Here is a 115,343-nt window from a genome sequence, read left to right on the forward strand (position 1 = left end):
CCTGCACGCCCTGCTGCCCGACTACATGGTGCCCCGCCGCTGGCTGCCGCTCGATGCCCTCCCGCTCAGTGCCAACGGCAAGATCGACCGGCGGGCGCTCACCGAGCAACTAACCGAACAAACCTCGACCACCGCGCGCCATGAACCCCCGCGCGATGCGCTCGAACAGGAACTCGCCGATCTGTGGTCGCAGGTGCTGGCCTGCGAGCGCGTCGCGCGCGACGACGATTTCTTCCAGCTAGGCGGCGACAGCCTGCGCGCGACGCGGCTGGTCGAGCTGCTGCGCCAGCGCCGGCTCGGCACCGGCACGCTTTCGCTGCGCAGCATGTTCGCCGCGCCCACGGTGGCCGCGCAGGCGGCGCTGCTGCGCCAGCCGCCGGTCCCGTCCGCGCCTCTACCTACCGACAACGCTTTCGAAGAAGGTGCCCTATGAATCCCGCAACCCTCGTCGCCGAGTTCGACGCGCTCGGCATCCGCCTGTGGAGCGAAGACGGCCAGCTGCGCTTCCGCGCGCCCGCCGGAGCGCTGACCGATGACCACAAGACGATCCTGCGCGCGCACAGGCAGGCGCTGATCGATCACCTCGGCGACGCCGATGCCGTCGCGGTGGCAGCCGACCCGTCGCACCGCCATGCGCCCTTTCCGCTCACCGACGTGCAGGCGGCCTACCTGGTCGGCCGCGGCAACGCCTACGACTACGGCGGCATCGGTTGCCACGGCTACGTGGAACTGGAGCTGCCCGACCTCGATCCGCAACGGCTCGAACAGGCATGGCACCGCCTGATCCAGCGCCACGACATGCTGCGTGCCGTGGTGTCGCCAGAGGGGTGGCAACGCGTGCTCGAGGACGCGGTGCCGCCGCCGCTCGCCGTGCAGGACCTGCGCGGCGCGCCGGCGGAACGCGCGCAGGCGGCACTGGACTACGTGCGCGCCGAGATGTCCGCGCGCTGCTACGCGCCCGACGCGTGGCCGCTGTACGAACTGCGCCTCAGCCGCACCGACGCCGGCAGCCGCCTGCACCTTTCGCTGGACCTCCTGATCGCCGACTTCGTCAGCATCCAGGTGATGCTGGCCGAACTGGACCGGCTCTACCGGGAGCCGGACGCCATGCCACCCGCGCCCGCCGTGTCGTTCCGCGACGTCGTGCTGGCCGACCGCCGCGCCGGCGAACGGCCGGCGCAGCTCGCACGGCAGGCGCGCGACCGCGACTACTGGCTCGAACGCATCCCCGCGATGCCGGGCGCGCCCGAACTGCCCACGCTGGACGGTGCGAAGGAGGCCCGGCCGGTGCGCTTCCGGCGCCATGCGCTGACGCTGCCGGCAGCACACTGGCAGGCCTTGTGCAGGCACGCCGGCGGCCGCCGGGTGACGCCTTCGTCGGCCGTGCTGGCCGCCTTCGCCGAAACGGTCGGCCGCTGGTCGCGGCAGCCGTCGTTCTGCCTCAACGTCACCGTGTTGAACCGGCCATCCATCCATCCGGACGTCCATCGCATCGTCGGCGACTTCACGTCGGTCGACGTGCTCGAAGTCGCGCATGCGACGGCGACGGCCTTCGCCGAACGGGCGCAGCAGCTGCAGCAGCGGCTGTGGGAAGACCTGGAGCACGCCGGCTTCTCCGGCATCGACGTGTTGCGCGAGATGGCGCGCCAGCACCGGCAGCGCGGATTGATCATGCCCGTCGTGTTCACCAGCACGATCGGCGTCGGCACCAACGACGGCGATGCCATCGACGGCGAATTCATGCAGGGCGGCCGGCTCGGCTACGGCATCACCCAGACCCCGCAGGTCTGGCTGGACTGCCAGGCCGGCGAACGCGCCGGCGCGCTGCACCTGAACTGGGACGTCCGCGAGGGCGTGTTCCCGCCCGGCCTGGTCGAGCAGGCCTTCGACGCCTTCGGCAGCTTGCTCAGGGCGCTCGCCGACAACGAGGAAACCTGGCAGCAGGACGATCCGCTGCAACTGCCCGCCGCCGTCCAGGCACGCCGGGCGCAGGTCAACGCCACCGCCGCGCCGCTGCCGCAAGGCGCCCTGCACCATGGCTTCCTGCGCATGGCGCGGCAGCAGCCGCTGCAGCCGGCGGTGATCGACGCGCAGGGCGCCACCAGCTATCGCGAACTGGCCGGACGCGCCGCCGCCGTGGCGCTGGCGTTGCGCCAGGCCGGCTGCCGGGACGGCGAACGGGTGGCCGTGGCGATGGACAAGGGCGCGGCGCAGATCGCCGCCGTGCTGGGCGTGCTGTGGGTGGCCGGCAGCTACCTGCCACTCGATACGCAGCAGCCGGCGGCGCGGCGCGACGCGATCCTCGCCGACGCCGGCGTGCGCTACGTGCTGGCCGATGCGGCGCGGCGCGACGACACCTGGCCGGTGGATGCGCGGGTGATCGCCGCCGACCGGCTCGAACCGCCGGCGCACGATGCCGATGCCGTGCCGCCGGCGCCGGTCGATCCCTACCAGCTCGCCTACGTGATCTACACCTCCGGCACCACCGGCGCGCCCAAGGGGGTGATGATGAGCCACAAGGCGGCGCTCAACACCATCGCCGACATCAACGCGCGCTTCGGCATCGATGCGCATGACCGCGTGCTGGGGCTCGCCAGCCTCGCCTTCGACCTGTCCGTCTACGACATCTTCGGCACCCTCGCCGCCGGCGGCGCCCTGGTGCTGCCCGCGCCGGAACGCCGCGGCGATCCCGCGCACTGGGCCGAGCTGATCGCACGGCACGGCGTGACCGTGTGGAACTCGGTGCCCGCGCAACTGCAGATGCTGCAGAGCTATCTCGACACCGAGCCGGGCGCCGCGCCGGACACGTTGCGACTGGCCCTGCTGTCCGGCGACTGGATCCCGGTCGGCCTGCCGGCGGCGATCCGCCGGCACTGCCCGCCGCTGCGGATCGTCAGCCTGGGCGGCGCCACCGAGGCGGCGATCTGGTCGATATGGCACGACATCGGCGAGGTGCCGGCCGGCGCGCGCAGCATTCCCTACGGCACGCCGCTGGCCAACCAGAGCTTCCACGTGCTCGACGGGCAGATGCGTCCCTGCCCCGACTGGACCGCCGGCGAGCTGTACATCGGCGGCGCCGGCCTGGCGCTGGGCTACCTGCACGACCGCGCGCGCACCGAAGCGCGCTTCGTGCGCCATCCGCGCAGCGGCGAACGGCTGTACCGCACCGGCGACCTGGGCCGCTACCGGCCGGACGGCGTGATCGAGTTCCTCGGCCGCGACGACGGCCAGGTGAAGATCCGCGGCCACCGCATCGAACTGGGCGAGATCGAAAGCGCCCTGCAGGCGCATCCGCAGGTGGCGATGGCCGCCGTGGTGGTCTGCGGCGACTCGCCGATGGAGCGCCGCCTGGCCGCCTTCGTGGAACCGGTCGCGCAGGCCGCATCGGACGAATCCGCCGCGCGCGCCCGGCTCGCCGCCGCGGCACATGCCGCGGGGGATGCCAGCGTCGCCTCGCTCGACCGCGATGCGTTCCAGTGCTGGGTGACCACCGCCGACGACATCGCGCGACTGGACATGCTCGACGCCCTGCGCGGCTGCGGCCTGTTCGCCGACACCCGCGCCAGCCACGACCTGGCCGAGATCGTCGAACGCAGCGGTACCGCCGCCGCCAACCAGCGGCTGCTGCGGCGCTGGCTGCACACCTTGTGCGAGGCGCAGTGGCTGGCGCACGATCCGCAGGACCGGCGCTACCGCCTGCTGCGCGAACCGGCCGCCGGCGAAACCGCGCGCCGCTGGAACGACTTGCAGCAACTCGAACAGACCGTGCGCTACAGCAGCGAACTGCTGCGCTACCTGCGCGAATCGAGCGCTCACCTGCCCGGCCTGCTGCGCGGCGAGGTCGACCCGCTGGACCTGTTGTTCCCGCAGGGCAGGCTCGATACGGCGGTGGCCGCCTACAACGACAACCTGGTCAACCGCTGCATGAACGCGGTGGTGTGCGCGGCCGCACGCGACGTGGCCGCCACGCGCACCCGCACCGACGACCCGGCGCGCCCGCTGCGCGTACTGGAGATCGGCGCCGGCGTCGGCGGCACCAGCCGCGCGCTGATCCCGGCGCTGGAGGGTTTCCCGGTCGACTACCTGTACAGCGACGTCTCGCCGTTCTTCCTCAACGAGGCGCGCGAGCGCCACGCTGCCCAGCCGTGGGTGCGCTACGGCCTGTTCGACCTCAACCAGGACTACGCCGCGCAGGGGCTGACCGCCGGCAGCTGGGACGTGATCGTCTGTTCCAACGTGCTGCACAACGCGCGCCATGCGCCGACCGTGCTCGAGCGCCTGCGCGAACTCGGCGCACCGGGCTGCACGCTGATCGTGATCGAGGCGACCCGCGAGATCGCCGCGCTGATGACCTCGATGGAATTCCAGGTCGGCCTGTCCGGCTTCGTCGACGAGCGCGAGGCGCTGGACCAGACCTTCTTCACCCGCGAGCAATGGCAGCGCCTGTTCGCCGGGGCGCATGGCGAACTGCTATGCAGCTATCCGCCGCCGGAGGACGCGCTGGCCAGCGTGGGCCAGGCCGCGTTCGTGGTGCGCTTCCCGCAGGAACGCGCGGTATTGCACGAACAGGTGCTGCGCGACCACCTGCAGGCGCGGCTGCCGGAATACATGCTGCCGGCGCGGCTGGAATGGCTGCATGCGCTGCCGCTGTCGCGTAACGGCAAGCTGGACCGCGCCGCGCTGCTGCAACGCGCGCAGGCGGCCGCGCGTCCCGCGGCCGCCGCCATCGAGCAACCGCTGGACGCGCTGGAAGGCCGCATCGCCGCGGTGTGGGCGGCGGCGCTGGGACGCGACGGGCTCGGCCGCGAGGAAGACTTCTTCCAGGCCGGCGGCGACTCGCTGCTGATCGCCCAGGTGGTCGCGCGGATGCGCGAGCAACTGCCCGAGGCACATGGCTGGGAGTGGGACCGGCTGATGCGGGAAGTGCTGCGCGCGCCCACCGTGGCGGCCATCGCCGCGCACCTGCGCGCGCGTCCCGGCGATGCCGCCGACGGCGCGCCGCGCGTTGCGCCGTCGCCGCTGCTGCCGCTGGCGCCGGCGCGCGGCGACAGCGACCTCGTGCACGTCGTGCTGCACGACGGCAGCGGCACGCTCGCCCCGTACCGCGCGCTGCTGCCGCTGCTGGCGGATGCGCCCGGCCGGCGCGGCGAGATCGTCGGCATCACCGTGCCCGACGCCAGCGACTACCTCGCGCGCGAGCCGGAGCGGCTGATCGCCGAACTCGCCAGCGAGTACGCCGCGCTGCTGCTCGCCCGCGGCGGCCGGCGCTTCCACCTGATCGGCTACTGCATGGGCGGCCTGCTCGCCACCGAGGTCGCCCGCGCCCTGCTCGAAGCGGGCAAGGACATCGAGCCGGTCACGGTCATCAGCAGCGACCGCTTCCGCTACCGCATCGACGACGACCTACTGCTCGAACGCGCCTTCGGCGGCCTGCTCGGCGCCGACATCGGCGCGGCGGGGCATACCGTGGACAACGTGCAGATGGCGCACGCGCTGGCGACCCTGCGTGCGCGCCACGGCGACCGGCTGCCGGCGGGCTGCCTGCAGGAGCTGGACGGCGAACTGGCCGCCGTGTCCGCCTGCTATGCGCAACTGGCGCGGCGGCCGGCGGCCGAACGGCTGTCCGCGCTCGCCGCGACGGTGGAAAGCAAGGCCGAGGCGATCGTCGGCGACCAGATCGACATCCTGTTCCGGATCTTCCGCCACAGCCTGCGCGCGGTGGCCGCCTACGCGCCCGAGCCGTTCGCGGGCGACCTGCGCCTGCTGCGTGACGACGAGGCGCTGCACTTCCTGCCCGGGCTGGCCTCCGACATGCAGCGCTTCTGGACGGAACTCGCGCTCGGCGACATCCGCGTGGAACGGATCGACGGCAACCACCTGTCCTGCCTGCAACCGCCGCACGTGCAGGCAGTGGCCTCGCGCATCCTGCAGGCGCGGGCGGCATGAGCGTCCCGCGCGTCGGCATCGTCGGCGCCAGCGGCGCCGTGGGCGCCGCCGCCCTGGCCTGCCTGCAGGCGGAGGGCCGCTTCGCGCTGCGCGGCGGCTACCGCCATGCGCCGCCGGCCGCCTCCTCGCACGTGGAATGGCTGACGGTGGACGTGGACGATTCCTCGTCGCTGGCGCGTTTCTGCGAGGGCTGCGCGATCGTGCTCAACGCCGCCGGGCCGTCGTGCCGCATCGGCGACCGCGTCGCCAGGGCTGCCGACGCGGCCGGCGCGGACTATGTCGACGCCTTCGGCGGCGAGGGCCTGCAACGCCAGCTCGACGCGCAGCCGCTGTCCGCCGGGCGGCGCGCGATCCATTCGGCCGGCGTGTTTCCCGGCCTGTCGGGCCTGCTGCCGCGCTGGCTGGCGGCGCAGGGCTTCGACCGCGTACACACGCTGTCGATCTGGGCCGGCGGCCGCGAGCGCTGCACGCCGGCGGCGGGCGCCGACGTGCTGCTCAGCACCGTCGCCGGCTTCGGCCAGGCCGGCGCCGCCTGGATCGACGGCCGCCGCGTGGGCGGCGCCCTGGCGCCGCAGGACGGGCTGGAACTGCCGGGCGTGCCCGGCCGCGTGCACGCGCAACCCTTCCTCACCGGCGAACTGGCGCAGCTCGCCGCCGAGCTGGGGCTGCGCCATGCGCAGTGGCATACCCTGGCGCCGAGCCCGCGCGCGGCCACGCTGATCGGCCGCTGGAGCGGGCGCCTCGCGGCCACGCCGGCGATCGATCCGGCGATGCTGGCGCAAGCCGTGGCCGACCTGGTGGAAGCGGCCACGCTCGACCTCGCCGGCCACGCGCCCTACTACCGCGCCGTGATCGAACTGGACGGCCTGCGCGGCGGCCAGCCGCGCCACCGGCGCGCCGTGCTGCGCGCCGGCGACAGCTACCGGCTCAGCGCGGCGGTGGCCGCGGCCGCCGTACTCGCACTCACCGACGGGAGCCTGCCCTGCGGTACGCACCACGCGGCCGAAACGCTCGATCCCGCCGCGACGCTCGAACGCCTGCACCGCTGGCGCGCGTACGACGGCCTCGACCTGGTCGAACTCGCGCCGCGTGACGCGGCGACCGCGGTCACCGAGGAAGGCGTGCTGTGACGGCCGTCCGCTTGCGCGTCATCGTCTGCGGCGTCACCTTCGGCCAGGTCTACCTGCGCGGCGCGGCGGGCCTGCCGGAGCACTTCGAGCTCGTCGGCATCCTCGCCCGCGGCAGCGCGCACGCGCGCGACTGCGCGGCACGCCATGGCGTGCCGCTGTATACCGGCGTGGACCAGCTGCCGCCGCGGGGCGTGGACCTGGCCTGCGTGGTGGTGCGCGCCGGCGTGGTCGGCGGCGTCGGCACCGAACTGGCGCTGGCCCTGCTCGCGCGCGGCATCCACGTGCTGCAGGAGCATCCGCTGCACCACGATGAGGTCACCGCGTGTCTGCGCGCAGCACGCGAGACGGGTTGCCGGTATCGCATCAACAGCTTCTATCCGGACGTGGCGCCGGTCGTCCGCTTCATCGACGCGGCGCGACGCGCACTGGCGCTGCGCGAGGCGGTCTACCTCGACGCGGCCTGCAGCGTGCACGTGCTGTATCCGCTGGTCGACATGCTCGGGCAGGCGCTGGGCGCGCTGCGGCCCTGGTCGTTCGCGCTGCAGCCGGCCGGCGACCATGGCGGCCCGTTCACCTGCATCGGCGGACGCATCGGCGGCGTGCCGCTGACCCTGCGCGTGCAGAACCAGCTCGACCCCGCCGACCCGGACAACCATACCCAGTTGCTGCACCGGATCGCGCTCGGCACCACCGGCGGCACGCTCACCCTCAGCGATACGCACGGCCACGTGCTGTGGCATCCGCGCATGCACCTGGAACGGCGCGATGACGGCGTGCTCGACCTGGCCGCCGAGGACGCCGCCGTCGCGCTGCCGGTCGGCTCGCTGCTGGGGCCGGCCGAGACGCCGACGTTCGGCGCGGTGTTCCGCGAACTGTGGCCGCGCGCGATCGCGCGCGCGCTGCTGCGCATGCATGCGGCGATCGGCAGCGACTCCGGCGACGCCGCGCTGAACCAGTACACGCTGGCCAGCTGCAAGGCCTGGCAGGAACTCGGCGCCCTGCTGGGTCCGACCCGGCCCCTCGCGGCCGAGGCGCCACGGCCGCTGCCCGCCGAGGCGCTGCTTGCGGATGCGGACGGCCTGCCGGCATGAACGCCGTCCACCTTCCCGCGCGCGCCGCAGACTCGCCCTGGTTCCGCCGGTACAGCCCGCGCCCGGCCGCGTCGATGCGGCTGGTCTGCCTTCCGCACGCCGGCGGCTCGGCGGGGTTCTTCCGTGCCTGGGCGGCGCTGCTGCCGGACAGCATCGAGTTGGTGGCCGTGCAGTATCCCGGCCGCGAAGACCGGCTGGACGAACGACCGATGGACGACATGCACGCGCTGGTCGACGCCATCGCGCAGGCGATGCCGGTGCTGCTCGACCGTCCCTACCTGCTGTTCGGCCACAGCATGGGCGCCGCCGTCGCGCACGAACTGTGCCTGACCCTGCACGGACGGCGGCAGCGCCTGCCGGCGCACCTGGTGGTGTCCGCCCGCGAAGCGCCAGCACGCCACCACGGCGGCACGCTGCACCGTGCGGGCGAGGATGCCCTGCGCCACGAACTGCGCCGGCTTGGCGGCACCCCGGCGGCCCTGCTGGACTGCGACGAATTCTGTGCCCTGCTGCTGCCGCGCATGCGCAGCGACTACCGCCTGATCGAAACCTATCGCCCGGCGCTTGCCACGATGCCGCCGCTGCCGCTGGCGATCAGCGCCTTCGTCGGCACGGATGACCACGAACTCGCCAGCGGCGATGCCGAGGCATGGGCACAGCAGACCTCGCAGGCCTTCCACCTGCGCCGTTTTGCCGGCGACCACTTCTACCTGGTGCCGCAGATGCGGCAGGTCGTGCATGCGGTGCTGGCATGCGCCGGCAAGGCCGCAACGCCTGCCGATGCGTGGCCTTCGACGCCTTGAACGAAACGCTGCGGCATGGATGCGCGGAACGCCCTTGCGGCGGCACCCGGCGCGGATCGACCAACCGAAACGGAGCGGTGGCAGGCGGCGTCAGTGCAGCGAAAATGCGCGTTCGTTCCGCCGGGGACCCATTCAACTCAGGAAGCGATAACCCACGCCCGGCTCGGTCTTCAGCCAGCGAGGGTTGGCCGGGTCGTCGCCCAGCTTCTGCCGCAGCTTGCCGAGCACGATGCGCAGGTAGTGCGTGTCCTGCACGTGGCTGGCGCCCCACACCTCGCGCAGCAGCTGCTGCTGGCTGACCACCCGGCCGGCGTGGCGCAGCAGCAGCGCCAGCACGGCGTACTCCTTGCGGGTGAGCGAAACCGGCGCACCGTCCAGGCTCACCTCGCGGCGCGCCAGGTCCACGCCGAGGCGGCCGTCGTCGTAGCGCGGCGGCAGCTCCGGCTCGCCGGACGGGCGGTTGCGCAGCAGCGCACGCAGCCGCGCCATCAGCTCCTGGATGCCGAACGGCTTGGTCACGTAGTCGTTGGCGCCGTGGTCCAACGCGCGCACCTTCTCGCTCTCCGCGTCGCGCACCGACAGCATCAGCACCGGCACCTGGCTCCACTGGCGCAACTCGGCCAGCACGTCGTGGCCTTCGCGGTCGGGCAGGCCGATGTCGAGGATCACCAGGTCCGGCGATTGCGTGGCCGCCTGCGCCAGGCCTTCGACCGCATTGGCGGCGAGCAGCACCTGGTAACCCTCGGCGCGCAGGCCGATGTCGAGGAAGCGGCGGATCTGCGCTTCGTCGTCGATCACCAGGATGCGCGGTGCAGCTGAGCTCATGGATTCGTATCGGGCGGCGCCGGCAACGGCAGGCTGATGCGGATGGTGGTGCCGATGCCGTCGCCGGGCAAGGCCTCCACGCTGCCGCCGTGCGCGCCGATCATGCCGCGGCAGATCGCCAGCCCCAGCCCGGTGCCCTGCGGCGCGCGGTCGCCACGCGATACCGAGTAGAACATGTCGAAGATGCGTGCGCGCTCGTCCTCCGGGATGCCCGGGCCGCGGTCGCTGACGTCGATCAGCAGGCGTTCGCCACTGCTGCGCACGGTCACGCGGACGGCCTCGCCCGGCGGCGAGAAGCGTGCGGCGTTCTCCAGGATGTTGAACAGCGCCTGTTCGATCAGGGCGGGATGGACGTAGAGCAGCACACCTTCCGGCGGCGCCGACGTCTCCACACGCAGGTCGGGAAACTGCTTGCGCAGCCGCGTCACCGCGGCGGCGGCGATCTCGGCGCTGTCGGTCCAGTCGCGGTTGAGCTTGAGCGTGCCGTGGCCGAGCCGGGTCATGTCGAGCAGGTTCTGGATGTAGCGATCCAGCCGCTGGCCTTCGCCGAGGATGGCCTGCAGCAGGTCGCGGCGCTCGTCCGCCGGCAGCCTGTCCTCGTAGCTGACCAGGGTGCCGGCCGCGCCGATCATCGAGGCCAGCGGCGAGCGCAGGTCGTGCGAGACGGACGACAGCAGCGCGCTGCGCAGGCGCTCGGTCTCGCCCTGCACGCGGGCGCCCTCCAGTTCGTCGGACAGCCGCGCGCGCTCCAGCGCCTGGCCGATGTCCTGGGTCATCGCCAGCGCCAGGCTGCGCCGGTCGGCGTCGAACTCGCCCTGCGCGGGATCGAGATGCAGCGCGACCACGCCCAGCGGACGGCCCTCGCCGCCCAGCGGCAGCATCCAGCACGGCGCGGCGTTCAGCGTGTCGGTACTGCGGCCCGCCTGCTCGCCGTGGCGTTCGCTCCAGTCGGCGGCGGCCAGGTCCTGCGCGGACAACGCGTGCTCCCGCGGCGCGCTCGCGACCACGCGCAGCACCTGCCCCGCGTCGCGGGCGAGGATCGACGCCTCGCAGCGCAGCGCCTGCGCCAGCGCCCGGGTGCCGGCCGCGCGGACGCCATCGGCGTCGGTGCTGCTGGTCAGCTGCTGGCCCAGTCCCAACAGGGCGCGCGCCTGCGCGTGTGCGGCGCGCAACGATTCCACCTGGCTGGCCAGCCGCGTCGCGAGGCGGCTGCAGACCAGGGCGGCCAGCAGGAACAGCACCACCGCCAGCACGTCGTCGAGGTTGGCGATCGCCAGCGTGTAGCGCGGCGGCGCGAAGAAGAAGTTGTATCCCACGAAGCACGAAACGGCCGTATAGACGGCCACGCTCATGCGCGTGCGCACCGCCACCACCAGCACCGCGGTGAGGAAGATCAGCGACAGGTTCGCCACCGACAGGTAGCGGTCGGCCACGAACGACAATCCGAACGCGACCAGGGTGGCGAGCGTGGCATAGGCGTATTCGCCGCGCGAACCGCGCCCGCCCGGCAGGCGCAGGCGGCGGCGCGCCTTCGCCCGCTCGCTCGGCGTGGCGATGATGGTCAGCTCCAGGTGTGCCCCGCGGCGCAGCAGCAGTTGGGTCAGCGAGCGGCCGAGCATGCGCGCCAGCGGCCGTTCGCGGGTGCGCCCGAGGATGATCTGGCCGACGCCTTCGCGGTCAGCATGCGCCAGCAGCTCGTCGGCGACGGCATGGCCGCGCAGCACGATGGGCTCGCCGCCGAGACGCCGCGCCAGGCGCATCGCCGCCTCCAGCCGCTCGCGCCGCGCCGGGTCGAGCGTCGCGCCGGTGTCCACGTAGGCGACGCTCCACGGCGCGCCGCGCCGCTCGGCGATGCGCCGCGCCACGCGCACCAGGTACTCGCTCTGGCCTTGCCCGTCGATCGCCGCCAGCACGCGGCGGCGCACCGGCATCGCGCCGCCGCGCGCCAGCATCGATTCGCGCAGGTCGCTGTCGACGTGGCCGGCGATCGTGTCCACCGCCAGCTCGCGCAGGGCGGCCAGGTTGGTCGGCGAGAAGAACGCGTCGAGCGCCGCCGCCGCGGTCTCCGGCACATAGACCTTGCCCTGCTTGAGCCGGCCGATCAGCTCGCGCGGCGGCAGGTCGACCAGCACGATATCGCGCGCGCGGTCGAGGAAGGCGTCCGGCACGGTCTCGCGCACAGCGATGCCGGTGATCCGGCGCACCTGGTCGTTGAGGCTTTCCAGGTGCTGCACGTTGAGCGCGCTGTACACCTCGATGCCGGCGTCGAGCAGCTCGGCGATGTCCTGCCAGCGCCGCTCGTGCCGCCCGCCCGGCAGGTTGCGGTGGGCCAGCTCGTCGACCAGCAGCACCGCCGGCTTGCGCGCCAGCGCGGCGTCCAGGTCGAACTCGCTGAACTCGCGCTCGCTGCCGTCGGACGCGCGGTAGCGCACCGCGCGCCGCGGCAGTACCTCCAGGCCCTCCAGCAGGGCGGCGGTCTCGGCGCGGCCGTGCGTCTCGACCAGGCCGACCACCACGTCCACGCCCTGCCGCTTCAGCTCGCGCGCGGCGGACAGCATGGCGTAGGTCTTGCCGACGCCGGGCGCGGCGCCGAGGAAGACCTTGAGCCGGCGGGTGCGCTCGTCCTGTCCCGCACTCAGCAGGGCATCGGCACGCGCTTCGCGGGAAGGTCCGGTCATGGCCTCATTCTCGCCGGTTTGCGTGCGTCAGGCTCGCCTGTACCGAAGAAGGAATGGGCCGGGCACGGGCGCGCGCCACCCTCACGCGCGGATCCGCGCGCAACCGGGCAGGCCTGCGCGCCTCACCTGGCGTCCCGCCCCGGCACGGAGCCAGCGGGCATCGCATCCAGCGCCAGGTTGAGCTGCAGCACGTTCACCCGCGGCTCGCCCAGCACGCCGAACTGGCGGCCGGAGGTGTACCGCGCCACCAGCGCCCGCACCTGCGCCATGTCCAGCCCGCGCGCCCGCGCCACCCGCGCCGCCTGGTACTGCGCCGCGGCGGGGCTGATCTGCGGATCGAGGCCGCTGCCCGAAGCGGTGACCAGATCCACCGGCACCGGCGCCTCGTTGCCCGGGTCGGCCCGGCGCAGCGCGACGATGCGCTGCCTGGCCGCCTCGGCCAGCGCCGGGTTGGTCGGCCCCAGGTTGGAACCGGACGACGCACCGGCGTTGTACGCGTTCGGCGCGGTCGCCGACGGCCGGCCCCAGAAATACTTCGGCTCGGTGAACGCCTGGCCGATCAGCGCCGAGCCGACCGGCTTGCCGTCTTTCTCGACCAGGCTGCCGTTGGCCTGGCGCGGGAAGATCAGTTGGGCCAGCCCGGTGACGGCCAGTGGGTACAGCACGCCGGTGACCGCGGTCAGCACCAGCAGCAGGACGAGGGAGGGGCGCAGCAGTTTGCTCATGGTTGTCACCGCTTTTCGGGAAAGTGGCCGGCGTGGACGGCCGGCCGTTGCCACACGGGGCAGGATCGCCCGCATCAGAAGCTGCCCTGCAGCATCACGAAAACGCGCGAACCGCCCATGTTGCGCGTGTCGCCGGCATCGAGAAAGCTGCTCGTGCGCCGGTAGAAAGCGGCGTTGGTGGCATGCGTGGCGCCCGCGCCCAGCGACCAGTGCGCGGCTAACTGGTACTTCAGCGTGGCGCCGAAGTCGCTGTAGCCGGGATCGCGCGCGCCACTCGCCAGCGGCGCGGCGAGCGTGGTGGTGTAATGCGTGTGGCCGGCGTGCAGGGCGAGGCTCCAGGCCGCGCCGAGCGGGATGAGCGCATCGAGTTGCAGGTAGCCGGTGCCCTTGGAATCGCCCCGGTAGCCCTGCTCCGTATCCACGCCGAAGTAGTCGGTGATCGCGCGGTTGTATTTCAGGGTGAGCCATTTCCAGCTCAGGGCGGCGTTGGCCTCGACCGTGTCGAACGAGCGCGACGACAGCCCGGCCCGGTCGAGGTCGGCGCCCGGGTACACGTAACCGTACACGCCGGCACGCCAGGACCAGTCGTCGTCGATCGACCGTCCGTAGCTGGCGTAGAGGTCCAGCTCCATCGCGCCGCCCGGGTAGCTGCGCTCGCTGATGCTCGATGCCCACAAGCCGGCGGCGAAACCGCCCGGGCCGGTGTAGTCGGCGCCGCCCTGGATCGCCGGCCGGCCCCAGGTCTGGGTCAGGCCGCGGAACATGTAGTCGGAGGTCACGGCGACGTTGCCGGTGACCGGGCTCGCCGGTGCGTCGCCGGCATGCACGGCGACGGCGAGGGATGCGAAGGCTGCCGCGGCAGCGAGGGAAAGCGGTTTCATGGCGGGAACCTCGGCGCCGTGCCTGTCGGGGCGGCGCCTGTCTGGGGATTGCGGGGTTGGAGCGTCGGATCAGATGCCGGCGTAACCGCCGAGCACGTAGTCGTCGTCGCGCGGCGATTCGCTGTCGCGCGGCAGCGGCACCACGTTGTCGCGTGGCAGTCGCACCGCCTGGGCGGGCTGCCCCGACTGCACCGGCAGCGCGATCACCACGTCGCAGGCGGAATCGTCGGCGGACAGCCGCAGCTCCATGTCGGGGTGGGCGGCGCCGGGAAGGGATACGGATACTTTCAATGTCTGCATGACAGCGCTCCAGGGAAGGGAGTCGTCATCCGGTCGAAGGCCGGGATCCAGGATCGTTGATGCGACGAGGCCACTGGACTCCGGCCTTCGCCGGAATGACGAGCAAAGGGAATCAGGCCAGTCCGCACAGGACCAGCAGCATGTCGATCAGCTTGATGCCGAGGAACGGCACGACCATGCCGCCCAGGCCGTAGACCAGCAGGTTGCGGCGCAGCAGCGCGCCGGCGCCGAGCGCGCGGTACTTCACGCCCTTCAGCGCCAGCGGGATCAGGCACACGATGATCAGCGCGTTGAAGATCACCGCCGACAGGATCGCGCTCTGCGGCGTCGCCAGGCGCATCACGTTGAGCGCGTTGAGCGCGGGATAAGTCGTCGCGAACGCGGCCGGGATGATCGCGAAGTACTTGGCGATGTCGTTGGCGATGGAGAAGGTGGTCAGCGCGCCACGGGTGATCAGCATCTGCTTGCCGATCGCCACCACCTCGATCAACTTGGTCGGGTTGGAATCGAGGTCGACCATGTTGCCGGCCTCTTTCGCGGCCTGGGTGCCGGTGTTCATCGCCACCGCCACGTCGGCCTGCGCCAGCGCCGGCGCGTCGTTGGTGCCGTCGCCGCACATCGCCACCAGCCGGTTCTCGGCCTGCATGTCGCGGATCAGCTTGAGCTTGGCTTCCGGCGTGGCCTCGGCGAGGAAGTCGTCCACCCCGGCCTCCGCCGCGATGGCGGCGGCGGTGAGCGGGTTGTCGCCGGTGATCATCACGGTCTTGATGCCCATCTTGCGCATCTCGGCGAAGCGCTCCTTGATGCCGCCCTTGACGATGTCCTTCAGCTCGATCACGCCCAGCGCGCTCGAACCCTCGGCGACGACCAGCGGCGTGGCGCCGCGGCGGGCGACGTCCTCGGCCAGGCGCCTGACCATCGGCGGCAGGTGGCTGCCCTGCCCGTCCAGGTATTTCTCCACCGCATCCAAGGCGCCCTTGCGGATCCGCCGCGCGTCGCTGTCCACGCCGCTCATGCGGGTCTGCGCGGTGAACGGCACGAACTGCGCGTGCAGGGCCTCGAGCGGCTGCTCGCGCAGGCCGAACTTTTCCTTCGCCAGCACCACCACGCTGCGCCCTTCGGGCGTCTCGTCGGCCAGCGAGGCGAGCTGCGCGGCCTCGGCGAGGACGCTTTCCTCCACCCCCGGCGCCGGGTGGAAGGCCACCGCCTGGCGGTTGCCCAGGGTGATCGTGCCGGTCTTGTCCAGCAGCAGCACGTCGACGTCGCCTGCCGCCTCGACCGCGCGGCCGGAGGTGGCGATCACGTTGGCGCGGATCATCCGGTCCATGCCGGCGATGCCGATCGCCGAAAGCAGCGCGCCGATGGTGGTGGGGATCAGGCAGACCAGCAGCGCGACCAGCACGGTCAGCGTGATCGGGTTGCCGCCGCCGGCCGCCTGCACGCTGTAGATCGAATACGGCAGCAGGGTGGCGCAGGCGAGCAGGAAGATCAGGGTGAACTTGGCCAGCAGGATGGTCAGCGCGATCTCGTTCGGCGTCTTGCGCCGCTTGGAGCCTTCCACCATCGCGATCATGCGGTCGAGGAAGCTCTCGCCGGGATTGCTGGTGATGCGCACCACCAGCCAGTCCGACAGCACACGGGTGCCGCCGGTGACCGCGCTGCGGTCGCCGCCGGACTCGCGGATCACCGGGGCGGACTCGCCGGTGATCGCGCTCTCGTCCACGCTGGCCGCGCCGGCCACCACCTCGCCGTCGCCCGGGATCGGCTCGCCCGCCTCGACCAGCACGTGGTGGCCGCTGCGCAACTCGCTGGATGGCGTGAAGGTGATCGCGGCGTTGCGGTCGGCTGATGCCAGCTTCTTCGCGAGCACGTCCTTGCGCGAGCTGCGCAGCGCATGGGCCTGCGCCTTGCCGCGCCCCTCCGCCAGCGCCTCGGCGAAATTGGCGAACAGCAGGGTGAACCACAGCCACAGGCTGACCCAGAAGATGAAGCCGGTCGGCGCCTCGCCGTGCCCGGCCAGCGCCTGCACCCACAGCACGGTGGTCAGCACGCTGCACACGAACACCACGAACATCACCGGGTTGCGGAACTGCAGCCGCGGCGACAGCTTGCGGAACGAATCGGCCAGCGCCGTGAGAACCAGCTCGCGGTCGAAACCGCGGGCGGCATGGGTTTGCGAAGTCATGGATCAATGCCCCGTAGCGGACAGCAGGGATTCGACGATCGGCCCGAGGGCCAATGCGGGAAGGAAAGTCAACGCGCCCACCACGATCACCACGCAGGCCAGCAGCGCGACGAACAGCGGCGTGTGCGTGGGCAGCGTGCCGGCGGACTCGGGCACGTGGCGCTTGGCGGCGAGCGAGCCGGCCATCGCCAGCATCGCGATGGCGAGCGGGAAGCGCGCGAGGAACATGCACAGCCCCAGCAGCACGTTCCAGAACGGCGTGTTCGCCGAGAGGCCGCCGAACGCGCTGCCGTTGTTGTTGGAGGCCGAGCTGACCGCGTACAGGATCTCGCTGAAGCCGTGCGCGCCGGGGTTGGCGACGCCCGCCACGCCGGCCGGCAGCAGCACGGCGACCGCGGTGCAGATCACCACCAGCGCGCACGGCAGCAGCACCGCGAGGCTGGCCATCTTCATCTCGTGGGCCTCGATCTTCTTGCCCAGGTATTCCGGCGTGCGGCCGACCATCAGCCCCGCGATGAATACGGCGACGACGGCGAAGGCGAGCATGCCGTACAGCCCCGAGCCGACGCCGCCGAAGACCACCTCGCCGAGCTGCATCAGCCACATCGGCACCAGGCCGCCCAGCGGCGTGAGCGAATCGTGCATCGCGTTCACCGCGCCGCACGAGGCGGCCGTGGTGATCGCCGCGAACAGGCCGCTGGAGGCGATGCCGAAGCGCGTCTCCTTGCCTTCCATGTTGCCGCCGGCCTGCAGCGCCGAGGCGTGCGCATCCACCGCCAGCCCGTGCAGCGCCGGGTTGCCGGCCTGCTCTGCCGCGACCAGGCCCAGCGTCAGCGGTACGAAGATCAGCAGCATCGTGGCGAGGATCGCCCAGCCCTGCCGCCGGTCGCCCACCATGCGGCCGAAGGTGTAGCAGAGCCCCGCCGGGATCAGGAAGATCGCCAGCATCTCGATGAAGTTGGAGAACGGCGTGGGATTCTCATACGGGTGCGCCGAGTTGGCGTTGAAGAAGCCGCCGCCGTTGGTGCCCAGGTGCTTGATCGCGATCTGCGAGGCGGCCGGGCCCATCGGCAGGGTCTGCGTGACGACCGGGACGTCGCGGGTCATCTCGTGGCCGGCAGCATCCTTCTGCGGATGGCCGGCGGCATCCTTGACGGTCTCCGTATAGCTGGTGGCCTGTGCCACCGGCACGTCGACGTACGGCTTGAAGTTCTGCACCACGCCCTGCGACACCAGCAGCAGGCTCATCAGCAGCGACAGCGGCACCAGCACGTACAGCGTGCTGCGCGTGAGGTCGACCCAGAAGTTGCCGATGGCCTTCGCGCCGCGCCGGGCGAAGCCGCGCACCACCGCCACCAGCACCGCGATGCCGGTGGCCGCGGAGAGGAAGTTCTGCACCGCCAGGCCGAGCATCTGGGTCAGGTAGCTCATCGTCGACTCGCCGCCGTAGCCCTGCCAGTTGGTGTTGCTGGCGAAGCTGATCGCGGTGTTCATCGCCGAGTCCGGCGACACCGCGGCGAAGTGCTGCGGGTTCAGCGGGAGCCACTGCTGCACGCGCTGCAACAGGTACACGGCCAGCAGGCCGAGCACGTTGAACAGCAGCATCGCCAGCGCATAGCGCTTCCAGCCCATGTCCTCGTCGGGCCGGATGCCGCACAGCCGGTAGATGCCGCGCTCCGCGCGGCCGCCGAAGCGGGTGACGCGGTTGGGCGCATCGGCGAACACCAGCGCCATGTAGTTGCCGACCGGCTTGACCAGCAGCAGCAACACGGCCAGGAACAGGCCGACCTGCAGGATGTCGTTGGCGGTCATTCGAACCACTCCGGCTTGAGCAGGGCCACGCACAGGTAGCCCACCAGGGCCACCGCGATCAGCGCGGCGATGAGGTAGAGAACGTTCATGGCGGGAATCTCACGCGGGGAAGGCGGGGCGGAAGGCGGGCGCGCTCACTTGCGCGGCCCGAGCCGGTCGCAGATCAGCACGAAGCCGAGCGCCGCGGCGCACAGCACGAACAGGAACAGCAGGTAGACGACATCCATCGGCGCCGGCTCATGGGGAAGACGGCGCGCACTGTAGGAAGTGCCGCATAAGAACGGGGTATCGCTTCGGCCGCTTCGCGTATAGAACGCGTAAAGTTTTCCGGCGAACCGGCGGGTCGCCGCTCAGACGGTCATGTGCAACCGGTCAGCGCCGCTTGCGGAGCGGCCGACGGCAGATGGTCGACGCCGTACCCCGCGGCGTCCCACGCATCGAGCCCGCCCAGCAGCGGGCGCACCCGGTGGTAGCCGATCGCCATCAGCAGCTTGGCCGCCCTGGCCGCGGATACTTCGTTCGGGCAGCTGCAGTAGATCACCAGCTCGCGATCCGGCGGAACGCCTTGCAGCACCTGGCCGATACCCTCCAGATCGGCCAGCACGGCGCCGGGGATGACCCGCGTGTCGAGCTGGCGCGCCGCCTGCGAACGCACGTCGACCACCACCGGGGCCCGCCCCTCCGCGATGGACTGGTTCAGTTCCTCCACGGTGATGCGGGCCATGCGCAAGGCCACCAGCAGGCGCCGGCGCTGCCACCACTTGGCGGCGATGTAGAGCGCCAGCAAGACCAGCAGCAATTCGAACGCGACCGTGCCGGCACTGGCCAGAGCGGCCAGCAGACCGTCGACCTGGGCGGTGAACGCGTAGCCAAGCCCGACCGCGACGCCCACCCACAGCAACGAGCCCAGGCCGTCCAGCAGCACGAAGGTGCCGGCGCGCAAGCCCATCGCGCCTACCAGCGGCGGGGCTACCGTAGACAGTCCCGGCACGAATTTGGCGATCAGCAACTCCCGCCCTCGCCAGCGCTGGAAGTGCAGCTCGGACTGCTTCACGCAGGAATCCAGCGACAGCGAGATGCGGCAGATCGTGCGCATCACCCTGGAACCGAAGCGGCGGCCTGCCCAATACCAGAGCAGATCGCTGAGCAGGCAGGCGAGAACCGCAGCCAGTACCACGCCGGCCAGCGGCAACCTGTCATTTGCGCCCAGTGCACCTGCCACGACCAGGGTGGGCACCGCCGGCACCGGCACGCCCGCCTGCTCCACCAGCACGTTGAAGAACACCAGCAGCAAGCCGTACTGCGCGATCAGCACGATGATTTCGTGGGCCATCGGTACGCTACCCGTGACGCGATGCGGCCATGATTGGAGCTTGCCCGGGCGATTGCAAACCTCGCGCCCAGGCGGTCGCACAGCCAGCCGCGGCACCCCGCCGCGGGCATTGCGCGCGCCTTCAGCGGCCCTGCGCGAAGGCTGCAAAGCCTGTTCACGATTTCCAGGCATCCCCCATGAAACGTCATCCCGGCGAAGGCCGGGATCCAGCGCCTTTGGCGGATCAAGCCACTGGACGACCAGCCTTCGGCCGTCGAAAGCCGCAGGCATGACGAAGAAGCGGCTGGACTGACGGATGGATCGTGAACCTGCTTTCAGGCCGGTTGCGCCTGCGCCTGCGCGGCGGCCGCGCGGTCGATCCTGCGCGCGCCGGCGATCACCAGCGGCAGCCATGCCAGGGTCAGCGCCGCGGCGCACAGGAACACCCCGCCGGTGCCCAGCCGGCCCAGCGCGAGGCCGCCGACCGCGCCGCCGACGAAGGCGCCGAGGAACTGGCTGGTGGAGTACGCGCCCATCGCCGCGCCGCGCAGGTGGCCCGGCGCCAGCCGCGAGACCAGGCTGGGCAGCGCCGCCTCCAGCAGGTTGAAGGCGGAGAAGAACGCCGTGGCCGCCACGCCGAGCCAGGCCAGGTGGGCGCCGGACACGGCGAACCCCACCAGCGAGAGCCCGATCGCCACCACGCACAGCATCACGATGCGCAGGCTCTGGCGCACTTCCTTCATCCGGTGCATGCAGGCGCCCATCACGAGGGCGGCGATCACCATCACCGGCAGGTACAGCTCCCAGTGGCGGTTCACCGGCAGGCGCAGGCGCTCGGCCAGCAGCAGCGGCAGGCCGACGAAGCTCGCGGTGAGCAGCGCATGCAGGAAGAACACCGAGCCGTTCAGCACCAGCATGCGGCCGTCGCGCAGCATCGCCAGCACGCGGCCGAAGGTGGCGGCCGCCGGCGCCTGCGCGCGTTCGGGCGTCGGCACGATCAGCCACAGCAGCACCAGCGAGGCCAGCGCCAGCGCCGAGGTGGCCGCGAACAGCCCGGACAGGCCGTCCAGCGCTTCCAGCGGCGGCCCCAGGACCAGCGCCAGCAGGAAGGCGACGCCGATCGACACGCCGATGATGCCCATCGCCTTGCCGCGCTGTTCCTCGCGGGTGAGATCGGCCATCAGTGCGGTGCCGGCGCCAGCCACCGCGCCCATGCCCTGCAGCGCGCGGCCGGCCACGATGCCGGCCAGCGTATGCGACAGCGCCGCCACCAGGCCGCCGGCCACGAACACCAGCAGCCCCAGGGTGATCGCCGGCTTGCGCCCAATGCGGTCGGACAACAGGCCCAGCGGAATCTGCAGCAGCACCTGGCCCAGCCCGTACACGCCCAGCGCCAGTCCGATCAGCAGCGGCGTCGCGTCCGGCAGCTTCTGCGCATACAGCGAGAACACCGGCATGACCAGGAACAGCCCGAACAGGCGCAGGCTGATCACGCAGGCCAGTGCCAGCGCGCTGCGGCGCTCGATGCGGTTGAGCCTGCTCAACGGGGTGATCCTGACGGGAAGGGTGTGCCGGACATCGGCCCGATTATACGGACCGGCTCCGCGCCGGGCTTGCGGCGGCGTGTCGCGGGCCGCCCATGACGTCCGGCTGCAGGTTTGCCGGCCCGGGGCCTCTATACTTGGCGCACAGAGGACCCGACCCGCAATGAACTCGATGCCTGCCGACGCCCCCCGCCCCACCGCCGATTTCGACAGCGTGCGCGCGCTCGCCGCCGCCGACATGCAGCGGGTGGACGCGCTGATCCGCCACCGGCTGTCTTCCGACGTGGTGCTGATCAACCAGATCGCCGACCACATCATCGCCGGCGGCGGCAAGCGGCTGCGCCCGATGCTGCACGTGCTGGCCGCCGGCGCGGCCGGCTACCGCGGCGAGCAGCAGGTCAAGCTGGCCGCGGTGATCGAGTTCATCCACACCTCCACCCTGCTGCACGACGACGTGGTGGACGAGTCCGACCTGCGCCGCGGCCGCAAGACCGCCAACGCGCTGTGGGGCAACGCCGCCAGCGTGCTGGTGGGCGACTTCCTCTACTCGCGCTCGTTCCAGCTGATGGTCGAGCTGGACGACATGCGGGTGATGCGCATCCTGGCCGACACCACCAACACCATCGCCGAGGGCGAGGTGCTGCAACTGCTCAACATCGGCAACGCCGACGTGGACGAGGCCGCCTACCTGGCGGTGATCGAGCGCAAGACCGCGGTGCTGTTCGCCGCCGCCACCGAACTGGGCGGCATCCTCGGCGGCCTGCCGCAGGCGCAGGTCGAGGCGCTGCGCGAGTACGGCATGCAACTGGGCTATGCTTTCCAGATCGCCGACGACCTGCTCGACTACGTCAGCGACGCCGACACCCTGGGCAAGAACATCGGCGACGACCTCGCTGAGGGCAAGCCCACCCTGCCGCTGATCTACGCGCTGGAAAAGGCCAGCGTGGAACAGGCGCAGTCGCTGCGCCACGCGATCGAGCACGGCGGGCTCGACTCGCTCGACCGCATCGTCGCCGCGATCCGCGACTCCGGCGCGCTGGAACGCACCCGCGAACGCGCGCTGCGGCACGCTGACGCCGCGTGCGAGGCGCTCGACGCCCTGCCGGCATCGCCCTACCGCGATGCCCTGCGCACCCTGGCGGACTATTCGGTGAACCGCAGCCACTGATCCGTCCGGGCCGGTTTTATCGGGCTGGTTCATCGGGCCGGTTCATCGGGCTCGCTCATCGGGCGGGTTTGTTTCATTGGACCGCTTCGTGGGCCCGCTCGAGTCCACCTGCACCGATCCTTTCGGTCCGGTCAGCCCGGCCGCCGCCGAACCGCGCCGCAGTCGGCCTGCCGCAACGGCATCGCCATGGCGGCCATGCCTGCGCGATTTTTGACCCACGCAAATACCGGGTTATGGCAGGGTGGCCCGATGGACAGCACCTGCCCGATCCCGGACGCATCCTCCGACGGCCTCGATGGCCTCCCGCCTGCCTTCATCCGCCATGCGGCGCCGCCGCGCCGGTGCCGCATGCCGGTGGCGTGGCTCCTGGCGTGCGTGGCCTGGGCGATCGGCAACGCCGCCTGCGCCGCCACGGCCACGCAGGCGCTCGATGCCGGCTGGCGCTTCCGCCTGCTGCCCGGCACCGATGCCGTCCGCGCACACCCGGAAGCCGCCGGCTGGCATGCGGCCGCCGTGCCGGGCAGCGTGCACACCGACCTGCTGGCGGCGGGCGCGATCCCCGACCCGTTCCGGCGCGACAACGAGGCCCGTCTGCAATGGATCGGCCTGGCCGACTGGCAGTACCGGCTTTCCTTCGACGTCGATGCGGCGACGCTGCGACGCGACCACGTGGAGCTGGTGTTCGACGGGCTGGATACCTTCGCCGACGTGGCCCTGAACGGCCGGTCGCTGCTGGCCGCCGACAACATGTTCCGCCGCTGGCGGGTGCCGGCGAAGGAGTACCTGCATGCCGGGCGCAACACGCTCGAGGTGACCCTGCACTCGCCCGTCGCGCGGCTGCTGCCGTGGTTGCTGAAGCAGCCCTATGCGCTGCCGGGCGAATTCGACTCCGCCTTCGGCGACGAGCCCAAGGGCAGGCAGACCGCCAACTACGTGCGCAAGGCCAACTACCAGTACGGCTGGGACTGGGGCCCGCGCTACGTCACCGCAGGCATCTGGCAGCCGGTGCGGCTGGAGAGCTGGGACGCGCTGCGTCTGGCCGATTTCCACATCGCCCAGGCACGGGTGGAGGCGCAGGCCGCCGACCTGCGCGCGCAGGTCGCAGTACGGTCCGACCGCGCCGGCAAGGCGCAATGGCAGGTGGACTGGCGCGCGCCGGACGGCCGCACCGGCCATGCCTCCCGCGAGATCGAACTGCGTGCCGGCGAAAACGCGTTCGAGCTGCCGATCCGGATCGACCGTCCGCAGCGCTGGTGGCCGACCGGCTACGGCGCGCAAAACCTGTACGACTTCCATGCAACCGTGCTCGTCGACGGCAAACCGGTCGAACAGGCCGACCGCCGCACCGGCCTGCGCAAGGTCGAGCTGCGCCGCGACAGGGACCGCTGGGGCCGCGGCTTCGCCTTCGCGGTCAACGGCGTGCCGATCTTCGCCAAGGGCGCCAACCTGATTCCCTTCGACAGCTTTCCCTCGCGCGTCGGCGAGGCGCAGATGCGGCGGGTGCTGCGATCCGCCCGCGACGCCAACATGAACATGCTGCGCGTGTGGGGCGGCGGCATCTACCCGAGCGACGCGTTCTACGCGATGGCCGACCGGCTCGGCCTGATGATCTGGCAGGACTTCATGTTCGGCGGCGCGATCCCGCCGGCGGACGCCGCCTTCCGCGACAACGTGCGGCAGGAGGCGACCGAACAGGTGATCCGCCTGCGCGACCACCCCAGCCTGGTGCTGTGGTGCGGCAACAACGAGGTGCAGACCGGCTGGGAATCGTGGCCCGACCGCAAGGCCTTCGCGCGGTCCGTCGGCCCGACGGAGCGCAGGCGCATCGAGGACGGCATGCGCGAACTGTTCGACCATACCCTGCGCGACGCGGTCAGGGAGCATTCGCCGCAGGTGCCGTACTGGGCCAGCTCGCCGAGCACCGACTACGAGGGTCCGGCCAACGTGCCGGACGACGGCGACGTGCATTTCTGGGACGTCTGGTCCGGCGCAGCCAGGCCGGTCGAGGCCTACCTCGACAGCACGCCGCGCTTCCAGTCCGAATACGGCCTGCAGTCGTTCCCGGCGATGGCGACGATCCGCCGCTTCGCCGACGCGGGCGACCTCACGATCGACTCGCCGGTGATGCGCGCCCACCAGAAATACGACGGCGGCAACGGCAACGAGCGCGTGCTGCGCTACGTGCGCCGCGGCTATGGCGAGCCGAAGGATTTCGAGTCCTTCGTCTACCTGAGCCAGGTGATGCAGGCCGAGGGCATCGAACTGGCGGTGGACCACCTTCGCAGCGCGCGGCCGCGCACCATGGGCTCGCTGTACTGGCAGCTCAACGACGTGTGGCCGGGCGCCTCGTGGTCGAGCATCGACCATGACGGGCGCTGGAAGGCGCTGCAATTCCACGCCCGGCACTTCTACGCACCGCTGCGGGTGGCGCCGATCCGGCGGGACGGGCGCACCGCGGTTTTCCTGATCTCCGACCGCACCGCGCCGCTCGACGCGCAACTGCGCATCCGCGTGCTCGACATGGACGGCCACGCGCGGATCGACCGCACCCGACCGGCCCACCTGCCCGCGCTCTCCAGCACCGAGGCGGCCGCGCTCGACGACGCGGCGCTGCTGCGGGGCGCCGATCCGCGCCGCAGCATGGCCGTGTTCGACCTGCTCGACCACGGCAAGCCCGTCGCCCGTCACCTGATCTATTTCGTCCCGTCCACCCAACTGGCGCTGGCCGACCCGGGCCTGCACGCCGAACTGGCCGCCGACGGCGGCGGCATCACGCTCACCGTGAGCGCAAGGCACCTGGCGCGCCAGGTATGGATCGACTTCGGCGAACTCGACGCCGACCTGTCCGACAACGCCTTCGACCTGCTGCCGGGCGAACCCGCCGTGCTGCGCGTCGATAGCCGCGCCGGCCTCGATGCGCTGCGGAAGGCGCTGCACGTGCGCTCGCTGTGGGGGGCGACCATCCCGGGCCGAGCCTCCGCACCGTAGCGTGGGAGCAGCCGGTGCAGAGGCCCGTGCAACGTCGTCCCGGCAAGTCATCCATGGGTGCTTCCCATGGCCCCACGCAACACCATCGCCGGCGAAACACCAAGATGCCAACACGCCGTCATCCCGGCGAAGGCCGGGATCCAGCGACTTCGGTCCGTCGAAATGCCAAGGCGCTGGATTCCAGCTTGCGCTGGAACGACGCGCGCGTGGTGGGTTGGCAGGGCGGACGTCGGGATGATCCGGCCGAAGCCGGGTTTCCGAGGCAAGGCGATGAACCGACAGGTGCCATGCCGGCGCAACACCACTCTCGAAGGCATCCACACTCTCGAAGGCATCCACGCGCCGCCAACGCACCAGAACGCCCATGCGACACCGCGTCGAGCGAAGCACCAACGCGCCGTCATCCCGGCGAAGGCCGGGATCCAGTGACTTCGGTCCGTCGAAATGCCAAGGCGCTGGATGACCAGTCCTCGGCTTTTGAAAAGCGCCTCCTGCGTGCTTGACCGGCCCTGCGGCCGTTGAAAGCCGCTGGAATGACGAGGGGATGGCGCACCGCGACCATGGGCGAACAGGTCATACCGCCCAACGTCTTTTCTACGGCGAACCCTACGGCGAACCGCGCGAACCACGCCGCCACTCACGTGGCCTCGCACCTTTGCCTCCGACAAGGCTGGCTGCGCCGCAGCAAGCACGGAAACGGCCTGAGATTTAGATCGATTGAATCTTCGCGGCGCAAATTGCTGCAACGCACAGCACGCCATGGAAAAAATCCATTGCCGTCAGTCGATTGATCGTTGGAAAAATTATTTAGATCGAGATAAAAAGCCTGCGTCGGGTGGCTTCGGCACGGGTTGGACATGACCTTCATGCCGCGCCATGAAGATCACCCAAGCCGAGCGACCGGCGACCGGCAACAAGGGCCCTGGCCGCAGAAGCAGCCCAGGTCGCGGGAGAAGGTGGAAAGTACCGGTATCCATCCGGCCGAAGGCCGGCACAGAGGGGAGACTCGATGAGGCTTCGCAAGCACGCCACGTACGCCGCCACGGCTGCCGCGCCGCCCGTCGCTCCTTCGCCGGCGCGAAACGTGCCGGGCCCGCCATGACGACCAGCCGCCGCGACCTCCTGAAGATGCTGGCCTTCGCCGGCGGCGCCGGACTGGTCGGCACGCCGCTTCCGGGATGGGCCCGCACGCCGCCGGCAGCCGGTGCGGATCGGTTCGCCAGCCGCCGCCCGCCTGTGGAAAAGCGCCGCTTCGCCAGCGCGGCGGTGGAAGCGCAGATCGCCCGTGTCAGGGCGAGGATCGCCGATCCGGAGCTGGCCTGGCTGTTCGGGAACTGCTACCCGAACACGCTCGACACCACCGTCCACCTGGGCACGCTGGACGGCAAGCCGGACACCTTCGTGGTCACCGGCGACATCGACGCGATGTGGCTGCGCGACTCGTCCGCCCAGGTCTGGCCCTACCTGCCGCTGGCCGCGAAGGATCCCGCCCTGCGCACGCTGTTCCGCGGCCTGGTCCATCGCCAGGCGCGCTGCATCGCGATCGACCCGTACGCCAATGCCTTCCTGCCCGACCCGGCTGCGCGCACGCACCTGGAGTGGGCCAGGAACGACCTCACCGAGATGCGCCCCGGGGTGGCCGAGCGCAAGTGGGAGATCGACTCGCTGTGCTACCCGATCCGCCTCGCCCACGGCTACTGGAAGGCCACCGGCGACACCGCGCCGTTCGACGACGACTGGCGCGCCGCGATGCACGCGGTGCTGCGCACCTTCCGCGAGCAGCAGCGCAAGGACGGCCCCGGCCCGTACCGCTTCCAGCGCAACTCGCCCAACGCCACCGAGAACCCGCCGCTGGGCGGCTATGGCAATCCCGGCCGGCCGGTGGGGCTGATCTTCTCGATGTTCCGGCCGTCCGACGACGCCTGCCTCTATCCGCTGTCCGTGCCGGCGAATTTCTTTGCCGTGACCTCGCTGCGCCAGCTCGCCGCGATGAGCGAGGCGATCCACCGCGACACGGCCTTTGCCGGCGACTGCCGCGCGCTGGCCGGCGAGGTGCAAGCCGCGCTGGACGAATACGCGCCCATGCGCGACGGGTGCGGCGGCGACGTGTGGGCCTACGAGGTGGACGGCTTCGGCAACCAGTTGTCCATGGACGACGCCAACGCGCCGAGCCTGTCCAGCCTGGCCTACCTCGGCGCGATGCCGCTGGACGATGCACGCTACCGGCGCACCCGCGCGCTGGCCTGGAGCCCGCGCAATCCGTACTTCTTCCGCGGCCGCGCCGCCGAAGGCATCGGCGGGCCGCACGAAGGGCTGCGGATGATCTGGCCGATGTCGATCGTCATGCGCGCGCTCACCGCCCGCGACGACGCCGAAATCCGCCAGTGCCTGCAATGGCTCAAGGCCACGCATGCCGGCACCGGCTTCATGCACGAAGCCTTCGACCAGGACGATCCGGCGCACTTCACCCGTGCCTGGTTCGCCTGGGCCAACACCTTGTTCGGCGAGCTGGTCGCCGGACTCGCCGAACGCCGACCCGACCTGCTGCGCCGCGCCTGAGCGCGGCGTCCACGCCACCGCCGAACCCGAGGAGACTCCTATGGTGACCCGCCGTCGATTCCTGCAAGGCACGGCCACGGCGCTGACCGCGCTGGGCGCCGGCCTGGTCGCCCCCGCCGCGCTCGCCGGCGGGCGCCGCGATGCGCTGGCCGCCGCCACCGGCCAGGCCCTGGGCTCCCCGGCACCGGGCGGAGCGGCGGCGGTCAACCCGGACGGGCTGGCCCGCCACGTCGACGTGTTCGTCGGCACCGGCGGCCACGGCCATACCTTCCCGGGCGCCTCGATGCCGTTCGGCATGGTGCAGCTCAGCCCCGACACCAACGACTTCGGCTGGGACGCCTGTTCCGGCTACCACCAGGGCGACGGCTCGATCATGGGCTTCTCGCATACGCACCTGTCCGGCACCGGCGCCAGCGACATGCTCGACGTACTGGTGATGCCGGCCCAGGGCGCGGTGAAGCTGCAGCCGGGCGGGCGCGGCCGGCCCGAGGTGAACTACCGCTCGCAGTTCGACGGCGCCGCGCCCGCGGGCGTGCAGCAGCCGCCGGTGGACGCCGCGATCACGCCGGGCGACGGCTACCGCTCGCGCTTCGACCCCGCCAGCGAGCAGGCGCACCCCGGCTACTACCGCGTGCGCCTGAGCGACCACGACATCCTCGCCGAGCTGACCGCCACGCCACGCACCGGCCTGCACCGCTACACCTTCGGCAAGGCCGGCAAGGGCCACCTGCTGGTGGACCTGGCGCACGGCTACCACGACGACCCGAAGGTGCCCTGCCAGGTATCCGGCGCCAGCCTGCGCGTGATCGGCGCAGACACCCTGGTCGGCAGCCGCACCGTGCACCAGTGGGCCAACGGCCGCACCCTCCATTTCGCGCTGAAGGTGTCGCGCCCGTTCGCCCGCGCCGCGCTCTACAGCGAGGACCGGCCGCTGGCCGCCGGCGCGGGCGAGGCCGCTGGCACCCACCTGAAGGCCGCGCTGCACTTCGACGAGGTCGCCGGCACGCCGCTGCTGGTGAAGGTCGGCCTGTCCGGCGTGGACGTGGACGGCGCCCTGCGCAACCTGGAGGCCGAGGCGCCCGGCTGGGACTTCGACGGCGCGTGCGCCGCGTCGCTCGCCGCCTGGGAGAAGGAGCTTGGCCGCATCCGCATCGACACCGCCTCCGACACGACCCGCCGCATCTTCTACTCCGCGCTCTACCACACCCTGCTCGCGCCCACCTTGTTCAGCGACGTGGACGGCCGCTACCGCGGCATGGACCTGCAGGTGCACCGGCTGCCCGAGGGCTCGCACAACTACAGCACCTACTCGCTGTGGGACACCTACCGCGCGTTGCACCCGCTGCTCACGCTTTACCAGGGCGAGCGCGTGCCCGACCTGGTCAACGGCCTGATCCGGATGGCCGCGGAAAGCCCGGAAGGCCCGCCGGTGTGGCCGCTGCAAGGCGTGGAGACCGGCTGCATGATCGGCTACCACTCCGCCTCGGTCGTCGCCGAGGCGCACGCCAAGGGTTTCAAGGGCATCGACATCGCCAAGGCGTGGCCGCTGTTCCGCAAGCGCGCAATGGACGACGACTACCGCGGCCTGCCGTACTACCGCAAGCTCGGCTACATCCCCAGCGACAAGGAAGGCGAGGCGGTCAGCAAGACGCTGGAATACTGCTACGACGACTGGGCGGTGGCGCACATCGCCGAGGCCGCCGGCGCGCGTGCAGACGCCAGGGCGCTGCGCGCCCGCTCGCGCAACTATGCCCACGTGTTCGACAGGAAGACCGGCTTCGTGCGCCCGCGCGGCGAGAACGGCCGGTGGCTGGAACCGTTCGACCCGCAGTCGACCGGGCATTCCGCGCGCTGGCGCGACTTCACCGAGTCCAACAGTTGGCAGGCCACCTTCCTCAACCAGCACGACCTCTACCGTTACATGACGCTGTTCGGCGGCGAGAAGGCGTTCGAGAAGAAGCTCGACGGCCTGTTCAGCGCCGACTCCGGCCAGAAGGGCGACGCGCCGCCGGACATCGCCGGCCTGGTCGGCCAGTACGCGCACGGCAACGAGCCCAGCCACCACGTGGCCTACCTGTACGCGTACACCGGCTCCCACCACAAGACCCAGGCGCGCGTGCGCATGCTGCTGGAAAAGATGTACGCGGCCGAGCCGGACGGCCTGGCCGGCAACGAGGACTGCGGGCAGATGAGCGCGTGGTACGTGATGGGCGCGCTCGGGCTCTACGCGGTCGATCCGGTCAGCGGCGACTACGTCTTCGGCAGTCCGCTGCTGGACCGCGCCGAGATGCAACTGGGCGAAGGGCGCACGCTTGTCGTCACCACCGCCGGCAACGGCCCCGGCAAGGCCTATATCCAGTCGGTGAGCTGGAACGGCAGGCCGTGGAAGAAAAGCTGGATCAGCCATGCGGAACTGGCCGGGGGCGGCACGCTGGCCTTCGTCATGGGCGACACGCCGAACAAGGCGTTCGGCAGGGCCCGCGCCGCCCGGCCGCCGTCGTTCGGCCGGGCGGCGGGCTGATCTCGGCAACGGGGCGCAGGCGCGCTCTTCCGCCCACCGCGGAACGGCCGGCTCGCGTCCGGCCTCCGCAAGGCACGCCTACCCGCCCGTTCAGTCCTTGCCGGCGAAGGCGTGCGACAGCCAGTCGCGCATCAGCCGGTAGCTGCGCGCGGCCGCGCGCGCGTCGTAGGCGCAGCCCTCGCTGTGCTGGTCGGTCTCGGTGAAGCAGTGCACCGCGTTGCCGAGCACGACGAACTCCCAGTCGGCCTTGCTGCCGCGCATCTCGTCCATGAACTTGCCCGCGTCGGGCATGGTGCCCCGGTCGTCGGCGCCGTTCATCGCCAGCACGCGCGCCTTGATGTGTTTCGCCAGCGCCGGGTCGTCGGTCTGCAACGCGCCGTGGAACGACACCACCGCGGCGACGTCGGCCCCGCTGCGCGCCAGGTCGAGCACCGCCGAACCGCCGAAGCAGAAGCCGATCGCCGCCAGCTTGGCGGCGTCGATCGGCGCCGTCTTCGCCTGCACCCGGAGCTGGTCCAGCGCCATGACGACGCGCTTGCGCATCAGGGCGCGGTCGGCGTACAGCGGCTTCACCGCGGCCTCCGCCTGGTCGTTGTCGGCCGGCCGCACCTTCTCGCCGTACATGTCGGTGAGCAGGATCACGTAGTCCTTGCCGGCGATCGTCTCGGCCTTCTTCACCGCCGTCTCGTTCACGCCGTACCAGTTCGGCACCATCACCAGGCCGGGCCGCCTGGTGTCGACGGCATCGTCGTAGACCAGCACGCTGTGGAAGCGCGTGCCGTCCTGGGTCCACTCCACCGGCGTGTGCACCATCCTGGCCTGGGCCGTCGCGGCCAGGCCGAGCCAAAGCACCGCCAACAGACTCTTCGCTGCACGCATGGGTACGTCTCCTGACACGGGGGATGGGAGGCGGCGATCGCCGATCCGGCATGCTGCGCGCGGCAGCCGCTGCGTTCAAGCGCTACGGCGCACAGGCGCAGGAGTCGCACCCGGCTCCACCGTCATATCTACATCTACGGCCCATCGCCACGCCCCCCACCGGGACGGGCCGGACGGGGTACTGCCGCACCGACGGCGCCTGCGCGGAGCGCGGACGTCGCCGCTTCGCGGCTCAGCGGCCGGCGGCGTGGCCGGCGAGCAGCCGCTTGAACGGCGGCAGGCGGTCGAGCAGGCGCACGCCCAGGCCGCGCGCCGCCACCAGCGGCGGCGCCTGCCAGGCGTAGATGCGCGCCAGCGCGTCGAAGCCGAGCGCGTCGAGCGTATCGGCGCTGCGCCGGCGCCGCGCATAGCGGCGCAGCACGTGCGCGGCGGCGATGTCGCCGCCCGCCTCGCGCGCGGCCAGCAGCACGTCGCGCAGTTCGGCCACGTCGCGCAGCCCCAGGTTCACGCCCTGCCCGGCCAGCGGATGCACCGCATGCGCCGCGTCGCCCAGCAACACCAGGCGCTCGGCCTGGTAGCGCCCGGCCAGTTGCAGCCTGAGCGGGAACGCGGCGCGCGGCGTGCTGGCGACGATCCGGCCGAGCCGGAAGTCGCTGGCCACGCCAAGCTCGTCGCGGAACGCCGCGTCGTCCAGCGCCAGCACGCGCCGCGCCTCGTCCTCGGGCAGCGACCAGACGATCGAGCTGCGGCCGTCGGCGAGCGGCAGCAGGGCCAGCGGCCCGCCCGGCAGGAACCGCTGCCATGCGGTCCGTTCGTGCGGCCGCTCGGTGGCGACGTGCGCCACCACGCCGAGCTGCGCGTAGTCGCGCCCGCGGGTGCCGATGCCGGCGAGCCGGCGCAGCGGCGAACCGGCGCCGTCCGCGGCCACCAGCAGGCGCGCGGACAGGCTCTCGCCGTCGGCCAGGTCGAGCTGCACGCGGTCCTCGCGCGCCTCGTAGGCGGCGACCTCGGCCGGGCACAGCCGGCGCACGCCGGCGGCATCCAGCGCCCGCCACAGCGTCCACTGCACCAGGCTGTTCTCGACGATGAAGCCGAGCTCGGCACGGCCCTCGCGCGCCGCGTCGAAATGGATCGCCGCGCCGGTGGCGGCGTCCCACACGTGCATCTGCGCATAGGCGCCGGCGCGCGCTTCGCGTATGGACGTCCATACGCCCAGCTCGTCGAGCAGGGCCACCGACGAGGGCGCCAGCCCGACCACGCGCAGGTCCACCTCGTCGCCGGCACGCCACGGCGCGGGCTCGCGCGCCTCCAGCAATGCGGTGGCGAAGCCGGCGCGCGCCAGCGCCAGCGCGGCGGCCGCGCCGACCATGCCGCCGCCGACCACCGCCACGTCCAGCGCCGGCCCGCGGCGGCGCGTCGATTCGCTGCGCACCGGATTCATGGCAGCCGCTCCAGCACCGCGCGCGGCGGCTCGCCGCGGAAACCCATGCCGCGCTGCGCCAGCGCCCGCTGCAACGGTGGCAGACGGTCGCACGCCAGCAGCGCCAGCGAACGCAGCGGCGCCAGCAGCGGCTGCTCCAGGCAGGCCAGCCGCACCAGGCCGTGGCTCATCGTCATGGTGCCCTCGCGGTCCTCGGTGCGGCGCGCCGCATAGCGCTCCAGCAGGGCGGCATCGCCGGGATCGGCGGCGCCGGCCACCAGCTCGGCCAGGGTCAGCGCATCGCGCAGGCCGAGGTTGAAGCCCTGCGCGCCGATCGGGTGCACCGTCTGCGCCGCGTTGCCGACCAGCACCGCGCGCGGCCCGGTCAGCCGTTGCGCGGCGACGCGCTGGATCGCGTACGGATAGCGCTTGCCTGGCCGGCCGAGGCGTCCCAGCTTCCAGCCGAAGCGCCGCTGCGCCAGGGCGACGAAACCGGCATCGTCCAGCGCCGCCACCGCGGCGGCTTCTTCCGCCGGCACGGTCAGCACCAATCCGCAGCGGCCCTCGCCCAGCGGCAGCAGGGCGACCGGGCCGTCGTCGGCGAAACGCTCGTAGGCGCGATGGGCGTGCCCGCGTTCGGGCGTCACCGTGCAGACGAACAGGGTCTGCCGGTAGTCGTGGCGCTCGGCCTCGATGCCGAGCCGGGCGCGCACGAAGGATTCGGTGCCGTCGGCGCCCACCAGCAGCGCCGTGTCCAGCGTGCGGGCACCGTCGGCGGTGCGCACCTGCACGCGCCAGCCGCCGTCATGCGGCGCCATCGACTCCAGCGTCGCCGGGGCGAAGCGGGTCAGCCGGGTGCAGTCGTCCAGCCGGCGCAGCAGCGCCGCGCCCAGCTCGCGCGCCGGCAGCGTCCAGCCAAGCGCATCGACGCCGTGCCTGGCCGCCTCCAGCCGCGCGCTGCCGAACTCGCCGGCGCGGCTGACCCGGATCTGCCGGATCGGCGTGGCCGCGGCCGCCGCATGCGGCCACACGCCGATCGCCTGCAGGCCGTTGACGCTGGCGCGGGCCAGCGCGAGGTTGCGTTCGTCGTAGCTGGGCTGCGCGTCGGCCCGCGGCGCGCTGGCCTCGACCAGGGTGGTGGCGATGCCGGCGGCGTCCAGGGCGATCGCCAGGCTGGCGCCGACCAGGCCGCCGCCGACGACCAGCACGCCGGTCCGGCCGACGGACCCGCTGCGGTCCGTGTTGTCGATGGCATTCATGCGCCGATGATACGCGCTGATCGCCCCGGATCGATGGGCCGCGCTGGCCGTGGCCGCGCCCGGTTGCGCTAAACTGGCCGCTCCGATTCCGGCTCGCCCAACCAGGAGCAGTACCCATCATGGCTAAGACGTCGACCCAGCGCCTGGGTATCTTTCTGGCACTCGCCCTGGTGATGGCGGTGACCCGCATCCACCTTTCGCTGTTCAACCACGACGTGCGCGACGCGTCCTGGGCGGTGTTCTTCCTGGCCGGCTTCTGGCTGCGCGGCCAGGCCCGCTGGGCGTTCCCGCTGCTGATGGCCGAGGCGGTGCTGATCGACTTCATCGTGATCAGCAACACGGGCCAGAGCTTCTGGAGCCACTACTGCGTCTCCGCCGCCTACTGGTTCCTGGTGCCGTCCTACGGCGCGCTGTGGCTCGGCGGCAACTGGCTGGCGCGGCACGACCTGGGCCTGCGCCTGCCCACCCTGGGCCTGGCGGCGGTGGCGCTGCTGGTCAGCGCGAGCCTGTGCTACCTGATCTCCAACGGCAGCTTCTACTGGCTCAGCGCCAGCGTGCCGGCGCCGCGCAGCTTCGCCAACTGGTTCGTGAACCTGGGCGACTGGTACGTGCCCTTCCTCGGCACCACCGCGATCTACGTGGGCGTGGGCGCCGTGCTGCACGTGCTGGCGGTCCAACTGGCGCGCGCGTCGAGGCACGCCGGCCAGACCAACCTGCCGCGCTGAGCCGCGGCCGACCGCGATGGGCAACCGGCTCTCGAAGATCTACACGCGCACCGGCGACGACGGCAGCACCGGCCTGGGCGACGGCTCGCGCGTGCCGAAGGATTCGCTGCGCGTGGCCGCCTACGGCACCGTCGACGAACTCAACAGCGCGATCGGCATGGTGCTCGCCAGCGACGGCGTAGACGACGCCGTGCGCGAGACGCTGACCCAGGTGCAGCACGAACTGTTCGACCTCGGCGGCGAGCTGTGCATCCCGGGCATGGCGATGATCGACGACGCCGACATCGACCGGCTCGAGCAGGTGCTGGACGGCTTCAACGAGCCGCTGCCGCCGCTGAAGGACTTCATCCTGCCCGGCGGCGGCATGGCCGCCTCGTGCTGCCACCTGGCGCGCACCGTGTGCCGGCGCGCCGAGCGCGAGGTGATCGCGCTGCGCCGCGAGGAGGCCGACGTGCGGCCGCAGGCGCAGCGCTACCTCAACCGGCTGTCGGACCTGCTGTTCGTGCTCTGCCGCGTGCTGGCCCGCGCCAGCGGCCACGGCGAGGTGCTGTGGCAGCACGAGCGGCGGCGCAAGCCGAAAGCCGGCTGAGCCCGCCGCATGCTGCGGCTGTATACCCATTCCGCCTGCCTGCAGCATGACCCGGGCCCCGGCCACGCCGAGTCCCCCTCGCGCCTGAGGGCGGTGCTGCAGGCGCTCGACCACGACCGCTTCGCCTCGCTCGACCGCGTCGAGGCGCCGCGCGCGACGCGCGAACAGTTGCTGCGCGTGCACACGCCGGCCCACCTCGAGCGGATCTTCGCCGGCGAACCGGCCGACGGCACCGCCGCGCTCGACGAGGACACCGCGATGTCGCCCGGCTCGCTCGAAGCCGCGCTGCGCGCCGCCGGCGCCTGCGTGGCGGCGGTGGACGCGGTGCTGCAAGGCGCGGTCGCGCGCGCGTTCTGCGCGGTGCGCCCGCCCGGCCATCACGCCACGCCGGACCGCGCGATGGGCTTCTGCCTGTTCAACAACGTCGCGGTGGCCGCGGCGCACGCGCTGGCCGCGCACGGCCTGAAGCGCGTCGCCATCGCCGACTTCGACGTGCACCACGGCAACGGCACCCAGGACGTCTTCGCGGCCGAGCCGCGGGTGCTGTTCCTGTCCAGCCACCAGTCGCCGCTGTACCCGGACAGCGGCTACGAGGACGAACACGGCGCCGGCAACATCGTCAATGGCTGCCTGTCGCCCGGCGCCGACTCGCTGGAGTTCCGCGAACTGTGGGACGGCCTGCTGCTGCCGCGCCTGCACGCCTTCCGGCCGCAACTGGTACTGGTGTCGGCCGGCTTCGACGCGCACCGCAACGACCCGCTGGCCGACCTGCGCCTGGGCGCCGAGGACTACGCCTGGATCACCGGCCGGCTGGTCGAGCTGGCCCGCCAGCATGCCGGCGGGCGGCTGGTATCGACGCTGGAAGGCGGCTACGACCTCGCCGCGCTGGCCGCCAGCGCCAGCGCGCACGTCGCCGCCCTGGCCGAATAGCCGCACAGGGCGAGGCGAGGCCCAGGTCGTTCCGCCCGATGCACGCGCCGGCGCAGGCTGAATCTCCCCCTGAACCATCCCGTCCCGCCAGGGCGCCCGCCTGCCTTAGGAGGGGGCTTTCTGCTAGCTTAACGGGCCTTCGCAGCCGACAGACACACGACGTGACGTCCAAGAGCCCCTTGCCTCCGCGCCGCCTGCTGGCGGTCGCCGCCGCCCTTGCCCTGTTCGGCGGCCCGGCCGCGGCCGGCACCGCGCCCGCACCGGCCGAGCCCGGGACGGCCGGGGCATCCAGTTGTCCGCTCGGCGCGTTCCGCTGCCCGCCGCGGCCGGCCAATTTCGCCATGTGCCGGCCGAACGCGCTGCTGGAGTTCTACGACCCGGCCCTGAGCCGCGACAGCAGCCAGCGCGACACCGCCAACACCAAGGTGGACGCGGTGCACGTGGACAGCTCCGACCAGTCCATCTACAAGCTCAACGGCAACGTGCGGATCGAGCGCGCCGACCAGCTCCTGCGCGCCGACCGCGTCGACTACAACGACCAGACCACCGACTACGACGCGCAGGGCAACGTACGCTACCAGGAGGCCGGGCAACTGCTGTCGGCCGACCGCATGCGCGGCAATACCGACGCCAGCCACGGCATCGCCGACAACGTGCGCTACCAGATGCTGGAGGCGCGCGGCAACGGCGTCGCCAGGCGCGGCGAGATGCTCGACGCGCAGCGCAGCCACTACACCCAGGTGACCTACTCCACCTGCGACGTCGGCCACCACCTGTGGGAGGTGCGCGCGAAGGACCTGAAGACCGACAAGACCACCGGCGTGGGCACCGCGCGCAGCGCCACCATGCGCTTCGCCAACGTCCCGTTCCTGTACCTGCCGTACTTCACCTTCCCGATCGACGACCGGCGCAAGAGCGGCTTCCTGTTCCCGACCATCGGCAGCTCCAACCGCTCCGGCATGATGCTGGGCGTGCCGTACTACCTGAACCTGGCGCCGAACTACGACGCCACGCTGGAGCCGCGCCTCTACACCCAGCGCGGCACCCTGCTCGCGGGCGAGTTCCGCTACCTGTTCCCGGGCACCAGGGGCCAGCTGAACCTCGAGTACCTGCCGAACGACCGCGGCAACAGCGACGACACCGTGGAATCGACCAAGGGTCGCGACCGCTGGCTGCTCAAGTACACCGACAGCACCGCGCTCGCCCCGGGCTGGTCGTTCGGCACCAACATCAACCGCACCTCCGACCGCAACTACCTGCGCGACTTCGGCAACGACCTGTACACCTCCGCGATCGGCACGCTGGCGTCGAACGCCTACGTGTACGGCAGCGGCAACTGGTGGAGCGCCTCGTTCGGCGTGGACAGCTACCAGAACGTGGACCCGTACCTGCCCGACACCGTGGTGCAGTACAAGCGCTGGCCGCGCGCCACCTTCAACATGGACGTGCCGCTGGCGCACTGGCTGGAGTTCGGCCTGGACAGCGAGGCCGTCGCCTTCCGCAAGGACGACGTGATCGAAGGCAAGCGCGCCGACCTGTCGCCCTACCTGGCCGCCGACTTCCGCGGCGCCGCCTGGTTCGTCAAGCCCAAGCTGGCCTACCGCTACACCGCCTACCAGCTCGATCCGAACTACCAGCGCTTCGATTACCGCAGCGTGCTCGCCACCGGCGCGACCAGCCCGTTCGACCGGCGCTCGCCCAGCCGCTCGCTGCCGATCGCCAGCATCGACAGCGGCCTGATCTTCGACCGCAGCACCAGCCTGTTTGGCAGCCAGTACACGCAGACGCTGGAGCCGCGGCTGTACTACCTGTACGTGCCGTACCGCAACCAGAACAACCTGCCGCTGTTCGACACCAGCCTGATGTCGTTCGACTACTGGCAGTTGTTCTCGCCCAACCAGTTCTCCGGCGCCGACCGCCAGATGAACGCGAACAACCTCACCGCGGCCCTGACCACGCGCCTGCTCGACGACAGCGGCGTGGAACGGCTGTCGGCCAGCTTCGGCCAGATCCGCTACTTCACGCCGCAGAAGGTGCAGTTGCCCAACTGCTGGAACGGCAAGCAGAGCGTCGCCTGCCCGGCCACCGACTGGTCCGGCTCCGACTACGTCGCCCAGTTGGGCGTGCAGTTGAGCGACCGCTGGCGCCTCAACAGCTCCTACCAGTGGAGCCCGAACACCCGCCAGACCGACCTGGGCGCGGTGGAACTGCAACGCCGGATCGGCGCGGACGGCATCCTCAACTTCTCCTATCGCTATCGCCGCACGCCGGGCGCGGAACTGCCGCTGCTGGAACAATACGACGCTTCCGTGGTCTATCCGGTCTCCGAGCGCTGGCGCCTGCTGGGCCGCTGGACCTACTCGGTGAAGGACAAGCGCACCGTCGAGGCGCTGGCCGGCGTCGAGTACGACAGTTGCTGCGTCGCGGTGCGGGTGGTCGGCCGCCACTACGTGCGCAGCTTCAACGGCAACACCAACCAGGTAGGCACCAACAATGCGGTGATGCTCGAACTGGAATTCAAGGGCCTGGGCTCGCTCAACGGCCAGACCGAGGACCTTTTGCGCCGTGGTATTCTTGGATATCAATGATCTTGCCGTCGCCAACTTCCCGCGTCGCCCCGCCGGCGACCGAAGGCCCCCACCGATGAAGCAACCCCTCGCCCTGTTCGTGCTCGCGTTCGCCGCGGCCACCGTCCTGCCCGCCCACGCCCAGTTGCTGCAGCAGGCCCCTTCTGCCGGCCAGGCGAACCAGCCGCTCGACCGCATCGTCGCCGTGGTGGACGAGGACGTGATCCTGCAAAGCGAGCTGAACGAGGCGGTACGCTCGGTGCAGCAGCAGTACGCCAGCAACCCCGGCCAGTTGCCGCCGATCAACGTGCTGCAGAAGCAGGTGCTGGACCGCCTGGTCCTGATGAAGCTGCAGGTGTCCAAGGCCAAGGAGCAGGGCATCCGCGTGTCCGACAGCGACATCGACCAGGCCGTGGCGGGCGTGGCGCAGCAGAACAAGATGACGCCGGAGCAACTGCGCGCGGCGGTCGAGCAGGAAGGCGGCTCGTTCGCCGCGTTCCGCGCCCAGTTGGGCGAGCAGCTCATGGTGCAGAACCTGCACCAGAGCGTGGTGCGCGACTCGGTGAACATTACCGACAGCGAGATCAACAACCTGCTCAACAGTCCCAGCTACAAGGCCGGCGAGGTGCACCTGGCGCACATCCAGGTCAGCATCCCCTCCGGCGGCAGCGCGGCCGACATCCAGGCCGCGCAGGCCAAGGCCGAGCAGGCGATCAACTCGATCAAGGGCGGCATGGACTTCAACGCCGCCGCGATCCGCTATTCCGACGCGCAGGACGCCCTCGAAGGCGGCGACCTCGGCTGGCGCCGCATGGACGAGGTGCCGCCGGCGTTCGCCGACACCGTCTCCGGCATGAAGCCGGGCGACGTCAGCCCGGCGCTGCGCGGCCCCACCGGCTTCCACATCCTCAAGCTGGTCGACCAGCGCCAGCCCAGCAAGCAGATGGTCACCGAGTTCCACGCCCGGCAGATCCTGATCAAGCCCAGCGAGCTGGTCACGCCGGCGCAGGCCGAGCAGAAGGCGCAGGACCTGTACAACCGCATCGTCAACAAGCACGAGGACTTCGCCAAGCTGGCGAAGGAAAACTCCAAGGACAACACCACCGCGAACATCGGCGGCGACATGGGCTGGTTCCCGCAGCAGGCCTGGGGCAGCACGATCGCCGAGCAGATCGGCCAGCTCAAGGACGGCGAGGTGTCGAAGCCGTTCCAGAGCGAGGCCGGGTGGCACGTGCTGCAGCTGGAAGGCCGCCGCCAGAGCGACCTCACCGACCAGATCGAGCGCGACCAGGCGCGCCAGGCCATCGGCAACCGCAAGGCGGAGCAGGCCTACGACGACTACCTGCGCCAGCTGCGCTCCGACGCCTACGTGAACATCCTGGTGCCCGAACTGCGCGACGACACCGCCGCCGGCGGCAAGTCGTAAGCGCGAGCGCGCAAGCCATGGCCTTGCCCCGGCTTGCCGTCACCGCGGGCGAGCCGGCGGGCGTCGGCCCCGATCTGCTGGTCAAGCTGGCCGCCAGTCCGCTGGCGGCCGATCTCGTCGCGATCACCGACCGCGCGCTGCTCGAGCGCGCGGCCGTGCGCTACGGCATTCCCCTCCGCCTGGCCGAGGACGATGGCGCCGCCCTGGCGGCGCGCGAGCCGGGCACGCTGCGGATACGCCACGTGCCGCTGGCCGAAGCCGAACGGCCCGGCCAGCCCGACCCGCGCAACGCCCGGCACGTCCTGGCTACGCTGGCCGAAGCCGCCGATGGCTGCATGGAAGGCCGCTACGACGCCATCGTCACCGCGCCGCTGCAGAAGGCCTCGATCAACGAGGCCGGCATCCGCTTCAGCGGCCACACCGAGTTCTTCGCCGAGCGCGCCCGCGCCGACGTGGTGATGATGCTGGCCAGCCCCGAGCTGCGCGTGGCGCTGGCGACCACCCACCTGCCGCTGCACGCCGTGCCGGCGGCGATCACCGCCGACGGCCTCGCCCGCGTCCTGCGCATCGTGCACGCCGAGCTGCGCTCCAAGTTCGGCTTCGCGCAGCCGCGCATCGCCGTGCTGGGGCTCAACCCGCATGCCGGCGAAGGCGGCCATCTCGGCCGCGAGGAGATCGACACGATCGTCCCGGCGCTCGAGCGCCTGCGCGCCGAAGGCATGCACCTGCTCGGCCCGCTGCCCGCCGACACCGCCTTCGTGCCGGCGCAGCGCCGGCACTACGATGCGGTGCTGGCGATGTACCACGACCAGGGGCTGCCGGTGCTCAAGAGCGAGGCGTTCGACCGCACCGTGAACCTCACCCTGGGCCTGCCCTACGTCCGCACCTCGGTCGACCACGGCACCGCACTGGACCTGGCCGGCACCGGCAAGGCCGACCCGGCCAGCCTGATCGCCGCGGCGAATCTCGCCCTGACGCTGGCGGCGCGACGGCGAGAAGAGAGTGGAGAGGAGTGAGAAGTGAGAGAAAAGACCGGACCGCTTTCGCTTCTACTCGCTTCTCACTCCTCCCCACTCACTCTTAGCTCATGAACTCACGCCCCAAGAAAAGCTTCGGCCAGCACTTCCTGCACGAGAAGCGCTACATCGAGCGCATCGTCGGCGCGGTGGCGCCGCGCGCCGACGACTTCGTGGTCGAGATCGGCCCGGGCGAGGGCGCGCTGACCCTGCCCCTGCTCGCCGCGGCCGGCCGGCTCACCGCGATCGAGCTGGATACCGACCTGATCCCCGGATTGCAGGCACGCGCCGCCGCCGTGGGCGAACTCTCGATCGTCCATGCCGACGTGCTGAAGGTGGACTTCACCGCGCTGGCGCACCGCCACGGCGTGGAACGGCTGCGCCTGGCCGGCAACCTGCCCTACTACATCTCCAGCCCGATCCTGTTCCACTGCGTCGAGCATGCCGCGGCGATCCGCGACATGCACTTCATGCTGCAGAAGGAAGTGGTCGACCGCATGGCGGCCGAGCCGGGCAGCAAGGTCTACGGGCGGCTGTCGGTGATGCTGCAACTGGCCTGCCGGGTGATCCCGCTGTTCACCGTGCCGCCGGGTGCGTTCCGGCCGCCGCCCAAGGTCGATTCGGCGGTGGTGCGGCTGGAGCCGCTGGCCGCGCACGAATTGCACGACGCCGACCCCGACCGGCTGCACGCGATCGTCAAGGCCGCCTTCGCCCAGCGCCGCAAGACGCTCGCCAACGGGCTCAGGCAGTTGCTTGACGCCGAGGCCATCCGAAGCGCCGGCATCGATCCGAAGGCGCGCGCCGAGACGCTGGCGCCGATGGATTTCGTGCGTCTCGCGAAGGTTCCCGCCGGCGCCTGAACGGACGCCGGCCGCGCCGGTCCGGCCGCGATCGCGCCGTTCCCGCCCCATGGAGGGCGGCAGGCCTTACAATCCGCCCATGAACCAGAAATCTTCCTACACGATCGACGTGCAGGTCGAAACGCGCTTCGTCCCCGACCAATCGAAGCCCGGCGACAACCGCTATGTTTTCGCCTATACCGTCACGCTGCGCAACGCCGGCGACATGCCCGCGCGCCTGCTCGCCCGCCACTGGGTGATTACCGACGCGAACGGCAAGGTCGAGGAAGTCCGCGGCGACGGCGTGGTCGGCGAGCAGCCGTGGATGCGCCCGGGCGACGACTACGAATACACCTCCGGCGCCGTGCTGGAGACCGCCGTGGGCACCATGAGCGGCAGCTACCGGATGCTGGCCGACGACGGCACGCAGTTCGACGCGGCGATCCCGACCTTCACCCTGTCCATTCCGCGCACGCTGCACTGATGGGCGCCGCATCGATGGGCCTGCTCTGATGGCTACGTACGCGATCGGCGACGTGCAAGGCTGCTACCCGGAACTGCAGCGCCTGCTCGACAAGCTGCGCTTCGATCCGGCCCAGGACAGATTGTGGTTCTGCGGCGACCTAGTCAACCGCGGCGGCCAGTCGCTGGAAACCCTGCGGCTGATCCACGACCTGCGCGAGCAGTCGGTCGTCACCCTGGGCAACCACGACCTGAGCCTGCTGGCGATCGCGCAGCGCAAGCCCGACGCCCAGGCCAAGGTCAATCCCGAGCTGCGCTCGGTGCTGTTCGCCGAGGACGCGCCGGTGCTGTTCGAGTGGCTGCGCTCGCAGAAGCTGCTGCACGTGGACGAATCGCTCGGCTGGGCGATGGTGCACGCCGGCCTGGCGCCGTCGTGGACGCTGCGCCAGGCCCAGCGCTCGGCGCAGGAAGTGGAGCGCGAGCTGTCCAGCCCGCGCCATCCGCGGCTGCTCAAGAACCTGTTCGGCAACCGCCCGGCCGCCTGGTCGAGCCGGCTGCAGGGCATCGAGCGCTTCCGCGCCTCGATCAACACGATGACCCGGATGCGCTACTGCGACGTCGGGGGCCGAATCGACTTCGAGGGCAAGGGCATTCCCGGCACGCAGAAGCCCGGGTTCTACCCGTGGTTCGAGGTGCCCGGCATGCGCCGGCGCGAGATCCGCATCGTCTGCGGCCACTGGTCCGCCCTCGGGCGCTTCGCCGGGCTCGGCGTCCACGCGATCGACACCGGCTGCGTATGGGGCGGCCAGCTCACCGCGCTGCGGCTGGACGTGCCCGAACCGCAGTACGTCACGGTCGATGCCGAGCCGCATCGCAAGCGCCCACCGGGCGGCGGCGACTGAGCCGCGGCGTCCGTGAAAACCATGCAGGGGCGCGGCCGGCGAAGGCACCGAAAGGGCCGGAACGCGGCACGAGCGTGACGAATCGCAACCACCGACGCGGCGTTCAGCGATGAAGATTTCCGATCTGCCCTTCTGCACGGTCGACTGGTCCGAGGTCCAAACCACGGAACATGCCGGCGAGCACGGCATGGCCTACTGGCGGACCTGCCGGTTCGGCGCGATCCGCGTCCGCATGGTCGAATACAGCCCCGGCTACCTCGCCGACCATTGGTGCACCAAGGGGCACATCCTGTTCTGCCTGAGCGGGCGGCTCGAAACCGAACTGTCCGACGGGCGGCGGTTCGTGCTGACGCCCGGCATGTCGTACCAGGTCGCCGACGACGCGGAGCCGCACCGCTCCGCGACGGCGACCGGGGCCACGCTGTTCGTCGTGGACTGATCCACCGGGCGGCGTCCCGCCGCGCAGGGCGGACTTGCGACGGCATCCGGCTTCGGCGCCGTTCCGCGGAATACCGGACCGGCATCGCCATGGCCCGAAACGAAAAACCCCGCCGAGGCGGGGTTTTTCATGCCGGTCTTCGACCGGATCAGCTCAGTTGGCCGTGGCAATGCTTGTACTTGCGGCCCGAGCCGCAGGGGCACGGGTCGTTGCGGCCGACCTTGGGGCCGTCCTCGCGCGCCGGCACCGCACCGCCGGCCGCGGCCAGTTCCTCCGGGCTCGCGCCGAGCGCGCCCGCCGGGGCGCCGCCGCCGCTGGCCAGCATCTGCTGCTGCAGGCGGGCGGCCAGGCGCTGCTGCTCGGCCTCCATCGCGGCCACTTCCTCCTCGCTGCGGATGCGGATGCGCGCCAGCATCTGCACCACCTCGGCCTTGATCCGGTCGAGCATGTCCGAGAACAACTGGAACGACTCGCGCTTGAACGCCTGCTTCGGATCCTGCTGCGCATAGCCGCGCAGGTAGATGCCCTGGCGCAGGTAGTCCATGCTCGCCAGGTGCTCCTTCCAGGCATTGTCGACCACGCTCAGCATCACGTGCTTTTCGAGCTGGCGCATCGTCTCGGCGCCGATCTGCGCCTCCTTCGCCTGGAACAGCCCGTCCACCGCCTCGCTCACGTGCCCGAGGATCGCCTCGGCGTCCAGCTCGTGCTGCTGCTCGACCCAGTGCACGAGGTCGAGCGACAGGCCCAGCTCGCTCTCCAGCTCGCGGTTCAGGCCGGCGATGTCCCACTGCTCGTCGATGCTGTCGGCCGGCACGTAGCGGCGCACCATGCTCTCGACCACGTCGGTGCGGATGTCGGCGATGGCGGCGGACACGTCCTCGCCTTCCAGCAGCTCGTTGCGCTGGTTGTAGATCACCTTGCGCTGGTCGTTGGCGACGTCGTCGAATTCGAGCAGGTGCTTGCGGATGTCGAAGTTGTGCTGCTCGACCTTGCGCTGCGCCTTCTCGATCTGCCGGCTGATCATGCGGTCTTCCAGCGCGTCGTCGTCCTTCATGCCGAAGCGCTTCATCCAGCGCACCAGGCCCTCGCCGCCGAAGATGCGCAGCAGGTTGTCCTCCAGCGACAGGTAGAAGCGCGACGAACCCGGGTCGCCCTGGCGGCCCGAGCGGCCGCGCAACTGGTTGTCGATGCGGCGCGACTCGTGCCGCTCGGTGCCCACGATGTGCAGGCCGCCGGCGGCGAGCACCTGCTCGTGCAGCTTCTTCCAGTCGGCCTTGACGCGCTGGCGCTCAAGCTCGCTGGCGTCCTCCGGCAACGCGGCGAGCGCCGCCTCCAGGCTGCCGCCGAGCACGATGTCGGTGCCGCGGCCGGCCATGTTGGTGGCGATCGTCACCTGCCCGGGCGCGCCGGCCTGGGCCACGATGTGCGCCTCGCGCTCGTGCTGCTTGGCGTTGAGCACCTCGTGCGGCACCTTCGCCTGCTTCAGCAGGTCCGACAGCAGCTCGGACACCTCGATCGAGGTGGTGCCGACCAGCACCGGCTGGCCGCGCTTGTGGCAATCCTTGATGTCCTCGACCACCGCCTTGTACTTCACCGCCTGGCTGAGGAACACCATGTCGGGGTTGTCCTTGCGGATCATCGGCTTGTGGGTGGGGATCACCACCACTTCCAGGCCGTAGATGCTCTGGAACTCGTACGCCTCGGTGTCCGCCGTGCCGGTCATGCCGGCCAGCTTCTTGTACATGCGGAACAGGTTCTGGAACGTCACCGTGGCCAGCGTCTGGTTCTCGCGCTGGATCGGCACGCCCTCCTTCGCCTCGACCGCCTGGTGCAGGCCGTCGGACCAGCGGCGCCCGGCCAGGGTGCGGCCGGTGAATTCGTCGACGATGATCACCTCGCCGTCGCGCACGATGTAGTCGACGTCGCGCTGGTAGATCGCGTTGGCGCGCAGCGCGGCGTTGAGGTGGTGCACGATCGCCAGGTTCTTGGAGTCGTACAGCCCGCTGTCCTGCTCGATCACGCCGGCCTGGCGCAGCAGCTCGTCGGCGTGCGACATGCCCTCCTCGGACATGTGCACCTGCTTCTGCTTCTCGTCGACCCAGTAGTCGCCCGGGCCGTCTTCCTTCTCCTGCCGGATCAGCTTCGGCACGATCCGGTTGACCGCCAGGTACAACTGCGGCGAATCCTCGGCCGGGCCGGAGATGATCAGCGGCGTGCGCGCCTCGTCGATCAGGATCGAGTCCACCTCGTCGACGATCGCGTAATGCAGGGCGCGCTGGTAGCGCTGCTCCTTGCTGAGCGCCATGTTGTCGCGCAGGTAATCGAAGCCGAACTCGTTGTTGGTGCCGTAGGTGATGTCGGCGTTGTAGGCGGCCTGCTTGTCGCCCGGGTCCATGCCCGGATAGACCACGCCCACCGAAAGCCCCAGGAAGTTGTACAGCTTGCCCATCTGCGCCGAGTCGCGGCGGGCCAGGTAGTCGTTCACGGTGACCACGTGTACGCCCTTGCCTTCCAGCGCGTTCAGGTACACCGGCAGGGTGCCGACCAGGGTCTTGCCCTCGCCCGTGCGCATTTCGGCGATGCGGCCCGAGTGCAGCACCATGCCGCCGATCAACTGCACGTCGTAGTGGCGCATGCCGAGCACGCGCTTGGCCGCCTCGCGCACCACCGCGAAGGCCTCCGGCAGCAACTTGTCCAGCGATTCGCCGGCGGCGATGCGCTGCTTGAATTCGTCGGTCTTGCCGCGCAGCGCCCCGTCGTCGAGCTTCTCGAACTCGGCTTCGAGCGCGTTGATGCGCGCAACGGACTTGGAAAGCTGGCGCAGCACGCGCTCGTTGCGGCTGCCAAACAGGCTCGTCAGGGCACGATTGAACATCGGTGGTCCGGTAATGAGGAACGATTGCCGCGCCACGCGCGGGCGAAACGGGCATGGTACTACACCCTGCCCGGTCAACCGGGATGGCGGCGCCGCCGGCCCGATTCAAGTGTGCTCAAGCGCGCCCGATGGCGCAGTTTCCTGCGAGGGAAAGCCGGATCGCCGGCGGGTGCCCTGCTCAGGCGCAGCCGGTCAGCGGTGGTTGCGCACGTAGGCCAGCGGGTTGACCACGCGGCCCTTGTACCAGACCTCGAAATGCACGTGCGGGCCGGTCGAACGGCCGGTGGAGCCGGCCTTGGAGATCGCGTCGCCGACGTGCACGCGCTGCCCCGGATGCACCAGCAGGGCGCTGTTGTGCGCGTAGCGGGTCATGTAGCCATTGCCGTGGTCGATCTCGACCACGTTGCCGTAGCCGCTGCGCACGCCGGCGTAGGTGACCATGCCCTCGGCCACCGCATGCACGGGCGTGCCGAGCGAGGTGGCGATGTCCAGGCCGGTATGCCGCGCGCTGTGGCCGCTGAACGGGTCGGGGCGGCCGCCGAAATAGGAGGAGATGTAGCCCTGCACCGGCATGCCGGTCGGCTTGAGGTTGGACTCGATCTTCGCGTCCAGCAGCAGGCTCTGCAGCGCGGAGAGCTGCGCCTGCTGGCTGTCGAACTGCCCGGCCAACTGGTCGATGCTGGCGGACAGCGTCTGCGGCAGGGCGTAGGCGCTGCCGCTGATGTCCTCGATGCCGCCCACCGCTGGAGGCTCGTCGAAATTGAACTCGCCGTCGTCGAGCTTGCCGATCCGGGTCAGCCGCTCGCCCAGGGCATTGAGACGGGTCGATTGCGCCTGCAACTGGCCCAGCTTGATCGCCAGCGCGTCCAGTTCGCGCTGCGAATCCTTGCGGACGTCGGCCAGTTGCGTGTCCTGCCGCCGTACCTGCTGCTGCAGGGCCTTGATCTCGCTCAGGGCCCGGTCGCGCGGGCTGGCTACCGCCAAGGCCAGGGCGGCGCCAAGGCCGCAGCATCCGAGTACGGCCGTCGCCGCTACCGCAGCAAGTCGCCAGCGCAAGCGGCGGGTGGCCAGGTCGAACGTCCTCGGCACTTTCTTGCTGCGTGATACGAGTATGATTTGCATTGCTTTTTCACGTTGAAGATATCGGCACCATGCAGCGCGCCGTTCCTCCCGCATCCCGCCGACCCGAGCGGGGACCGAAGTCCCTCGCCGAATGCGGCTCCTTCGCTTCGCTGGCAAAGAAAGCCCGCGAGCTGGATGCGCTGGACCGCGCCCTGCGCCAGACGCTGCCGTCGCCGTTGCGCGAGCAGGTGCGATTCGCCCACCTGCGCAACGACCGCCTCGTCTTCCTGGCGTCTTCACCGGCCTGGGCTTCGCGGCTGCGCCTGATGCAGACGCAGATACTCGCCACCGCCCGCGCCATCGGCACGAGCGCCAGTTCAGTCACCGTGAAAGTGGCCCCCCAACCGCCGGCCGCAACCTTGCCGGATCGGTCAAAACCTCTTTCGCCTGCCGCAGCCGTCCATCTGAAGGCTGCCGCAACGTCAATAACAGACCCCGAACTGCGGGCACTGTTCCTTGAGTTGGCGTCCATCGCCGAAACCGCTGTTTCCAGGACCGATGGAACGGACTGAACGCAAGGTCCGACTGTCCCCCCGGGCGGCGCCAGCCGGCGCCTGACCTACCCGCCGCTCCGCGGCGAAGGTGGGTTTATAGCATGGGCGGGCGGCGTGTGTAGCCGGCAATGTCGACGAGGCGTGAAGTAAAACGCGGAAGAAATGTGATGCTCATCACAAAAAAGGGCGGCTACGCGCTCGGCGCAGCCGCCCTTCCGGACTCCCCGTGGAACCTTTTAGATCGCCTGCGCGGGATGCGCGTAGGAGATCGGCGCGGTGGCCGGATCGTCCTGGTAGCTGACTTCCTCCCAGGCCGAGGCATCGGCCATCAGGGTGCGCAGCAGCTTGTTGTTCAGCTCGTGGCCCGACTTGTGCGCGTGGTACGCGCCGATAAGGCTGTGGCCGAGCAGGTAGAGGTCGCCGATCGCGTCGAGGATCTTGTGCTTGACGAACTCGTCCTCGTAGCGGAGGCCGTCCTCGTTGAGCACGCGGTAGTCGTCCAGCACCACGGCGTTGTCCATCGAGCCGCCAAGCGCCAGGTTGTGCTCGCGCAGCATCTCGATGTCGCGCATGAAGCCGAAGGTGCGCGCGCGGCTCACTTCCTTCACGAAGGAGGTGGTGGAGAAGTCGATCTCGGCGCGCGAGGTGCGCTTGCTGATGATCGGATGGTCGAAGTCGATCGAGAAGCCGACCTTGAAGCCTTCGAACGGCTCGAAGCTGGCCCACTTGTCGCCTTCCTGCACCTTCACCGGCTTCTTGATGCGGATGAAGCGCTTGGCGACCGGCTGCTCTTCGATGCCGGCGGACTGCAGCAGGAACACGAAGGGACCGGCGCTGCCGTCCATGATCGGCACTTCCGGCGCCGACAGGTCGACGTAGGCGTTGTCGATGCCCAGGCCGGCCATCGCCGAGAGCAGGTGCTCCACGGTGGAGACGCGCACGTCGCCGTTGACCAGGGTGGTGGACAGGCGGGTATCGCCCACGTTGTCCGGGCGCGCGTGGATGTCCACCGGCGGATTCAGGTCGGTGCGGCGGAACACGATGCCCGTGTTCGGCGCGGCCGGGCGCAAGGTCATGTACACCTTGTCGCCCGTGTGCAGGCCGACGCCGGTCGCACGGATGATGTTCTTGAGCGTACGCTGCTTGATCATTTTTATGGGTACTCGTGGTAGGCAGCAGCCAATCAGGGGACGGATGCTAACACAGTCTTAACCAGTGAAAAAGCAAACCGTACCGTACAGTCTGTTCACGCTTTCATCTTCTCTTCATCCCGTGAACACCGTCACAAGTCAGCGAACACTCCATAACTTTCAATAACTTAAAGACGGCACACGGCCCTGCGCCCGGACGGGATTCCGGCGCAGGGCCGCGGAGGGATCGGCAAGCTCCGGCCAATCCGTCATACGACCTCCCTGCTCGTACAGCCTGTCTCGCCTGGCTTCCGACGGTCTGCAACGCAAGCGCAACGTTCGCGCGGCGCGTTCAACCACTGACAAGCCGATCCGGCGATTTGTTCAATTATTCGTAAGACGCTCCTCGAATCGTGGTCGCCTCCCGCCTCAGTCCGCCTGGCGGCGCAGGAAGGCCGGGATGTCGAGGTAGTCGAAGCTCGGGTCGGCGCTCTTGGCCGGCGCCTCGCCGCGCGTGGCGGTGGCGGGCACCACGTCCGGCTGGGCGTAGTCGACCACTTCGTTGCCGGTGCCGGTGCGCAGCACCACCGGGCGCGGACGCTGGCGCATCTCGACCTGCTGGGTGGCGACCTGGCGGATCGGCTGGCGGGCGGCCGCGGCGCGGTTCAGGCCGGTGGCGACCACGGTGACGCGCACGTCGTCCTGCATCTCCGGGTCGAGCGAGGTGCCGATCACCACGGTGGCGTCCTCGCTGGCGAAGTCGTGGATGACGCGGCCGATCTCGTCGAACTCGCGCATGGTGAGGTTCGGGCCGGCGGTGACGTTGACCAGGATGCCGCAGGCGCCGTTGAGGTTCACGTCCTCCAGCAGCGGGTTGTTGATCGCCGCCTCGGCCGCGGCCTGGGCGCGGTCGTCGCCGCGGGCGGTGCCCGAGCCCATCATCGCCATGCCCATCTCGGACATCACGGTGCGCACGTCGGCGAAGTCGACGTTGATCAGGCCCGGCGCGGTGATCAGGTCGGCGATGCCCTGCACGGCACCCTGCAGCACGTCGTTGGCGGCCTTGAAGGCATTCAGCAGGGTGACCTCGCGGCCGAGCACCGACAGCAGCTTCTCGTTCGGCACGGTGATCAGCGAGTCGACGTGCTGGGACAGGTCCTCGATGCCCTTCAGGGCGACCTGCATGCGGCGGCGCCCCTCGAACGGGAACGGCTTGGTGACCACCGCCACCGTGAGGATGCCCTTTTCCTTGGCCAGTTGCGCCACCACCGGCGCCGCGCCGGTGCCGGTGCCGCCGCCCATGCCGGCGGTGATGAACACCATGTCGGCGCCTTCGAGCATTTCCTCGATACGCTCGCGGTCTTCCAGCGCCGCCTGGCGGCCCACTTCGGGGTTGGCGCCGGCGCCGAGGCCCTTGGTGACGTTGCCGCCGAGCTGCAGGTGCGTGCGGCTGCCGCAGGTCTTCATCGCCTGCGCGTCGGTGTTGGCGACGACGAACTCGACGCCTTCGATGTTGGCATTGAGCATGTGCGCCACGGCGTTGCCGCCGCCGCCGCCCACGCCGATGACCTTGATGACTGCATTGGGTGCGAGTTTTTCGATCAGTTCAAACATTTCCCGTCCTCCGAAGAGCTTCGTTGTCGTTGTAACCGCGGGATACGGCTCCTGCCGGCCCGGGGTGGTGGGCGAACCTCCATTCGCCCGTGGCGGCGCTTCCTGCGCCGCCGAAACGCTTCCGGCAAGGGCCGCCGCCCTCTGCCGGCTAGAAATTCTTGGTGATCCAGCCGCGCAGCCGGTCGACCAGGCCGCCGACGCTGCCGCCGACCGGGCCGCCCACGCGCATGCCGCCGGAGCGCGCGCCGTGCAGCAGCAGGCCCACGCCGGTGGAATGCAGCGGATTGGCGACGACCTCGCCCAGGCCGGTGACGTGCTGCGGCACGCCGATGCGCACCATCTTGTGGAAGATCTCCTCGGCCAGCTCCAGCGCGCCTTCCATCCGCGAGGCGCCGCCGGTGAGCACGATGCCGGCGGCGACCAGGCTGTCGTAGCCGGAGCGGCGCAGCTCGTCCTGCACCATCTCGAAGATCTCCTCGTAGCGCGCCTGCACGCTCTGCGCGAGCGACTGCCGGGCCAGCCGGCGCGGCGGCCGGTCGCCCACGCTGGGCACCTGGATGGTTTCCTCGGCATGCGCCAACTGCGCCAGCGCGCAGGCGTACTTGATCTTGATCTCCTCGGCGTGCGCGGTCGGCGTGTGCACGCCGTAGGCGATGTCGTTGGTGACCTGGTCGCCGCCCACCGGCAGCGACTTGGTGTAGCGGATCGAGCCCTGGGTATAGATGGCGATGTCGGTGGTGCCGGCGCCGATGTCGACCAGGCACACGCCCAGCTCGCGCTCGTCGTCGGTGAGCACCGACTTGGCGCTGGCCACCGACGAGGGCACCAGCTCGTCCACCGAGAGGCCGCAGCGCTGGATGCACTTGGAGATGTTCTGCACCGCCGCCGCCGCGCCGGTGACCAGGTGCACGCTGGCCTCCAGCCGCACGCCGCTCATGCCGACCGGCGAGCGGATGCCGTCCTGGCCGTCGATGCGGTATTCCTGCGATTCCTTGTAGAGCACCTTGCGGTCGGCCGGGATCGCCACCGCGCTCGCCGCTTCCAGCACCTGCTCCAGGTCGCCGGCGGTGACCTCGCGGTCGCGGATCGCGGCGGTGCCGTGCGAGTTCTTGGTCTCCAGGTGACTGCCCGAGATCGAGGCGAACACCGAGCGGATGTCGCAGCCGGCCATCAGCTCGGCCTCTTCCACCGCGCGCTGGATCGAATGCACGGTCGACTCGATGTCCACCACCGAGCCGCGCTTGAGCCCGCGCGACACGTGCGAGCCGATGCCGATCACCTCGATCGGCTCGCCCGGCTCGTATTCGCCGACGATCGCGGTCACCTTGGAGGTGCCGATGTCGAGGCCGACGACGAGTTGCTTGTCGTTCCTGGTTTTCATGTGCGGGGGGAACCTCCAGCGTTGGCGGCAGCCGGTTGCGGCCAGCGCACGGCGAATCCGTTGGTGTAGCGAAGGTCGGCGTAGGCGAAGCTCTCGGCGTGCCCGGCGACCAGTTGCGGATAGACGGCGAGGAAACGGCGCAGGCGGCGGCCCGCCTGCTCGCGGTCGCCGACCACGATCTGCGCCCCCGATGCGGTGACCAGGCTCCAACTGCCGCGCTCGGTCAGCGCCACGCCGGCGATCTTCAGGCGGGTGCCGGCGAACGCCTTCTGGGTCTCGGCGTAGAAGCTCACCACCTCGGCCAGGCGCGCGTCCGGGCCGTGCAGGTCGGGCAGCGCGGCGTTGTCGGCCGCGCCCGGCGCGTCGAACACCAGGCCCTGCCGGCTGATCAACTGCTTGCCGTTCCAGCGCGCGAACGGCTGGCGCTCGTAGATGCGCAGCAGCAGGGTGTCCGGCCAGCGCTTGCGCGCCTCCACCGACTCCACCCACGGCAAGGCGGCCACCGCCTTCTGCACGCTGTCCAGGTCGAGCGCGAAGAAGCCCTTGCCCAGGCGCGGCAGCACGGCTGCGCGGATCTCTTCCGCGCCCACGTGCTTGAACTCGGCCTGCACCGTCAACTGGGTCACCGGCCAGCGATGGGCCGCGAACCACCCGCGCAGCACGCCGACGATCGGCAGCGCCACCAGCGCGATGGCCAGGCACCAGGCGACCAGGCGGACGGCTCCTTTCACGCGGCGCCTCCCTTGGAACCGCGGGATTCGGGATTCGGGATCCGGGATTCGGCAGAGCGGTTGTCCGCACTGAGCTGATCCTCACGGAAGCTGGTTTCCAGCACGCGCCAGCACAGTTCCTGGTAGTCGATGCCGGCCTGCGCGGCCGCCTTCGGCACCAGCGAGTGCGAGGTCATGCCCGGCGCGGTGTTCACTTCCAGCAGCCAGTTGCGGCCGGCGCGGTCGCGCATCACGTCCACGCGGCCCCAGCCATGGCAGCCCAGCGCGTCGAAGGCGCGCAGCGCCAGCGCGCGCAGTTCCGCCTCGGCATCGCCTTCGAGGCCGGGGCACAGGTAGCGCGTGTCCTCGGCGACGTATTTCGCGTTGTAGTCGTAGAACGCGCCCTTCGGCACGATGTGGATGCTGGGCAGCACCTCGCGGCCGAGGATGGCGACGGTCAGCTCGTCGCCCTCGATCAGCGCCTCCATCAGCAGGTCGCCCGGGTATTTCGCGGCCAGTTCCACCGCCGCGTCCAGGTCCTTGTCCTCGAACACGCGGGTGACGCCGACGCTGGAGCCCTCGCAGGCCGGCTTCACGATCAGCGGGAAGCCGACCTCGCGCGCGGCGGCGTGCACGTCGGCGCCGCGCGGCAGCGCGACGAACTTCGGCGTCGGCAGGCCGAGCGACTGCCACACGCGCTTGGAGCGGGTCTTGTCCATCGACAGCGCCGAACCGAGCACGCCCGAGCCGGTATACGGCACGTTCAGCGATTCCAGCGCGCCCTGCAGCACGCCGTCCTCGCCGCCGCCGTGCTGGCCGTGCAGGATGTTGAACACGCGGGCGAAATGGCCGGCGCGCAGGGCATCGAGCAGGGCCGGGATGCCGTCGATCGCGTGCGCGTCGACGCCGCGCGCCCTGAGCGCCGCCAGCACGTTGCGGCCGGAATCGAGCGACACCTCGCGCTCGGCCGAGCTGCCGCCCATCGCCACGGCGACGCGGCCGAACTGGGCCGGATCGGTGATGCGCTGCGCGCCGGGCATCGGGAATCGGGCATCGGGCATCGTGTTTGCGGCCATCATTCGGCCCCTCGGGTCTTGAGTTGGCCGGCCTGGGCCAGTTCCACCGCCGCCGCGCCGATGTCGCCGGCGCCCAGCAGCAGCAGCAGGTCGCCGTCGCGCAGCAGGGCCGGCAGCGATTCCCTGAATTCGCGCGGGTGCTCGATCAGCACCGGGTCGACCTTGCCGCGCGCGCGCACCGCGCGGGCCAGCGCGCGGCCGTCCGCGCCGGCGATCGGCGCCTCGCCGGCGGGGTAGACGTCGGTGAGCACCAGCACGTCGGCCTCGGCCAGCACGTTGGCGAAGTCGTCCATCAGGTCGCGGGTGCGGCTGTAGCGGTGCGGCTGGAAGCCGACCACCAGGCGCCGCTCCGGCCAGCCGCCGCGGGCGGCGGCGAACACCGCCGCAAGCTCGCGCGGGTGGTGGCCGTAGTCGTCCACCAGCAGCACGCTGCCCTGGTCCAGCGCCAGCTCGCCGCGGCGATGGAAGCGCCGGCCCACGCCCTGGAAATTCGCCAGCGCGCGGGCGATCGCCACCGGCTCCACGCCGAGCTGCCAGCCGATGGTGGCGGCGGCCAGCGCGTTGAGCACGTTGTGCCGGCCCGGCAGGTTGAGCTGCACCGGCAGGCCGCGCTCGCGCCCGGGCAGGTGCAGCTCGAAGTGCATCTGGAAGCCGTGCTGCTCGATGTTGGCGGCGCGCACGTCGGCGTCGGCCGTGTCGATGCCGTAGGTCATCACGCGGCGCGAGGTGTCGCGGGCCAGCAGCGCCACCTCCGGATCGTCCACGCACAGCACGGCCAGCCCGTAGAAAGGCAGGCGGTGCAGGAAGTCGGCGAAGGCCTTCTTCACCTCGGCGAAGTCGCCGTGGTAGTTCTCCAGGTGGTCGGCGTCGATGTTGGTGATCGCGGCGATCACCGGCGACAGCAGCAGGAAGGAGCCGTCCGACTCGTCGGCCTCGGCCACCAGGTATTGCCCCGTGCCCAGCCGCGCGTTGGCGCCGGCCGCGTTGAGCTGGCCGCCGATCACGAAGGTGGGGTCGTAGCCGGCCTCGGCCAGCACGCTGGCGGCCAGGCTGGTGGTGGTGGTCTTGCCGTGCGTGCCGGCGATCGCGATGCCGCGGCGGAAGCGCATCAGCTCGCCGAGCATCTCAGCGCGCGGGATCACCGGAATGCGCGCGGCGCGCGCGGCGACCAGTTCCGGGTTGTCCGTCTGGATCGCGCTGGAGGTGACCACCACGTCGGCGTCGCCGATGTGCGCGGCCTCGTGGCCGATGCGCACGTCGATGCCCAGTTGCGCCAGCCGCTGCGCGGTCGGCGAGCTGGACCGGTCCGAGCCGGACACGGCATAGCCGAGATTGTGCAGCACCTCGGCGATGCCGCTCATGCCGACACCGCCGATGCCGATGAAGTGCACCCGGCGGAAGGTGGACATCAGGTCCTCGTGGGCGAGCAGGCGGCGCGGCGTCATGCGGCCACCTCCAGGCAGGCCGCGGCGATGCCCGCGGCCGCGTCCGGCTTGGCCAGCGCGCGCGCGGCCTCGGCCATCGCCAGCAGTTTCGGCCGGTCACCCAGCAGCGCCTCCAGGCGCTGCGCGAAAGCTTGTACGTCCAGATCGCGCTCCTGCATCAATTCGGCCGCGCCGGCGGCGACCAGCGCCTCGCCGTTGCGGGTCTGGTGGTCGTCCACCGCGTATGGGAAAGGCACCAGCACCGCGCCGAGGCCGGCGGCGGTGAGTTCGGCCACGGTGAGGGCGCCGGCGCGGCACACCGCCAGGTCGGCCCAGGCATAGGTGCCGGCCATGTCCCCGATGAACGGCACCACCTGCGCCTCGACGCCGGCCTTGGCATAGGCTTCGCGCGTCTCGTCCACGCCGCGGGCGCCGCACTGGTGCAATACCTCCGGGCGCTGCGCCGGCGCCAGTTGCGACAGCGCGCGCGGCAGGGTCAGGTTCAGCGCGCGCGCGCCGAGGCTGCCGCCGAGCACGAGCAGCCGCGGACGGCCGTCGCGCGCGCCGATGCGCTGCGCGGGATCGGGCAAGGCGGCGATCGTCGCGCGCACCGGGTTGCCGATCCATTCCGCGCCCGGCAGGGCGTCGGCGAAGCCGGCCAGCACGCGCCCCGCATGGGCCGCCAGCTTGCGGTTGGTATAGCCGGCGACGCGGTTCTGCTCGTGCACCAGCAGGGGGCGCCGCGTCAGCCGGGCGGCTACGCCGCCCGGTCCGGCCACGTAGCCGCCCATCGACAGCACGCTGCGCGGCTTCAGCCTGCGCATCACCGCCAGCGAGGCGGCCAGCGCACGCAGCAGCATCAGCGGCGCCAGCAGCCGCGACTTCAGGCCCTTGCCGCGCAGGCCGCGCACCGGCACCACGTGCAGCTCGATGCCGTGCGCCGGCACCACCTTGGTCTCCATCCCGCCGACCGCGCCCAGCCAGGCCACCGGCACGCCCTGCGCGCGCAGCACCTCGGCCACCGCCAGGCCCGGGAAAATGTGCCCGCCGGTGCCGCCGGCCATGATGAGGACCGGGCGGGAGTCCGCCGCACGGGATCCGGGGGCCGGAATCGGGGGTTCGTCGGCGCGCGGCGCGCGGGTGTCAACGCGCCCGCCATTCGGGGCGGCCGACATCGCCATGGCCTGGCGCACGGCGCTCGTCCGAATCCCGAATCCCGAATCCCGGATCGCGGTACTCATGCCGCCACCGCCTCGCGCTCGCGCGGCGCCACCGCGGCGTTTGCGTCGGGCACGGCCAGCGCCGGCATGCGCGTGGCCATGTGGCGCGCGTCCAGCGCGCGGTTGATCTCGAAAGTCGCGCGCAGCAGCACGCCGGCCATCGCGCAGGTCAGCAGCACCGAGGAGCCGCCGGAGCTGATCAGCGGCAGGGTCAGGCCCTTGGTCGGCAAGGCGCCGAGGTTCACCCCGATCGACACCATCGCCTGCAGGCCGAGCATCAGCGACAGGCCGAACGCGACGTAGCCGGCGAAGCGCTGGCCCACTTCCACGCCCTTCAGGCCGAGGTACAGGCCGCGCCCCACCGCCAGCGCGAACAGGCCGACCACCAGCAGGATGCCGGCCAGGCCGAGTTCCTCGCCGATCACCGCCAGGATGAAGTCGGTGTGCGCCTCCGGCAGGTAGGACAGCTTGAGCACGCTGGAACCCAGCCCCACGCCGGTCCATTCGCCGCGGCCGATCGCCATCAGCGACTGGGTGAGCTGGAAGCCGTCGTTGAACGGGTCCTTCCACGGGTCCATGAACGAGGTCAGCCGCTTCATGCGGTAGCTCTCGCTGGTCGCCGCGATCACCAGCGCCGGCATCAGCGGCAGGCCCATCAGGAACAGGAACACCGGCCGCGCGCCGCCCAGCCAGACCATCGCGATGGTCACCGCGATCACCAGCATGGCCGAGCCGAAGTCCGGCTGCAGCAGCAGCAGGCCGACGATGCCGCCGGCGACGATCAGCGGCTTGATCAGGCCCAGGAAGCGCGTCTCGATGCTCTCGCGGTGGCGCACCAGATAGCTGGCCATGTACACCACGAGGATCAGCTTCACCGCCTCCACCGGCTGGAAGCTCAGCGCGATCAGGTTGAGCCAGCGCCGCGCGCCGTTGATGCGCATGCCCAGGTGCGGCACGAACACCGCCAGCAGCAGGATGAAGGCCGCCAGCAGCAGCAGGAACGCATGCTTTTCGAACAGCTTCAGCTCGGTGCGCATCGCCATGCCGGCGAGCACCAGGCCCATGCCCAGGTAGAAGACGTGCTTCTTGAGATAGTAGAACGCGCCGATGTGCTGGCTGTCCGCCACCGCGATCGAGCTGGATGCCACCATCACCACGCCGATGCTGGCCAGCCCGACCAGGGCGACCAGCAGCGGCAGGTCGAAGCTGCCGCGCGGCCCCTGCCGCTTCACCGCCTGCGATGTGCCGAAGCCGAACATCAGCGCACCTTCAACGTGGCGAGGCCGACCAGCACCAGCACGACGCTGATGATCCAGAAGCGCACGATCACCCGCGGCTCCGGCCAGCCTTTCAGCTCGAAGTGGTGGTGGATCGGCGCCATCCGGAACACGCGCTTGCCGGTGAGCTTGAAGCTGGCGACCTGGATCATCACCGAGGCGGTTTCCATCACGAACACGCCGCCCATCACCAGCAGCACGATTTCCTGACGCACGATCACCGCGATCGCGGCCAGCGCGGCGCCGATCGCCAGCGCGCCGACGTCGCCCATGAACACCTGCGCCGGATAGGTGTTGAACCACAGGAAGCCGAGCCCGGCGCCGGACAGCGCACCGCAGACGATCGCCAGCTCGCCCGCACCGGGGATCGAGGGGATGCCCAGGTACTCGGAGAACACCTTGTTGCCGGCCAGGTAGGCGAACACGCCCAGCGCGCCGGACACCAGCACGGTCGGCATGATCGCCAGGCCGTCCAGGCCGTCGGTGAGGTTCACCGCGTTGGAGAAGCCCACGATCATGAAGTAGGCCACCACCACGAACAGCAGCCCCAGCGGCAACGCCACCTGCTTGAACAGCGGCACGTACAGCGCCGTCTCGGCCGGCAGCGCGGCGGTGTGGAACAGGAACCACGCCGCGGCCAGCCCGAACACCGACTGCCAGAAATACTTCCAGCGCGAGGCCAGCCCGCGGCTGTCCTTCAGCACCAGCTTCTTGTAGTCGTCGTAGAAGCCGATCGCGCCGAAACTCACCAGCACGGCCAGCACGATCCACACGTAGCGGTTGTGCAGGTCGGCCCAGAGCAGCGAGGCGATCGCCACCGACAGCAGGATCATCACGCCGCCCATGGTCGGCGTGCCGGCCTTGGACAGGTGCGACTGCGGGCCGTCCTTGCGCACCACCTGGCCGGCCTTCAGCGCGGCCAGCTTGCGGATCAGCCATGGGCCGAACAGCAGCGACATCGCCAGCGCGGTGAGCGCGGCCATGATCGTGCGGAAGGTGATGTACTGGAACAGGTGCAGCGCGGTGAAGTGCCGTGCCATCCAGTCCGCCAGCTCAAGCAGCATCGGATGCGCCCTCCCCTTGCCGGTGATCCCCCAATGCCGCCACGACCTGCTCCATGCCGGCCGAACGTGAACCCTTGACCAGGCAGGTGACCCCGCCGTGCAGTTGCCGCTTGAGCGACGCGACCAGCGACGCCTTGTCCGCGTGGTGCTCGCCGCCGGCGCCGAACGCCTCGACGGCGGCCGCGCCCAGCGGGCCCACCGCGAACAGCCGCTGGATGCCGTGCGCCTGCGCGTAGCGTCCGATCCCCGCATGCAGCTCGCGCGCGTTCTGGCCCAGCTCGGCCATGTCGCCCAGCACCAGCCAGCGCTCGCCGCCGGCCAGCGCCAGCGTGTCGATCGCCGCGTTCACCGAACCGGGGTTGGCGTTGTAGCTGTCGTCGATCAGCACCGCGCCGCCGGCCAGCGTCTCGCTGCGCAGCCGCCCGGCCACGCCGGGCACCTGCTCGAGCCCCTCGACGATGGTCGCCAGCGGCACGTCCAGCGCCAGCGCGATCGCGGTCGCCGCCAGCGCGTTGGCGACGTTGTGGCGGCCCGCCAGCGGCAGCTCCACCTCGGCCTCGCCGGCCGGCGTGCAAAGCACGAAGCGCGAGCCGTCCACGCGCTGCTCGAGGATCCGGGCGCCGACCTCCGCCCCGCGCCCGAGGCCGAAGCGCAGCAGCCGCCGCGACCCGGCCAGTCCGGTGAAGAAGCGCGCGAACGCGTCGTCCGCATTGATGATCGCCACGCCGTCCGCGGGCAGCGCCTGGTACAGCGCGCCCTTGGTCTCGGCCACGCCTTCCAGGCTGCCCATCCGCTCAAGATGCGCCGAGGCGATGGTGTTGACGAGGCCGATATCGGGCCGCGCGATGGCCGCCAGATAGGCGATGTCGCCCGGCTTGCCGGCGCCCATCTCCAGCACGGCGAACTGGGTGTCGGCCGGCATCGCCAGCAGGGTCAGCGGCAGCCCCAGCTCGTTGTTGTAGTTGCCGGCATTGACGTGGGTGCGGCCGTGCCGCGACAGGATCGACGCGGCCAGCGTCTTCACCGTGGTCTTGCCGTTGGAGCCGGTGATGCCGATCACCCGCACGTCGCCCTGCGCGCGCACCGCGCTGGCCAGGTCGCCGAGCGCGAGCTGGGTGTCGTTCACCAGCACCTGCGCCAGCGGCGTGTCCATCCGGCGCGTCACCAGCGCGGCCGCCGCGCCGCGCGCCGCGGCATCGGCCAGGTAGTCGTGGCCGTCCACGCGGTCGCCGCGGATCGCCACGAACAGATCGCCGGGCTGCAGCTTGCGCGTGTCGATCGCCACGCCGCCGATCGCCGTGTCGGCGCCGAGCAGCCGGCCGCGGGTCCACAGCGCGATCTCCGCCAGCCGCATCATGCGCAACGCTCCCGGCGCAGGTGCGCCAGCGCGTCGGCCGCGACCGCCATGTCGTCGAAGGCGCGCTTGCCGGCGGCGCCTTCCTGATAGGTTTCGTGCCCCTTGCCGGCGATCAGCACCACGTCGCCGGTCCGCGCGGAGTGCAGCGCCAGGCCGATGGCGGCGGCGCGGTCGCGCTCCACGCGCATCGCCGCGGGCCGCTGCAGCCCGGCCACGATCTGCGCCACGATGGCGTCGCCGTCTTCGCCGCGCGGATTGTCGTCGGTGACGATCGCCTCGTCGGCCAGCCGCTCGGCGATCGCGCCCATCAGCGGGCGCTTGCCGGCGTCGCGCTCGCCGCCGCAGCCGAACACGCAGATCAGCTGCCCGGCGCAGTGCGCGCGCACGGCGGCGAGCGCCTGCTCCAGCGCGTCCGGCGTATGCGCGTAGTCGACCACCACCAGCGGCGCGCCGTCCACGCCACCCAGGCGGCTCATGCGGCCGTTCACCGGCTGCAGGGCTTCGAGCGCCCCGGCGAGGCGCTCGAACGGCTCGCCCAAGGCACCCAGGCAGGCGGCCACGGCGAGCAGGTTGTCCACGTTGAAGCGCCCGAGCAGGGCGCTGTGGATCCGCCGCGAGCCCCACGGCGTGCGCAGGTCGAACGCCAGGCCCTCGGAGGAGGTGGCGATCGCGCCGGCGGCGAGGTCGGCGGCGGGATCGCCCGCCGCGCTGAAGCGCAGGCCCCGCACGCCGGCGGCGAGCCGGGTCGCCAGCTCGCGCCCGAAGGCGTCGTCGGCGTTCAGCGCCGCCGCCTTCAGGCCCGGCCAGGCGAACAGCCTGGCCTTGGCTTCGCCGTAGGCCTGCATGCTGCCGTGGTAGTCCAGGTGGTCGCGGGTGAGGTTGGTGAACGCCGCCACCTCGAAATCCACCGCGCCCACGCGCCCCTGCTCCAGCGCGTGCGAGGAGACTTCCATCGCCACGTGGCTGGCGCCGGCGTCGCGGAACCCGGCCAGCAGGCGCTGTACGTTGATCGCGTCCGGCGTGGTGCGCTCGCCCTCGTGCAACCGGCCGTGCAGGCCGGCGCCCAGGGTGCCGATGGTGGCGGCGCGGTGCCCCAGGTGTTCCAGCGCCTGGGCCAGCATCTGCACCGTCGAGGTCTTGCCGTTGGTGCCGGTGACGCCGAGCACGCGCAATGCGCGCGAGGGACGATCGTAGAAACGCGCGGCGATCTCGCCGACCAGCGCGTGCAGGTTCGCGATCCACAGCACCGGGACATTCAGCGCGACATCGGCCGGCACGACGTCGCCGGCCGCCTCGGCCAGCACCACCCGCGCGCCGCGCGCCACCGCACCGGCCGCGTGCGCGATGCCGTGCTCGCGCGTGCCCTCGAGCGCGAAGAAGGCGTCACCCGGGCGCACCTGGCGCGAATCCAGCGCCAGGCCCGACACCTCCAGCGCCATGACGGCGGCCTCGCCGGACCCGGCGGGCACGGCGAGGCCGGACAGCAGTTCGTGCAGGGGACGCGGCGTCATGGCGTGGCGTCCTCGATCGGCTCGTTGTCCACCGACATGTCGTCCGGCGGCTTGTTGCCCACCAGCCCGTTCGGGCTCTGCAGCGGGCCGCCCGCGTACCAGCGGCCGATGTTGTCCGGCGGCACGTCGAGCAGGCGCAGCGCGCCCTCCATCACCCGGGCGAACACCGGGCCGGACACCATGCCGCCGTAGTAGCTGCGCTTCTTCGGGTCGTCGATGATCACCACCCCGACCAGGCGCGGGTCGCTGGCCGGCACCATGCCGGCGAAGGCGGCGGTGTAGTTGTTCTTGGAGTAGCCGCCGGCCGAGGCCTTGTGCGCGGTGCCGGTCTTGCCGGCGACGATGTAGTTGGCGATCTGCGCGGTGGTGGCGGTGCCGCCCGGCGCGGTCACCGTCTCCATCATCTTCACCACCTGGGCCGCGATCTGCGGCGTCACGATCGCCTTGGGCTCGCTGTCGGCGCCCTTGATGAAGGTGGGCGTGTGCATCACGCCGCCGTCGGCGAGCGTGGCGTACGCGTTGGCCAGTTGCAGCGGCGTCACGTTCAGGCCGTAGCCGTAGCCCATGATCGCCTTCTCCAGCGGGCGCCAGTCGCGCCCCACCCGCAGCAGGCCGGCCGACTCGCCGGGAAAGCCGCTGTTGGTGCTGTTGCCGAAGCCGAACGCGCGGTAGGTGTCGTACATCAGCGGCGTGTCGAGCTGCATGGCGATGTGCGCCGCGCCGACGTTGCTGGACTTGGTGATCACGCCGGTAGGCGTCAGCACGCCCCAGTTGTGCGTGTCGTGGATGTCGTGGCCCTGGAAGAACCAGTGGCCGCCGCCGGTGTCGATCAGCGGGCTGGTCGGGGTGAACTTGCCGCTGGACAGCGCCGCCGTCATCAGGATCGGCTTGATCGTGGAGCCCGGCTCCAGCAGGTCGGTCATCGCGCGGTTGCGCCGCTGCGACGGCACGCTGCCGCGCACCGCGTTCGGGTTGTAGGTGGGCAGGTTGGCCATCGCCAGCACCTCGCCGGTCTTCGCGTCGAGGATCACCACCGAGCCCGACTCGGCCTCGAACTGGACCAGCGCGTTCTTCAGCTCGTTGTAGGCGAGGAACTGGATGCGCCGGTCGATGCTCAGCGTGAGGTTCTTGCCCGGCTTGGGCTCGCGCACCTGCTCGACGTCCTCCACCACGTGGCCCATGCGGTCGCGGATCACCCGCTTCGCGCCCGGCTTGCCGGCGAGCCAGTCGTCGTAGGCCAGCTCCAGCCCTTCCTGGCCGTGGTCGTCGATGTTGGTGAAGCCGAGCACGTGCGCGGTCACCTCGCCCGACGGGTAGTAGCGGCGGTACTCGCGCTGGCTGTTGACGCCGGGGATGCCCAGGTCGAGCACGGCCTGCGCCGCCTCCGGCGGCATCTGCCGGCGCAGGTAGACGAACTCGCGGTCGGCGCGCTGGGCCAGCCGGTCCTTCAGCTCCGCCGCGTCCACGCCCAGCGACTTGGCCAGCGCCGGGATGCGGTCGTCGTTCTCCAGCACCTCGGCCGGATTGGCCCAGATCGACATCATCGGCGTGGACACCGCCAGCGGCTCGCCGTTGCGGTCGAAGATGGTGCCGCGCGACACCGCGATCGGCATCACGCGCAGGAAGCGCGCATCGCCCTGGTCCTGGTAGAACTGCTTGCGCACCACCTGCAGGTCGAACGCGCGCGCCACCAGCCCAAGCGAGGCGAGGCTCAGCACGCCGACCACCACCACCATGCGCCTGCGCGTGCTGGGGCCGGCGCCGCGACGGCGGCCGCTGGCGGACGATGCGGCGGTACGGTTGCGCCAGCTCATCGGCGCGCCAACTGGATGTCTTGCGGCCGGGGCGCGACCATGCCGAGCTTGTTGCGCGCCTCGCCGTCGATGCGCCGCGGCTCGGCCCAGGTCGCCTGCTCCAGCTCCAGCCGGCCGTATTCCACGTTCAATTCGTCGCGCTGGTTCTGCAGCCGGGTCAGGTCGACGAACAGCACGCGGCTCTCGTGGCGCGTCCACACCACGCCGAGCGCGCTGGCCAGCACGGCGACCAGCAAAAGCAGCACCGCGACGCCGCCGAGCGCCTTCATGCGGCCTCCCCGTCGGGCAGCTTGCGCGCCACCCGCAGCACCGCCGAGCGCGCGCGCGGATTGGCCGCGAGTTCCTCGTCGGAAGGGAACTGCGCCTTGCCGACCGCGGCCAGCCGCGCCGGCGCGGCCGCCACCGGCGGGCCGCGCCGGCTGCCCTGCACGCGGCCGGAGTGGTCGCGGATGAACAGCTTCACCGCGCGGTCCTCCAGCGAATGGAAGCTGATCACCGACAGCCGGCCGTCCGGCTTCAGCCGCGACAGCGCGGCATCGAGCCCCTGCCGCAGTGCGTCCAGCTCGCGGTTCACGCGGATGCGCAGCGCCTGGAAGCTGCGCGTGGCTGGGTGCTTGCCCGGTTCGCGCCGGCCCACCACGCGCTCGATCAGGGCGGCCAGCTCGCCGGTGCGCGCGATCGGCGACTCCTCGCGGCGGGCGACGATGGCGCGGGCGATCTTGCGGCTGAAGCGCTCCTCGCCGAAGGTCCACAGCACGTCGGCGATCTCGCGCTCGTCCGCATGGGCCAGGAAATCGGCGGCGCTCTCGCCCCGGCTGGTGTCCATGCGCATGTCCAGCGGCGCGTCGGCCATGAAGCTGAAGCCGCGCGCCGCCTCGTCCAGTTGCGGCGAGGACACGCCCAGGTCGAGCAGGATGCCGTCCAGGCCGGGGGCGGTCTCGTCCCATTCGGCCAGCTCGGCGAAATTGGCGTGGCGGATCGCCACGCGCGGGTCGCCGGCGAACTCCGCCCGCGCGGCCGCGATCGCGGCAGGGTCGCGGTCCATCAGCAGCAAGCGCCCCTCGGGGCCCAGGCGCGACAGCACGGCGCGGGCGTGACCGCCGCGACCAAACGTGCCATCCAGATAGCGCCCGCCCGCATGCACGGCGAGTCCCTCCACTGCTTCACCCAGCATCACCGGGATGTGCCGCAATTCGGCCATGCCGCACCTCCCGTTCCCGTTTCTGCCCGTCCCGACTGCGCCCGCTTACAGGCGCAGGTCCGCCATTTCGTTGGTGATGTCGTCTTCGCCGATGGTCTGGCGGATCTTGGCCAGGTGGGCCTGTTCGCTCCACAGCTCGAACTTGTTGCCCATGCCCAGCAGCACCGCCTTCTTCTCGATGCCCGCGGCCGCGCGCTGGCTGGCCGGCAGCAGGATCCGCGCCGCGCCATCGGGTTCGACCACGGCCGCCGCGCCGACCAGCTTCATCTGCATGTCGCGGTGGGCCGCCTTGACCTTGGGCAGGGCGTTCACCTGGTCGCGCACCTGTTCCCATTCCGCATGCGGGAAGACCCACAGGCAGCCCGGCTCGAACGGGTTGTAGGTGATCACCAGGCGGTTCGCGCACGCAGCCGACACCAGCTCCCGATACGCGGTCGGGATGGCCAGGCGGCCCTTGTCGTCGACGGTGATGGCGGTTTCGCCCTGGAACACGACCCAATGACTCCACTTATTCCCACGATTTCACACTGAAGCCCACGATAGTCTCGCCCCCTGAGACTGTCAAGGGATTTTCTTTTGTGAATCAAGGAGAAAGGCGGACTTGTGGCGAAATTTCCAGCAATTTCGAGGAAGTGCCTCAAGGTGATTGAAAGCTGAGGATTTTTTGCGAAACCCGTCACCTTCCCGCCGCCCCGGACGGAGGCGGAGACGACCGCCGGGATGAATCGGCGTTCATGCGCCGCCGTACGCCTGCGCACGCACCGTCGCCGGCGCGTTGCGCGCCGGCGACGGTGGTGACGAAGAGGCGGAGTCGGCCTGTAAGCCGGGTTCTGTACGCCTTGCGGCGCGACAGTCATTCCTCTCGGCCAGGCGTCGCCGCCTGGCTCCAGCAACCTACCCGGGAACAACGCGGGCCGCGTTATCGTTCCCCTATTCGGTCTTGCTCCGGGTGGGGTTTACCGTGCCGTACGGCGTTGGCCCCGTACGCGGTGCGCTCTTACCGCACCCTTTCACCCTTACCTGATCCTCTTGCGAGGCCATCGGCGGTCTGCTCTCTGTTGCACTGGCCGTCAGCTCGCGCTGCCCAGGCGTTACCTGGCACCCTGCCCTGTGGAGCCCGGACTTTCCTCGATGCGCTCGCGCGCGACGCGACTGTCCGGCCGACTCCTTGACCAGTGTACCGGTTGGGAATCGGGAATGGGGAATAGGGAATCGGAAAAGCAAATGCGCCCGGCTTCGGCTTTTACCATTCCCGATTCCCCATTCCCGATTCCCCCGACTCCTGATAGAGGAGTCGCCGCGGCGCACCGCTGATCGCCGCGGCGAGCTTGGCCGCCTTCGCCGGCGGCAGTTCCTCGCGCAGGATCGCGAAGACGCGCTGCCCTTCGGCGAGCTTCGCCTCGGCCTCCTCGCCGCGGCCGGCGACGAGGATCACATGCTCGCCGCGCTGCTGGTCGGGGTCGGCCGCGACATGCGCCGCGAGTTCCGCCAGCGGCTCGCCGAGCACGGTCTCGAACAGCTTGGTCAGTTCGCGCGCCAGTACCGCCTCGCGCCCGCCGCCGAAGACGTCGCGCATGTCGGCGAGGCTCTCGGCGACGCGGTGCGAGGATTCGTAGAAGATCAGCGTGCGCGGGTCGCCGGCCAGTTCCTGCAGCCTTGCCCGCCGCGCGGCCGCCTTGGGTGGCAGGAAGCCCTCGAACACGAAGCGGTCGCTGGGCAACCCCGCCACCGACAGCGCCGCGATCGCCGCGCACGCGCCCGGCACCGGCGCGCAGCGGATGCCCGCCGCGCGCGCGGCGCGCACCAGCCGGAATCCCGGATCGCTGATCAACGGCGTGCCTGCGTCGGAAATCAGCGCCACCGATTCGCCGCCAAGCAGGCGCCGCACGATCGCCTCCACCGCGTCGCGCTCGTTGTGCTCGTGCAGGGCGAGCAGCGGCGTGCCGATGTTGTGCTGGAGCAGCAGCGGACGGCTGTGCCGGGTGTCCTCCGCCGCGATCACCGCGACCGCGCGCAGGGTCTCGACCGCGCGCGCGGAGAGGTCGTCGCGGTGGCCGATCGGGGTGGCCACCACCCATAGGCAGCCGGGCTGGACAGATGGCATCTTGCGCTCCAGTTCGCCGCGGGTCGGCGATGCGATCGGCTATGATCGCTCACCATGCCGATAACGACCAAGGGACGCCCCATGCGCCTGATCCGCGCCACAGGCATCGGCCTGTTGACCGCCTTGCTGCTGAGCGCCTGCGTACCGCAGGCCGTCACCCGGTCGCCCGCCGAGATCGCCGCCGCGCAGCAGGCCGGCGAGCTGGCCCGGCAAGGCCAGTTCGACCAGGCCGCACAGGCCTACCTGAATCTTGCGCAGCAGTCCGGCGCGCCGGACGCCTACCGCCTGCTCGCCGCCGAGACATACCGCCAGGAAGGCGCGCTCGACCGCGCCGAACCGCTGCTGACGCAGATCCGCCGCGACCGCCTGCGCAACGACGAGCCGGTCCGTTTCGACCTGCTGCGCGCCGAGGTGGCGCTCGCGCACCACGACGCGCACAGCGCGCTGCAGCTCACCACGCAGCCCACCCTGGCGGTGCCGCCGGCGCTGCAACTGCGCCTGTTCGAGCTGCGCGCCCGCGCGCAGGAGGCCAGCGGCGACGCCTGGGGCGCCGCGCACACCCGCGTGGAGATGGACCCCCAGTTGAGCGGCCTCGACCAGGCGCAGAACCGCAAGCAGATCCTCGAACAGCTCGGCAAGCTCGGCGCCGAGCCGCTGAAGCGCCGCGCCGACGCGATGCAGCAGGGCGACCTGATGCTGCCGTGGATCAACGAGTCGCTGACCCAGCTCGGCGTGGCGGTGGCGCGGCCGCAGCCGGCGCTGGACCAGCCGGTCGGCACCATGCTGCCCGGCGCGGACGCGAACGTGCGCGAAGGCTTCAGCATGCCCGAGCGGCTGGCCCTGCTGCTGCCGGCCAGCGGCAGCGCCGCCCCGGCCGGCAACGCGATCCGCGAAGGCTTCTTCGCCGCCTACGTCGATGCCGCGCGCAACCACGCGCCGCGCGCCAGCGTGCGGGTGTACGACAGCGGCGGCGACGCCGCGAGCGCATTGAAGGCGTACCAGCAGGCGGTCAGCGACGGCGCCAAGCTGGTGGTCGGCCCGCTGACCCGGGCCGAGGTGGCCGCGGTGTTCGGCCAGGCGCCGCTGCCGGTGCCGCTGCTCGCGCTCAACCATCCCGACGACAAGAGCCTGCCCTCGACCGGCGCCAGCGAATTCGGCCTGCTGCCGGAAACCGAAGGCGCGCAGGTGGCCGACCACATGGTCGAGCGCGGCCTGCACGACGCCTACGTGGTGGTCAGCAGCGACGACTTCGCCCAGCGCGCCGCCAGCGCCTTCAAGGCCGAGCTGGAAGCGCGCGGCGGGCGCATCGCCGGCAGCGCCACCCTGGCGACCGGCACGGTCAACTACGCCGGCCAGATCCAGGGCCTGAACGCCGTCGCCGCCGGCGAGGGAGCCGGCGTGTTCATCAGCATGCGGCCCCAGCAGGCGCGCCTGCTGCTGCCGCAGTTGCGGCTGGCGCGGGTCGCCCTGCCGGTGTTCGGCACCTCGCACGTCTATGCGGGCATCGACGACGCCGGCGCCGATGCCGACCTGAACGGCGTGGAGTTCTGCGACGCGCCGTGGCTGTTCGACGCCCAGCCGGGCCTGCCGCGGCACGACGACATCGCCGCGCAGTTGCCGGCGGCGCGCGGCGCGGCGGGGCGGCTGTTCGCCTTCGGCATGGACGCATGGAACCTGGTGCCGTACATCGACTGGCTGCGCAGCCATCCGGGCAGCTACCTGCCCGGCGCCAGCGGCCAGCTCACCGCCGACCAGTTCGGACGGATCCGCCGCGTGCTGGTGTGGGCGGCCTTCGTCGACGGCCTGGCCCGCCCGCTGAGCGGCAGCCTGCAGATGGACGACGTGCCCTCCACCGCGCCGCCGGCCGGCGACGGCCCGGCGCCGGCCGCTTCCGCGCCCGCTCCCGCACCGGCCAGCCCCGCACCCGCTTCCAGCACCGGCAGCGCCGATCCCGGCGCGCGCTGATGCGCGCCGCCGGCGACGTCTTCGAGCAGCGCGCGCTGGACGAACTGGAGCGCGCCGGCCTGAAGCTGCTGGCGCGCAACTACGCCACCCGCCACGGCGAGATCGACCTGGTGATGCGCGACGGCGACAGCGTGGTGTTCGTGGAGGTGCGCTACCGCGTGCGCGCCGGCCACGGCGACGCCCTCGCCTCGGTCACCCGCGCCAAGCAGGACAAGCTGATCCGCACCGCAAGCCTGTGGCTTGCCGCCCACCCGCAACACGCGCGGCGCGCCTGCCGCTTCGACGTGGTCAGCTACGACGGCCCCGCCGGCGACGCGCATGTGCAGTGGCTGNGCGGCGCCTTCGAGGCCGAATAGCGCCGCCCGCGATGCGATACTGCGCGGCATGAACCTGCCTGCAGCCCTGCTCGACACCCTGCGCACGGTCTTTCCCGGCGACGCGTTCGCCATCGCGGAGGAAGCGCGCCGCGCCGCCGCCCGCGACAACTCGCGCTACGAACGACTGCCCGAGGCGGTGGTTTTCCCCGCCGCGCATGCGCAGGTGGAAGCGCTGGTGCGCGCCTGCCGCGAACACCGCGTGCCGCTCACCGCGCGCGGCGGCGGCACCAGTTCCACCGGCGCCTCGGTGCCGGTGCAGGGCGGCGTGGTGGCGAACTTCATGCGCATGGACCGCATCGTGCGCATCGACCCGGACGATCGCCTCGCCGTGGTGGAACCGGGCGTGACCAACGAAGCGTTGCAGCAGGCCTTGGCGCCGCACGGTTTCTTCTGGGCGCCCGATCCCGGCTCGGCGCCGTGGTGCACGGTGGGCGGCAACCTCGCCTGCAACGCCTCCGGCCCGCACGCGGTGAAATACGGCTCGACGCGCGACAACGTGCTCGGCCTCGCCGCCGTGGCCGGCACCGGCGAAAGCTTCCGCTGCGGCACGCAGACCACCAAGAGCGCGACCGGCTACGACCTCGCCCGCCTGCTGGTCGGCTCGGAAGGTACCCTGGCGGTCATCACCGAAGCCACGCTCAAGCTGACCCCGAAACCGGCGGCGCTGCGCACCCTTCGCGCCAGCTACCGCGACGCCGCCAGTGCCGCACGGGCCGTGGCGCGCATCATGGCGCAGCCGGCCACGCCCTGCGCGCTGGAGTTCATGGACGCGCTGGCGCTGAAGCTGGCGCGCGATCACCAGCCCGAGGCCGGCGTGCCGCAGGTCGAGGCGCTGCTGATGATCGAGCTGGACGGCGCCGCGGACGCGCTGGACGCGGCCACCGCCGCCGTCGAGGCCGCCGCCCGCGTCGACGGCCTGCTGCATCTGGAAGTGGCGCGCGACGAGGCGCAGACCCGCGCGCTGTGGGCGGCGCGCAAGGCGCTGTCGCTGGCGCAGCGCGCCGTCACCCAGCACAAGATCAACGAGGACGTGGTGGTGCCGGTGAGCCGCCTGCCCGAGCTGGTGGACAGCGTGCGCACGTTGTCGGAAAAACATGCCGTGCCCATCGTCAGCTTCGGCCACGCCGGCAACGGCAACCTGCACGTGAACCTGCTGCCGCGCGACCTGGACGAGATCGAGCGCGCCTACGCCGCGCTGCCCGAACTGTTCGCGCGGGTGATCGCACTGGGCGGCACGATCTCGGGCGAGCACGGCATCGGCATGGTGAAGCGCGAGTTCATGCCGCTGGCGATGTCCGGCGAAACGCTGGGGCTGATGCGCGGCATCAAGGCCGTGTTCGACCCGGACGGCATTCTCAACCCGGGCAAACTGCTGCCGTAACGAATCGACACAGGCACGAGACAGGGGGAAACGCATGAAGCGCGCGGTATCTGCGGTGTGGATAGTGCTGTGCCTGGCGTTGGGCGCATGCAGCCAGCAATCGATGATCGACAGGCTGGAGCCCAAGGCGGAATCCGCCGCGGCCAAGGCGCTCATCGACCGGTTGCGCCAAGGCGACATCGAGGCCGTCAGGACGCAGCTCGCCCCCCAGTACCAGACACCCGAAGTCTCGGCCCGACTGCGCGAGATGGTCGCGATCTTCCCCACGGGCCAAGCCCTCTCCGTAAAGACCGTGGGCGCCAACGTGACCACCATCCGTCGCACCGGCGATCCGTCGCAATCCTCCACCGCCTTCAATCTCACCTACGAGTACGAGTTCCGGGATGCGTGGGTCGCGGCCAACATCCTCCTGGTGCGGCAGGACGGCAAGCTGCTGATCGAAGGCCTGCACGCCAACCGCCTGGCCGAGCCGCTCGAGGCCAGCCATGCCCTCACCCTCAAGGGCAAGAGCGCCGCGCACTGGCTGATGGCGCTGCTGACCTGCGCGGAAGCCCTGTTCTGCCTGTACGCCTTCGTGCTCTGCCTGCGCACGCCGATACCGCGCCGCAAGTGGCTGTGGGCGCTGTTCACCCTGGTCGGCGTGGGCACGCTCCAGTTCAACTGGGTCAGCGGCGCATTCGGCATCCTTCCCTTGAGCGTGCAGTTCCTGTTCGGCGTTTCCGCGGTGTCGGCGCCTTACGGCCCATGGATACTGTCCGTCTCGATCCCGCTCGGCGCCATCTGCTTCCTTGCCAGGCGCCGCCACTGGAAGGCAGCGGCGACACCGCCGCTCCCGACCTGATCCGATGGCCGGCCGCTCCCGCCATTCGCCGTCCGGTACCGCCGACCTCGACCGTCTGCTCGCCGAGGTCCGCGCCTGCCGCCTGTGCGAGGCCCACCTGCCGTTCGGCCCGCGGCCGGTCGTGCAGGCTTCGGCGACGGCGCGCCTGCTGATCGTGAGCCAGGCGCCGGGGCGCAAGGTGCACGAGACCGGCATCCCGTTCAACGACCCCAGCGGCGATCGCCTGCGCGCGTGGCTGGATGTGGACCGCGCCGCGTTCTACGACGCACGGCGCATCGCGATCGTGCCGATGGGCTTCTGCTTTCCCGGCACCGGCAAGGGCGGCGACCTGCCGCCGCGGCCGGAATGCGCGCCCACCTGGCATCCGCGCCTGCTGCCGCTGCTGCGCGACGTAAGGCTGACCCTGGCGATCGGCCAGTATGCGCAGGCCGGCCTGCTCGGCGCACGGCGCGGCCGCTCGCTCACCGACACCGTGCAGGCATGGCGCGAGCACCTGGCGCGCGGCGTGCTGCCGCTGCCGCACCCGAGCCCGCGCAACCAGTTGTGGCTGAAGCGCAATCCCTGGTTCGAGCGGGAGCTGCTGCCGGTGCTGCGCGAGCGGGTCGCGCCGCTGCTCGAGCCGCCTGTCACGCCCCGCGACGCATGAACACCAGGTGCAGTCTGAACAGCACGAACACCGCGCCGGCCAGCCCTTCGATCCAGCGCGCCAGCCACAGGTAGCCGCGGCGTACCGCCGGCAGGGCGGAATCCGGCCCCGGGCCGAGCGGGGCGACCAGGTACGCGACGGCGTTCGTCGGGAAGGCCCATCGCGGGCTCCGGCAACGGGGGATGCGCCGGTATATGGGCCGGCGCGACATTGCGCTGCGGCTTGCCGCCGGCCCGCCGGCTCCTCTACGCTGCCCGCGCCTCGCCGGGATGCGGTCCGTCCGCACCGGCTGACCGGCTGAGTTGGGGGAGTCGAACACCACGGTCGCCGCCGCCGGCATCCTCGAACCGGCTTTACTCCGCGGCTGCGCGGCGCCACCGTTACGGCCGCGCGGCAGTGTCCGTCCCCACGTCCGCCACCTTACCGACCCCGCGAGAATCCATGAACCTCAAGCTGCGCCTCGTCGCCATGAATTTCCTGCAGTTCTTCATCTGGGGATCGTGGCTGATCACCATCGGCGCGTACTGGTTCCAGAACCGGCACTGGTCCGGCGCGCAGTTCGGCGCGATCTTCTCGACGATGGGCATCGCCGCGCTGTTCATGCCTTCGCTGATGGGCGTGGTGGCGGACAAGTGGATCCCGGCGCAGAAGCTCTACGGCCTGCTGCACATCGCCGGCGCGGTGGTGCTGTTTATCGTGCCGAGCGTCAATTCGCCAGGCATGCTGTTCTGGGTGATGCTGTTGAACATGATGTTCTACATGCCGACGATCTCGCTGGCCATCGCGGTGGCGTTCAACGCATTGAAGAACAGCGGCGCGGATGTGGTGACAGTATTTCCACCGATCCGCGTGTGGGGCACGGTGGGCTTCATCGTGGCGATGTGGACGGTGAGCCTGCTGCACCTGGAAACCTCGGCGGGCCAGTTCCACGTGGCCTCGGCCGCCGCGCTGCTGCTGGGCCTGTACGCGTTCACCCTGCCGAACTGCCCGCCGCGGTTGCGCGGCAAGGCACACAAGTCCTGGCTGGATACGCTCGGGCTGACCTCGTTCGCGCTGTTCAAGAACCGCAAGATGGCGGTGTTCTTCCTGTTCGCGATGCTGCTCGGCGCGGCGCTGCAGTTGACCAACGCCTATGGCGACACCTTCCTGCACGACTTCGCGAACGTGGACGCCTACAAGGGCATGGTGGCGGTGCGCTATCCGGCCATCGTCATGTCGATTTCGCAGATCTCCGAAACGCTGTTCATCCTGGCCATCCCGTTCTTCCTGAAGCGCTTCGGCATCAAGATGGTGATGCTGATCAGCATGCTGGCGTGGACGCTGCGCTTCGGCCTGTTCGCCTACGGCAACCCCGGCCCGGGCCTGTGGATGATCGTGCTGTCGTGCATCGTCTACGGCATGGCGTTCGATTTCTTCAACATCTCCGGTCAGTTGTTTGTCGAGGAGCAGAGCGACCCGTCGATCCGCGCCAGCGCGCAGGGCCTGTTCATGCTGATGACCAACGGCATCGGCGCGGTGCTGGGCAGCTCGATCTCCGGCCTGGTGATCGAGCTTTACTTCACCCATGCCGACGGCAGCAAGGACTGGCACGGCATCTGGACCAGCTTCGCGCTGTACGCACTGGTGGTGGCGGTGCTGTTCTTCTTCCTGTTCAAGCACAAGCACCAGCCGGCACCCCTGCGCGACCTTCAGCCGGACAACGTGGCGCAGCCCTAGGGCCGGCCGCCCAGCCGGCCTTTCCGGGAACGCGGAGCGCCCCGAGCCAGCCACCCACGCCGGGGACGCGAACCGTGCCGCGCAGCACACGGCGCGAAGCCGCGCGCGCGGCAAGCCGCCGTCCTAGGGACAACCCTAGTGTCGGGCGCGCGCCGCATCTCCTTACGATGGCGGCCAGGCGTCATCCCCGCGACGCGTCCCGAGGCCAACCATGTCCCTTGCTCCGATCAACGGCGGCTCCACGCCGGCGCTCCAGCCGCAGGACCACCCGCAGACCTATACCGTGCGCCCCGGCGACACGCTGGACTACCTCTCGCGCCAGTTCGGCGTCAGCGAGCAGGCGATCCGCCAGGCCAACCCGCAGATCTTCGGCGACCACCTGCGGGTGAAGTTCGCCGCGATGGACCACGCCGAGATCATCGGCAGCGGCGACGTGCTGCACATCCCCGCCGCGTCGATGAGCGTGACCGAAAACCCGCCCGACGTGGACGTCAATCCCACCTTCACCAGCTCCAACAGCGAGTACCAGGCCGGACCGGTCACCTACAACCCCGGCGACGGCACGGTCAAGCTCACCCACGAGCAGGAAGTGGAACTGGGCAAGCAGCCCGACCCGCTCGGCGTGAACGCCAAGCCGGAGAAAGGCGTCGCCTTCTCGGTCAGGAACGAGAACTCCCTGGCCGGCACCTACAAGCACCAGGACGGCAAGACCGAGATCTCGGTGGAGAGCGAGGTCAGCGTCTCCCTCGAAGGCAAGGCCGACGCCGGCGGCAAGAAGGGCGGCGCCAGCCTCGACGCGAGCGCAGGCACCGGCGTGCGGGCGCGCTACAAGGTGACCCTGCCCGACCAGAACGGCAAGGCGGTCGACCCGGCGCAGGCGGCCCTCCAGGCGGCCAAGATCAACCCGTTCGACCCCAGCACCCTGCCGCCGGGCGCCACCGTGACGCTCGACAAGCAGGATTTCGTCGGCACTTCGCTGGAAGCCTCGTTCCGCTACATGGCGATGAAGTCGGAGGCGACGGACGCCGAGGGCACCGCGCTCAGCATCACCCGCGGCACCGGCGACGACGCCAGCCAGGTCACCGTGTACACCGGCCCGACCAAGGCGGTGGAGGCGTTCAACGGCGTCGGCGTGAAGGTGGGCGACTTCACCGCGTTCGCCGGCCGCCAGGACGCACTGGGCCAGTCCAAGCTGCGCACCGCCACCTTCGACCTGACCAGCAAGGACGCCCAGGCCGCCTATTCGCGCTTCCTCGCCACCGGGCAGATCGCCGACCAGACGCCGGGCGTGCAGCACGTGGCGACCATCGAGAAGCTGGACATGGCCTCGCAGACCCGGCTGAAGGCCGGCATCGGCGACTTCGGCATCGACCTGGCCGGCGCGGAGAACACCGGCAGCAGCCTGTACATCCACTACCCCGACGGCTCCACCACCGTCAGCACGCAGCTGAAGTACTCCAACAACGTGCCGCTGACGATCACCCAGCGCTACGACACCGACGGCACGGAGCTGATCGACCAGCGCCGCTACGAGTTCCAGGTGAAGGCGGACGGCAACCACAACACCGACCTGCTCAACGTGGCGCTCACCGGCAGCATCACCGCGCTGCGCAACGGCTACAAGCCGGTGCCTTCGGACGGCACCACCAAGCTGGTGTTCGACGACCGCCAGATGGAGGCGCTGATGGGGCAGACGCGCAAGGCGGCCGACGCCACGCTCGGCTACGACAAGATCGACGTGCTCGCCGGCGAGCCGGACCACGCACCCACCAGCATGGAGTTCGCCATCTCGATGGCGCGCAACCTGGGCAACGACGACTACGGCTTCTCCAAGCTGCTGTTCGACATCTCCGACGGCGCCGACGGCTCGTTCGGCAACGGCCGCCAGGCGATCGACGCGAGTGTGCAGAAGGGCTGACCGCGCGGTACCCGCGCTCCGCCGCCCCGGCGCGGCGGAAGCGCGGCCCGGCCCACGCTACAATGGCCGGATGCAGATCGGCCCCTACCGCATCGACCCGCCCGTGGTGCTCGCCCCCATGGCCGGCGTCACCGACAAGCCGTTCCGCCTGCTGTGCAAGCGGCTGGGCGCGGGCCTGGCCGTATCGGAGATGACCACCGCCGACCCGAAGCTGTGGCATACCCGCAAGTCGCTGCGCCGGATGGACCACGCCGGCGAGCCGGAGCCGGTCAGCGTGCAGATCGCCGGCTACGACCCGGCGATGCTGGCCGAGGCGGCCCGCTTCAACGTCGCCAACGGCGCCCAGATCATCGACATCAACATGGGCTGCCCGGCCAAGAAGGTGTGCAACGTCTGGTCCGGCTCCGCCCTGCTGCAGGACGAGCCGCTGGTGGCGCGCATCTGCAAGGCCGTGGCCGATGCGGTGGACGTGCCGGTGACGCTGAAGATCCGCACCGGCTGGGACCGCGAGCACAGGAACGCCCTGGCCATCGCCCGCATCGCCGAGGACAGCGGCATCGCCGCGCTCGCCGTGCACGGCCGCACCCGCGCCGACAGGTACGAGGGCGAGGCCGAATACGAGACGATCGCCGCGGTGAAGGCCGTCGTGCGCATCCCGGTGCTCGCCAACGGCGATATCGCGACGCCGCAGCAGGCCCGGCACGTCCTCGACGCGACCGGCGCCGACGCGGTGATGGTCGGCCGCGGCGCGCAGGGGCGGCCGTGGATCTTCCGTGAGATCGCCCACTACCTCGCCACCGGCGAGCTGCTGGCCGAACCCGCGCCGGCCAAGGTGGCGGCGATCCTGCTCGGCCACCTCGAACATCTCCATGCGTTCTACGGCGAACCCGCCGGCGTGCGCATCGCCCGCAAGCACCTGGGCTGGTACGCCAAGGACCGGCCGGAGAACGCCGCCTTCCGCAACGTGGCGAACCGCGCCGAAAGCGCCGACGAGCAATTGCGGCTGACCCGCGACTACTTCGCCGCGCTGGCCGCAGGCGTGGCGCTGGCGGCCTGAGCCGCGGCGCGCGGCAGCCCTCCGCCGTTCCATCCCGCCACGCTTGCGCAGAAAGCACCCGGCCAGGACCCTCTGCCCCGCCCAGTCAGAGCCCCTTTCGCACGGGAATCCCAAACAACTCGCTCTTAAGCTCGTCATTCCTGCGGCTTTCAACGGCCGCAGGGCCGGTCAAGCAGGAATCCAGCGCCTTTGCCTCGAAGGCACCCGGCAACCCTCACTGGAGCGGCAATGACTCTTCCAGCCGTCTCGATACAAACCTTGCAACCCATCGCCACGACACGACGGCAGCGACTCCAATCACGCACCCTGCGTCGGTCCAACCGCCCCCTCGTCCTTGCGGCTCTCAACGGCCGCAGGGCCGGCCAAGCAGGACAAAAGCACGCTCCGCGAGCGTTGAACAGTCGAAGGGCGAGCGAAGCGGGTCGTCCAGTGACTGTCTCCTCGAAACCCGACGACGCTGCACCCCAGCCTCTGCCCCTTTTCGGGGTTTGCCGGGATGACGTTTCCGGGGATGCCTTGAGATCGTTAACACGCTCTAAGGCTCCGCACCGTCCTCGACGAAGACCCGGATCGCCGGCCCCAGCGAAGCGCTGAACACCGGCCCATGGTTCAACCCCTCGAACAGCCGCCAGCGCACCTGCAGGCCCGGCAGGCGGCGCAGCCGCTCCGCCAGCGCCTGTGCCGGAGACGGGCCGACGGCAGGCGGTGCGGCAGCTTTCGCCCCGGGTCCGCCGCGCTCGGCGCCGCCGGCCATCAGCAGCAGGCGTGCCGGCGCACGGTCCGGCATGGCGGCGTAGGCCGCGGCCTCGTCGTCCATCAGCGGCGCGTGCCACCACAACGCGGGACTGGCGGCGGCGTGGAAGGCGAACAGGCCCGGGCGGGCGTACAGCGCGTGCAGCGCCAGCAGGCCGCCGTAGGAATGGCCCCATACGCCCTGCCGCCGCGCGTCCACCCTCCGGTCCGCCGCGATGCGCGGCATCAGCCGGTGCTGCAGGAAATCGAGGAAGGCGTCCGCGCCGCCGCCCGGCCGGCCGCGCGGATCGGCCACGGGTCCGCCGCCGGGGAGCGGCGGCGTGTAGTCCAGCGCGCGGGCATCGGTGTCGAAGTAAGCGTCGGTGTCGTAGCCCACCGCTACCAGCAGCACGCTGCCGCGCAGCGGCGGCGCGTTGCGCGCGGATTCGAGCGCGGCCATCGCCGCATTGCCGTCGAGCAGGTACAGCACCGGATAACCGCGCGCAGGCGGTGCGCCGAGCGCGGCCGCCTGGATGCGGTAGCGACGCCCGCCCGGGCCTTCCAGCACGAAATGCCGCACGCGGCCGGCGTCCACGCCCACCGCCTCGGCCGGCGGCTGCGCCGCGGGCGGGCGATGCGCGTCGAAGCGCTGCGCCGGGACGGCGCACGGCAGCCCGGCCAGCAGCAGGACGGCCGCGCCGCGCGCGAGCCGGCCGCGCCGGGCCGCCGCCCGCGTCACAGCTTCACCGTCATGCCCAGCCACAACCGCCGGCCGTCCTCGACGTTGTTGTAGGTGTCGTAGTCGAGGCGCCGGTCGGTGAGGTTGTACAGCGCCGCGTTCAGCGTGGTCGCACCGCCCAGCCGCCACGTCGCGCCCAAGTCGGCGGTGGCGTAGGCGCCGTACTCGCGCACGACGCGGCCGTTCGGCGCGGTGACCGGCTTGCCCGCGCTGCCGGTGCGCAGTTGCGCATTGATCTCGCGGCCGTGGTAGTTCGCCGCGGCCCACAGGCTCCACGCCGCGCGCGGCGTCCAGTCGGCGCGCAGGTTGGCCAGGTGCCTGGGCGTGCGCGCCAGCGCGTAGCCCTTGTAGTTGCCGCTCTGCTGCTCGGAGTCGGTGTAGGTGTAGTTGCCCTTGAGCGTCCACGCCGCGGCCGGCGACCAGCGCGCGGTCAGCTCGCCGCCCTGGATGCGCGCCTTGTCCACGTTGCTCCAGTAGTACAGGCGGTAGTTCGGGTCTTCGCTCCAGCGCAGGTACCTGCCGCCGGCGTCCAGCGGCTGCACGTCCATCACCTTGTCGCGGAAGCGGGTGTGGAACAGGGTGAGTCCCGCGCTGAAGGCGCGGCCGGCGTCCCAGATCGCGGCCAGCTCGGCGCTGGTGCTGGTCTCGGGCTTGAGGTGCGGGTCGCCGACGATCACCGCGCAGTTGCCGTTCGGCCCGTAGCTGCAGTTGGCGCCGCCGGTGGTGTAGGCATAGCCGGGCGCGATCTGGCGGATCTCCGGCGCGCGGAAGCCGCGCGACACGCCGCCCTTGAGGATCAGCGCGCCGCCGCTGCGCCACACGCCGTACAGGCGCGGGCTCCAGTGGTTGCCGTAGATCTGGTGGCGGTCCAGGCGCGCGCCGCCGGTCAGCGCGAAACGCTCGGCCAGTTGCCATTCGTCCTCGGCGAACAGCGCCTTCTGGCCGATGCTGAAATGCTGGCTCGCGCCGCTGCGGCGGCCGGGGTTCTGGTCGGTCAGGCGCGCCTGGGTCCACTGCCCGCCCAGCACCAGGTTGTGCGCGTCCAGCGGCAGCGACAGCTTGGCGTCGGCGGTGCGGTTGCGGATCTCCGGCGCGCGCGGGCGGCGCACGAACGAGCCGTCGGCGTTGCGCGCGTAGTCGATGCGCTGGGTCGATTCCTGGTACAGCGCTAGGTCGGACTGTCCCCACGACCAGCGCCCGGCGTGCGAGGCCGACCAGCGGTCGCGCGGGTTGCGGTTGTAGGTGTCGGCCGCGTTGGCCGCCAGCGTGCGCCCGCCGCGGTTCTCGCGGCGCACGTTCTCGTGGCCGGCCTCCAGCAGGATGTCCTGGCGCGCGTCGGGCGCGATCGCCAGGCGCGCGCTGAGGTCGCCCTCGCGCGCGCCGGGATAGCCGTTGAGGAGCGCGTCCTCCCTGCGTCCGTACTGGCGGCCCCACAGTTGCAGGCCGACGCGCCCGGCGGCCAGCGGGCCGCCGGCGTAGAACTGGCCCTGCCAGGCATCGCCGGAATCGTCGTGCTGCTGCAGCGTGTAGTCCACGCCCAGCGAGCCGCCCCAGCGCTGCGGCACCTTGCGGGTGATGATGTTGATCACGCCGCCCATCGCGTCGGAACCGTACAGCGAGGACATCGGCCCGCGCACCACCTCGATGCGCTCGATCGCCTCCAGCGGCGGGATGAAGCTCTGCTCGAAGCCGCTGTTGCCGTTGGTGCGGCTGTCGCGCGTGCTCTGCCGCTTGCCGTCCACGAGGATCAGCGTGTACTGCCCGGGCATGCCGCGGATGAAGATGTCGCGCTGCCCGGCCGGGCCGGTGACGCTGACGCCCTCGACGTCGCGCAGCGCGTCGGTGAGGTCGTGGAACGGGCGCGTCTCCAGCTCGGGGCGGCCGATCACGCTGATGCTCGCCGGCGCCTGCTCGATCGCCTGCTCGAAGCCGCTGGCGGTCACCACCACGCCGTCGAGGTTCTTCGCCTTCGCCTCGTCGGCGTTCTGCTGCGCCATCGCGGGCGCGGCGCACAGCGCGGCCAGCAGTTGCAGGGAAAGCGTGCGGAACGGGATTCGCATGGGACGGGTCTTCCTGGGCAATCGGCGCAAAGCCGCCCGTCCCGCCATGCCGGCGGGTCGCGGACGATGAAGGGAGTCCCGGCCCGGCCGGGTCTGGCGCGCAGGCCGCGCAAGGCGCTGCGGATGGCTGTTCCCTGAGAGGCCCGACCGGCGCCGGCGACGGCGGCCTTGCGGGCTCCGCAAATATACGATTGAGAATGATTCTTATCAACCAGCACTGCCTGCGTCGCGCTGCCGCAGGCACACGGCGTTTGACGATGGACGTCCAGACGTCTATTCTTTGCCGCGCTGAGGTTTTCATCTTTCCATGCGAATGGAAAGATGGAATCAAAAGGGAAGCCGGTGCGAATCCGGCGCTGCCCCGCAGCGGTATGTGGAAACGAACTCCGCCAGAAGCACTGGGATCGCACCCGGGAAGCGGCGGACAGTAGACCGCGCCTTGCGCCCGTCCACGAGCCCGAAGACCTGCCTCAAGCCGACAGCCGCCGGGCCGCGAAACGCGGTACGGCCTGTCGTCCGGCCTGGAACTCCGCGGGGAGCTCCGCGCACCGTGCGCCGCCCATGCGGCACGCGGTGCTGCGTCGTCCCCGCGGCATCCGGTTCGCCCGCGGGGGCGAAGGTCGACGGCAAGCGCGGCCGGCGACGGCCGCCTGCCGCCCTTCGTTCCTCTTTGCCCATCCATGCAAGAGGAATAACCATGACATCCACCATCCCACACACCACCTGCCTGGGCTTCCCGCGCATCGGCCGCCGGCGCGAGCTCAAGCGCGCGCTGGAACGCTACTGGCGCGGCGAGGACGATGCCGACGCCCTGCTCGCCACCGCGCGCGAGCTGCGCCAGCGCCACTGGCGGCTGGCGAGCGCGGCCGGCCTCGACAGCGTGCCGGTCAACGACTTCTCGCTGTACGACCACGTGCTCGACACCGCGGTGCTGTTCGATGCCGTGCCCGAACGCTACCGCGAACTGCAGCGGCGCGATCCGCTGGCCGGCTACTTCGCGATGGCACGCGGCGGCGACGGCCTGCACGCGCTGGAGATGACCAAGTGGTTCGACACCAACTACCACTACCTGGTGCCGGAACTGCACGCCGGCCAGCGCTTCCGCCTCGCCGGCGACAAGCCGCTGGCCGAATGGCGCGAGGCGGCCGCGCTGGGCCTGGACGCGCGGCCGGTCCTGCTGGGGCCGGTGTCGTTCCTGAAGCTAGCCAAGACCACCGACGGCAGCGACCCGCTGGCCCTGCTCGACGCGCTGCTGCCCGCCTACCTCGAACTGCTGGCGCGGCTGGCCGAGGCCGGCGTCGGCTGGGTCCAGCTCGACGAGCCCTGCCTCGTGCTCGATCTCGACGACGCCACCCGCCACGCCTACGCGCTGGCGTATGCGGCGCTGGCGATCGGCCCGTCGCCGCGGCGCCTGCTGGCGGCCTACTTCGGCGCGCTGGACGACAACCTCGCGCTCGCCGCCGGGCTGCCGGTGGACGGCCTGCACGTCGACCTCGCCCGCGCGCCGGAACAGCTCGAGGCCGTGCTCGACGCGCTGCCCGCCGACCGCGTGCTCAGTGCCGGCGCGATCGACGGCCGCAACATCTGGCGCAGCCGGCCCGCCCGCGTGCTCGCGCTGCTGCAAAAGGCCCGCGACCGCCTCGGCGCCGGACGGCTGTGGCTGGCGCCGTCGTGCTCGCTGTTGCACGTGCCGCTGGACGCCGCGCAGGAAACCGGCCTGCCGGCGGAGCTGCAAGGCTGGCTCGCCTTCGCCGTGCAGAAGCTGGAAGAACAGCAGCTCTACGCCCGCGCGCTGGCCGGCGACGCGGCGGCAAGCCAGGCGCTGGACGCGCAGGCGGCGCGCCTGGAGGCCCGCGCGTCGGCGCCCGGCGTGCGGCGCGACGAGGTGCGCGCGCGGCTGGACGCGCTCAGCCCGCAGGCCGCGCTGCGCCGTTCCGCCTACGCGCACCGACGCGCGGTGCAGGCCGAGGCGCTGCCGCTGCCGCCGCTGCCCACCACCACCATCGGCTCGTTCCCGCAGACCGAGGCGCTGCGCCGCGCCCGCGCCGACCACCGCGCCGGCCGGCTCGACGACGCGGCCTACGAGCAGGTGCTGGCGGACGAGATCCGCCACGTGCTGCGGCAGCAGGAGGCCGCCGGGCTGGACGTGCTGGTGCACGGCGAGCCCGAGCGCAACGACATGGTGGAGTACTTCGGCGAGCAGCTCGACGGCTTCGCCTTCACCCGCCACGGCTGGGTGCAGAGCTACGGCTCGCGCTGCGTGAAGCCGCCGCTGATCTGGGGCGACGTGGCGCGGCCGGCGCCGATGACCGTGCGCTGGTCGCGCTACGCGCAGTCGCTCACCGGCAAGCCGGTGAAGGGCATGCTGACCGGCCCGGTGACCGTGCTGCAATGGTCGTTCGTGCGCGACGACCTGCCGCGCGAGACCGTCTGCCGCCAGCTCGCGCTGGCGCTGCGCGACGAGGTGCACGACCTGGAGGCCGCCGGCATCCGGGTGATCCAGATCGACGAGCCGGCGCTGCGCGAGGGCCTGCCGCTGCGCCGGGCGCAGCAGGCGCGCTACCTCGACTGGGCGGTGCAGTGCTTCCGCATCAGCGCCGGCGGCGTCGCCGACGCCACGCAGATCCACACCCACATGTGCTACTCCGAGTTCAACGCGATCATCGACGCGGTGGCCGCGCTGGACGCCGACGTGATCTCGATCGAGAGCAGCCGCTCGCGGATGGAACTGCTCGACGCCTTCGAGCGCTACCGCTACCCCGGCGGCATCGGGCCGGGCGTGTACGACATCCACTCCCCGCGCGTGCCGGACCGCGGCGAGATCGCGGCGCTGTTGCGCAAGGCCCTGGCCGTGCTCGACCCGGGCCAGCTCTGGGTCAACCCCGACTGCGGCCTGAAGACCCGCGGCTGGGCCGAGGTGAGCCCGGCCCTGGCGGCCATGGTGGCCGCCGCGCGGGAACTGCGCGCCGAACTGGCTCCGGCCGGCTGAACCCGAGGGCTGAAACCGGAAGGGCCGCCGCCCGGAAAGCGGCGGGCCTTCCGGGCGGCGCGCGGCTGAACGCGTACCTACCGTCATCGGGACGCGGTAGGCTGGGCGGTGAAATCCGCCGCGCCGGCGTGTATCATGCCGGCCCTCTTCTATCTCCGTATCCGAAAGGAAGGATATAAACCGCGATGAGCAGCCATCTCTTCACCTCCGAGTCGGTCTCCGAAGGCCATCCGGACAAGGTCGCCGACCAGATCTCCGATGCCGTCCTCGACGCGATCCTCGCGCAGGACCCTCGCGCGCGCGTGGCCTGCGAGACGATGGTGAAGACCGGCGTGGCGATCGTCGCCGGCGAGGTCACCACCAGCGCATGGATCGACCTGGAGGCGCTGACCCGCAAGGTCATCCTCGACATCGGCTACGACTCCAGCGACGTCGGCTTCGACGGCGCCACCTGCGGCGTGCTGAACCTGATCGGCAAGCAGTCGCCCGACATCAACCAGGGCGTGGACCGCAAGAACCCGGAAGACCAGGGTGCCGGCGACCAGGGCCTGATGTTCGGCTACGCCACCAACGAGACCAAGGACTTCATGCCGGCGGCGATCTACTACTCGCACCGCCTGGTCGAGCAGCAGGCGAAGATCCGCAAGAAGAAGAACTCGCCGCTGCCGTGGCTGCGCCCGGACGCCAAGAGCCAGGTCACCCTGCGCTACGAGAACGGCGTGGCGACCGCGATCGACGCCGTGGTGCTGTCCACCCAGCACGACCCGGGCGTGAAGCAGAAGGATCTGATCGAGGCGGTGCGCGAGCACATCCTCAAGCCGGTGCTGCCGGCCAAGCTGCTGCACAAGGCCACCAAGTTCCACATCAACCCGACCGGCAAGTTCGTCATCGGCGGCCCGGTGGGCGACTGCGGCCTGACCGGCCGCAAGATCATCGTCGACACCTACGGCGGCTGGGCCCGCCACGGCGGCGGCGCGTTCTCGGGCAAGGACCCGTCCAAGGTCGACCGTTCGGCCGCCTACGCGGCGCGCTACGTGGCCAAGAACATCGTGGCCGCCGGCATCGCCGACCGCTGCGAGGTGCAGGTCAGCTACGCGATCGGCGTGGCGCACCCCACCTCGATCTCGGTGACCACCTTCGGCACCGGCAAGATCAGCGACGACAAGATCGAGAAGCTGATCCGCAAGCACTTCGACCTGCGCCCGTACGGCATCCTGCAGATGCTCGACCTGATCCACCCGATGTACCAGCAGACCGCCAGCTACGGCCACTTCGGCCGCAGCCCGTACGAGATGAAGGACGCCAACGGCAATGCCTTCACCGCGTTCTCGTGGGAAAAGACCGACCGCGCCGAGGCGCTGCGCAAGGACGCCGGGCTGAAGAACGGCAGATAGCCACCCGATCGAACTCGGTTGTCATGGCGGCCATCCACCGGCTAACCTGCCATTGGCCTGGAACCGCGGCCCATGCCGTCCGTCGCGATCCAGGCCTCGAAACGACCGTCAACAAGGAGTGGGTCCATGCGCGAGACAGGAATCGATTTGCCCGAGCTTCCATTTCAGGCGTCCATGGCGGGACAGCTTTCCGCTTTTGACCTGTTCGACTGGCTGACAGGAAAGCGGGGCAACATCGTCGAGACCTACCCTGCCACCGAATAACCGCCGGGGCACGGAAGCCTGGCAATCGAGCGACCACCGCACAAGGCCCGCGAGCGATCGCGGGCTTTTTTATAGCCATGAAAAACCACTTCTCATACGCCTTCAGAGACAGCGAAGCACTGTCGCATTTCATCAAATGCGCGACGAAGCATTGCGACAGGAGAAGGCCGGAAGAATTCTGGGAAATGCGCAATGAATTCGACGGCATCCTGAGAAAGGAAATCTGGCAGGACGTCTACGCGAAATGTATCGGGCATATTGCCGAGCACCCCGCATGCGATGGCGGCATGAACTGGCACGTGACCGGGCTTTCCATCTATGAATCGGATGAATTCTCGCTGGCGCTGCGCAGCAGCAACAACAATCAAGTCGGAGCACGTGCGGATGACGGCGGCGCCGGGCCTGGGACAGGCCTCGTATCCACGCACCCGGCGCCAGCGATGCTTTCCTTGATGTATCCGTCGCAAAAAACCTTCTCTTTCTACCGGCTCCCGCCCGGCTTCGATCCCGACGTGTACGATCCGGATCATCGGATAACGCATCACCGTGACGAATGCATCCCCTCGTGGCGGCGAATAGAAGTCCATTCGTCCCGCGAAATACTCGAGATCGCTCCCGGCCAAGAGGGGCGCTGGAATCTGCTGGAATTCTCCCTGAAACCCGTGTCGGCCCAGAGGTGGGAGTTCCAAAAATCCAATGGGACGCCATCGGCGGCCATACTGACCACCAATCGCTCCGCAACGCTCCTATCGATGCTCAACGAGATCGCCCGGGGAAATCATCGCGAGGCGCTGAGCGAGGTCGCCGGCCTTCTCGATCATCCGGACTTCAATGTCAGATGGAGCGCCGCAAGGTGCATCGGAAAGCTCGATCCAGGCGCCCTGCGCACGGCCCTTCAAAAACTGTCCAGCGACCCTCACCCATGGGTGTCTTCCATGGCTGCCTCCGCATTGGAAACGCTCTTGAACGGACAGCCGCACATCCAGCACCCCGGTACCTCTGCATAGCAAAACTAAAACCATGGCAACGACGCTGAGCATATCGACCGCAGAAACCATCGGCCTGGATGAATTCCGAAAGCGCGTCCTGCAGAAGGTGGATCCGGACGATCCGGATACGCTGCTCAACGCAGGCCACGACATGGTCGCACTCGCGAACAACGACAAGCTTCTTCTGGAACATATCAGAAGCGATCTTGCCAACTGGAAAGCCGACCAGATCAGCATGTACACGCCGCAATGCTGCCTCCTGGACTCCTTCGGCAGATTCAAGGTCCGCATCAATCTGTGGAAGTCCTCGGGCATGACCGAAGCCGAGATGGACTTCTTCTCTTACACCTCGTACCACAACCACGACTTTTCATTCCTGACCACGAACTACTACGGACCGGGCTACAGGACGCGCATCTATCAGGCGTCGGCGCCATGGCGGAGCGTCATGCCAGGCAGCGCTGTCGAAATGGATTTCCTCGAGGAGGCGATCCTGTCGCCAGGCAAGGTCATGTATTACCGAAAGGACATCGACGTCCACTCGCAAATTCCACCGCAGCAGGATTCCGCATCCATAAACCTGCTGCTGGACAATGACGATGACGCGACGGGAAGCCAGTTCTACTTCGATGCAGCGGAGAAACGAATCATCGGCCGCGTTGAAAACAATCTCTCGAAGAGGCTCACGCTGCTCGACTTTGGCTACGCACTGGCAGGTGCCCAAAGCCTCGAGGCCCTGCATGCCATAGCCGAAAACCACCCATGCGGCATCACCCGGGGGAAGGCCGCGGAAATCATCGAAGCATTGCAGGCAAAGGGCCGGGAAGCGTGACCTTACATGCGCGAGCCATCCGGGTCGCCCAGCGCCCTGAGCACCTCCTTGCGCACGGAGTGCATGCTGGCATTCATGCCGGCCGGATCCATGTTCACTAGCGGATCAAGATACGTCTTACGCACGGCGCTGGCCGCGTCGCGTTCACGCAACTTGATCAATGCCTCATACAGGCGCGTCGCGGTATCCACCGTGATCGGCGCAAGCGGGCCGTATTTCTGCGCACGTGTCGTCAGCGCCTTTTGATACTCGGTACGCGCGCCGTCCCAATCGCCAAGATCGCTCTCGATGTCGCCTATCAGGTGGAGCGTGCCAAGAATGATCGGATCGTCCGGCGCCAAGGCCCTGTGCTGCCCTTCCAGCGTGAGCTTCGCTTGCTTAAGTGCCTCGCGATACTGGCCGGCGGCATCCAGCAGGCCGGCCAAGCTGCCACGCGCAAGCAAGGTATGAGGGTGATCAGCCCCCAACAGGCGCACGTGCGATTCAAGAACGGTTTGTTCCACCGCGATGGCGCGGGCGTAGTAGGACCGCGCCTCACGGTCGGTTGGCGCCACATCTCCTTCCTTGGAGAGAATGGTGACAAGCCCCGTCATCGCCGACAATGTCTGCGGATTGTCGCTTCCATACCGGGCGCGCCGCGAATCCACGATGCCCTCGACATCGGCCTGCACGCGAGCAAGGGATGGCAAATCGTCTGCCAGCCTCATCGCGGCGGTATCGACCACGTAACGGGCGTCCTCGGTAGCCGGGTGGGTGGACCCGAGGCTGCTCTCGCGGCTCGTTGCCACCTGCTTCGCCAACGCCAGCGACCGCTCGAACTCGCCCGTGGCGCGGAACAGCTTGGCCAGGGTCAGCATGGCGCGCAGCGTTTCGGGATTGTCCTTGCCCAGCACGCGCTGCTCCAGCGCGACCAGCGGCTCCAGCAGTGCTTGCGCCTGCCGCGTTCTTCCCATCTGCACCAGGGTATCGACCGAATCGCGCTTTAGCTGCATCAGGCCCGGGTCGGCGGAAGGCAGCAATGGCTGCAATTGCGCAATAAGACGCTGTTGCGCCTCGAGCGCCTGCTGCCGATGCCCTTGCGCCACGAGCATGCGGGCCGCACCGGCTTCGGCGGCAATGCGCAGGGAATCGACGAGCGGGTACGCCTGCGCCAGCCTTCCGGCTTGCTCATACACGGCCGTCGCCTCGGCGGTCTGGCCCTGCTTCTCCAACGCCTGCGCCAGGTCCACGCGCACCGACACCCGGCCTCGGTCGGATGCCGGCAGCAGGCGATCGCGCAGCGACGACACCTTGCGCAGTTCATCGGCGGCATGCGCGTAGCTGCCGATGCCCAGCAGCACGCGCGCCAGCGACTGCCTCAGGTCGGCTGCAAGCAGCAAGGCGTCGGGGAAGGAACGATCGAGGCTGTCCAGCGTGTGGCTCACCACGTACGCATCGAACGTCGAACGCGCGAGGTCGGTTGCCTGCACCCGCGCAAAAGCCCGCTCCAGCGCCGCATTGGATACCTGGGCAGGCGGGGACTTCCCGGCCCCCTTGGCCACCTCCGGCGCCGCGCCCGGTGCCTCGGCCAATGCAGCTCGTACCTGCCGCTGCACGGCAGTCGCCATTGCATGCCCCATCGCGTCGATATCCACGCTCTCGTACATCGACTGCTGGAACTGCACCATGCGTTCCAACTGGTGCTCGCGCCGTTCGGCCAGGTGCTGCTGGGCTCGCGCCTGCCGCAGCGAGTACAGCGACGCGGCAAGGCCCGCCAATACGCTAAGCAACAGCGCCGCCGCCGCCGCCAGCGGCCAGCGGTTGCGTTGCAGGAAACGACGCAGGCGATACAGGCCGCGGCCCCGCCGCGCCCGTACCGGCCGCCGTTCCAGCCAGTTGCGCAAGTCGTCGGCGAATGCGCTTACGCTGGCATAGCGCTCGCTGGCCTGGCGGCGCAATGCCTTCAGCGCGATCGCATCGACATCGGCCGGCACGGCACGGCGCAACGGTTCGTCGCGCCCGTCCATCCCCGCCGGCCTGGCGCTACGGCTGGGCGGCACGATCTCGCCCATGACGATCGCCTGACTCAGCCGGTGCGGCGCGGTGATGTGCTGCCAGGGACGCCGCCCCGCCACCAGTTGATAAAGCACCATGCCCAGCCCATAGACGTCCACGGCCGTGGTCAATGGCTGTTGCTCGATCTGCTCGGGGCTGGCATAGGCCAGCGTCAGGGCGTGGTGGCCGGTGGCCGTGGCGGCCACGTCGTCGTGCCCGCCGATGAGGCGGGCGATGCCGAAGTCCAGCAGCTTCGGCGTGCCGTCCGCGGTGACCAGGATGTTGGCCGGCTTGATGTCGCGGTGGATGACCAGGTTGCGGTGCGCGTACTCCACCGCCGCGCACACGCGCAGGAACAGCGCGATGCGCTCGGCCAACCCCAGCCCGTGGCGGTCGCACCAGGCGTCGATGCGCTCGCCGTCGACGTATTCCAGCGCCAGGAACGGCTTGCCGTCGGCCAGCACGCCGCCGTCGAGCAGCCGCGCGATGCACGGGTGCTCCAGCCGCGCCAGCAGCTTGCGCTCCTGGGTGAAGCGTTCGAGCAGGATCGGCGAGCCCTCGGCGGCGGCATGCAGGAACTTCAGCGCCACCTGCTGCACGATGTCGCCGTCGCTGCGCTCGGCCAGGTAGACCATGCCCATGCCGCCTTCGCCGAGCCGGCGCACGACGTGGTAGCGGCGCGGCGTGGCGGCTTCCGCGTCGAGGCCGCTGAGGTCGATGGATTCGCCCACCGCGATCGGCAGCGTGGCGGTGCGGCTGCGCTCGATCGCCGCGATCATCCACTGCACTTCGCGCGCAAGTTCGGCATCGCCGCCCACTTCGCGAGCGACCAGCTCCTCGCGCGGCGAACCGTCCAGTTCCATCGCGGCCAAAGCGATCCGCTTCGCCACGAGATAGCGATCGGTCAACTGCCCGTTCATGGATTTCCCCTGATATCCACCCGCGATTATGGCAGCGCAGAGAGCAGCGAACATAGGCTGCCTGCGCGCCGGCCGTTGCGAAGGCGGTCGCAGGATGCGCACGCCGCCGCAACGGCGTACCCGTCTCGGCGCGCCTGAGCCGGTCGGCGGAGACGCCGGCGCCCCGCACTGCCGGTCGCCATCCCTGCCCGGCATGCGCCGGCCCCCGGCAGGCTTCGGGAAACGGCACATCCGCTAGACTGTGCGGATGTCCCTGATCCAATTGCAGCGCGTCGACTTCAGCATCGGCGGCCCCCTCCTGCTCGAGCACGTCGATCTGTCGATCGAGCGCAACGAGCGCGTGTGCATCGTCGGCCGCAACGGCGAAGGCAAGTCCACCCTGATGAAGCTGATCGCCGGCGAGTTGCAGGCCGACGACGGCGAGGTGCGGGTACAGAACGGCGTGGTGATCGCGCGGATGGCGCAGGAGGTGCCGCAGGGCACCGAGGGCACGGTGTTCGACGTGGTCGCCGACGGCCTGGGCGACCTGGGCCACCTGCTGGCGCGCTACCACCACCTGCTCGCCGAGGGCGACTTCGATGCGCTCGGCGACGTGCAGATGCAGATCGAGGCGCAGCACGGCTGGGACCTGGACCGCCGCGTCACCGAGGTGCTGACCAGGCTGGAGCTGCCGGCCGACACCGACTTCGCCGCGCTGTCCGGCGGCATGAAGCGCCGCGTGCTGCTGGCGCAGGCGCTGGTGCGCAAGCCCGACGTGCTGCTGCTGGACGAGCCCACCAACCACCTCGACATCGAGGCGATCGGCTGGCTGGAGAACTTCCTCAAGCAGTTCGACGGCTCCATCCTGTTCGTCACCCATGACCGCAGCTTCCTGCGTGCGCTGGCGACGCGCATCGTCGAGATCGACCGCGGCGCGCTCACCGACTGGCCCGGCGACTACGACAACTACCTGCGCCGCCGCGAGGAGCGCCTGCACGCCGAGGCGCAGGCCAACGCGCTGTTCGACAGGAAGCTGGCGCAGGAAGAGGTATGGATCCGCCAGGGCATCAAGGCCCGGCGCACCCGCAACGAAGGCCGCGTGCGCGCGCTGAAGGCGCTGCGCGCGGAGCGCGCCGAGCGGCGCAACCTCGGCGGCAACGTGAAGATGACCGCGGCCAATGCGCAGGCCTCGGGCAAGAAGGTGATCGACCTGAAGCACGTGCACCAGGCCTACGGCGGCCGCGTGCTGATCGACGACCTCACCGCCACGGTGATGCGCGGCGACCGCATCGGCATCGTCGGCCCCAACGGCGCCGGCAAGAGCACCCTCTTGAAGATCATGCTGGGCGAGCTGAAGCCGCAGCGCGGCACCGCCGAGCTTGGCACCGGCATCCAGGTCGCCTATTTCGACCAGCACCGCCTGCAGCTCAACGACAGCCTCAACGCGCTGGACAACGTGGCCGAAGGCCGCGAGTTCATCGAGCTCAACGGCAGCCGCAAGCACATCGTCGGCTACCTGCAGGATTTCCTGTTCTCGCCCGAGCGCGCACGCGCGCCGATCACCCGCCTCTCCGGCGGCGAGCGCAACCGCCTGCTGCTGGCCAAGCTGTTCGCACAGCCGTCGAACCTATTGGTCATGGACGAACCGACCAACGACCTCGACGTGGAGACGCTGGAGCTGCTGGAGGAACTGCTCACCGACTACCAGGGCACCCTGCTGCTGGTCTCGCACGACCGCGCCTTCCTCGACAACGTGGTGTCGAGCACCCTGGTGCTGGAAGGCGACGGCAGGGTCGGCGAATACGTTGGCGGCTACAGCGACTGGCTGCGCCAGCGCCCGGCGCCGGCACGCACGCCCGGCGCCGAACGGGATGCGGCGCCCGCACCTGCGCCCGCGGCGTCGGCGGGCGCGGTGGCGCCGGCCGACGCCGCGCCGCAGCCGCCCAGGCGCAAGCTCAGCTTCAAGGACCAGCGCGAACTGGACCAGCTCCCCGCGCGCATCGAACAGTTGGAGCAGGAAATCGCCGCCCATGGCGAGGCGATGAACACCCCGGATTTCTTCCGGCAGGACGGCGCCGCCATCGCGCGCGCCAACGAGGCCGTGGCGAAGCTGCAGGCGGAGCTGGAGCACGCCTACGCGCGCTGGGCCGAACTGGACGGCTGAATCGCCGCGCGGCTAGCGCGCGGGAACACTCCGGCCTGGCCGGGCGTCAGTCGTCGCGCCCGCGCGAACGCGCCGCGACCTGCACGCGCTTGCCCTGGCGCTTGGCCAATTGGGCGGCATGTCGGGTATGGGTCCGCTTGTGCGCCGGGCAGGCCGCCTTGCGCTTGCCGGCCGTGCAGGCGCGGCCGGCAGGCTTGGACGAGGCGCGCACGTGCCGCTGCGCCGCCAGCAGTTTCTTGTTCGCATGCGCCGGCGCCCGGTGTGCCGGCGCCGGCTCGGCCTCGGCGCTGCCGATCGGCGAGAGCGCGGCCAGCACGCGGCCGGCCACGCCGTGTTCGGGCCGGCCGGCCGCCGCGACCAGGGCCGGCGAGGTCTCGCGGTGCGCGAAACCGTCGTCCAGCAGTTGCGCCATCAGGCCGTCGCGCGCCGCCGAGGTGCGCCCGCCCAGCACCACGCCAAACAGCCGGCGGCCGTCCTTCACCGCCGTGGAGGCCAGGTTGTAGCCCGCCGCGTTGGTGAAGCCGGTCTTCAAGCCGTCCATGCCGGGGTAGCGGTCCATCAGGTGGTTGTGGCCGCGCACGAGGCGGCCCTGGAAGGTGAACTCGCGGGTGGCGAAGTACGGCGCCCGGGCGGGGAAATCCCGGTACAGGGCCATCGCCAGCTTGCCGATGTCGCGCGCGGTGGTGGCGTCGTCCGGGTCGGGCAGCCCCGAGGCGCTGGCGAAGCGGGTATGGGTCATGCCGAGCAGCAGGGCCTGGGCGTTCATCGTCTCGACGAAGCGGGCCTCCGAGCCGCCGAGCCGCTCGGCGACCACGGTGGCGGCGTCGTTGGCCGACTTGGTGATCATGCCGAGGATGCAGTCGCGCACCGAGACGGTGCGGCCGGCGCGCAGGCCGAGCTTGGTCGGCGCCATCGCGGCCGCGCGCGACGACACCGGCAGCTTCTCGTCCAGGGTCAGCCGGCCGTCCTGCAGGGCCTGGAAGGCGAGGTAGAGCGTCATCATCTTGGTCAGCGACGCCGGATGGTTGATCTCGTCCGCGTTGACCGCGCTCAGCACCTCGCCGGTCGAGCCGTCGACGACCAGGGCGGCATGGCCGGCCTGGACCTTGCCGGCGAAGCCGCCCAGCCCGCACAGCAGCAACAGGGACGCGGCCGCGCAGCGCAGCCTGCTCAGGTAGCGGTGGGGGCTGGCGGATTCGACAGGCATGCGGGTGATCCTCGGCAACTGGCGCAACCATAGCCGGGTTGGCCTGCCCAAATCCATAGGTTTGGCTTCAATGAAGCGATCCAAATCCATGTTCCTGAAGGATTCGCGCCTCCGGCCGGCGACGCCGGGACACGGTTTTCCGGTCACTTCGGCGGAAGTGAGACCGCGTCGGACGCGGCCGTTTCCAGCGGCAGCCACAGGCGCGCCAGCGCACCGGCCGCATCGCCGCGCGCGGCCAGGCTCACCCCGCCGCCATGCGCCTCGGCGATCTGCCGCGCCAGCGCCAGGCCGATGCCGGAGCCGCCGGGCTTGGTGGTGAAGAACGGCACGAACAGGTTGTCGCTGGACGGCGGCCCGGGGCCGTCGTCCTCCACCTCGACCAGCGCGCGCCCGCTCTCCCGGCGCCAGCGCACGCGCACGCCGCCACCGGGCAGCGTCGCCTCCACCGCGTTGCGCAGCAGGTTGATAAGCGCCTGTTCGAGCTGGTCGGGATCGGCCTGCAGCTCCAGCGGCCCGCCCGCCTCGACCTGCACCGGCAGGCGCTGCTCCAGCTTCGCCGCCTTGCCGACCAGCGCGGGCAGGTCCACCGCGCGCGGCTGCGGCGGCGGCAGCCGCGCCAGCCGGCTGTAGCTGGACAGGAAGCGCCCCAGCGCCTCGGCGCGGTGGCCGATCAGTTCCAGCCCGCCGCGGAAATCCTCGCGCCAGTCGTCGGGCAGCGGTTCGCGCGCCGCCAGCGTGGCCAGCGTGCCGGCCATCGACTGGATCGGCGCCAGCGAGTTGTTGACCTCGTGGCCGAGCACGCGCAGCAGCCGCTGCCAGGCCTGGCGCTCCTCCTCGCGCAGCACGCGGCCGACGTCGTTGACCACCAGCAGGCGGCCGCCGCGGCCGCCGCTGCGCAGCGACGCATGGCGCACGTCGAAGCGCCCGGTGCGGCCGGGGAACGCATGGGTCAGCAGTTGCGCCGGCGGCCCGTCGAGCAGCGCCGCCAGGCCCAGCTGGGCGGCGCCGAGGCCGAACAGGCGATGCCGCTCGGCATCCAGCAGGCGCTGCGCGGCCGGGTTCAGCAGGCGCAGCCGCTGGCCCTCGTCGAACACGAACACCGCGCTGTCCAGCGCGGCCAGCGTCTTGCCGAGCAGGTGGGTCGATTCCTCGAACTGCAGGCGCTCCTGCTGCAGCCGCTCGGCCAGCGCATTGATGTCGTAGACCGCATCGCCAAGCACGCCGCCCTGCACGCCGCGCAGGCTGTAGTCGCCCTCGCGCAGGGCTTCGAGCAGGCCGGCCAGGGTGTACAGCGGATAGGTCACGCGCCGGCGCTGCCAGCGCGCCAGCAGCACGGTGGCGACCGCCACCGCGGCCAGCAGCAGCCAGCGCAGCGACGGCTCCGGCGGCCCGTACGCCAGCAGCGCCGCCAGCCCGAGCAGGGACGGCGCGGCCACCAGCAGGCTGCCGTACAGCACGCGCCGGTCGAACCGCGGCATGCGCCCCATCCGCCGCGCGGCCGGGTCAGTCGGCATCGCCGGCCGCGCTGCGCAGTTCGTGCTTCTCCAGCCGCCGGTACAGCGACTGCCGGGTGATGCCGAGCGCGTCGGCGGCATGCTGCAGGTTGCCGTCGCAGCGCTCCAGCGCGCGCTTCACCAGCCAGCCTTCGGCCTGCTCCAGGGTCATGCCATCCAGGCCCTTGGCCGGCTCCTGCGGCGCGCCGAAGGCCAGCGCGGCGGCGCCGACCTGGTCGTGCTCGGCCAGCAACGCGGCGCGCTCCATCAGGTGCTGCAGCTCGCGCACGTTGCCGGGCCAGTGCCACTCCGCCAGCGCGCGCTCGGCCGACGGCGCCAGCCGCAGGCCGGCGCGGCCGTAGCGCTGCGCGCTGCGCGACAGGAAGGCGCGCGCCAGCGGCAGGATATCCTCGCCGCGCTCGCGCAGCGCCGGCAGGCGCACTTCCAGCGTGTTGAGCCGGTACAGCAGGTCCTTGCGGAAGCGCCCCGCCGCCACGTCGGCGCCGAGGTCGGCATTGGTCGCCGACACCAGCCGCACGTCCACGCCCTGCGTGCGCGAGGAGCCCAGCCGCTCGAACTCGCCGTCCTCCAGCACGCGCAGCAGCTTGGGCTGCTGCGACGGCGGCACGTTGCCGACCTCGTCGAGGAACAGCGTGCCGCCGTCGGCCAGCTCGAAGCGGCCGATGCGCTCGCTCTTGGCGTCGGTGTAGGCGCCGCGCACGTGGCCGAACATCTCCGACTCGAACACGCTCTCGGCGATGCCGCCCATGTTGACCTTGATGAACGGCTGCGACGCGCGCGCCGACAGCGCGTGCAGGCGCTGCGCGATCACGCCCTTGCCGGTGCCGTTCTCGCCCAGCACCAGCACGTTGGCGTCGCTGGGCGCGATCCGCGCCACCATCGCCAGCACCCGCCGCATGGCCGGCGACTCGGCGATGAAATCGGCGCTGTCCTCGTCGCTGAGCAGGGCATTGGCCGCTTCCAGCCGGCGCTGCCGGCGCGCGCTGTGCGCCAGCGCCATCTGCGCGCGCAGCACGCCGAGCAGGCGCGCGTTGTCCCACGGCTTCTCGATGAAGTCGGCCGCGCCGCGGCGCATCGCCTCCACCACCAGCGGCACGTTGCCCCAGGCCGTCATCACCACCACCGGCAGGTCCGGGGCGAGCTGGCGCAGCCTGTCGAGCAGTTCCAGCCCCTCCTCGCCGGAGGTGGTGTCGCGGGCGTAGTTGCAGTCGATCAGCGCGCAGGCGAACTCGCGCCGGCCCGCCGCCTCCAGCGCGGCCGCCGGGTCGGCCACGCCCACGCCGGCAATGCCTTCGGACTTCAGCAGCAGCCGCAGCGCCTCGCGCACGTCGGCCTGGTCGTCGGCGATCAGGATGGTGGGTCTGGTATCGCTAGCCACGCACGGTGCTCCGAAATGTCATGCGCCGCCGCCACGCCGCGGCGCCCGCCTGCCGCGGCCCGGGATCGCGCGCGGCGGCCATGCGGCGTAGCGTACCCGGCCACCCGCGCCTTCCGCACCTCGCCATTCGACGCCCTGCCCGTCCGGCACGGCCTACCTGCCCGCCGCCGCATGCTGCTCCAGCCCGTCCGCCGTCAGCGTGCGCTGCACCTTGCCGTCGGCGGCGAGGAAGCGGATCTCGGCCTTGCCCTCGGGCGTGACCATCAGCAGCAGGCGCGGCTTGCCGTGCGCGTCGTTGAGCATCACCACCGAATTGTCGGCGAACGACTTGCCGGCGAAGTAGCGCGGGGCGCCGTAGTAGTCCTTGTCCCTGCGTTCGGCCAGCAGCGCCTCGCGCGCCTTCGCCGGCATGGCGTCGAGCCTCGCCTTGTCTTCGAGGTCGCCGATGATCGGGCGGGCGGGCACGTCGTTCACCTGCATGCCGGCGTAGGTGCGCCCGCCCTGGTCCAGGCCGATCAACTGCAGTTGCTGGTCCTGCTCGTAGCGGTCGAAGGTGAGGCTGAGGCCGCTGTCGACCCGGCCGTCCGCCGACTTGCGGCCGGCGAAGATCAGCCCGCCCTGCTCGGTGCCCTCGTCGTTGAAGAACAGCATGCCGGCCTGCGGGCGCGCATGCGGGTATTCCCTGCCGCGCAACACCAGGCCGGGGAAGGCCGCGTGGTCGGAGATCACCATGCGCAGCGTGCCGTCGGGCTCGCGCACGTTGATGCGCTGTACGTCGATGGTGTCGAACTTCGCGTTCGCCGGCGAGCGCGCGCCGGTCAGCAGCAGCACGGCGAACGCCGCGCTGAGCACGGTGGCGTAGACGCCTAGGCAGGTCTTCGGGAACGTCGGCACGGAAAGTCTCCTTGGCAAGGACGGGAATCGGGTTTCATTCGTAGCGCAGCGCCACCGCCGGATCGACCCGCAGCGCGCGCAGCAGCGGCACCAGCGCGGCGAGCAGGGTCATCGCCGCCACCAGCGCCACCACCGGCACGAACACCGACGGGTCGGCGGCGCGGGTTTGCATGTGCGCATCGGCCAGCGCATGCGACCACGGCACCGCCAGCAGCACGCCGATGCCGAGCCCCAGCGCGAGCTGCCAGCCGAGCTGGCGGCCGACCTGGCGCGCGATCGCGCCGGCGTCCGCGCCGATCGCGCGGCGGATGCCGATCTCCTGCGTGCGCTGTTCCACCGAGAACGCCAGCACGCCGTACAGGCCGGCCGCGGCGAGCAGCAGGGCGACGACGCCGAGCGCGGCGAACACCTCGGTGAGCACGGTCATGCCCACCCGACCGCGCGCCATGCACGCCGCCTGGGTGCACTCGTCGTACACCGCCGCGTCGGTATCCACGCCGTGCAGCACGCGGGCCAGCGTCGGCGCGAAGGCGGCCGCCGGGCCGTCGGTGCGCACCGCCAGGCCCATGCCGTGCAGCGGGCCCTGCCCGGCCGCCTGCGCCAGCGGCAGCATGAAGCCGGGGCGCGAGGTGTTGAGCATGTCGTCCATCTGCAGCGACTCGATCACGCCGACGACGCGCAACGCCTTCGCCGCCGGCCTGTCCGGCCAGATCACCAGTTGCTGGCCCAGCGCGGCGCGTCCCGGCCACAGCCGCTCGGCCATCTTGCGGTCGACCACCGTGACCGCCGCGTGCTGCGCGTCGTCCTGCGCGCCGAAGAAGCGGCCTTCCAGCAGCTTCACGCCGTACACGTCGAGGAAGCCGGGATCGACCAGGCCGAGCTGGGCCTTCGGCCAGCCGTCGGCCGGTTCGACCTGGCCCAGCGCGCCGACGTATTCGTGGCTGCCCAGCTCCGCTCCGGGCACGGTATTCGCGACCGTCGCCATGCGCACGCCGGCGGTCTCGCGCAGGCGCTCGACCGCGCGCTCGAAGAAGGCGATGCGCTGCGCGTCCCCGGCGTACCGCGCGGGCGGCAGCGCGATCCGCGCCGTGGCCACCTGGCCGGCGTGCACGACCCCGGCCGGCGTGCCGTGCATCAGCGCCTCCAGCGAACGCACGAAGGTGCCCGCGCCGACCAGCAGCACCACGGTCAGCGCGATCTCGCCCACCACCAGGCCGCGCGCGATCTTCGGGAAGAAGCCGGCCGAGCCCTTGCCGCTGTCGCGCAGCGCCTCCTGCAGGTCCACGTGCGCCGCGCGCCAGGCCGGCAGCAGGCCGGCGAACAGGGTCGCCGCCAGCGCCGCCACGGCCGCCGCCGCGACCAGCACCGGCCCGAGTTCGAGATGGATGTAGCTGCTCAGCGACTGGCCCTGCGCCGCATACGTGCCCACCAGCCAGCGGTCGCCGCCCGCCACCATCGGCAGCGCGATGGCGAGCGCGCCTACGCTCAGGCACAGGCTCTCGGCCAGCGCGCCGACCATCAGCCGGCGCGGATGGCTGCCCAGCGCGCTGCGCAACGCCAGTTCGCGGCGCCGCGCGAGCACCTGCACCAGTTGCAGGTTGGCGACGTTCACGCAGGCCAGCAGCAGCACCGTCGCGCAGGCGCCGAACATCAGCCACACCCAGCGGCGCAGGTCTTCCGGCACCAGCCCCAGCGCAAGCGGCTTGGCGATGATGTGCATGGGCCGGCTGCCCGCCGGCAGCACGCGCTGCAGCGCGTCGGCCTGCGCATCCAGCGCGGCGTAAAGCGAGGCGGCGGTCTCGCCCGGCTTCAGGCGCGCCACGCCGAGCACGTCGGCGTGCTGGCCGGGATGCAGCGCCAGCGGCTTCCATATCCGGCTGTTGCGGGGGAAGCCGAAGTCTGCCGGCAGCACGCCGACCACCGTGGCCCAGTCGCCGCCCACGCGCACCGCGCGCCCCACGACCCCGGGATCGCCGCCGAACGCCTGCTTCCACAGCGTCTCGCCGATCAGCACCGCCGGCGGCGCGCCCGGTGCCTCGTCGGCGGCCGTGAAGCCGCGCCCGAGCAGCGGCTGCACGCCCAGCAGGTCCATCATCGAGGCGGTGAAGCTGCCGCCTTCGTACAGCGTCGCGCGGTCGCCGGCGTCCAGCACGATGCCGACCTCCTGGTAGGCGCCCAGCCGCTCCACGCCGGACAGCGAATGCTGCAGCAACTGGTACTGCGCGCCGTCGAGGCTGTCGATGCCGATGCCCACGTCGCCGACGCCGCCGCTGGCGTCCCGTATCTCGCCGATCGCCACCAGCCGGTCCGCGTGCGGGTACGGCAGCGGCGCCAGGATCAGCGCGTGCACCAGGTTGAACACGAACAGGGTCAGGCCGAGCCCGACCCCGAGCACCCCGACCGACAGCAGGCTGTAGCCGGGCCGCCGGCGCAGCCGCCGCAACGCATCGCGTATTTCGCCGAAAAGCATGTCATTCCCCCCGCAAGGCGCGCATCGGCGCCACTCTCGCCGCACGCAGCGCGGGCAACAGGCAGGCCAGCAGCCCCGCCAGCGCCAGCACCGCGCACACGCCCATCACCGCGACCGGATCGAAGGCGCTGCTGCGCCCGAGCAAGGTCATCAGCAGCACGGCCAGCGCATGCGACGCGGCCAGTGCGGCCGCCACGCCGATCGCCAGCCCCGCCGCGATCTGGGCCAGACCGCCGCGCATCACCAGCCGCAGCAGCCGCCACGGCTCGGCACCCAGCGCCATGCGCACGCCGAACTCGCGCTCGCGCGCGGCCACCGCCACCGCCATCACCGCGTACAGCCCGGCCGCCGCCAGCAGCAGCGCCAGCGCGGCGAACAGGCCGATCAGCCACAGGCTCAGCCGCGCGGTCGCGGTGGTCTCGCGCACGATGCTGTGCATCGTGCGCAGGTTGGCGATCGGCTGCTCCGGCGCGACCTCGGCCAGCGCCTCGCGCACGCCGGCCTGCCAACCCATCGGGTTGCCGTGGCCGCGCAGCGCGAAGCGCAGCGGCTCCAGGTCGCGGAAGATCGCCAGGTTCTGCTCTGGCACCTGCGCCAGCGGCACGTACACCACCGGCTGCTTCGGCTGCAGCGCGCCGCGCTGGTAGGTGTCGCCCACCACGCCGACGATGCGCGTCGGCCACGACAGGTCGCCGTCGCCTTCCACGTTCACGATCCGGCCCAGCGCATGGCCGCCGTAGTAGGCGTCGGCCAGGTCCTGGCTGACGATGGCGACCCGCTCGTTGCCGGTCGTGTCGCCGCGCGCGAAGTCGCGCCCCTCGCGCAGCGGGATGCCGAACAGCCCGAAGAAGCCGGGGCCGATGCCGTGGTACTGCGCCACGAATTCCTTGCCCTCCGGCGTGCGCATGCCATTCTGGAACTGGCCGTACATGTCGTCGCTGGCGGGCAGGTTGGTGGTCACCGCGGCGCCGGCGATGCCGGGGATCGCGCGCAGCCGCTGCACCAGCCGCTGCGACAGCCGGTGCACCGCGGCCACGTCCGGGTAGTCGGCGCGCACCGGCGCCAGCTCGAAGGTGAGCACGTCGTCGCCGGCGAAGCCCAGCTCCAGCCGCGAGGCGTCGTAGAGCCCGTGCACGAACACCCCGGCCGCGCACAGCAGCACCGCCGCCAGCGCCACCTGTGCCACCACCAGCACGCGGCCCAGCCGGCCGCTGCGCAGGCCGATGCCGCTGCGACCGCCTTCGCGCAGTTCGTCCACCGTGGTCGCGCTGCGGCTGCGCCACAGCGCCAGCACCGCCGCCAGCAGCGCGCCCAGCAGGCCGATGGCGAAGGCCAGCAGCCAGGCGCCCGCGCCCACATGCAGGCGCCCGCCCCACAGCCATTCGGCGGGAATGAACCCTTGCAGCAGGGCCAGCCCCGCGACTGCAAGCAGCATCCCCAGCAGCGCGCCCGCGCCGCCCACCAGCAGCCCCTCGCCCAGCGCCGGCAGCATCAGCCGCAGCAGCGGCGCGCCCAGCGCGCTGCGAACCGCGGCGTCGTGGTTGCGCGACAGCGCGCGCAGCAGCATCAGGTTGGCCAGGTTGACCAGCGCGATCAGCAGCAACAGCAGCGCGCTGGCCATGAACAGCAGCAGCATCGGGCGCGCGTCCTGCTGCACGGTCGAGGCCAGGCTCCCGGCGCCGAAGCGCGGCTTCTTCCAGTTGCCGCCCATGCCCATGTCGCGGTACATCGTGCGCTCGCGCGCGTCGGCCTGCGCCGCCACCGCGGCGATGTCCGCGCCGGGCGCCAGCCGCGCGAGCGTCACGGTGCCGTTGCGGCTGTAGGCGTGGCTGACCGCGGGCAGCGCCATCGGCAGCACCACGTCGCCCGGGCCCAGCACCGTGTTGAAGGCCGCCGGCAGCACGCCGACGATGGTGCGCTCCACGCCTTCCACGCGCAGGCTGCGGCCGATCGCGCGGACGTCGCCGCCGAAGCTGCGCTGCCAGAAGCCGTGGCCCAGGATCACCGCGGGCGGCCCGTTCGGACGGTCTTCCTGCGCGTCGAAGTTGCGCCCCAGCAGCGGCTGCAGGCCCAGCGTAGGCAGCATCGGCCGGTCCATGTAGATCACCGGCACCTGCGCCGGCGCGCCCGCGCCGGCGACGTTCACCGTTGAGCGCGGCCGCCACAGCCCCAGCGAAAGCACGCCGTCGAGCCTGTCCAGGTACTGGTACTCGTGCGGCGAGATGCCGCCCGGGTAGCCGTTGTCGTGCAGGCTGCCGATCACCGCCAGCCGCGAAGGCTGCGGCACCGGCAGCGGACGCCACAAGGTGTTGCCGATCAGCGTGGCCACCGCCACGGTGGCGCCGATGCCCAGCGCCAGCACGCCGCTCGCCAGCAGCAGGAAGCCGGGGCGGCGCAGGCTGGCGCGCCAGGCGCGCCGGATTTCGGCAAGCAGGATCGCCATCGCGCTCACTCCCCCCGCAACGCGCGCATCGGCGCGGCCCTGCCGGCCCGGAGGGCCGGCGCCATGCAGGCCAGCACGCCCGCCACGGCGAGCACGGCGCACGTGGCGAGGATCGACCACGGGTCGAACGCGCTGCGGCCCAGTTGCACCACCACGCCGCGCAGCACGCCCGAGCCGGCCGCGTCCAGCGCCATGCCCACCGCGAGGCCCAGCGCGATCTGCAGCAGGCCGCCGCGCAGCACCAGCAGCAACAGGCCGCGCGGCGCCGCGCCCAGCGCCGCGCGCACGCCGAATTCGCGCTCGCGCGCGGCCACCGCCACCGCCATCACCGCGTACATGCCCACGCCGGCGAGCAATAGCGCCAGGCCGCCGAGCAGGCCGACCAGCATCAGGTTGAACTGGGTGTCGGTGGTGGTGTCGCGCACGATGTAGGCCATGCTGAACACATGGTCGATGGGCTGGTCCGGCGCCACTTCGGCCACCGCCTGCCGGACGGCGTCGCGGTAGCCGTCCGGCTCGCCGCGCACCTTCAGGGCGTAGCGCAGGGGCTCGAAGCTGCGGAATATGCTCAGGTCGTCCTCGGGCATCTGCGCCAGCGGCAGGTACAGGATGGGCATCACCGAATCGGGATCTTCCGGCCCGAACTGGTAGGTGTCGGCCACCACGCCGACGATGCGCGCGGACACGATGTTGGTGCCCGTGCGCGGCCGCTGCAGCGCGTACTGCTGGATCGTCCGGCCCAGCGCGTTGCCGCCGTAGTAGGTGTCGGCGAACTTCCGGTTGACGATCGCCACGGCCTCGCTACCGCGCATGTCGCCTTGCGCGAACGGCCGCCCCTGCACCACGCGGACGCCGAACGTGGCGAAGTAATCCGGGTCCACGCCGCGGAACTGCTCGTTGAACTCCTCGCCGCCCGGCAGATGCAGGCCGCCCATGTTGAACTGCTCGCCGGTGGGCAGGTTGGTGCCGACCGTCGCCAGGCTCACTCCCGGTATCTGCCGCAGGCGCTCGACCAGGCGCTGCGACACCGACTGCACCGACGCCGCGTCCGGATAGGCCGCCTTGACCGGCGCCAGCTCGAAGGTGAGCACGCCGCGCGCGTCGTAGCCCAGGTCGATCCGGGATGCGGCCAGCAGGCTGTGCAGGAACACCCCCGCGCTGCACAGCAGCAGCGAGGCCAGCGCCACCTGCGCGACCACCAGCACCTTTCCCAGCAGGCCGCCGCGGCGGCCCAGCCCGCTGCGGCCGCCTTCGCGCAGGCTGTCCATCGACAAGGCCGTGCGGCCGCGCCACAGGCCGAGCACGGTGGCGACCAGCGCGCCGAACAGGCCGACAGCGACGGCCAGGCCCCAGGCGGGCCAGCCGAGGCTGAGCCCGCCGGCGCGCGTCCACTCCACCGCCATCCAGTCCGTCGGCATCCACGTGCGCAAGGCCCACAGCCCCAGCGCGGCCAGCGCCTGCCCGAACAGCACGCCGGCCACGCCGACCAGCACGCCCTCCGCCATCGACGGCAGCGCCACCCGCCAGGCCGGTGCGCCGAGCGCGCCGCGCACCGAGGCGTCGTGGCTGCGCCCTATCGCGCGCAGCATCATCAGGTTGGTGAGGTTGACCATCGCGATCAGCAGCAGCATCGCGGCGCAGGCCAGCCACATCAGCGAGGTCGCGCGCTGGCCCTGGTGCTGCTTCGCGCCGAAATCCTGCGCGCCGAAATGCTGGAGCCGCCAGAAGCCGCCGCCGTACCCGCTGCCACCCGGCGCGGCGTAGAAGGCGCGCAGGCGCGTGTCCACCTGCGCGCCCAGCGCCTGCGCCGTGGTGCCCGGCGCGAGCCGCGCCACCGCGACGTAGTTGGTGCCGTCGTCGCGCGAATGTTCGGGCAGCGCGGCCGGCAGCGCGATCGCGGCCTGGCCCAGGTCGAAGCCGGCCGGCAACACGCCGACGATGGCGTGCGCCACGCCCTCCACCTGCAAAGTCCGGCCGACCGCCGCCGGATCGCCGCCGAAGCGGCGCAGCCAGAAACCGTGGTACAGGATCACCGCCGGCGGTCCGTTCGGCCGGTCCTCCTGCTCGGTGAAATTGCGCCCCAGCGCGGGCTGCACGCGCAGCACGGACAGCAGGCCGCGGTCGATCTCCAGCGCCGGCACCTGCACCGGTTCGCCGTAGCCGGCGATGTTGGTGGCGGTCAGCCCGGTCTTGAAGGCGCCCAGGGAACCCGCGCCCGGCAGGCCGGCCAGTTGCTGGTACTGCTGCGGCGAGATGGCGCCGACGTCGCCCCGCTGCACCTGGCCCAGCGCCACCAGCCGGTGCGGCTCGGCATAAGGCAGGGGCCGCAGCAGCACGCCGTCGATCAGGGTGAACACCGCGCTGGCCGAACCCACGCCCAGCGCCAGCACGCCGGCCGCCAGCAGCAGGAAGCCGGGCCGGCGCAGGCTGGCGNAGGATTTCCGCAAGCCAGATGTTCATCTCTTCACTCCTTCCAAAGGTTGCGCCGCATGGCTTGGGTTACGGGTCGTCGCGCAGGGCGCGCATCGGAGGCACCCGCGCCGCGCGCACGGCGGGCAGCAGGCAGGCCAGCAGGCCGGCGGCCAGCAGCACCGCGCAGACGCCGAGCACGACGACCGGGTCGAACCCGTCGGCGCGGCCGAGCCAATCCATCAGCAGCCTCGACAGCGCGCGCGAGGCGAACAGCACCGCCCCGATCCCCAGCACCGTGCCGGCGGCGAGCTGCCGCAGGCCGCCGCGCAGCACCAGCCCGAGCAGCCGCAGCGGCGGCGCCCCCAGCGCCGTCCGCACGCCCAGCTCGCGCTCGCGGGATGCCACCGCCACGGCCATCACCGCGTACATCCCGGCACCGGCGAGCAGCAGCGCCAGCGTGGCGAACAGGCCGATCAGCCACAGGCTGAGGCGGGCGTTGCGCGTCGTCTCCCGCACGATGCTGTCCATCGGGCGCAGGTTGGCGATCGGCTGGCGCGGCGCGAACTCGGCCACCGCCGCGCGGACGGCCGCCTGCCACTGCGCCGGTTCGCCATGGCCGCGCACGGCGAAGCGCAGCGGCTCGAAGCCGCGGAACATCGCCATCAGCGGCGCCGGCACCTGCGCCAGCGGCACGTAGAGCACGCCCTGCTTCGGATACAGCGGGCCGTCCTGGTAGGTATCGCCGACCACGCCGACGATGCGCAGCATCCAGACCATGCCGTTGCCGCCGTCCACCTGCACCCGCTTGCCCAGCGCCTGGCCGCCGTCGATCTGCGCGGCGAGGTTGCGGCTGACCACGGCCACCAGTTCGTTGCCGCCGGTATCGCCGCGAACGAAGGTGCGCCCCTCGTGCAGCGGGATCGAGAACAGCCTGAAGAAACCGGGATCGACACCGTGGTACTGCACGTTGGTCTTGGCGCCGCCCGGCAGGCCGATGTCGGTGTTGAGCTGCCCGGACATGCCGACGCTGCTGGGCAGGTTGGTGGTCGCGGCGGCATCGGCGATGCCGGGCACGTCGCGCAACCGGCGCACCAGTCGGTCCGCCAGCGCCTCCACCGCGGCCGCATCCGGGTAGTCCGCCTGCACCGGCGCCAGCTCGAAGGTAAGGATGCCCCCGCCGAAGGGCATCGGCAGCCGCGAGGCGTCGTACAGCGCATGCATGAACAGGCCCGCCGCGGACAGCAGGACCGCCGCCAGCATCACCTGCGCCACCACCAGCACGCGCCCGAGCCGGCCGCTGCGCACGCCGATGCCGCTGCGGCCGCCTTCGCGCAGTTCCTCCAGCGCGCCCTTGCGCCGGCTGCGCCACACCGCCAGCAGCGCGGCCAGCGAAGCGCCGAGCAGGCTCGCGCCGAACGCCAGCAGCCACGCCGCCGCGCCGACCCGGATCCGGCCGTGCAACAGCCATTCGGAAGGAACGAACGCTTGCAGCCACGCCAGGCCCGCCATCGCCAGCAGCATGCCGAGCAAGGCGCCGCATCCACCGACCAGCAGCCCCTCGCCCAGCGCCGGCAGCACCAGCCGCAGCAGCGGCGCGCCCAGTGCGTTGCGCACCGCGGCGTCGTGGCTGCGCGCCAGCGCGCGCAGCAGCATCAGGTTGGTCAGGTTCACCAGCGCGATCAGCAGCACGAAGCCGCCGCTGGCCAGGAACAGCATCAGGGTCGAGCGCGCTTCCTGGTGTTTCCAGGAAGCGAAATCCTTCGCGCCGAAACGCTCCCCCTGCTGGTCCTGGCCCATCGACCGGTACATCTCCTTCAGCCGCGTGTCGATCTGGGCCGACACCCCCGCCATGCCGGTGCCGCCGTCCAGGCGCGCGACGCCGAAATAGTTGGCCGCGTCCTGCCGGCTGTCGGCCGGCAGGGCCAGCGGCAGCACCACGTCGCCCGCGCCCGCCACGGCCCGGAAATCGGGCGGCAGCACGCCAACGACGGTGTGCTCGACGCTTTCGATCGACAGGCTGCGCCCGATCACGCCGGGGTCCCTGCCGTAGTGGCGCTGCCAGAATCCGTAGCCGAGCAGCACCGCCGGAGGCCCGCCCGGCCGGTCCTCGTCGGCGCTGAAGTTGCGGCCCAGCACCGGCCGCAGGCCGAGCGTGGGCAGCAGCCCGCGGTCGGCATGCACTGCCGGCACCTGCTCCGCCGCGCCGGCCTCGGTGACGTTCGCCACCACGTCGACCTGGTAGATGCCCACCGAGCGGACGCCGTCCAGCGACGCCAGGCGCCGGTACTGCAGCGGCGAGGTGAAACGCACCTGGTCGCCCTGCATCCGGCCGATCGCGGCCAGTTGCGCGGGCTGCGGCACCGGCAGCGGGCGCAGCAGCGTGGCGTCGATCAGCGCGAACACCGCCGTGCTGGCGCCCACGCCCAGCGCCAGCACGCCGGCCGCCAGCAGCAGGAAGCCGGGCCGGCGCAGGCTGGCGNCAGATCTCGGCGAGCCAGACCTTGACCGGCGCGACGTTCACGCACCCACCTCGATGCGCTGGCCGATCAGCGCGTCCAACCGCTGCTCGTCCTCGCGGCGCAGGCGGTCGAAGGTTTCCTCGTCCACCACGCGGCCGTCGAACAGGCGCACCTTGCGCTGCGCCAGTTCGGCGTAGCGCGCGTCGTGGGTGACCATGCAGATGGTGGCGCCGCCCTTGTGCAGCTCGTCGAGCAGGGCCATCACCGCCTCGCCGTTGCGCGAGTCGAGGTTGCCGGTGGGCTCGTCCGCCAGCAGGATCGCCGGCTTGCCGACCAGCGCGCGCGCCACCGCCACGCGCTGCTGCTGGCCGCCGGAAAGCTGCGCCGGGTAGTGGCGCATGCGGTGCGCCATGCCGACCCGCTCCAGCGCCTCGTGCACGCGCGCGCGGCGCTCGCCGGCATCGATGCCGCTGCGGTAGGTCAGCGGCAGCTCCACGTTCTCCTGCACGGTGAGGTCGCCGATCAGGTTGAACGCCTGGAAGATGAAGCCGATCTCGGCATTGCGGATGCGCGCGCGCTCGGCCGCGCCGAGCCCGGCGACGTCGTGCCCGTTCAGCACGTAGCTGCCGCTGCTGGCAGTGTCGAGCAGGCCGAGGATCGACAGCAGGGTGGTCTTGCCGCAGCCGGACGGGCCGGAGATCGAAACGTATTCGCCGCGGCGGATGTCCAGGTGCACGTCGCTGAGCGCATGCGTCTCCACCTCGTCGGCCTGGAAGACCTTGCGGATGTCGCGGAGGGTGATCACGGCGGTCGTGTCGTTCATGGGTTCGTCCAGGGTTGGAGGTTTGTCGGTGGCTGGCGTGCGGGCTGTCGGGTCGTCGGTCCGGCGGGGATCGAGGGTTCGTCGGTCGCGCCGGCTGGCCCGGACGTCATTCCGGCGCAGGCCGGAATCCAGCGGCCCTGGGCTACGCGAAGGCGCTGGATCCCAGCCTTCGCTGGGATGACGGGTCGAGGGCGACGGGACTTCCTGGGAACGCTCGGCATTGGAGGTTCGGTCACGCCCACCGCACCACCCCGCCCAGCCGTCATTCCGGCGAAGGCCGGAATCCAGCGCCTCGGGATCGTGCGAAGGCGCAGGAATAGCGGATACAGGCGTGGTCGAGCGACAAGGCGCATAGGTCACTTCATCCTGATCCGGTCGTATTTGTCCCACTGGCTGGTGTCCGACAGGATCACCTGGTCGCCCGGCTTCAGGCCGCGCGTCACTTCCACGCGGTCCACCGAGGCGGCGCCGATGTGCACCGGCACGCGGGTCGCGGTGTCGCCGGAGGGGTCGAGGCGGAACAGGCCGATGTCGCCGTCCGGCTTGGCGAGCGCAGGGCGCCCCACCGACAGCACGTTGTCCAGCTTCGCGATGCGGATGCGCCCGTCGACGGAAAGGTCCGGGCGCGCGCCCGGCGGCAGCGTGCCGGCGAGGTCCACGTCCACCTGCACGCTGCCGTTGCGCACCGCCGGGTCGATCCGCTCGACCTTGCCGGCCACCGTGCCGTTGTGCGTGTCCACGGTCACCGGCATGCCCATGGCGACGTCCTTGGCCTGCACCTCCGGCACCTGCAGCCGCGCGATCAGCACGTCGGGCCGCGCCACCCGCGCCAGGTTGGCGCCGTCGGCCACCTGGGCGCCTTCCTGCACCGCCACTTCCTGCAGCACGCCGGCGATGCCGGCCTTCACGTCCAGCGCGTCGGCCTGGCGCTGGCGCAACTGCAGGTTGCTGCGCTGCTGCTGCAGCTTGGCCTGCACCGCGTCCATCTGCGCCTTCATGCTGCCGGCGAACGCGGCCACGCGCTGCTGTTCGATCTGCATGCGCTGTTCGAGCTGCTTCAGGGCGATCTGGCCCTGCTCGTACTGCACGCGCGCGATCAACTGCTTTTCCATCGCCTTGGCGTCGGCGGTCGCCTTGACCTTGGCCGAAGCGTAGTCGGACTGCGCCTGGGCTTCCGCCGAGCGCTCGTCCAGCAGTTGCGACTGCAGCTCGGCGCGCTTGGCGGCGACCTCGGCCTCGGCCGCGGCCACCTGGGCCTGCGCGTTGCGCAGGCTGTCCTCGACTTCAGGGTTGGACAGCCGCATCAGCACGGTGTCCGGCGCCACCTGCGTGCCGGGCCACACCAGGATCTGCTCCACCTGCGCGGCGGTCGCGGCGGCCAGCCAGCGGCTGGAACGCGGCACCAGGGTGCCGGTGGCGCGCACTTCGTGCAGCATGTCGCCGCGCTGCACGCGGTCGATCCACACGCTGCCGCGCTCGACCTCCGGCAGGGCCGGGCCCAGCCGCCACAGCAGCACCGCCAGCAGCACGACCGCCAGCGCGCCGCCGCCCGCCAGCCACTGCATGCGGCGGCGCCGGCGGATCTTCAACATCGGGTTCGCGATATCCATGCGACGGTATTGGCAACTCGCGTGCCAACCGCGGCCCCATCGGCAAACCCCGTCCAATCAACGATTTATGCAAGACGCCTGTGCGGCGGCCGGGGCGCGGCCGTCCGCTTCCGGATACCGGCATCCGCGACCGGACAGTGCGCCCGCCGCCACGGCGCGCCTGCGCCTCAGTGCGCCTGCGCCTCTTTCGTGCGCGCCACGCCGGCCTGCATGATCCGGTCGGTCCAGGCGATGCCGATCGCCGAGGCGATGAACACCACGTGGATGATGGTCTGCCACATCACGCCCACCGAGGTCAGGGTGGAGCATTTCAGCGCCGCGCCGGCGTTGACGTTCTCGGCGGCGATCGTCGCCAGCACCTCGGGCGAGCAGAACGGCAGCCCCTGCAGCGCGCCCGAGGCGATGAAGGTCTTGAGCAGGTGGATCGAGGAGATGCCGATGATCGCCATCGCCAGCTTCACCTTGAGCACCGAGGCGTTCACGTGGCTCAGCCACTCGGGCTGGTCGGGATGGTCCTGCAGGCCCAGCCGCGAGACGAAGGTCTCGTAGCCGCCCACGATCACCATGATCAGCAGGTTGGAGATCATCACCACGTCGATCAGGCCGAGCACGATCAGCATGATCTCCTGCTCGCCCAGGTGCGGCGCCTCGTGGATCAGGTGCCACAGCTCCTTGCCGAACAAAAACACGTAGACGCACTGCGCCACGATCAGCCCGACGTAGAGCGGCAACTGCAGCCAGCGCGAGCTGAAGATCAGCCACGACAGCGGTCTGAGGCGCGGGAGGGCGGGAGACGACATGGAAGCGGTCCTGGGCATGGGCGGATCGGCCGAGCCTACCGGCCCGCGGTTTCGCCGCCAAGCGCGGCAAGTTGCCTCACCCGGTGTTCTGCAATCCCTGCGAAACCCCGTTGACGCAGGCCACCAGCGCGCGCAGCAGCGCGTCGTCCTCGCCGCCGCTGGCGCGCCAGCGGCGCAGCAGGTCCACCTGCAGCAGGCTCATCGGATCGACGTAGGGATTGCGCAGGCGGATCGACACCGCCAGCCGTGGGTTGTCCGCCAGCAGCGGCGCGCCGCCCTTGAGCCGCTGCAGCCAGTCGCGGGTGCGCGCGAACTCCTCCCTCACCAGGGCGAAGAACGGCTCGTGCAGCGGCCCGGCCAGTTGCGAGAACGCCTCGGCGATGTCCAGGTCGCACTTGGCCAGCACCATCGCCACGTCGTCGAGCAGGTTGCTGAAGAACGGCCAGTCGCGCGCCATCTCCGCCAGCGCGTCCTCGCCGAAGCGCGCGGCGCCCTGCTCCAGCGCCGAGCCCAGGCCGTACCAGCCGGTGATGATCGAGCGGCACTGGGTCCAGGCGAACACCCAAGGGATCGCGCGCAGGTCCTGCACGCCGCGCATGCTGCGGCGGCGCGACGGGCGCGAGCCCAGGGTCATCCGCTCGATCACGTCGATCGGCGTGGCTTCGCGGAAGTACTCGATGAAACCCTCGCGCTCGACGAAGGCGCGGTAGGCCCGGCGGCTGTCCGCCGCCAGCGCGTTCATGCACTCGCGCCAGCGCTCCTCGCGCGGCTCGTGCCCGCGCGGGCGCAGGCTGGCGCGCAGCACCGCGCCCACGGTCTGCTCCAGGTTGCGCAGCGCCAGCGCGCGGATGCCGTACTTGCGGTGGATCACCTCGCCCTGCTCGGTGACCCGCAGCACGCCGGCCACCGAACCGCGCGGCGAGGACATCAGCGCCGGCGTGATGCGCGCGCCGCCGCGGCTGGCCGAACCGCCGCGGCCGTGGAAGAAGGCGAGGCGGATGCCGGCCTCGCCCGCCACTTCCAGCAGTTCCACCTGGGCGCGCTGCAGGCCCCAGCGCGAGGCCAGCGTACCGCCGTCCTTGCCGCTGTCGGAATAGCCGAGCATCACCCATTGCCGGTCGCCGCGCGCGGCCAGGTGCCGGCGGTAGACCGGGTCGTCGAGCAGGGCGCGCAGGGTGGCCGGCGCGCTCTTGAGGTCGTCGACGGTCTCGAACAGCGGCGCGATGTCGAGGGGAACGTCGCCCTCTTCCACCAGGCCGCCGTAGCGCGCCAGCGCCAGCACCGCCAGCACGTCGGCGGCCGAGCGCGCCATGCTGATGATGTACAGGCCCAGCGCCTCCCTGCCGTAGCGGCGGCGCGCGTCGCCGAGGGTGGCGAACACGTCGTACAGCGACCGGACCGCGTCGGCATGGCCGATCGCGAAGCGCGCGCTGCCGCCGGCGTATTCGCGCAGCCGCGGCACGCGCTCGTCGGCGCCGCGGCCGCTCCAGTCCGGGTCGTCCAGCAGTGCGGCCAGCGCGTCGTCGTGCGCCCGCGAGTCCTGCCGAACGTCGAGCCGCGCCAGGTGGAAGCCGAACGTGCGCACCCGCCAGACCAGCCGCTGCACCGCGTAGACGCCGGCATGCAGGCCGCGGTGGTCGAGCAGGCTGCCGGCGATCAGTTGCAGGTCGCCCAGGAACGCCTCGGCCGTTGCGTAGCCTTCGGCGTGCCCTTCCTCCAGCGTCGCTTCCAGCCGCGCGCCGATCATGATGAGCAGGCTGCGGTAGGGCATGTCCGCATGCCGCGGGCGGATCTTCCGCGCCGCCTGCGGGAAGCGCTGGCGGTAGTCGGCCAGGCGCGCCTGGAGCCGCGCGTCGATGGCGACGCGGCCCTCGGTCTGGCTGAGCAGGCGCGCCAGCGCGGCCACGTCGGCCACGTAGTGCTCGATCACGTGCGCGCGCTGGGTGGCCAGGCTGGCGGCGATGGTCTCGGCGCCGACGTTGGGGTTGCCGTCCATGTCGCCGCCGACCCAGGTGGCGAAGCCGAGCAGGCGCGGCAGCGGCGCGGCCACGCCGTAGACCTGCCGCAGCGCATCGGCCAGCGCCTCGTACAGCGCCGGCACGATGCGGTAGATCGGGTTGGCGAGGTAGAAGCCGACGTGGTGGTGCTCGTCCTGCACGGTGGGCTGCACCGGCGAGGCTTCGGCGGTCTGCCAGCCGGAGGACAGCGCCATGTAGATGCGGTCCTGGTCCTCGCCGCGCTCCTGCGGGGTGCGGCCCGGGTCGAAGTTGTCGACCAGGGCGCGCACGATCGCCTGCTCCTTCTCCAGCAGCGAGCGCCGCACCGCCTCGGTCGGATGGGCGGTGAACACCGGCTCCACCTGCAGCCGCTCCAGCCAGCCCAGCAGTTCGCCGGCCTCCACGCCCTGCGCCTTCAGGCCGGCCAGCACGTCGAGCAGGGATTCCGGCTGCGGCGCGTGCGCTTCGCGCTGGTAGTCGCGCCGGCGCCGGATGCGGTGCACGCGCTCGGCGATGTTGACCGCCTGGAAGTAGGTGGCGAACGCCCGCGCCACCGCCTCGGCGTGCGACGGCGCCTGGCCGCGCAGGAGCGCGGCCAGCGCGGACAGCGGCTCGTCCTGCTGGCGGCGCGCGATCGCGGTGGTGCGCACGCGCTCAATCTCGTCGAAGAACCCGGGCGAGACCTGCTCGGCGAGCATGTTGCCGACCAGGGCGCCGAGCTGGCGCACGTCGTCGCGCAGGGGGGCGTCGGTATCGGTGGCGACGGGTCCGGGGGAAGGCTGGTTCATCGCGCGGATCGCTGGCTGGCCGGGAGAGTCCCTGAGACTACCTGAAAGGCAGTCCTCTTTTGCACTGCAGCATCCCATGGCGACGATGGCGAAGGCGGACGCCTTCGCCATCGTGCCGATGCCCGGCCCGGCTGCCGCCGGGCCGGGCACGGTTCAGAACGCCAGGCTCCACTGGTCGAGGTAGCCGGTGTCGCCCGAATACACGTCGTCCACCTTCAACGTCCAGTCGCCGTTCGCCGGCATGGCCGAGGCGTCGACGGTGTAGCTGGTGTCGAGGCCGGCACTGCCGTCCCGGCCGTCCGGGTTCTTGAGCACCCGGGTGGCGCCGTCGGGGCCGGCCAGGGTCAGCCGCAGGTCGCCCGCGTAGCTGTGCACCACTTTCACCGCCACCTTCAGCGCCGCCGGTGCGTTGCCGCTGCGGCCGCTGACGGAGACGGTGCTGGTGGCGCTGCCGCCGTCGGGAATGGCCAGGTCGTCGGTATTGCCGAAGACGCCCCCGGTCGATGGCGTGCCGGTGTTCCAGCTCGCCTTCAGGCTGACGCCGGCATAGGCCGCGTAGGCGTCCAGCATGACGTGGTAGACGCCGGCCCTGGGCACCGCCACCGTGCAGCTTTCGCTGTTGCCGTTCCTGTACGGGCGGCAATCGTAGCTGCTGCGGGTCGGCGCGCTGCCGAAGCGGGTGTACAGGTCCACGTCGCCGGTGCCGCCCGAGGTCGAGATCACCAGGTTGCTGGCGCCGGCCGGGATGGTCACCGTATAGGCCGCCTGGCTCTTTGCCGCGGCGCCCAGGCCGGTCAGAGGCACGCCATTCTGCAGCGCGTTGCCGTTGTCGCCGCCCGGCGGGTCGGTGTCGCCGTCGCCGCTCACGTCGCCCAGTTCCACCGCGAAGCTCAGCGCGAGGCGTGCGAACTTCAGCGCATGGTCGGCCTGGTTGCCGGAGTTGGCGTAGGTGTCGTTGCTGGAGTGGATGTAGGGGCTGTACTCGTGCATCGCCGATTCGAACGGCATCGACGTGGGATAGCCCTGGCTGTTCCACGAGGCATGGTCGGAACAGCCGTAGCCGCAGCGGTCGTGCAGCACCTTCAGCGCGGGCTGGTAGGTGTTGGCGAGGTTCTCGACGAACTGGTTCTGCTGCGCGTCGGTGTAGTCGTCCATCAGGTAGATGTCGCCGGCCGAGCCCTTGTAGTTGGTCATGTCCAGTTGCAGCATGCCGACCACGTCGACGTTGCGGCTGGCGTAGTCGGTGGCGATGTAGTTGGAGCCGTACAGGCCGAACTCCTCGCCGGAGTACGCCATCAACTGGATCGTGCGCTGCGGCTTGTAGCCGCTGGCCAGCATCACGCGCAGCGCCTCGGTGAGGCTGGCCACGCCGGACGCGTCGTCGTCGGCGCCCGGGGCGCGCAGGCTCGCGTGCCGCGGGTCGTTGGTGCCGGTGGCGTCCTGCCAGTCCACCGTGTCCAGGTGCGCACCCAGCACCAGCACCTGGTCGGGATGCTCGTTGCCCTTGATGGTCAGCACCACCGAAGGCTGCTTGTCGGTGCCGCGGCGCACCTGCTCGACGCCGATGTCCGCGCGGCTGCCGGCCATGCCTTGCCATTTGTCGCGCAGCCAGTCCGCAGCCTGCGCGCCGTAGTCGCCGTTGTAGTAGCGGTTCTGGAACGCGGACAGGTCCTGGATGGTCTGCGCGATGCCAACGGCCGTGGCCTGGCCCAGCATCGGCTGCAGCAAGGCGTTGTGGGTGATCCGGTAGTCCGGCCGGGTGAACGCGGCCATCGCGCCCTGCGGCTGCAAGGCGGCCTGGGCCGCCTGCAGCGAGTCGTAGGTGACGTAGCCCGCGCAGTGGTGCTGCACCTGGTGCACGCGTTTCCCCAGCGCACCCAGCACGCTGCGGTCCACCTGCACGATGTGCACCTTGTCCATGGTGCTCTGCCCGCCCGCGCCGATGCCGTTGGGCACGTAGCGGCTCTCCAGACTGTGCGCGGACGGGTCGATCTGGCCGAGCAGCGCATACGTGCGCTGGTCGAGCGTGATCCATACCTTCCCCGATGCGGTGGGCGTCGACGCCTGTGCGCCGACGGCCAGCAGCAACCCTCCCAAAGCTACGGCATGTCTTGCTCTCATGATGACCTTTCCTGGTGACGTGGATGCTCCATGCACGGCTCCCCCACCCTGCACGCGTAGTGCCGGCGCCCCCTTCGACGACGCGCGTCAACTTGCTGAGGCCCACTGAAATTGACAAGGACCCGTGCCGGCCGG

The 115,343-nt window shown here is 71.0% G+C and carries 81 protein-coding genes, 1 other RNA gene and 1 riboswitch; of the genes, 33 read left to right on the top strand and 49 right to left on the bottom strand.

Annotation, left to right across the window (positions count from 1 at the left end; translation table 11 throughout):
* Positions 1–429: 429 nt before the first annotated feature.
* The 4 genes from ASG87_RS18525 to ASG87_RS18540 are packed head-to-tail and all read left to right on the top strand — an operon-like array spanning position 430 to position 8,970.
* Complete coding sequence (locus ASG87_RS18525) at positions 430–5,946, top strand: non-ribosomal peptide synthetase (protein ID WP_056008728.1); 5,517 nt, start codon at positions 430–432, stop codon at positions 5,944–5,946.
* On the top strand, positions 5,943–7,076 hold the full coding sequence (locus tag ASG87_RS18530) for an NAD(P)H-binding protein (protein ID WP_056008735.1): 1,134 nt from the start codon (positions 5,943–5,945) through the stop codon (positions 7,074–7,076). Before ASG87_RS18525 ends, ASG87_RS18530 begins: the two co-directional genes overlap by 4 nt.
* Complete coding sequence (locus ASG87_RS18535; protein WP_056008737.1) at positions 7,073–8,167, top strand: Gfo/Idh/MocA family oxidoreductase; 1,095 nt, start codon at positions 7,073–7,075, stop codon at positions 8,165–8,167. Before ASG87_RS18530 ends, ASG87_RS18535 begins: the two co-directional genes overlap by 4 nt.
* A complete protein-coding gene (locus ASG87_RS18540; RefSeq protein ID WP_056008739.1) occupies positions 8,164–8,970 on the top strand; it encodes an alpha/beta fold hydrolase in 807 nt (268 codons plus the stop codon). The genes ASG87_RS18535 and ASG87_RS18540 overlap by 4 nt, the downstream gene beginning before the upstream one ends.
* 132 nt (positions 8,971–9,102) lie before the next feature.
* Here the strand turns inward: ASG87_RS18540 and ASG87_RS18545 are convergent, their stop codons facing one another.
* The 10 genes from ASG87_RS18545 to ASG87_RS18585 all read right to left on the bottom strand — a co-directional run bounded on the left by ASG87_RS18545 (position 9,103) and on the right by ASG87_RS18585 (position 21,232).
* A complete protein-coding gene (locus ASG87_RS18545; protein ID WP_056008742.1) occupies positions 9,103–9,795 on the bottom strand; it encodes a response regulator transcription factor in 693 nt (230 codons plus the stop codon).
* Positions 9,792–12,473, bottom strand: coding sequence for a sensor histidine kinase KdpD (locus ASG87_RS18550; RefSeq protein ID WP_056008745.1), 2,682 nt, complete (start codon positions 12,471–12,473; stop codon positions 9,792–9,794). Before ASG87_RS18550 ends, ASG87_RS18545 begins: the two co-directional genes overlap by 4 nt.
* Positions 12,474–12,595: 122 nt before the next feature.
* Positions 12,596–13,198 (bottom strand): potassium-transporting ATPase subunit KdpC, encoded by a 603-nt coding sequence (gene kdpC / locus ASG87_RS18555; protein WP_056008749.1) that lies wholly within the window; start codon positions 13,196–13,198, stop codon positions 12,596–12,598.
* A gap of 74 nt (positions 13,199–13,272) precedes the next feature.
* Positions 13,273–14,079 carry a TorF family putative porin gene (locus ASG87_RS18560; protein ID WP_056008752.1) on the bottom strand — a complete coding sequence of 269 codons (807 nt, stop codon included), beginning with the start codon at positions 14,077–14,079 and terminating at the stop codon, positions 13,273–13,275.
* Positions 14,080–14,148: 69 nt separating this feature from the next.
* The gene (locus tag ASG87_RS18565) at positions 14,149–14,379 is read right to left on the bottom strand and encodes a hypothetical protein (RefSeq protein WP_056008755.1); all 231 of its coding nucleotides are present in this window, start codon (positions 14,377–14,379) and stop codon (positions 14,149–14,151) included.
* A gap of 112 nt (positions 14,380–14,491) precedes the next feature.
* Entirely contained in the window at positions 14,492–16,564 is a 2,073-nt protein-coding gene (gene kdpB, locus ASG87_RS18570; protein ID WP_056008758.1) for a potassium-transporting ATPase subunit KdpB, read from the bottom strand.
* 3 nt (positions 16,565–16,567) lie between these two features.
* Positions 16,568–18,376, bottom strand: a complete 1,809-nt coding sequence (kdpA, locus tag ASG87_RS18575) for a potassium-transporting ATPase subunit KdpA (protein ID WP_056008761.1) — start codon at positions 18,374–18,376, stop codon at positions 16,568–16,570.
* Complete coding sequence (kdpF, locus tag ASG87_RS19685) at positions 18,373–18,465, bottom strand: K(+)-transporting ATPase subunit F (RefSeq protein ID WP_082583073.1); 93 nt, start codon at positions 18,463–18,465, stop codon at positions 18,373–18,375. Before kdpF ends, kdpA begins: the two co-directional genes overlap by 4 nt.
* Before the next feature lie 269 nt (positions 18,466–18,734).
* Positions 18,735–19,697 carry a DedA family protein/thiosulfate sulfurtransferase GlpE gene (locus ASG87_RS18580; protein WP_200949150.1) on the bottom strand — a complete coding sequence of 321 codons (963 nt, stop codon included), beginning with the start codon at positions 19,695–19,697 and terminating at the stop codon, positions 18,735–18,737.
* 326 nt (positions 19,698–20,023) lie between these two features.
* Positions 20,024–21,232 carry an MFS transporter gene (locus ASG87_RS18585; protein WP_056008767.1) on the bottom strand — a complete coding sequence of 403 codons (1,209 nt, stop codon included), beginning with the start codon at positions 21,230–21,232 and terminating at the stop codon, positions 20,024–20,026.
* 163 nt (positions 21,233–21,395) lie between these two features.
* Here ASG87_RS18585 and ASG87_RS18590 point away from each other — a divergent pair, with 163 nt between their 5' ends.
* The 4 genes from ASG87_RS18590 to ASG87_RS18605 all read left to right on the top strand — a co-directional run bounded on the left by ASG87_RS18590 (position 21,396) and on the right by ASG87_RS18605 (position 30,468).
* A complete protein-coding gene (locus ASG87_RS18590; RefSeq protein WP_056008770.1) occupies positions 21,396–22,400 on the top strand; it encodes a polyprenyl synthetase family protein in 1,005 nt (334 codons plus the stop codon).
* Between the two features lie 249 nt (positions 22,401–22,649).
* Positions 22,650–25,388: a glycoside hydrolase family 2 protein gene (locus tag ASG87_RS18595; protein WP_235499687.1), complete on the top strand. Its 2,739-nt coding sequence runs from the start codon at positions 22,650–22,652 to the stop codon at positions 25,386–25,388.
* 1,098 nt (positions 25,389–26,486) lie between these two features.
* Positions 26,487–27,947, top strand: a complete 1,461-nt coding sequence (locus tag ASG87_RS18600; protein WP_056008773.1) for a glycoside hydrolase family 125 protein — start codon at positions 26,487–26,489, stop codon at positions 27,945–27,947.
* Positions 27,948–27,987: 40 nt separating this feature from the next.
* The gene (locus ASG87_RS18605; protein ID WP_056008775.1) at positions 27,988–30,468 is read left to right on the top strand and encodes a GH92 family glycosyl hydrolase; all 2,481 of its coding nucleotides are present in this window, start codon (positions 27,988–27,990) and stop codon (positions 30,466–30,468) included.
* A 90-nt stretch (positions 30,469–30,558) separates the two neighbouring features.
* On the opposite strand, the gene ASG87_RS18610 is transcribed toward ASG87_RS18605, so the two are convergent.
* From ASG87_RS18610 to ubiH, 3 genes are all read right to left on the bottom strand, one after another.
* Positions 30,559–31,347 carry a dienelactone hydrolase family protein gene (locus ASG87_RS18610; protein WP_056008778.1) on the bottom strand — a complete coding sequence of 263 codons (789 nt, stop codon included), beginning with the start codon at positions 31,345–31,347 and terminating at the stop codon, positions 30,559–30,561.
* Between the two features lie 232 nt (positions 31,348–31,579).
* Positions 31,580–32,788: a UbiH/UbiF/VisC/COQ6 family ubiquinone biosynthesis hydroxylase gene (locus tag ASG87_RS18615; RefSeq protein WP_056008781.1), complete on the bottom strand. Its 1,209-nt coding sequence runs from the start codon at positions 32,786–32,788 to the stop codon at positions 31,580–31,582.
* The gene (gene ubiH / locus ASG87_RS18620; protein WP_056008784.1) at positions 32,785–34,026 is read right to left on the bottom strand and encodes a 2-octaprenyl-6-methoxyphenyl hydroxylase; all 1,242 of its coding nucleotides are present in this window, start codon (positions 34,024–34,026) and stop codon (positions 32,785–32,787) included. The genes ASG87_RS18615 and ubiH overlap by 4 nt, the downstream gene beginning before the upstream one ends.
* Before the next feature lie 119 nt (positions 34,027–34,145).
* Here ubiH and ASG87_RS18625 point away from each other — a divergent pair, with 119 nt between their 5' ends.
* The 10 genes from ASG87_RS18625 (at position 34,146) to ASG87_RS18670 (ending at position 43,921) form a co-directional block, all read left to right on the top strand.
* Positions 34,146–34,751, top strand: a complete 606-nt coding sequence (locus ASG87_RS18625) for a hypothetical protein (protein ID WP_056008786.1) — start codon at positions 34,146–34,148, stop codon at positions 34,749–34,751.
* 16 nt (positions 34,752–34,767) lie between these two features.
* Entirely contained in the window at positions 34,768–35,340 is a 573-nt protein-coding gene (locus tag ASG87_RS18630; protein WP_056008789.1) for a cob(I)yrinic acid a,c-diamide adenosyltransferase, read from the top strand.
* Positions 35,341–35,352: 12 nt separating this feature from the next.
* Entirely contained in the window at positions 35,353–36,270 is a 918-nt protein-coding gene (locus tag ASG87_RS18635) for a histone deacetylase family protein (protein ID WP_200949151.1), read from the top strand.
* Positions 36,271–36,431: 161 nt separating this feature from the next.
* The gene (gene lptD, locus ASG87_RS18640; RefSeq protein WP_056008795.1) at positions 36,432–38,858 is read left to right on the top strand and encodes an LPS assembly protein LptD; all 2,427 of its coding nucleotides are present in this window, start codon (positions 36,432–36,434) and stop codon (positions 38,856–38,858) included.
* Positions 38,859–38,913: 55 nt separating this feature from the next.
* Positions 38,914–40,263 (top strand): peptidylprolyl isomerase, encoded by a 1,350-nt coding sequence (locus ASG87_RS18645; protein ID WP_056008799.1) that lies wholly within the window; start codon positions 38,914–38,916, stop codon positions 40,261–40,263.
* Positions 40,264–40,280: 17 nt separating this feature from the next.
* Positions 40,281–41,279 carry a 4-hydroxythreonine-4-phosphate dehydrogenase PdxA gene (pdxA, locus tag ASG87_RS18650; RefSeq protein WP_056008802.1) on the top strand — a complete coding sequence of 333 codons (999 nt, stop codon included), beginning with the start codon at positions 40,281–40,283 and terminating at the stop codon, positions 41,277–41,279.
* A 71-nt stretch (positions 41,280–41,350) separates the two neighbouring features.
* Entirely contained in the window at positions 41,351–42,139 is a 789-nt protein-coding gene (rsmA, locus tag ASG87_RS18655) for a 16S rRNA (adenine(1518)-N(6)/adenine(1519)-N(6))-dimethyltransferase RsmA (RefSeq protein ID WP_056008805.1), read from the top strand.
* Positions 42,140–42,218: 79 nt separating this feature from the next.
* Positions 42,219–42,602: a Co2+/Mg2+ efflux protein ApaG gene (gene apaG, locus ASG87_RS18660; protein WP_056008807.1), complete on the top strand. Its 384-nt coding sequence runs from the start codon at positions 42,219–42,221 to the stop codon at positions 42,600–42,602.
* Between the two features lie 28 nt (positions 42,603–42,630).
* On the top strand, positions 42,631–43,482 hold the full coding sequence (locus ASG87_RS18665) for a symmetrical bis(5'-nucleosyl)-tetraphosphatase (RefSeq protein WP_056008809.1): 852 nt from the start codon (positions 42,631–42,633) through the stop codon (positions 43,480–43,482).
* A 109-nt stretch (positions 43,483–43,591) separates the two neighbouring features.
* A complete protein-coding gene (locus ASG87_RS18670; RefSeq protein ID WP_056008812.1) occupies positions 43,592–43,921 on the top strand; it encodes a DHCW motif cupin fold protein in 330 nt (109 codons plus the stop codon).
* Positions 43,922–44,069: 148 nt separating this feature from the next.
* Here the strand turns inward: ASG87_RS18670 and secA are convergent, their stop codons facing one another.
* Positions 44,070–46,796, bottom strand: coding sequence for a preprotein translocase subunit SecA (gene secA, locus ASG87_RS18675; RefSeq protein WP_056008815.1), 2,727 nt, complete (start codon positions 46,794–46,796; stop codon positions 44,070–44,072).
* Positions 46,797–46,988: 192 nt separating this feature from the next.
* Positions 46,989–47,918 (bottom strand): peptidoglycan DD-metalloendopeptidase family protein, encoded by a 930-nt coding sequence (locus ASG87_RS18680; protein ID WP_056008817.1) that lies wholly within the window; start codon positions 47,916–47,918, stop codon positions 46,989–46,991.
* Between the two features lie 29 nt (positions 47,919–47,947).
* On the opposite strand from ASG87_RS18680, the gene ASG87_RS18685 reads away from it, so the two are divergent.
* Positions 47,948–48,430, top strand: coding sequence for a DUF721 domain-containing protein (locus ASG87_RS18685; RefSeq protein ID WP_082583091.1), 483 nt, complete (start codon positions 47,948–47,950; stop codon positions 48,428–48,430).
* A gap of 218 nt (positions 48,431–48,648) precedes the next feature.
* Here ASG87_RS18685 and lpxC read toward each other — a convergent pair whose 3' ends face one another.
* The 17 genes from lpxC to rsmI form a co-directional block, all read right to left on the bottom strand.
* Entirely contained in the window at positions 48,649–49,563 is a 915-nt protein-coding gene (lpxC, locus tag ASG87_RS18690) for a UDP-3-O-acyl-N-acetylglucosamine deacetylase (RefSeq protein WP_056008822.1), read from the bottom strand.
* A 408-nt stretch (positions 49,564–49,971) separates the two neighbouring features.
* Positions 49,972–51,156 carry a cell division protein FtsZ gene (ftsZ, locus tag ASG87_RS18695; RefSeq protein ID WP_056008825.1) on the bottom strand — a complete coding sequence of 395 codons (1,185 nt, stop codon included), beginning with the start codon at positions 51,154–51,156 and terminating at the stop codon, positions 49,972–49,974.
* Between the two features lie 148 nt (positions 51,157–51,304).
* The gene (ftsA, locus tag ASG87_RS18700; protein ID WP_056008828.1) at positions 51,305–52,537 is read right to left on the bottom strand and encodes a cell division protein FtsA; all 1,233 of its coding nucleotides are present in this window, start codon (positions 52,535–52,537) and stop codon (positions 51,305–51,307) included.
* Positions 52,534–53,268, bottom strand: coding sequence for a cell division protein FtsQ/DivIB (locus tag ASG87_RS18705; protein ID WP_056008831.1), 735 nt, complete (start codon positions 53,266–53,268; stop codon positions 52,534–52,536). Before ASG87_RS18705 ends, ftsA begins: the two co-directional genes overlap by 4 nt.
* Positions 53,265–54,308 carry a D-alanine--D-alanine ligase gene (locus ASG87_RS18710; RefSeq protein ID WP_326937906.1) on the bottom strand — a complete coding sequence of 348 codons (1,044 nt, stop codon included), beginning with the start codon at positions 54,306–54,308 and terminating at the stop codon, positions 53,265–53,267. Before ASG87_RS18710 ends, ASG87_RS18705 begins: the two co-directional genes overlap by 4 nt.
* Positions 54,309–54,322: 14 nt before the next feature.
* A complete protein-coding gene (gene murC, locus ASG87_RS18715) occupies positions 54,323–55,768 on the bottom strand; it encodes a UDP-N-acetylmuramate--L-alanine ligase (RefSeq protein WP_056008836.1) in 1,446 nt (481 codons plus the stop codon).
* Positions 55,765–56,859: an undecaprenyldiphospho-muramoylpentapeptide beta-N-acetylglucosaminyltransferase gene (gene murG / locus ASG87_RS18720; protein ID WP_268761836.1), complete on the bottom strand. Its 1,095-nt coding sequence runs from the start codon at positions 56,857–56,859 to the stop codon at positions 55,765–55,767. Before murG ends, murC begins: the two co-directional genes overlap by 4 nt.
* A 125-nt stretch (positions 56,860–56,984) precedes the next feature.
* Positions 56,985–58,226 (bottom strand): putative lipid II flippase FtsW, encoded by a 1,242-nt coding sequence (gene ftsW / locus ASG87_RS18725; protein WP_056008842.1) that lies wholly within the window; start codon positions 58,224–58,226, stop codon positions 56,985–56,987.
* Positions 58,226–59,308 carry a phospho-N-acetylmuramoyl-pentapeptide-transferase gene (mraY, locus tag ASG87_RS18730; protein WP_056008844.1) on the bottom strand — a complete coding sequence of 361 codons (1,083 nt, stop codon included), beginning with the start codon at positions 59,306–59,308 and terminating at the stop codon, positions 58,226–58,228. The genes ftsW and mraY overlap by 1 nt, the downstream gene beginning before the upstream one ends.
* Positions 59,298–60,665, bottom strand: coding sequence for a UDP-N-acetylmuramoyl-tripeptide--D-alanyl-D-alanine ligase (gene murF / locus ASG87_RS18735; RefSeq protein ID WP_056008846.1), 1,368 nt, complete (start codon positions 60,663–60,665; stop codon positions 59,298–59,300). The genes mraY and murF overlap by 11 nt, the downstream gene beginning before the upstream one ends.
* Positions 60,662–62,176 carry a UDP-N-acetylmuramoyl-L-alanyl-D-glutamate--2,6-diaminopimelate ligase gene (locus ASG87_RS18740; RefSeq protein WP_056008849.1) on the bottom strand — a complete coding sequence of 505 codons (1,515 nt, stop codon included), beginning with the start codon at positions 62,174–62,176 and terminating at the stop codon, positions 60,662–60,664. The genes murF and ASG87_RS18740 overlap by 4 nt, the downstream gene beginning before the upstream one ends.
* The gene (locus tag ASG87_RS18745) at positions 62,173–63,990 is read right to left on the bottom strand and encodes a penicillin-binding protein 2 (protein WP_056008854.1); all 1,818 of its coding nucleotides are present in this window, start codon (positions 63,988–63,990) and stop codon (positions 62,173–62,175) included. The genes ASG87_RS18740 and ASG87_RS18745 overlap by 4 nt, the downstream gene beginning before the upstream one ends.
* The gene (gene ftsL / locus ASG87_RS18750) at positions 63,987–64,259 is read right to left on the bottom strand and encodes a cell division protein FtsL (RefSeq protein ID WP_056008857.1); all 273 of its coding nucleotides are present in this window, start codon (positions 64,257–64,259) and stop codon (positions 63,987–63,989) included. The genes ASG87_RS18745 and ftsL overlap by 4 nt, the downstream gene beginning before the upstream one ends.
* Complete coding sequence (gene rsmH, locus ASG87_RS18755; protein WP_056008860.1) at positions 64,256–65,191, bottom strand: 16S rRNA (cytosine(1402)-N(4))-methyltransferase RsmH; 936 nt, start codon at positions 65,189–65,191, stop codon at positions 64,256–64,258. The genes ftsL and rsmH overlap by 4 nt, the downstream gene beginning before the upstream one ends.
* Before the next feature lie 45 nt (positions 65,192–65,236).
* On the bottom strand, positions 65,237–65,683 hold the full coding sequence (gene mraZ, locus ASG87_RS18760; RefSeq protein WP_056008862.1) for a division/cell wall cluster transcriptional repressor MraZ: 447 nt from the start codon (positions 65,681–65,683) through the stop codon (positions 65,237–65,239).
* A 311-nt stretch (positions 65,684–65,994) separates the two neighbouring features.
* An RNA gene (gene rnpB, locus ASG87_RS19015) (RNase P RNA component class A) lies at positions 65,995–66,359 on the bottom strand.
* Positions 66,360–66,434: 75 nt separating this feature from the next.
* On the bottom strand, positions 66,435–67,295 hold the full coding sequence (rsmI, locus tag ASG87_RS18765; protein WP_056008863.1) for a 16S rRNA (cytidine(1402)-2'-O)-methyltransferase: 861 nt from the start codon (positions 67,293–67,295) through the stop codon (positions 66,435–66,437).
* 81 nt (positions 67,296–67,376) lie between these two features.
* On the opposite strand from rsmI, the gene ASG87_RS18770 reads away from it, so the two are divergent.
* The 5 genes from ASG87_RS18770 (at position 67,377) to ASG87_RS18790 (ending at position 72,505) form a co-directional block, all read left to right on the top strand.
* Positions 67,377–69,260, top strand: a complete 1,884-nt coding sequence (locus ASG87_RS18770) for a penicillin-binding protein activator (protein WP_082583074.1) — start codon at positions 67,377–67,379, stop codon at positions 69,258–69,260.
* Positions 69,260–69,592, top strand: a 333-nt coding sequence (locus ASG87_RS18775) for a YraN family protein (RefSeq protein ID WP_235499688.1), incomplete at its 3' end; no start/stop codon positions are given. The genes ASG87_RS18770 and ASG87_RS18775, both read left to right, overlap by 1 nt.
* Before the next feature lie 52 nt (positions 69,593–69,644).
* A complete protein-coding gene (locus ASG87_RS18780; protein WP_056008871.1) occupies positions 69,645–71,018 on the top strand; it encodes an FAD-linked oxidase C-terminal domain-containing protein in 1,374 nt (457 codons plus the stop codon).
* 34 nt (positions 71,019–71,052) lie between these two features.
* A complete protein-coding gene (locus ASG87_RS19690) occupies positions 71,053–71,859 on the top strand; it encodes a hypothetical protein (RefSeq protein ID WP_082583075.1) in 807 nt (268 codons plus the stop codon).
* Between the two features lie 4 nt (positions 71,860–71,863).
* Positions 71,864–72,505 (top strand): uracil-DNA glycosylase family protein, encoded by a 642-nt coding sequence (locus ASG87_RS18790; protein ID WP_056008874.1) that lies wholly within the window; start codon positions 71,864–71,866, stop codon positions 72,503–72,505.
* Here ASG87_RS18790 and ASG87_RS20715 read toward each other — a convergent pair.
* Positions 72,486–72,716 (bottom strand): hypothetical protein, encoded by a 231-nt coding sequence (locus tag ASG87_RS20715; protein WP_056008879.1) that lies wholly within the window; start codon positions 72,714–72,716, stop codon positions 72,486–72,488. The genes ASG87_RS18790 and ASG87_RS20715 overlap by 20 nt on opposite strands.
* 230 nt (positions 72,717–72,946) lie before the next feature.
* Between ASG87_RS20715 and ASG87_RS18800 the strand changes: the two genes are divergently transcribed.
* The 3 genes from ASG87_RS18800 to dusB all read left to right on the top strand — a co-directional run bounded on the left by ASG87_RS18800 (position 72,947) and on the right by dusB (position 77,196).
* Complete coding sequence (locus ASG87_RS18800) at positions 72,947–74,221, top strand: nucleoside permease (protein WP_056008882.1); 1,275 nt, start codon at positions 72,947–72,949, stop codon at positions 74,219–74,221.
* Positions 74,222–74,432: 211 nt separating this feature from the next.
* Positions 74,433–76,139 carry a LysM domain-containing protein gene (locus ASG87_RS18805; protein WP_056008886.1) on the top strand — a complete coding sequence of 569 codons (1,707 nt, stop codon included), beginning with the start codon at positions 74,433–74,435 and terminating at the stop codon, positions 76,137–76,139.
* 70 nt (positions 76,140–76,209) lie between these two features.
* Positions 76,210–77,196: a tRNA dihydrouridine synthase DusB gene (dusB, locus tag ASG87_RS18810; protein ID WP_056008889.1), complete on the top strand. Its 987-nt coding sequence runs from the start codon at positions 76,210–76,212 to the stop codon at positions 77,194–77,196.
* Between the two features lie 535 nt (positions 77,197–77,731).
* Here the strand turns inward: dusB and ASG87_RS18815 are convergent.
* Complete coding sequence (locus ASG87_RS18815) at positions 77,732–78,667, bottom strand: alpha/beta hydrolase-fold protein (protein ID WP_056008891.1); 936 nt, start codon at positions 78,665–78,667, stop codon at positions 77,732–77,734.
* Positions 78,664–80,727 carry a TonB-dependent receptor gene (locus ASG87_RS18820; protein WP_056008894.1) on the bottom strand — a complete coding sequence of 688 codons (2,064 nt, stop codon included), beginning with the start codon at positions 80,725–80,727 and terminating at the stop codon, positions 78,664–78,666. The genes ASG87_RS18815 and ASG87_RS18820 overlap by 4 nt, the downstream gene beginning before the upstream one ends.
* A gap of 274 nt (positions 80,728–81,001) precedes the next feature.
* Positions 81,002–81,215, top strand: a riboswitch (cobalamin riboswitch).
* A 209-nt stretch (positions 81,216–81,424) separates the two neighbouring features.
* Between ASG87_RS18820 and metE the strand changes: the two genes are divergently transcribed.
* The 5 genes from metE (at position 81,425) to ASG87_RS18840 (ending at position 87,195) form a co-directional block, all read left to right on the top strand.
* Positions 81,425–83,716, top strand: a complete 2,292-nt coding sequence (gene metE / locus ASG87_RS18825) for a 5-methyltetrahydropteroyltriglutamate--homocysteine S-methyltransferase (protein WP_056008897.1) — start codon at positions 81,425–81,427, stop codon at positions 83,714–83,716.
* A gap of 185 nt (positions 83,717–83,901) precedes the next feature.
* Complete coding sequence (gene metK, locus ASG87_RS18830; protein ID WP_056008899.1) at positions 83,902–85,110, top strand: methionine adenosyltransferase; 1,209 nt, start codon at positions 83,902–83,904, stop codon at positions 85,108–85,110.
* Between the two features lie 126 nt (positions 85,111–85,236).
* Positions 85,237–85,374: a hypothetical protein gene (locus tag ASG87_RS18835; RefSeq protein ID WP_157511158.1), complete on the top strand. Its 138-nt coding sequence runs from the start codon at positions 85,237–85,239 to the stop codon at positions 85,372–85,374.
* 77 nt (positions 85,375–85,451) lie between these two features.
* Positions 85,452–86,381 carry a HEAT repeat domain-containing protein gene (locus tag ASG87_RS19700; protein WP_082583076.1) on the top strand — a complete coding sequence of 310 codons (930 nt, stop codon included), beginning with the start codon at positions 85,452–85,454 and terminating at the stop codon, positions 86,379–86,381.
* 13 nt (positions 86,382–86,394) lie between these two features.
* Positions 86,395–87,195, top strand: a complete 801-nt coding sequence (locus ASG87_RS18840) for a hypothetical protein (RefSeq protein WP_056008904.1) — start codon at positions 86,395–86,397, stop codon at positions 87,193–87,195.
* Positions 87,196–87,197: 2 nt separating this feature from the next.
* Here the strand turns inward: ASG87_RS18840 and ASG87_RS18845 are convergent, their stop codons facing one another.
* A complete protein-coding gene (locus tag ASG87_RS18845) occupies positions 87,198–90,149 on the bottom strand; it encodes a serine/threonine-protein kinase (protein WP_056008908.1) in 2,952 nt (983 codons plus the stop codon).
* A gap of 247 nt (positions 90,150–90,396) precedes the next feature.
* Here ASG87_RS18845 and ASG87_RS18850 point away from each other — a divergent pair, with 247 nt between their 5' ends.
* Positions 90,397–92,292, top strand: a complete 1,896-nt coding sequence (locus tag ASG87_RS18850; protein WP_056008911.1) for an ATP-binding cassette domain-containing protein — start codon at positions 90,397–90,399, stop codon at positions 92,290–92,292.
* Positions 92,293–92,338: 46 nt separating this feature from the next.
* Here the strand turns inward: ASG87_RS18850 and ASG87_RS18855 are convergent, their stop codons facing one another.
* The 13 genes from ASG87_RS18855 to ASG87_RS18915 all read right to left on the bottom strand — a co-directional run bounded on the left by ASG87_RS18855 (position 92,339) and on the right by ASG87_RS18915 (position 115,208).
* Complete coding sequence (locus ASG87_RS18855; RefSeq protein WP_056008914.1) at positions 92,339–93,499, bottom strand: D-alanyl-D-alanine carboxypeptidase family protein; 1,161 nt, start codon at positions 93,497–93,499, stop codon at positions 92,339–92,341.
* Between the two features lie 143 nt (positions 93,500–93,642).
* On the bottom strand, positions 93,643–94,977 hold the full coding sequence (locus ASG87_RS18860; protein ID WP_056009165.1) for an ATP-binding protein: 1,335 nt from the start codon (positions 94,975–94,977) through the stop codon (positions 93,643–93,645).
* Between the two features lie 25 nt (positions 94,978–95,002).
* Positions 95,003–96,391 carry a sigma-54 dependent transcriptional regulator gene (locus tag ASG87_RS18865; RefSeq protein WP_056008916.1) on the bottom strand — a complete coding sequence of 463 codons (1,389 nt, stop codon included), beginning with the start codon at positions 96,389–96,391 and terminating at the stop codon, positions 95,003–95,005.
* Between the two features lie 153 nt (positions 96,392–96,544).
* The gene (locus ASG87_RS18870) at positions 96,545–97,285 is read right to left on the bottom strand and encodes a hypothetical protein (protein ID WP_056008919.1); all 741 of its coding nucleotides are present in this window, start codon (positions 97,283–97,285) and stop codon (positions 96,545–96,547) included.
* Between the two features lie 34 nt (positions 97,286–97,319).
* Positions 97,320–99,755: an ABC transporter permease gene (locus ASG87_RS18875; RefSeq protein ID WP_056008922.1), complete on the bottom strand. Its 2,436-nt coding sequence runs from the start codon at positions 99,753–99,755 to the stop codon at positions 97,320–97,322.
* Position 99,756: 1 nt separating this feature from the next.
* The gene (locus ASG87_RS18880) at positions 99,757–102,198 is read right to left on the bottom strand and encodes an ADOP family duplicated permease (protein WP_056008925.1); all 2,442 of its coding nucleotides are present in this window, start codon (positions 102,196–102,198) and stop codon (positions 99,757–99,759) included.
* A gap of 5 nt (positions 102,199–102,203) precedes the next feature.
* Positions 102,204–104,588 (bottom strand): ABC transporter permease, encoded by a 2,385-nt coding sequence (locus ASG87_RS18885; protein ID WP_326937911.1) that lies wholly within the window; start codon positions 104,586–104,588, stop codon positions 102,204–102,206.
* A gap of 109 nt (positions 104,589–104,697) precedes the next feature.
* Positions 104,698–107,046 carry an ABC transporter permease gene (locus ASG87_RS18890; protein ID WP_326937912.1) on the bottom strand — a complete coding sequence of 783 codons (2,349 nt, stop codon included), beginning with the start codon at positions 107,044–107,046 and terminating at the stop codon, positions 104,698–104,700.
* 81 nt (positions 107,047–107,127) lie between these two features.
* Positions 107,128–107,892: an ABC transporter ATP-binding protein gene (locus ASG87_RS18895; protein WP_056008927.1), complete on the bottom strand. Its 765-nt coding sequence runs from the start codon at positions 107,890–107,892 to the stop codon at positions 107,128–107,130.
* Between the two features lie 356 nt (positions 107,893–108,248).
* Complete coding sequence (locus tag ASG87_RS18900) at positions 108,249–109,484, bottom strand: HlyD family efflux transporter periplasmic adaptor subunit (RefSeq protein ID WP_235499689.1); 1,236 nt, start codon at positions 109,482–109,484, stop codon at positions 108,249–108,251.
* Between the two features lie 185 nt (positions 109,485–109,669).
* Positions 109,670–110,302 carry a TIGR00645 family protein gene (locus tag ASG87_RS18905; protein ID WP_056008933.1) on the bottom strand — a complete coding sequence of 211 codons (633 nt, stop codon included), beginning with the start codon at positions 110,300–110,302 and terminating at the stop codon, positions 109,670–109,672.
* A 76-nt stretch (positions 110,303–110,378) separates the two neighbouring features.
* Positions 110,379–113,087, bottom strand: a complete 2,709-nt coding sequence (gene ppc, locus ASG87_RS18910; RefSeq protein WP_056008936.1) for a phosphoenolpyruvate carboxylase — start codon at positions 113,085–113,087, stop codon at positions 110,379–110,381.
* A 153-nt stretch (positions 113,088–113,240) separates the two neighbouring features.
* The gene (locus ASG87_RS18915; RefSeq protein WP_082583077.1) at positions 113,241–115,208 is read right to left on the bottom strand and encodes a M20/M25/M40 family metallo-hydrolase; all 1,968 of its coding nucleotides are present in this window, start codon (positions 115,206–115,208) and stop codon (positions 113,241–113,243) included.
* Positions 115,209–115,343: the final 135 nt, after the last annotated feature.

The organism is Frateuria sp. Soil773, assembly GCF_001428405.1.
Classification (GTDB): Bacteria; Pseudomonadota; Gammaproteobacteria; order Xanthomonadales; family Rhodanobacteraceae; genus LMSL01.

Coding starts and splice junctions, on each gene's coding strand:
- ASG87_RS18560 (WP_056008752.1), bottom strand. CDS start 14,079: ATGAAACCGCTTTCCCTCGCTGCCGCGGCAGCCTTCGCATCCCTCGCC.
- secA (WP_056008815.1), bottom strand. CDS start 46,796: ATGTTCAATCGTGCCCTGACGAGCCTGTTTGGCAGCCGCAACGAGCGC.
- ASG87_RS18820 (WP_056008894.1), bottom strand. CDS start 80,727: ATGCGAATCCCGTTCCGCACGCTTTCCCTGCAACTGCTGGCCGCGCTG.
- ASG87_RS18840 (WP_056008904.1), top strand. CDS start 86,395: ATGGCAACGACGCTGAGCATATCGACCGCAGAAACCATCGGCCTGGAT.
- kdpA (WP_056008761.1), bottom strand. CDS start 18,376: ATGACCGCCAACGACATCCTGCAGGTCGGCCTGTTCCTGGCCGTGTTG.
- dusB (WP_056008889.1), top strand. CDS start 76,210: ATGCAGATCGGCCCCTACCGCATCGACCCGCCCGTGGTGCTCGCCCCC.
- ASG87_RS18540 (WP_056008739.1), top strand. CDS start 8,164: ATGAACGCCGTCCACCTTCCCGCGCGCGCCGCAGACTCGCCCTGGTTC.
- ASG87_RS18835 (WP_157511158.1), top strand. CDS start 85,237: ATGCGCGAGACAGGAATCGATTTGCCCGAGCTTCCATTTCAGGCGTCC.
- ASG87_RS18740 (WP_056008849.1), bottom strand. CDS start 62,176: ATGACGCCGCGTCCCCTGCACGAACTGCTGTCCGGCCTCGCCGTGCCC.
- ASG87_RS18525 (WP_056008728.1), top strand. CDS start 430: ATGAATCCCGCAACCCTCGTCGCCGAGTTCGACGCGCTCGGCATCCGC.
- rsmH (WP_056008860.1), bottom strand. CDS start 65,191: ATGGCCGAATTGCGGCACATCCCGGTGATGCTGGGTGAAGCAGTGGAG.
- ASG87_RS18630 (WP_056008789.1), top strand. CDS start 34,768: ATGGGCAACCGGCTCTCGAAGATCTACACGCGCACCGGCGACGACGGC.
- ASG87_RS20715 (WP_056008879.1), bottom strand. CDS start 72,716: ATGTCGCGCCGGCCCATATACCGGCGCATCCCCCGTTGCCGGAGCCCG.
- ASG87_RS19700 (WP_082583076.1), top strand. CDS start 85,452: ATGAAAAACCACTTCTCATACGCCTTCAGAGACAGCGAAGCACTGTCG.
- ASG87_RS18780 (WP_056008871.1), top strand. CDS start 69,645: ATGAACCTGCCTGCAGCCCTGCTCGACACCCTGCGCACGGTCTTTCCC.
- ASG87_RS18605 (WP_056008775.1), top strand. CDS start 27,988: ATGGTGACCCGCCGTCGATTCCTGCAAGGCACGGCCACGGCGCTGACC.
- ASG87_RS18550 (WP_056008745.1), bottom strand. CDS start 12,473: ATGACCGGACCTTCCCGCGAAGCGCGTGCCGATGCCCTGCTGAGTGCG.
- ASG87_RS18710 (WP_326937906.1), bottom strand. CDS start 54,308: ATGCCCGATGCCCGATTCCCGATGCCCGGCGCGCAGCGCATCACCGAT.
- ASG87_RS18855 (WP_056008914.1), bottom strand. CDS start 93,499: ATGCCTGTCGAATCCGCCAGCCCCCACCGCTACCTGAGCAGGCTGCGC.
- ASG87_RS18625 (WP_056008786.1), top strand. CDS start 34,146: ATGGCTAAGACGTCGACCCAGCGCCTGGGTATCTTTCTGGCACTCGCC.
- apaG (WP_056008807.1), top strand. CDS start 42,219: ATGAACCAGAAATCTTCCTACACGATCGACGTGCAGGTCGAAACGCGC.
- murC (WP_056008836.1), bottom strand. CDS start 55,768: ATGACGCCGCGCCGCCTGCTCGCCCACGAGGACCTGATGTCCACCTTC.
- ASG87_RS18745 (WP_056008854.1), bottom strand. CDS start 63,990: ATGAGCTGGCGCAACCGTACCGCCGCATCGTCCGCCAGCGGCCGCCGT.
- ppc (WP_056008936.1), bottom strand. CDS start 113,087: ATGAACCAGCCTTCCCCCGGACCCGTCGCCACCGATACCGACGCCCCC.
- kdpF (WP_082583073.1), bottom strand. CDS start 18,465: ATGAACGTTCTCTACCTCATCGCCGCGCTGATCGCGGTGGCCCTGGTG.
- kdpC (WP_056008749.1), bottom strand. CDS start 13,198: ATGAGCAAACTGCTGCGCCCCTCCCTCGTCCTGCTGCTGGTGCTGACC.
- ASG87_RS18875 (WP_056008922.1), bottom strand. CDS start 99,755: ATGCTTTTCGGCGAAATACGCGATGCGTTGCGGCGGCTGCGCCGGCGG.
- ASG87_RS18900 (WP_235499689.1), bottom strand. CDS start 109,484: ATGTTGAAGATCCGCCGGCGCCGCCGCATGCAGTGGCTGGCGGGCGGC.
- metK (WP_056008899.1), top strand. CDS start 83,902: ATGAGCAGCCATCTCTTCACCTCCGAGTCGGTCTCCGAAGGCCATCCG.
- ASG87_RS18685 (WP_082583091.1), top strand. CDS start 47,948: ATGCAGCGCGCCGTTCCTCCCGCATCCCGCCGACCCGAGCGGGGACCG.
- metE (WP_056008897.1), top strand. CDS start 81,425: ATGACATCCACCATCCCACACACCACCTGCCTGGGCTTCCCGCGCATC.
- lpxC (WP_056008822.1), bottom strand. CDS start 49,563: ATGATCAAGCAGCGTACGCTCAAGAACATCATCCGTGCGACCGGCGTC.
- ASG87_RS18610 (WP_056008778.1), bottom strand. CDS start 31,347: ATGCGTGCAGCGAAGAGTCTGTTGGCGGTGCTTTGGCTCGGCCTGGCC.
- ASG87_RS18790 (WP_056008874.1), top strand. CDS start 71,864: ATGGCCGGCCGCTCCCGCCATTCGCCGTCCGGTACCGCCGACCTCGAC.
- mraY (WP_056008844.1), bottom strand. CDS start 59,308: ATGCTGCTTGAGCTGGCGGACTGGATGGCACGGCACTTCACCGCGCTG.
- ASG87_RS18880 (WP_056008925.1), bottom strand. CDS start 102,198: ATGGCGATCCTGCTTGCCGAAATCCGGCGCGCCTGGCGCGCCAGCCTG.
- ASG87_RS18915 (WP_082583077.1), bottom strand. CDS start 115,208: ATGAGAGCAAGACATGCCGTAGCTTTGGGAGGGTTGCTGCTGGCCGTC.
- ASG87_RS18590 (WP_056008770.1), top strand. CDS start 21,396: ATGAACTCGATGCCTGCCGACGCCCCCCGCCCCACCGCCGATTTCGAC.
- ASG87_RS18860 (WP_056009165.1), bottom strand. CDS start 94,977: ATGCCGCGGTTCGACCGGCGCGTGCTGTACGGCAGCCTGCTGGTGGCC.
- ASG87_RS18845 (WP_056008908.1), bottom strand. CDS start 90,149: ATGAACGGGCAGTTGACCGATCGCTATCTCGTGGCGAAGCGGATCGCT.
- ASG87_RS18545 (WP_056008742.1), bottom strand. CDS start 9,795: ATGAGCTCAGCTGCACCGCGCATCCTGGTGATCGACGACGAAGCGCAG.
- ASG87_RS18805 (WP_056008886.1), top strand. CDS start 74,433: ATGTCCCTTGCTCCGATCAACGGCGGCTCCACGCCGGCGCTCCAGCCG.
- ftsZ (WP_056008825.1), bottom strand. CDS start 51,156: ATGTTTGAACTGATCGAAAAACTCGCACCCAATGCAGTCATCAAGGTC.
- ftsW (WP_056008842.1), bottom strand. CDS start 58,226: ATGTTCGGCTTCGGCACATCGCAGGCGGTGAAGCGGCAGGGGCCGCGC.
- ASG87_RS18565 (WP_056008755.1), bottom strand. CDS start 14,379: ATGCAGACATTGAAAGTATCCGTATCCCTTCCCGGCGCCGCCCACCCC.
- ASG87_RS18895 (WP_056008927.1), bottom strand. CDS start 107,892: ATGAACGACACGACCGCCGTGATCACCCTCCGCGACATCCGCAAGGTC.
- ASG87_RS18905 (WP_056008933.1), bottom strand. CDS start 110,302: ATGTCGTCTCCCGCCCTCCCGCGCCTCAGACCGCTGTCGTGGCTGATC.
- ASG87_RS18670 (WP_056008812.1), top strand. CDS start 43,592: ATGAAGATTTCCGATCTGCCCTTCTGCACGGTCGACTGGTCCGAGGTC.
- murF (WP_056008846.1), bottom strand. CDS start 60,665: ATGATGCGGCTGGCGGAGATCGCGCTGTGGACCCGCGGCCGGCTGCTC.
- ASG87_RS18645 (WP_056008799.1), top strand. CDS start 38,914: ATGAAGCAACCCCTCGCCCTGTTCGTGCTCGCGTTCGCCGCGGCCACC.
- ASG87_RS18770 (WP_082583074.1), top strand. CDS start 67,377: ATGCGCCTGATCCGCGCCACAGGCATCGGCCTGTTGACCGCCTTGCTG.
- ASG87_RS18615 (WP_056008781.1), bottom strand. CDS start 32,788: ATGAATCCGGTGCGCAGCGAATCGACGCGCCGCCGCGGGCCGGCGCTG.
- ASG87_RS18595 (WP_235499687.1), top strand. CDS start 22,650: ATGGACAGCACCTGCCCGATCCCGGACGCATCCTCCGACGGCCTCGAT.
- ubiH (WP_056008784.1), bottom strand. CDS start 34,026: ATGAATGCCATCGACAACACGGACCGCAGCGGGTCCGTCGGCCGGACC.
- rsmA (WP_056008805.1), top strand. CDS start 41,351: ATGAACTCACGCCCCAAGAAAAGCTTCGGCCAGCACTTCCTGCACGAG.
- ASG87_RS18600 (WP_056008773.1), top strand. CDS start 26,487: ATGACGACCAGCCGCCGCGACCTCCTGAAGATGCTGGCCTTCGCCGGC.
- ftsA (WP_056008828.1), bottom strand. CDS start 52,537: ATGAAAACCAGGAACGACAAGCAACTCGTCGTCGGCCTCGACATCGGC.
- ASG87_RS19690 (WP_082583075.1), top strand. CDS start 71,053: ATGAAGCGCGCGGTATCTGCGGTGTGGATAGTGCTGTGCCTGGCGTTG.
- kdpB (WP_056008758.1), bottom strand. CDS start 16,564: ATGACTTCGCAAACCCATGCCGCCCGCGGTTTCGACCGCGAGCTGGTT.
- ASG87_RS18680 (WP_056008817.1), bottom strand. CDS start 47,918: ATGCAAATCATACTCGTATCACGCAGCAAGAAAGTGCCGAGGACGTTC.
- rsmI (WP_056008863.1), bottom strand. CDS start 67,295: ATGCCATCTGTCCAGCCCGGCTGCCTATGGGTGGTGGCCACCCCGATC.
- ASG87_RS18800 (WP_056008882.1), top strand. CDS start 72,947: ATGAACCTCAAGCTGCGCCTCGTCGCCATGAATTTCCTGCAGTTCTTC.
- ASG87_RS18530 (WP_056008735.1), top strand. CDS start 5,943: ATGAGCGTCCCGCGCGTCGGCATCGTCGGCGCCAGCGGCGCCGTGGGC.
- ftsL (WP_056008857.1), bottom strand. CDS start 64,259: ATGAAGGCGCTCGGCGGCGTCGCGGTGCTGCTTTTGCTGGTCGCCGTG.
- ASG87_RS18850 (WP_056008911.1), top strand. CDS start 90,397: ATGTCCCTGATCCAATTGCAGCGCGTCGACTTCAGCATCGGCGGCCCC.
- pdxA (WP_056008802.1), top strand. CDS start 40,281: ATGGCCTTGCCCCGGCTTGCCGTCACCGCGGGCGAGCCGGCGGGCGTC.
- ASG87_RS18665 (WP_056008809.1), top strand. CDS start 42,631: ATGGCTACGTACGCGATCGGCGACGTGCAAGGCTGCTACCCGGAACTG.